This is a genomic window from Pseudalkalibacillus sp. JSM 102089, assembly GCF_041366475.1.
Lineage (GTDB): Bacteria > Bacillota > Bacilli > Bacillales > Guptibacillaceae > Guptibacillus > Guptibacillus hwajinpoensis_B.
The window spans coordinates 519,044-632,906 of sequence record NZ_JBEWYW010000002.1; the positions used below are offsets into that span (position 1 = coordinate 519,044).

The window sequence follows — 113,863 nt, forward strand, 5'->3', positions numbered from 1 at the left end:
TTTTCTTTAATTTTTGATTTAATGAGCGGATCGCCCTCGCTCTTTTTATATTCATCTTTAATGTCCTGCTTCGACATTCGGATGTTTTTTTCGAAGTCATATTTCTGATAAACATAGTCTAATAGGGCAAGGAATAATAATAGAATTCCAACAGCTAAGCCCGTTTGGACGATCAATGAACCAACAAGTGCCATTGCTTCACCGATCGACTTTTGCGAAATGAGCATCACTTCGTCTCGTTTATTCCAAAGAACAATAAAGGTGCAAGCTGAGATAAACGTAATTTTAATTAACGACTTTAATAGTTCGACGAGCGTTCGAGCTGAGAATATTCGTTTCGCGCCTTTTAATGGGTTAATTCTTTCAAGCTTTGCCTGAAGGGGATCTGTGGAAACGAGAAATCCCACTTGCATATAGTTTCCTAGAACTCCCATGACGAGCGAAATTCCCATAAGCGGGGCTGCGATCAGTGCCGCCTGCCACACATTTTCTTTAAGCATGCGATCAACATTCTGTTCTGTGAGCGTCCAATCTGTAATCTGAACAAGATTGCCTCGAATCATGGACTCGAGGCTTTCAATCATCCACCCACCAATGAAAGACATAAACAGAAACACACCAATCATCATAAAGGCGGATGGAATCTCAGCACTTCTCGCCACCTGACCCTTTTTACGAGATTCTTGCTTCTTTTGTGGTGTTGCTTTCTCAGTCTTTTCTTGTGAAAAGAATTGGAGATCCATTTGTAAGCGATAAGTTCGCATCGTACTACCCACCCAGTATTTGAATAAGCTGCCCCATCGTAGCGAGCATTTCTTGAAAAACTCCTCGCAGTAAAAAGAAAAATGTAGGAATCGTCACTAGAATAAGCACGAAACCGACAAAGATTTTTAACGGCAAACCGACAACGAAAATATTCACCTGAGGTACTGCTCTCGCAAGAAGGCCGAGCGCCACATCCACAAGAAAAAGGGAAGCAACGATCGGTAGCGCGAGCTGAAATGCTGAGAAGAACATCCCTGCAAATACTTCAGCGATAAACTTTGCAAGGGACTGACTATCCGCCTGACTCAACAGCTCATCAGCTGGTAGAAGTTCATAGCTTCTAACAAGCCCGTCTAGCATCATGTGGTGACCATCAACGGAAACTAGAAAGAGAAGAGCAAGCATGTATTTGAAATTCCCGATAATCGGTACTTGAGCTCTTGTCTGGGGATCGATTACGTTTGCCATAACAAAGCCCATTTGAAAATCAATAAACGCTCCCGCAACCTGAACTGTATACAGGATAAGGGAGGCAATAAATCCAAGTGATAGCCCGATAAAAAGTTCTTTTAAAATAAAGGTCACGAACGCGAGGTCAAGCGTTAGCTCTGCATCAGTACCTAATCCGGTCGTGACGATTAAAGCAAAAAAGAAACCAAGTCCAATTTTGAAGCGGTTTGGAACGCTTCGTGTTGAGAAGATCGGCGCTGTTATAAAAAAAGATGTCGCCCTCATAAACACAAGCAAAAATAAGGGAAGGGCGTTAATGACACTTTCCATGTCTAGCCGATAAACCTATAAAGATTTTGATATAAGTTCGTTGTGTAATCGAGTAGCGTTGTGAGCATCCACGGTCCAAACAGAACGATCGTTAACAGAACGGCAACGATTTTGGGAATGAACGCAAGCGTCTGTTCCTGAATTTGCGTCATCGCCTGAAACACACTCACGATTAACCCAACGCCAAGTGCGATTAAGAGAAGCGGAGCTGAAATAATAATCACGGTATAAACAGCATCTTCTGCAAGTGAAATGACCATATCCGGCGTCATCGTCGTCCTCCTTAGAAGCTTAATAGAAGTGATTCGACGACCAAATACCAGCCATCGACAAGCACAAATAGTAGAATTTTAAATGGTAGTGAAATCATGACAGGCGGCAGCATCATCATTCCCATCGCCATAAGCGTTGAGGCCACAACCATGTCAATAATAAGAAATGGAATGAAGATAATAAATCCAATCTGAAACGCCGTTTTCAGTTCTGAAATCGCAAAAGCTGGAACGAGTGCGGTTAACCGAATATCTTCGATCGACTCGGGCTTTTCAAGCTCAGCGTATTTATAAAAAAGGGCAAGGTCTTTCTCTCGTGTATGTCCTGCCATAAACTCTTTAATCGGAAGCTCTGCGGCATCGAGCGCTTCCTCCTGCCCAATCTCTTCGTTTATATAAGGCTGTAACGCCTCGCTATTAATCTCTGAAAGAACAGGGGACATCACAAAAAAGGTTAGAAAGAGTGCTAGTCCGACCAACACTTGATTCGGCGGCATAGATTGTGTTGCGAGCGCCGAGCGTACGAAGGAGAGGACAACAACAATTCGTGTAAAACACGTCATCAATACAAGAATAGCAGGAGCTAGCGATAGCACAGTTAGAAGCAGGACAAGCTGAATCGTAACGGAAACATCTTCTGTTGCGTTTGAACCGAAATCTAGTCCTGGGATCGTTAAGTTTATGAGTAAATCCATCACTTTTCGTCCCTTCCGCTTCCGTCATTCCAATAATCCTTACGTTTGTTTCTTTGCTTCTTCAAACTTGCCTGAATCATCTCTTGAATTCCTGCTTGCTTTTGATTCATAAACGAAAAGCCCGACCGCTGTTCTTCAGCTTGATCTAAAATACGCTTCACTTCTTCACCCTGAATTTCCTTAAGAAGGTTCACGTTATCTCCAACCCCAAGCATGTAGAGGGAATCCCCGACCTTGACCATTTGAACGGATTTATTGTTACCAAGCGGTGTACCGCCAATTTGCGTGAAAACGGAATGGTGCTGAAGCTTTTGTTGGCGTTTGGACAGAAAGCGAATCAGCAAATAAATGAGGCCAACCACGACGATCGTATAGAAAACGAGCTTGATTAGTAGAAAGAAAATATTTGTGTTTGCTCCTTCCACTTCAGCTGGCTGCTCTTCTATATCAGCAGGGTCATCCCCGTTTTCCGTGAGCCAGTCTTTCACACTTCCATTATCTGCCGCTGCGATGGCGTCATGCGGCATTACTAAGACAAGGCTGAGGAGTGTCATGATGCCAATCACAAGGTGTCTCACTTTTAAGCACTCCTTCTATCGCAGCTTTGATAAACGCTCTGCTGCACTTAAAATATCCGTTACTCTCACCCCAAAGTTTTCATCGATGACGACAACTTCACCTTTGGCAATGAGTTTACTATTGATCAAAATATCAACTGGCTCTCCTGCCAGCTTATCAAGCTCAAGAATCGATCCGTGTGAGAGCTCAAGAATGTCTTTTACAATACGCTTTGTTCGCCCTAACTCCACCGTTACTTGAAGGGGAATATCTAGGAGCATGTTCAAATTTCTTTGTTCTCCGTACGGATGATCTTGCTGGCTAAAATTTGTGAACTGCACGTTTTGGATATTCGGTTCAGGTTCTTTCACGCGCGTCGCAAATGAATCCATCGATTCTCTTTCTTCTTCCTCATGATTCTTTTGTTGATGTGACGATGGGTGCTGTTGCTGCAATTCAGCTTCATGCTCCTTTACCTGCTGTGTCTCTTGTTCCTGCACGGCTTCCCGAAGATCTTCTTCACTTATTAGTAATTCACTCACTTGCTTTGCTACAGATGCAGGAAGGACATGGTGTACAACCGTTTGAACAATCGATCCTATGGAAAGTTCAAACGAAACGTTCATATACACTGATTCAGCGGATTTTTCCAATAACATAGAATTAGCAGGTTCTGAAACAACTTGAAGATTTGTAAATGTTCCTGTAAAAGAAGAACCTGATGCCATGCTCAGTCCTTTATGTATGCTCTCCATCATTCCTGTCATAACAGCAGTTAAACTCTTATCAACACTCTCGTCACCTTCCTCACCCTTTGCCACAAGCCAGATGTCAGCCATATCTTGGGCATCAGGTGGTGTGAGCATAATGATCGATTCGCCCGAAGCTGCCCCTTCATAGCGAATCGCGGCCTCGACATAAGGAAGGGCTAAGTCTTGTTTAAAGCGATCTTCAGGAAGGATGTTCATCTGAACATTTGATACAAAAACGTCATGCATGAAAACGGAAGATAATGTTGTTGTAAGGCTTCCGATCGCAACGCTAAAAAGTTCATTTAATGCTTCTTCTTCAATTGAATGAAAATACACGTTAGGTTCCTCCCTTCCTGCTGCTGTCTCTTGAAATAATACGTTGATTTCATCTTTTGAAAGGCGATTATCCGTCATGGCCTACTTCCTCCTCTTCCTTCACTTCTGTAATTTGTACGGCCATCCGACCTTTCGAAGTCCCTGGCTGTCCATGGAACTTCACTCGGTTATCGACCCTCACAATCAATGGATCTGAGACGGTTTGATCCAACCGAATCACATCTCCATCTTCTAGATTTAAAAATTCTTCAATGGTGATTTCAGAGTGGCCTAGCTCAGCGATAATGCCTAAATTAGTTTTCTTAAGCCTTTTCTCAAGTTCCTTACTTTCCTGAGGCTCCCGATCCTTTTTCTGATTCGAAAGCCAGTGATGAGCTGAAAGCCTTGGCATAATCGGCTCAAGTACAACATGTGGAAGACAAAGACGGATATTACCTGTTACTTCGCCTACTTTTACATCCAGTGTCACGGTGACGACTGTTTCATTTGGAGATACGATTTGAAGAAAGTGTGGATTAACTTCAAGCTCTTTAAGCTCAGTTTTTAGCTTCAGTACCGATGTCCAGGCATCTTGAAAGCTTTCTAAGATTTTACTGAAAATCCGCTCAATAACGACAGTTTCAATTTCCGTTAAGTGTGTCAGTTTTTCAGGCTGACTCCCTTGACCTCCAAGCATTCGATCCAGCATTGCATAGGCAAGCTCTGGTGCTACTTCAAGCACCATTTGTCCTTGCAATGGTGAAGCAACAAAGAGACTAAGAATCGAATTCTCTGTAATCGACTGCACAAATTCTTCAAATGGCATCTGATCAACAGAATGAACGGAGGCTTGAATGATCGTCCGAAGCTGAGCCGATGAATATGTCGTCATGAGACGTGCGTAGTTCTCATGGATGCGAGTTAAAATTCTGATGTGATCTTGAGAAAAGCGAAGCGCTCTTTTAAAGTCATATGTTTGCACTTTTCTATCCTTCATTGACTTCTTTTGCCCTTTATCGTCGATGGCAGAAAGAAGTGCATCAACTGTTGCTGGCGATAGCATATCAGACAACATGGTCACCCCCGTTCTTCTATTATTTCTCTAATACGTGAATATCACGATAGAATTCCGTAACAAGCTGTTTTACTTCCTCGACTGTCTCCATCACAACGTAGCGTTTTCCATTCGTTAATAGAATCATCGTATCCGGCGTTGACTCAATCGTTTCAATGTAAATGGCATTCAACATCATCGCTTCACGGTTTAATTTAGTTAACGGTATCATATGAACAGAGCAGGCCGAGGAAACTCCTCAGCCCTTACCCCCTATCGTTTTAAATTGACGATTTCTTGAAGGATCTCATCTGAAGTTGTAATCACTCTTGAGTTCGCCTGGAAGCCACGCTGAGCTACAATCATTTCCGTGAACTCTTCGGTTAGGTCAACGTTGGACATTTCGAGTTGACCAGCGACGACGCGTGAGTCTTGAGGAAGCCCTGGTACTGCATCCCCAGATTTTTCTGTTTCACGAAAAAGTGAGTTACCTACTTTATTAAGCCCACCTGGATTTGGCACTGTGCTTATCCCTAGATTCAAAGTTTGTTGTTCATTTCCTTGAGTATCTGTATAAGTGATAACCCCATTACGATCAATACTTTTAATTTCACCGATCTGCTGAATAGGGTTACCTTGATCATCTAACACTGCGTAGCCTTGTGTTGTCACAAGATTTCCTGTCGCATCAACCTGAAAAGACCCAGAACGAGCAAGGTAATCAGTTCCGTCACTTCTTACTGTAAAATACCCATCCCCCTGAATACTCAAATCCGTCTGTACCCCTGTCGTCATTGGTGATCCGGGACTATCTACCATATTAATCGCCGATACGGATGAACCAAGACCTACCTGCTTCGAATTTACGGAGTTTCCTGCCACGCTCTGACTGAGTAGATCTTCAAATAGCACTCTACTTTTCTGGTAACCTACTGTATTTACGTTCGCAATATTATTCCCGATAACATCTAGCTTTGTTTGAAAGCCTCTCATTCCTGAAACGCCTGAGTACATTGAATTTAACAAGTTGTTTCCCCCTCTAATTGTTTCGCTGCTTCAATCGGTCCACAGCGAATCGGCCTCCTGCTCGGTCCGGCCACTATAAAATAAGTGCTGAGTCAATGTTTGTAACGATTTGATTCTCCATACTATCCTGCTTCATAGCAGTAATGACTTTGTTGTTTTTGACGCTAACAACAAAGGCGAGATCTTTCATTAACATAAGCGACTCGTTTGATCCTTTTTCTCTCGCTTTTTCTACTCCATCATTCAGCTTTTGGAGCTGATTGTCCGAAAGGGAAATCCCATTTTGCTTAAGTCGAACCTGTGCATGGTGACTAAATGAAATCTGTGAATCGATCGAATGCTTAATTTGATCAGCAAAAGAGTTTTTTGAATTCTCCTGTTTTGTAGTTAGTTGAATCGGTTGCTTTGGATAATAAACTTGATTGATTTGAACCATACTATTCCCCCGTTTCGATACGCTCTAATAGGGAGATATCTACCTGTTTGCCACTATCAAGTTCTGCGAGTACTTTGCCTTCTTTGTATAAAACAGCTTCTACCTTACCTGCGTTCGCTTCGTTATTCTCCTGCCACTGAACGCTTTTACCAATTAAATGTGCGTAATCCGTCATCGAGCTTTGTAACTGACTATCGAAAAATTTATTCATCGACTTATTCATGTTTGTCATTTGCTCGAGTGAACTAAATTGCGCCATCTGCCCGATAAATTCAGTATCTTGCATCGGCTGCATCGGGTCCTGGTTTGAGAGCTGAGCAACGAGAATTTTCAAGAAATCATCTTTTCCTAACTGACCAGGTGCCTCTGTTTTTGGTGTTTGAACAGCTGATGTTGCTGTGACAGAACCTGTATTCATGTCACCCCTCCTAAATAGCGTAATTAATCCCACTAGATGCGCCTTCTTCTAGCTCATTCGTTACGAGTGGATTCTCTTCTAATTCATATTCACCTTTTCGCCCTTGTCGGTGCTTTCCTTGTTGAAACGCCTGACCCTGATCCTGGCGACTATCCTGCATGAACGATTGTTGTGAGCCCTGCGGCTGTTGAACGACTTCCACTTTATCAAGTTGGATGCCCTGTTGAATGAGCGTATGACGTAGCTGGTGAAGCTGTGATTCAATCATGTCCTTTGCCCCTGAAGTCGCTGTTATAATGTGCGCGGTCACTTTCCCATCAGAAGTTGTTAGCCGAATATCAAGTTGACCGAGATTTTCTGGAGAAAGCTTAATTCTTATGTTTGTTTCATCTCCATTTTTCGATAGTTGCATGCGCTCGGTAATCATTTCACTTAGCTCCGAGGCAACATAACGAGTCGGAACTGGTGTAGTCGATTCCTTGATGGTTGTTTGAGATTCATTACCTTTTGCTAGCGGTAGCGCTTCTGGCTTCTCGTCTATCTGGGTTTCATCTCCAGACATTTGATCTGTCACAAGCTTCTCTTGATTGTCAGCTACTTCTCCAGACACGTTCATTTCGACGAGTGCCTTAGTTTCTTTTCCTTCAGTAACACTATGTTTTGGTGTCTCTACTTGAATTTCAATAGCTTCTCCATCTAACTGGACGTTTTGATCGGAGTCCATACCAAGTTTCTGATCTTGTTTCGATTCAGTTGCCATTCTCTCCATCAGCGAATAGAGCTCTTTGGGCTCTTTCAGCTTCAACTCTTGCATAAGTTTCATAACATCAGATGGAAGTTTCGTCTCTACCGCAAACGTTTCAGAGAGAACTTGTTCTTCATTTTGAAAGGCTTGCTCGATTTCTACAAACTCACTTTTTGTAAAACCGGGTAGACTTACTTCCTCCTGTATACGATTAGCATTCACTTGTAGCAGTTCACCACTCAAATCAGTTCCTTGTTGGGCAAGCGATTTCGATAAAAATTGTTGATCATGTTGAACTGGTGGAACATTGACAGCACTCATCATGAGAAGGTGCACGGGGGGTTCACCACTTCTATTTGTTGGCTTATTGTCTCCCTCTTCTAGCTCGCTTTCGTTATGTGTCTCTGATTGCTCACTTTCACTCACATTAAGCTTTTTTCCTAAAGCACTTAATAACGTTGAAAATCCAGTTGGACCATTTTCAGTTCGAACCTTAGGCTGAACAATTATGTTTTTTCCAAGTGACTGGATAGCGTTCACTATTTCACCTCCTTTTAATTGGCTAAATCAGCTATGTAACTAGAAGAAATCGACTCTTCCATTTCTCCAAGTAACCCTGTACGCTTCTCTTCATCAAATTCTTTCAGAATGGAAAGCCCTACTTCTTTCTCCTCTTTAGACTGCGCCATCTCCGATAGGATTTGTGCCGCTTCTTCGTCAGTCATTTCTGACAAATTATCAGCTACGTCTGAAACAGAAAGCGAACTATCTTCACGATCAATCGCATTCATAAGGAGCGTTACTCTCTCTTGCATTGCAGCAATCTCAGGATCGTCCGCTTTTTCAATATCTCTTAACGCGATCGTTAAATCTGCTGCTACAGCTGCATTCATTTTCCCTAGTACAGCTGCTTGCTCGGTGCTTCCCATTGCATCAAGCAGGAGAGCTGCCTCGTTTAACGTAAGGTTTTCCATAATACTAGCGGACTTCGATGCTGACATTCCTTCATACGTTTTTGCTAACTCCTGAAGCTTCTTCTGACGCTCTTCCTTGTCAGCTAATTCGCTCTTCATTTCTTCAGCTAACGATTCCAGCTCAGACTGTTTTTTCTTCAGCTCGATTTCTTGCTCATCTAACTGCTTTTTCAAGTCTGAGATTTCGCCATCCTTTTGATTGATTTCTTGTTCTAGCACTTCATCTTGATTTTGATCAGTAGCCTCAGCGGTAAAATTATCTTCCACATATGCGATCGGCTTCTTACTAAGTGAAGTGGCCATTGCGAACAGATCGTATCCAAGAAACGGAAGAACAACAAGCATAACCGTAGCGATAAACGCGAGCGGCAAGAGAAAACCGTGGATGATACGTTCTTTCCATGAACTCTTCTGTCGCTTTCGCATTCCCCTCACCCCTTAGCCGTTTCTTGCAAGCATATACGCACGTACGGTATTCAAATCATCTAGCTCATTTTGTTCAATCATTTTCATATCGTGATAAAACTCTTCTTTTCTCGTCTCTTTGATTGACTGCCACGTTTTCTCTTCTCTTACTTTAGAAGCAAGCGTGTCCTGCTGCTCACTCACTTGATGTTCAACTTGAATCAGCTGATTTCTTTTCTGGTGGAGCTGCCCCTCAAGATAGGTAATATGCTCTTCTTCCTTAAGAAGATCTATAATGGAAACCCCTTCTTGTTGACGCTCTTCCAGTCTCTGACGCATGGAAAGAACCGCTTGCTCAAGATCACGCAGGGAACGTTCGATATCCACTTGTGCTTTGAGTGATTCAGCCATTTCTAGCTGTGCCTGTGATTTTTCATTTTCTTTTACATCCAAAATTCGTTGAAATGGGAAGTGAAAAGCTGCGATGGTTAGTCATCCTTTCCAAATCGGGATAAAAGCCAGTCCTGACTTTCTTCAAATGAAGCTTGATCATCAATGCCCTGCTTAATATATTTCTCAATCTCCGGGTGAATTGAGATTGCTTTATCAATATTGCTGTTCGTTCCAGCTTTATAAGCGCCAATATTGATAAGGTCTTCAGAAGAAACATACACAGCAAGAAGTCGCTTAAATTCTTCTGCAGACTTCATATGCTTTGGAGTCACAATTTCTTTCATCACACGGCTAACACTCTCTGAAACGTTAATCGCTGGATATTGGCCTTTTTGAGCGAGCTTCCGATCCAAGACAATATGCCCATCTAGAATCCCTCGCACCGCATCTGCAATCGGTTCGTTCATATCGTCACCATCAACAAGAACAGTGTAAAAAGCTGTAATCGATCCCTGCTCAGCTGTGCCAGATCGTTCTAACAATTTGGGTAAAAGAGCAAATACGCTTGGCGTATATCCCTTACTAGTTGGTGGCTCTCCAATTGCCAGCCCAACTTCCCTCTGTGCCATGGCAAAACGTGTCACAGAATCCATCATTAGCATGACGTTCTTTCCTTGATCACGAAAGAACTCTGCGATCGACGTTGCCGTAAGCGCTCCTTTGATCCGCTGTAGTGGGGGTTGATCAGATGTTGCCACAACGACAACCGATTTTTTAAGCCCCTCTTCACCAAGATCACGCTCAATAAAATCCCTTACTTCCCGTCCTCGTTCACCGATCAAGGCGATCACATTCACATCGGCTTCTGAATTTCGAGCCGCCATTCCCATTAACGTACTTTTTCCAACGCCACTTCCGGCAAAAATACCGATACGCTGTCCTTGACCGACTGTTAACAGCCCATCAATAGCGCGAACACCAAGCTGAAAGGGTGTCGTAATGCGCGGACGCGTCATTGGATTTGGTGGCTTTCGATTTGTGGATACAGCCTTCAGTCCACCAGGGAGATCCGAGTAATCAAGAGGTCTGCCGCGCCCATCGAGAATCGTTCCAAGGAGTGAATAGCCCACTTTCACTTCAAGTGGCTGTCCTGTCGCCACCACAAGGCAACCTGGACCAATTTCTGATAGGTCATGCATCGGCATGAGCAGAACACGATTTTCGCGAAAGCCAACTACTTCTGCTTCAATTGGTTCCTTTGATGGTCCTGGATAAAGGTAGCAAAGCTCACCAATTTTAACCTCTGGACCAAGTGATTCGATCGTTAGCCCAATAACCTGTGTCACCTTGCCATACTTCTGGACCGTTTCCATCGAATGAAGCTGCGAAAGATATGGCTCAACATTAATGCTCATCGACAGTTCGCTCCTCAAACATAGCAAGCAGCTGTTTCTTCATCTCAGAAAGCTGGCTGTTAATCGAAATATCGTACGACCCGCTCGGCGTATGAACAAGTCCTGAACCGACTTCCAAGTCACTCATCGGCACAAGCTTTAAGCTCGCATTCACATCAAGTTGTTTTTCAAGCTCGTCAACCATTGGTATCACATGCTGATAATCTTCTGTTGAAACTTGAACAATGACTTCTCCACGATCCTTTACTTTCTTTAGCGTATCTTTCACCATGCCAAGCAGCGTCTCTGGATTTTGTTCCATTTCTTTTAAAATGATTTTCTTCGCAATGGCTGTGCTTAGCGATAGAAGAAACGGTTCAGCATCCTGAATTAATTCTTCCTTCTTGTCATAAGCGCCCTTTACCATGTGTTCCATTTCCTTCTTCTTTTCATCGAGCTCGAAATGAATTTGCTGCATGCCTGCTTCATAACCCGCTGCATATCCGCTTTCTTCTGCTTCTCGATACGTTTTCTTCGTGATTTCCTGCCACTCAAGCTCTTTTTGTTCCTGCTTCTTCTCAAGATTTTGATGAACGTTCGCTTCTTCATCTCCAAGTCTTGTTCGAATGGTATGATAAAGATCTTCTAGCCGGATCATCATCTCAAGAAGCTGCGATTTCTTTTCTTCAATTGTAGTAGTACGAGAAGGCAATATGCGATTTCGCTTTGGCTCTGCGACCGTTCGCTGCTCAATTACTTTCGGAACGGCTCGCTTCTCTCCAGAGGTTTTTCTGATGATATTAGACAATCAGATCATCTCCTCCACCGCGTGCAATCATGACATCACCTGTTTCTTCAAGGTAACGGATGACAGAAACGATGCGTGTTTGCGCTTCTTCCACTTCACGAAGCCTAAGTGGCCCCATCAATTCGATCTCTTCTTTCACCGTATCTACCCGGCGGTTAGACATGTTTCGGAAAATTGTATCCTTCACATCGTCACTCGCTACCTTAAGCGCTATAGAAAGATCTTCATCTTTTACTTCACTAATGACGAGGCGAATGGATCGGTCATCAAGCGTAACAATGTCTTCAAAGACAAACATCCGCTTCTTAATTTCTTCTGCTAGGCTTGGATCATCTTTCTCAAGCGAGCTAAGAATTGTTCTTTCCGTACTTCGATCAACGCTGCTTAGAACTTGAACTATTGATTCCACACCACCAGTAAACGCATAGTCCTGCGAACCGCTAGCGTTAAGCTTACCTTCAATGATCTTTTCAAGCTGACTAATCACTTCTGGTGAGGTACTATCCATCAGCGCAATTCTTCTTGCTACATCTGCCTGACTTTCTTGAGGTAGCGAGGATAAAATTTTGGAAGATTGCTTCGCATCAAGATAAGATAAGACAAGAGCGATCGTTTGGGGATGCTCCTGCTGTAAAATGTTTAGAATTTGATCAGGATCTGCTTTTCTTGCGAATGCAAATGGCTTCACCTTTAAATTGATGCTTAAGCGAGACAAAATTTCTTCTGCCCTTTTCGGCCCTAGCGCTTGCTCAAGGATATGTCTTGCGTATTCAATTCCTCCGACGGCAATGTAATCCTTTGCTTTTACCATCTGGATAAACTCATCCACGACGGCTTCTCGCTCATCGGGCTCAACTTTGCGAAGCTCTGAAATGCCAAGCGCAAGCTGATCAATTTCCTTCTCAGATAAGTGTTTAAATGTTTGAATCGAAAGGTCAGCACCTAAAGAAGTGAGAAGGATCGCTGCTTTCTGAGTTCCTGTTAATTCTTCTAAACTACTCACCATCCAATCCCCCTACTCTTCGTTCATCCATAGTCTTAGTAGTTTCACAAACTCTTCCGGATCATTTTTTGCGAGAGTTTCAATTTCATCTTTTCCAATTAGTGCATCAGGTGTCATATCCACTTCACGTTCTTCTTTTTCCCTCGGCAAGTAGTGATCCTCTGGTACACTGTACGCCTGTTCAAATTCCATGAAGTCGTCCTCATCCTTATTTCCTTTTCGGCGGAAGAGAAGAATGATTCCACCAATTAGAAGAATACCAACGCCACCAGCTACCGCATAAATCACCCAGCTTGGAACACTGTCTAGAACAGAAGAAAAGATGTCTGGCTTTGGCTCTTCATAGTCCGCACGCCCTCTAAATTCATTCGCAAATACAGAGATACGTTCTTCAAGAGCAGCATCCTCAAGCGGAACATCACTTTCACTCAAAGACGTACGGACAACATTTTTGAGCACAGTGCGAATATCTTCTATATGAGCTGCTGTTAAACTAGTCATATCGTCAGCGACAGGTGGCTCTACACCAACGTTAATTGTAATATCATCAATCATATAAGGGCTTTCTTCGATCTCTTTATGAATACGATTCACTTCACGATTGATGCGATCTTCTACTTTTTCATAAGAGCCGTCGCCCTTGGCATCTGGGTCATCTGCATTATAGTTTGGAATCTCGCCTTCATCTGTACCCGTTCCATCCTGGGCAGCAGCTTGATCACCGGAATAGGATTCCATGATTTTCTCAACGCTAATATCAATGCCTTCACCTGTTTCTTCATCAACAGGTTCGACAAGATCTTCCGTGCGCTTTTCTTTTGTGAAATCCACGCTAGCCATTACAGAAACAACCACTTTATCTTGTCCGAGAATCATGCCAAGCATTTGCTGTAATTCTTGCTGCATGTCTTTTTCGATGCCGTTACGAATGTCCTCTTGCTGCTGATAAGCGGATAAAGTTGTATCAACGCCGCCACTTTCGCCGTAATCAAAAGCAGTTCCGTTCTGGTCCATGATGACAATGTTTTCAACAGGGAGATTCGGAACACTTTTACTTATAAGATGATAAAGGCCTGTGATTTGGCCCTGGTCAAGCTGAGCACCAGGATCCCTCGTAAGGACGATCGAGGCAGAAGCTGTCTCACCTGTTTCATCAAGCCAAACACTTTCAGCCGGTAGGGTAATCATCACTTTTGATTCCTGAATACCGCCAATTTGTTCAATTAAATAACTCAGTTCATTTTGCATCGCATCTCGCTCTACAACATCGAATTGGCGATCTGTCATCCCCATGCCCATGTTTTCACTAAAGATGCTGTAGTTAACGTTACCGCTTTTTGGAATACCCTCAGCCGCTAGACTTACTTTTAAATCAGACGCCTGATCCTTTGGCACACTGATCGTTGTTCCATCCGCTGAAACTTCTACCGGAATTCCCTTCTGCTCAATGGCCCCTTTGATCTCACCAGCTTCTGTCGGCGTTAAATTAGAATAAATCGGCGTTAAATTAGGTTTAGACATCCAAAAAACAAGGAATAGAAGCAGAAGAAGAGTGACCAGAAAAGTCCCTCCGATGAGCCATTTGGTTTTCGTTGAATAGCTACCCCATGTTTCTTTCCAGCGACTTGTAAAATTTAGTAGTTGTTGGTTCATCTCTTATCCATCCCTGACATACTACATTTGCATACGCATGATTTCTTGGTATGACTCAATAACCTTATTTCTCACTTCTACCGTTAAATTTAGAGATAGTGAGGCTTTTTGTGCTGCAAGCATAACCTCGTGAACATCCTGAACTTCTCCAGTCACAAGCTTATTCGTCATCTGTTCAGATGCCACTTGATTGTTGTTCACCTGTTTGATCGCATCCTGAAGCATCTGACCAAAATCAGCCGTTGCTTCACCCGAAGTAACCTGAGACTTCGCTTGTGTTGGAAGCTGCTGAAGTGCACTAATTGTGTTCATAAGATCCTCCTATGCCCGACCATTACTTACCAAGTTCGAGCGCTTTCATATACATACTTTTGGTTGCGTTTAACGCTGTTACGTTCGCTTCATAGGAACGAGATGCTGACATCATATCAACCATTTCTTTCACCATATCCACGTTTGGCATTTCCACATAACCTTCTTCATTCGCATCGGGATGAGCGGGATTATAAACAAGTTTATTAGGAGCATTATCTTCTTTAATGTTCGACACTTTCACTCCTGTTGGCGCTTCGCCATTTCCCATTGCGGCTTGAAGCTTACTCTCGAACGAATTTTCCTTAAGCTCTACCACTTTTCGCTTGTATGGCTGCCATTCCCCATCGACGAGCTCAGAGCGAGTCGTTTCAGCGTTTGCGATATTGGACGAAACAACATCCATTCTAAGACGGTTTGCAGTTAAAGCTGAAGCACTCGTATTGAACCCATTAAATAAATTCATATGATTTAGCTCCCTCTAATTGCTGTCTGTAAATCACGGAACTGGCTGTTGGTCTTTTCAACCATCGCATTGTACCAGAGTTGATTTTTGGCAAGTTCGGCCATTTCAACATCCGTGTCGACGTTATTGCCATTTGATTGATTAAGTGTATTTTGATCCGTTTTGACAACGGTCTTTGATGCATTATTTTCGTTACTAAAAGGGACGTGTTTGGGGTTGGATTTGTAGCTCTGCAGATTCTTTGTTGCATCCTGCAGGGTGTCTTGAAATGAAACGGTTTGACGTTTGTAATTAGGGGTGTCAACATTTGATATATTTGATGTGATAGTACGCTGCTGCACCATCGACGCATTCAATGCTTGTTCAAGCGGTCTAATCGATTGAAAAACGTTCACGAAGCTTTTCACACTCCTTGTATAAAACTGTTTTTAAAGTTAAAAAATGGATACAAAACCATAGTTATACTCATTCGACAATTTTTTCGTTAGTGATAGCATAGCATTGTCAAAAATAATAGTAAATGAGTGTTTTAACCTAAAAAACGACTTTTTTCACTTAATTTTCCCATATTTAAACGGTATAATAGAGTTACAAAATTCAATGTACGCGTTCGATAGTACTACGATGGGAGCGAAATAATGTTTAAAGGCATGTATACGGCAACATCCGGTATGATGGCAAGTGAGCGAAAGCAACAATTCTTAACGAATAATTTATCAAATGCCGAAACACCGGGCTTCAAACAGGATGAAGCAACCTTCCGTTCCTTCCCTGAATATCTACTAAAAGAAAGAAATACGAACACACCTACCCCTAACTCTTCCATTGGCACTCTTCAACAAGGCGTCTATACACAAGAAGGCATTCCTAATTTCTCAAACGGTTCCCTTAAAGAAACGAGCAAACAAACAGACATGGCTCTCAACGATGAGAACCTTCCAATTGATGCAGAAACCGGTAAAAAAGGCCTACTTTTATTCGGTGTTCGCCTTGAAGATAATGACATTCGCTATACACGAAATGGAAATTTCTCAGTAAATGAAGATGGATTTCTAACTACGAGCGAAGGATACCAAGTTCTTGGGGAAGATCTTCAGCCAATTCAACTCAATGATGATTCTTTTACAATGACCGACGATGGAACAATTCGTGAAAGAAACGGAAATGAGCAACAAATATGGATTGGCTATACGGGCGATCCATCCAAGCTAGCACAGCAAGGAAATGGTGTCTTCGAATGGGAAGGTAATGAAAATGATGCACCGAGAAATATCCAGACGACAGACATCAACCAGTACGCCGTTAAGCAAGGATTTCTCGAAGGATCGAACGTTGATATGACGACCACGATGACCGATATGCTGAATACTTATCGTTTATATGAAGCAAACCAAAAAGTACTACAAACTTATGATCAAAGCATCGACAAGTCAGTCAATGATGTTGGTCGCGTTTACTAGGAGGGTTACGATTGAATATCCAGATGGCCACAGCCTCTTCTTCACTTAGTCAGACACAAAAGAAAATAGATACAATCGCAAATAATATTGCGAACGTGAATACAGCAGGGTACAAAAGCCGTGAAGCGACGTTTCAAAATCTATTAACTCAAACGTATGCGAACCAAACAGGTGAGGCGACGGAGCCTGGAAGAGAAACACCAGAAAATCTTCGAGTTGGTTTCGGCTCAAAAATCGGCTTAACAACCCTTCGTAATGAACAAGGATCAGCACAAGAAACTGGCAGAGATCTTGACGTCATGCCTGAAGGAGAGAACGTCTATTTCCGAACTCAAAATGGTGATAGTATTCACTACACAAGGGACGGATCATTCGAACTACAAAATCAGAATGGGACTTTGTCACTCGTGAATAGTAGCGGTAACCCGATTCTAGACACGAGCGGAAATGCGATTACATTTAACAGCGATCCGGCTAAACTTGCCATCTCTGATACTGGAGAAATTGTGGCGACGGATGCAACTGGAAATGAACAAACCTATCAACTTAGCATCGTCAAGATTAATCGGCCCGAGGCTCTCACCAATGTGGGAGGAAATGAATTCTCTCTTCAAGATAATGAGCAGCTTGAGCTTGTCGCTCCTGGGGAAGAATTTAAAACGAGACAGGGATTTCTCGAAATGTCGAACGTTGATCTAGCGAACGAAACGACCGAGATGATCTCAACCCAGCGGTTACTTCAATTCCAGAGCCAGGCGATAAAGATGGCCGATGAAATGATGGGACTTGCGAATACGATTAAGAGATAAATGAACTAGATAACCAAAACCCCTCTCACAAATGTGAGAGGGGTTTTGGTTATCTAAGAAAGTCTAATAGAGAAGGCTGAATGATCTTGGCACTTGCCGCAAGGGAGGCCTGATAGACGCTTTCTTCCGTTTTAAGTTTCATGATGGATTCCGCAAGATCCACATCTTCATTTTTAGAAAGGAATGATTGAACGGCTAGATTCTCATCCTTCAGACGCTGGTTCATACTTTCCACTCGAGATTGACGAGCGCCCATACCGGTCCAGCTTGTCAGAACCTGTTCTGCGCCTTCTTCTATTTTTCCAAGGACGGTATTCATGCCTTCTTTATCTCCACTTGATAATGCCGTAGAAAATTCATCAAGTACTTTGAATAAATTTACCTGACCATCAAATACTTCCCCCGCATTAACGTTAATCTTCACATCGCTAAATGGAGAAATTCGCTGATTGATGGACTGGTTATCAAAAGATACATTCCCATCCTGGTCAATTCCGACGGGTTGATCCGTTTTCTGTCCATTAAAGATGTATTTTCCATCAAGTTTCGTATTGGCTAAACCTTTGAGTTCTTCCATTAACTGCTTAAATTCTTTTGCCATTGTTTCCAGCTCTTGAGCTGAATTTGTGCCATTCGAAGCCTGTACGCCAAGCTCACTAGCTCGCTGCATCAAGTTCGAAATACTACTAAGCGATTGTTCCGTCATCTCCATCCATGACATCGCATAATCGGTATTCCTCTCATACTGTTCATTATCAGCCAGCTGCGACGATAGCTTCAGTGATTTTTCCGTACCCATTGGGTCATCAGATGGCTTGTTGATACGGGTACCAGTCGAAACCTGCTGATTGGCTTTTTCGAGATTGGTAAGGTTTCGATTCATTTGTGTCACCATGTTACTTGATAACATTTGTTGAGTAATTCGCATTCGATAACTCCTTCTCCGGCTAGACGCCCATCCGGTTAATAATCACATCTAGAAGTTCATCAGTCGTACTAACATATCGTGCTGCAGCGTTATAAGCATGTTGGAACTGAACGAGGTTGGCCATTTCTTCATCAAGTGAAACACCGCTGATTGACATTCGATTGTTATTGATGGACTGAAGAACGGACTCATGATTATTCACCGTACGCTCAGAAGACTGCGCATTTGAGCCAAGACGTGAAACAAGCGTGCTATAAAAATCGTTGACACTCGTTTGTACCTTATCGTTAGATCCAGAGATATCAAACGTAAAGCTCTGATCTTTCAAATTGCTGATCGCCATTGCAATGTCACCATTGCTCGGAGCATCGTTTCTTGAAGAGGCGCCAAGCGTAGCAGGATTCGCTTTCACGTCTTTCGTGATGGTCGTTTGTTCAAGAAACGTGTTTCCAGTCCCATTCGTGTCAAAGAGGGGCTTACCTTGTTGCATTGTTCCATCTGCATTTCTAACCAACGAAAACCCTGAAGATAACAATTCATTCATTCCTGAAGTATGAACGGTTTTCCCACTTGCATCGACCGTATCTTGTCCTTTAACAAGCTGTTCAAACATTCCGTTCAGGTCATTTTTAAGCTGATTTGTTGTCGTAAGGGAATCTTGAATGCCCTTCAATTTCCCGCCAGTAGGATTAGTTTGATCAAACGTAACCGACATTTCTCCATTCGGTTGTTTTTGAACGTTAACGTCGATAAGACCGGATAATTCATCAATAAGCTGATCGCGATGATCCATTAAGTCGTTCGCGTTTCCGTTCTTCACGATTTCTTTATTTAAACTATCAATCTGAGAATTGATTGAGCTGATTTGGTCTTTTACAGCTGCTTGTTGTTTACTTAAACTATCTGCTACGTTTGTTAGTCCTGATTGAAATGACTTCGCTTGATCAAGAAGCTCTTCAGCTCGACTGACAACAACGGATCTGGCTGCGTTACTATCTGGATTCGAAGCGAGATCTTCCCACCCTGACCAAAATCGATCCAATGAAGCGCTTAGTCCATTTTCTCCTGGCTCACCCGATAACGCTTCGATCTGCTGCAGCGTATCTAGCTTCATAGATTCAGAACCTAGCATGGCGTTCCGCTCGCGGTATTGACCATCGAGGTACTCGGAACGAATTCTTTCAATCGATTGAACACTTACACCAGTACCAAGCTGAGAGGAAACACTTCCTGTTTGATAGGAATAAGGGAGGGCAGAAGTTGACTGCATATCAACACGCTGTCTTGAATACCCAGGTGTATTTGCATTCGATATGTTATGACCTGCCGTTGTTAAAGCAGCCCGCTGCGTATATAAACTTCTTTTCCCAATTTCTAAACCATGAAATGTTGATGTCATGCTTTCACGTCCCTTTCCTCACCTGATCTGTCAGGCCTTTGTATCAAAGTAACCTCTTGGTGCTGCTGTCTTCTTTTGATTGGGCCTGCCGTAAGTGATCGATTGTTCTCTCGGAGTCGTCAAATGACCGATCATATGGTGAATAAAAGCCATTGCGTCTTTCAAGAGCTCCTCATTCTGTTCATTTAATCCTTTTAGCTTCTCCGCTTGCTGCTTTAACTCGTTGGCTCTACTTTCGACCATTCGTTTGACAGCTGGGCTAAGCTTACCCAATACTTCTTTGAGCGTTTGCTCCTGATCTCCTGCAAGTTCAGAGGTTAGCTGCTGGCGTTGTTCTTCTAATAAATTCAACTGGAGAAGAAGATCTTTTTCACTCTTCATAATATCTGTTAAACTCTCCAAGTCCCGTTCAATAATCGCTTCATGCTTCCGTTCAGATAGCGGTATTAATATCTCATGCAATTGAATCATTTCGCTCAAAACCGTAATTAATTTTTGCCCCATCGTGCCGCCTCCTGTTAGAACCACTGATCAAACAGCTTTTCCGCTGTTTTTTGACTGTCGACACGATACGTACCGTCTTCTATCTGCTTCTTTATTGCGGTTACTTTGGCTTCACGCTCTTGTTCCGTTTTCATGTCGTATAGTTCTCTCGCTTTGTTTGAGATTTGAAGCTCATCTTCTCGAGGAGCCTTTTTGACCTGCTCCACTTTCGTAACAGGATTATGCTTCTGGTAAGGGTTTACAATAGGTGGTGCTGACGGTTTATTTACATTCATATCCGGTCACCTCTTTCCGACAATTTATAATACTACTCCTATTCTATTATTCGTACCCTAATTTGAGGATTATACCGTTATTATCGGAAAATTTCTTAAAAAGTTAACCGCTTACTGAATTTTAAAGTCCGTTACAAGAACACGCTCTACTTTTCCATCTTGTAGAACAGTATTAATCTCTGCTTGAACTGCTAAGGTAAACTGCTTCAGACCCTCTGAACCCTTGAGATCTTCTTTCGATAAACCAGCCAGTATCGAAATAACGATAGCTTTTAATTCAGGGTTACGTACTTCTAACTCCTTGTAACTTTTTTCGTTATCCGCAAGTAAATTTAATTGAACAACCGCATAGTTTTCTGAAGATAAATTTGTTGTTAATGGTTCCATACTGTAACTTCTTTCTGCCAGTTCTTCCGCAGTTGGTTCCTTCTCCTGCTGTGCAATCACTTCTTTTAAATTGATATCAAGAAAAAGCACGGCTGCTATCGCTCCTGCACCAACGATTCCTAGTGCCGCTAGGAGGATAATTACGACTCGTTTCACCTTATCCACCCCATTATGTTAATTCTGAACATTATATGGAAGAATCAAAACCTCAACACGACGGTTCTTCGCTCTTCCTTCTTGTGTTTGATTGGTCGTCACCGGCCGATACTCTCCATAACCTGTAAAACTAAATAGCTTTGGGTTTAACTTATTATTTTCTAATAGCTCTGTCATAAAATTCAGCGCTCGTTCAGAGCTCAAATGCCAGTTTGATTCATATTGAGACGTTTTAATGGGCCGATCATCCGTATGACCTGTAACAGTAATACGACGAGGTGGATCTGTCACAAGAAGAGAAGAGATTTCCTTCGCAAGCTCCTTCGCATTTCCGGTTAAATCAGCTTTCCCACTTTTAAATAATGCAGCTTCTTTAATCGTAATCAATAGGCCCTCTTCGGTTAATTTCGTTTGAAGGAACGAGTCGAGTTCTTGATCTGCGATATACTCATCAATTCGCCCTTTAAGCGCTTCAAGCTTATTCAGATCCTGCTCTAGCTTTTCTTCCTCCCGCTCTTCTTCCTTCTCGTCATTCTCATCCGGGTCTTCGTCTTCTGTTAACCCGACGAACGATCCATCCTGTGGCTGCATTGTTGAAGGCTCACTTTCCATGATTCCAGTTCCGCCATTCAACACTTCTTCAAAAGATTGGGTGATCGCTTCATATTTCTTTACATCAACCGTACTTGCCGCAAAAAGAACGATAAACAACGCGAGAAGAAGAGTGAGCATATCTGCGTAAGGAATGAGCCAGCTTTCGTCAACATGTTCTTCATGCTCCTCATGCCGTTTCTTACGCATCAGCGCCTACCCCTTCTCCTACTCCGGCCTCATTTCCTTTCTTCAGTTCTTCCAGGTTACGATCTTTACTTGGTAAATAGACAAGTAGTTTATCCTCAACCATTGTAGGGGAAGCGCCAGATTGAACAGCTAGCAATCCTTCTAACATAATCATCTTAATGTGCGCTTCTGCGCTTGATTTACGCTTCAGCTTATTCGCAAACGGATGCCAGAGCACATACCCTGTGAAGATCCCAAACAACGTTGCAATAAAAGCTGCCGCAATCGACTTACCAAGAAGCTCCATATCTCCAAGATGACTAAGCGCAGCAACAAGCCCAACAACAGCCCCGAGTACTCCAAGCGTAGGAGCGTATGTACCCGCTTGTGTAAAAATACCCGCTCCCATTTTGTGGCGGTCTTTCATCGCTTCAATGTCTTCTACTAGAATTTCCTCAATCGCTTCATGAGAATGCCCGTCGATCACCATTTGAAAGCCACGTTTCAAAAAAGGATCCTCGATTTTCTCAAGACTATTTTCAAGTGAAAGCAATCCTTCACGTCGAGCAACCGTTGCCCATTCACGAAACATTGGAATCAGCTCTTTTTCGGTTACAAGCTTTTGATTTGAGAAAATAATTTTTAACAGCGTTGGAAACTTCTTAATTTCATAGAATGGAAAAGCGATTAATAAGGCCGCTGCTGTCCCAACAAAAATGATGACGAGGGCAGCGGGGTTTAATAGAGCTGCTGGATTCGCTCCTTTTAGAATAAGTCCTCCTATCAGAACGAAAAAGCCAAGCAGTACTCCAAACAGAGATGTTTTTTCCATTGCATTCACCCTCTTTGTTTCTCGTTATTTCATTTGTTCCATTGCTTCTTTCCACGTGTTGCGGAAATCTTCAGCTAATCCCTCTATCTCTTTTAACTTACCTAAATCATTTGCTATATTAGCTGAAACGAGCTCCGAAATCATATACTCATAGAGTGGATCGAGCGATGACGATAGTTCAATTTCCATGTTCAACGAACTCCGAAGCTCCTGAAGAATGTTTTGCGCTTTAATGATGTTCATATTCTTCGCTTCTATGTTCTTCTTTTCCATCGCCATCGCTGCAAGACGAATAAACTTAATGCATCCGTTGTACAGCATTAATGTTAATTCCTGTGGAGATGACGTTGTCACTGCATTCTGCTGGTACGTTTGATAAGGATTTTTCATTGCCATATCCGTTCCTCCTATTTACGCTGATCGAAAAATGCGCCGTCGCTGTAAGCCTGTCCGCTCTTATACTTACTCGTAGCTGATTTGCTCTGCTGAAATCGTCTCATCTGATCTGAAAAAGCAGCATAGAGCTCAGAAAGCTTTGGTTGAATGGTTTCTTCAAGACCACTTAGTTGCTCAAGTAAATGCTTCTCATCCTCTGACCACTGATCTCCTTCATTTTTCATAGCTAGATCAAGCAATTTAATCGTCTCTTCTCGACGGTTAATCATATGATTAATCCCCTCAAGCTGATTTAGTTCATTATCATCCATCGAAGGATTCAATTCTTCAAGCGATTTTGCAATTTGATTTGTCACAACGTGCATCTGATTTAGTGCATCAATTCTTCTCATCTTCTACATCCCACCAAATAAGTTTTGTTGTACCCACATACTTTGTTGATTCATTTTATCCATTGCCGTTTCCATTGCCGTAAACTGTTTCCAGTAACGACTTTCAATTGTCGCAAGCTTATCTTCCCATGTATTCATTTGCTCATCTAAGTTTTTTAATCTCGTTGTTAGAAAACTACTATCAATGAGTGTTCCAGGCGTTCCAGCCTTCTTCCCAAGCTGATCGATGCCTTTGTTGACGCTATCGTAAAGCCGGTCACCAATGCCATCAGTCCCACTCGTAAACAAATTCATTACTTCTTCAGGCTTCTGTTCAAGCGCGCTCTTTAGCTTCGCCTCATCAATAAATAGCTTCCCGCCATCTTGATAAGCGCCGGTGTTAATTCCGATTTGCGAAAGCATATTTAGCTCACCGGAAGGAACACCGCTTACAGGAGACATCCAGGCATTACGCAAATCACTTACAATGCCTCGAACGGTCGAATCGCTTTGAAGTAACCCGCTTTTCGCTTTTTCTTCCCAAAGCTCAATTTCTTTATCCGTTAAATCTTCTCGCTGCGCATCCGTTAGTGGTGGAAAATCTCGATACTTCTTTTCCGTTAATAGCGTCTGCGTTTTATCAACGAACTCGTTGTATTTCTCAACGAACGATTTAATCATATCGAACGGCGCCTGGGTGTCACTTTGAACGGATACAGTTGCTGTTCCTTTCTGAACGAGATCGAGCTTCAGGTTATTAATCGTTGTCGCATTTGTCTTCAGGTTATCGACAATAATTCCATCAAACGTAACAGAACCGTACTTTCCCTGAGCTGTATTCGCTACACCACCGAGGATACGATTTTCTATAGTGGTATCGCTAAACCCGCTTAGCGTAAACGATTCATCTCCACCCATTGCTTTAGAAGAAATGAAAAAGCGCGACGTTGTATTATCGAAGCTCGCTCTCATACCGAGCGATTCGCCTGTGCCATCATCTACAGCACCAGCGATTTTTTCAGCAAGGCTTTTGAACGTATCAGAAGCGGTAATGTTGAGCGATGCCGTTTGACCTTTGCTGTTCGTTATCTGAAACGATGCTGTCTCAGTTGATTTCAATACTCTATCTGTTCCTTTTGCTGCTGTGCCTGCATCATTCATAATCGCCTGTCCAGAAGTTAGCTTCGCACTTTGCGCTAGCTCATTCACCGTTACGTCATAGGAACCTGCTAGCGAGGCCGAGGTTGCCGTTGCTTTTACAGCTGTACTAGATGAAGTCGATTTATACGCATTGTAGCCAGACTGCAAACGCATCGATGAAGCTGCAGTTCGCATATCAGACATCATTGTATTTAGCTCACGGTACGAATCCTTTTGCCACTCGTACGTTTGTTTTTGTTGAGATAGCTTATCGAGCGGAACCCGCTCCGCCGTCATCAGATCTTTCACCATCTGATCGATATCCATTCCCGTCGCTAAGCCGGAAATCCTCATGAACATCTCCTCCGTTCATTCCTCTTATTCATACTATCGGCAGGGGAACCTAAGAGTTTAAGGTGTAATTAGACCTAAATAAAGAACTCTCAACTTGAGAGTTCTAGAGAAGTTATATTTTTTGATCGACTAGAAAACCGAGTAGTTCAGCTGTGGCCGCATAGCGATCAAGAAATTTTTTAGAAGGAATTTCTTTTAACACCTCGTCCGTGTTCGTGTCGATGATTTGGACGTAGTATTCATTTAATTTATCGTGAAGCTGGAATTTGAGGTTTGTTTTTGCAGGTTCAATAAAGTCATTCAGTTCTTTTAATCGAGTAACCAAAGCTTCTTTTGTAAATAAAATTTCTTCACTATCAGTGTTTTGGGGCTCAGTTGGAATTTCCGGTTTTTTTACGTTTAGTATCAACCCCGAAGTAGGTGGGATTTTGGATACTTCCATCGTGTTCTCTCCCTATCTTAGGAGGCGAGGTTCTACCCTTTGATGTTCACGTTGCTCCCGAGATGAGGTTGAACCGATTGCTCCAGCATTTTAATAAGATCATTAGATTGATTTTCAGCTTGATTCATAGCGGTTTTTGTAAGGGATGTTTGAACTTGCTGTTGGACTTTGGATTGGTTTAATACGATTGAAAGGGCAGCTATATCTATAGAGCTTCACTCCTTTTTATAGAAAAAGACCTTAGAAGAAGATCTAAGGTCTTTCGTGGAATATAGTTGCTTAACGAAGAAGTTGAAGAACTTGTTGTGGAGCTTGGTTGGCTTGTGCCATCATTGCCTGTGCTGCTTGAGCCTTGATGTTTTCCTTCGTCATTGTCATCATTTCTTTTGCCATGTCTACGTCACGGATGCGAGATTCCGCAGCTGTTAGGTTTTCGGAAGATGTATTAAGGTTGTTGATTGTATGTTCTAAACGGTTTTGATATGCACCAAGCTTTGATCTTTCAGAGGAGACGTTATTTATAGCACTATCTAGAGCATCAATAGCATCCGATGCACCTTTAGTTGTCGTAACGTCAATATTACTAATTCCTAAAGAAGAAGAACTAGCATCATTAAATGACATACTAATTTTCTGACCAGAATTTGCACCTGTTTGAATGGATAACGCTACCCCAACATCTACTGTTGTTGAGCCGGCAGATTTAGCAGTGAAAGATAAGCCTTTACCATCTCCTGAATTAAGGGTTACTTTGTTTCCATCGATAACCATTGCTCCTGAAATATCATCACCATCTGGATCACTTAATGTACTTACAGCGGCATTTGAACCATTTGAATTAACCAGAGTTGTCCAATCATCTGTAGAAGTTACAATGCCAGCTACATCTGCTGAAATACTAAGAGAAGCATTATTCCCTACATCAGTAGATGAAATTTCAAAATTTCCAGAATCATTGATTTTCGCTTCCACACCAGAAATAGTGTTCATTTTATCAATTACATCCTGTACAGTATCTGTACTAGCAACATTCACATCAGTACCATTCACAGTAATTTTACCTGCTCCATTAACTGTATCTGTAGCATTCGCTGTTCCTGCACTTACATTCTGAGCAGCTGTAGCAAGTGATGTAATAGTTACGTCAAAAGTTCCAGACTTAGTATCACCGGTACTCGAAGCACTTGAAACAATGCTTCCATTACCTACGCTAAGGCCTGAATCTCCATTCAATATTTTTTTATTGTTAAACTCTGTATTACTAGCAATTCGATCAACTTCTTCTGTTAATTGAGTAATTTCTTTTTGAAGACTTTCTCTGTCATCAGCGGTATTCGTATCACTTGCTGCTTGTACAGAAAGCTCTCTCATTCTTTGGAGCATTTCTTGAGTTTCACCAAGTGCACCTTCTGCAGTTTGAATCATAGAAACGCCATCTTGTGAATTGCGACTCGCCTGATCTAAACCACGAATTTGCCCACGCATTTTCTCTGAAATGGAAAGACCTGCCGCATCGTCCCCAGCTTTATTAATACGAAGACCTGAAGACAACTTTTCCATTGAACTACTAGCCGCATTCTGGTTTACACCCATTTGACGATACGTGTTTAAAGCTGAAATATTATGATTAATAATCATCCCTAAATCTACCTCCATGTAATTGGTTTTATCAAGAAAATCCACATCCGTTTGGACTTCCTAACACCACTATTATCGGCAGGGGTTTTTAGATGTTTAATAGTTTTCTGAAAAATAATTAGAAAAACTTGGATTGGTGTCACATTTTAGCCATAGCCATCGTTTTGCTAATCATTTAGTCCTAAAATGGAGAATCATTCTTAAGACATAAAAAAGAACCGACGCCTTATGACTTCGGTCCTTTTGAACTGTTACTCTTCTGAAACTCCTTCAAATCCTCTAAGCTAAACTCCTGCATCGCCGCAAGCTTATTCTCCGATTGAATCGCTTCATAGACTTCTTTTCGGTGGATGGCGATATTCTTTGGCGCTTCTACACCAAGCTTCACCGTGTCACCTTCAATGCTAATAATCTTGAGTTCAATCTCATCGTTAATGACAATCGATTCGCCCTTTTTACGTCCGAGTACGAGCATTTATTCACCCTCCTCTGTGGTGACTTGCTTTAATAGAGGTTCTTTGATGCCGTACTCCTGCTTCAGTACGAGCTGCTTTCCGGTGTGTTCAGCTGTATTAAAGATGAGCGGAGCTTTTAGATTCATCGTTGCGTCTTTTAATGATCCTTGAACAGTAAGAATCGAGAGTACGAGCGCATGCGTTGGATTGGTTAGATTGAGCTGAGCGAGCGTGCTGTCATCAAGGTTTACTTCATAATTTGGATAAAAGGAAAACGGATCTGCGAGAAAGAAGCAAAGACCGCTTTCTTCAGTTGATTGTAAAAAGTAAAAAGGAGACTCATCTTTGTCGTCGGCGGGTAAAAGACAGTAAGTTCTAAAGTGCTCAAGGCCGGGAATGCCACTTTCAAATGTGATCAGACGATCATCCGTGACGTCCATTTCTCCAAAGCGTGCAGTATGTAATTTCATAGCGATCTCCTTTGCTGATCAGTGTCTACCCTCATTATAAGGCTTATGGCGCTTTTTTCCATGGATAATTTGTTGTCTTTTTGAAATTTCGGTAAACTTAAAGGGACAGAAATTCAATCAACTGGTATAAAAAATGGAATCTCTTCGAAGTTCTATTCTTAATTTATAAAAAGATATTAACGAAAGGAGCACTAATCATGGAGATCACCTTTCATCCACTCGGTGAGGCGGCGGTGAAATGCTGTTTTCAGGAGGATATATCGCCTGCTCTTACTGATCAAATTCAAGCGTTTTGTCGGAAGCTACGTTCACAAAAAGGTACTGGTCTTATAGAATGGGTTCCCGCTTATGATTCTGTCGCTGTTTACTACGATCCATGGGATACTTCTTATGAGAAGATAACTACATTGCTTCAAAACATAGCGGTTGGAATGGACACAAAGAGCCATCAAGTAAAAAAAGTGATCACCATTCCAACCTTTTATGGTGGCGACTATGGACCTGATCTCGAAAATCTCGCCAACACCAACAACCTAAGTCCTACCGACGTCATTAATCTACATACAGGTGCAAGCTACCTTATTAACATGATTGGTTTTTTACCAGGTTTCCCCTATTTAAGCGGGCTTGATGAACAGATCGCTATGCCTCGTCTTGAGAGTCCAAGGGAGTCTGTGCCAGCCGGATCTGTTGGCATTGCGGGGAGTCAAACGGGCATTTATCCGCTTGACTCCCCTGGAGGATGGAACTTAATTGGCCGCACGCCGCTTCGATTGTTCGATCCTGAAGAAGACGAGCCATTTCTTTTTGAACAGGGAGATTATTTACATTTTAAATCGATTAATGAAGAAGAATACCAGCGAATTCAACGGGAGGTTGAAGATGGCACTTACGAACTTGAACACAGGGAGGGGTTCGAATGACGTTTCGCATTGATTTAAACAGCGATCTTGGAGAAAGCTTTGGCACCTATGTGGTCGGTCAGGATGAACAGGTTCTTGAACTCGTATCGTCAGCGAATGTCGCGTGTGGCTATCATGCCGGCGACCCGCATATTATGAATAAAACAGTCGAGTGGGCGAAGGAGCACCACGTTGGGATTGGCGCGCACCCTGGATTTCCAGACTTAGTTGGGTTTGGACGCCGAAACATGAACATCACGCCAGAGGATGCTTACTCCCTTGTTCTTTACCAAATTGGGTCACTGCACGGGTTCTGCAGGGCACATCAAGTGCCGCTTCAGCACGTGAAACCGCACGGGGCGCTTTACAATATGGCTTCGAAGGATCCTGAGCTTGCGAATGCGATCGCGCAAGCCGTAAAGGATTTTGATTCAGAGCTCATTCTATTCGGACTTGCAAATTCAGAATTGATTCGCGCTGCGCAAGACGCTGCACTTCCTTATGCTTCTGAAGTTTTTGCCGATCGAACGTATCAGCCTGACGGGTCGCTTACCCCTCGCGTTGAAAAAAATTCGATGATCCGAGACGAGCAAGCAGCGATTGAACAAGTGATTCAAATGGTGAAAGAAGGAACGGTAACGGCTGTGGATGGTTCGATCATTCCGATCGAAGCTGATACTGTTTGTGTTCACGGTGATGAACCGTCGGCACTTGCGTTTATTAAAGCACTTCGGAAACGATTTAGTGAAGAAAACATCGTGATGGATAGGATCGGAAACCGATGAAGTTATTTTCAGTCGAAAAGCCAGGGCTGTATACGACGTATCAGGATTTAGGACGGGTTGGATTTTTGAAGTACGGGGTGCCCGCTTCCGGAGCTCTCGATCGCTTTGCTCTTCAGGTTGGCAATATTTTAGTCGGGAATAAGCGCGATGCGGCAGGACTTGAGGTTACGATGCAAGGACCTGAACTGATTGCAGAAGAGTCTTTTGTGGTCGCTGTAACGGGAGGGGATTTGTCTCCCATGGTGAACGGAAAACGGATTCCGCTCTGGAAATCTGTGCATATAAAAAAAGGACAGGTGCTAGAATTTGGTCAGCCGCGTCAAGGGGTACGTGCTTATCTGACCGTTTCAGGTGGCTTCCATTCAGAAAAATATATGGGAAGTCGCTCTGTTTATGAGCCAGCTGGTCTCGGACGTCCCCTTCAAAAGGGAGATAAACTCGTTGGTAAACCTGCGAAACAAAAAGCAGGAACCGGGCTTTTTTTCACCGAGATTCCTGATTATGCTCGTGATATTGAAGTGCGCGTCGTGAAAGGACCACACCATGAACAGATTTCAGCTCACATTGTGGAACAATTTTTCGCTTCCACTCATGAAGTTTCACCTCAATCCAATCGAATGGGTTATCGACTTCAGTCTGATTTGGAAACAAATCATGAAGCGAACGTCATTTCTGATGGAGTTCCGGTTGGCAGCATCCAGCTGCCTGGGAACGGTCAGCCGATTATCTTGCTTGCGGATCGACAGACGACAGGTGGGTACACACGGATTGGAACGGTGATTGGTCCTGATTTGCCACTTATTGCTCAGCTACCACCTGGTGGGAAGATCCGTTTTATAGAAGTAACGGTGGAAGAAGCACAGGAAGCGGCGAGACAGACTGAACGAAAGCTTCGTATTTGGGAGCGAATCCATCGCTAGTGCAGTCGGAGGTAGCTGTGGAGCTCATCCTTCACAAGCTCCCCCTGATCCTGCTCATTCATTTGCAGGTGGTAATGATCTCCTTCAACCTCCGCTTGGAAATTATAGAAGCCTTTTTGATTCAAATATTCGCTTAGATCTTCAATTTTCTCACAGTGAGAGAACAAAATTTTATCGCCCACATAATCGTCGTTTACATATACGTTATAAGCATCATGTGCATTTTTTATAGCATCAGCCTCTGCTGGATAAAAAAACGGGATTGGTTCCGGCATTCTGTCTCCCTCCTTTCTTTAGGGATTACTATCAATTTGTCCCTTCACGCCTTTTTTATGTTGGAAAAACATTCTTGTATGCTAGTATGTTTAATCCTTTAAGCATTCGGGAACCTTCTCTAACGTACACTAAAGGAGGATGACTCATGGCTAACACATATACAAAGCAATATATTAACGGTGAATGGGTTAAGGGTTCTAGTGACAAAACTGTAACAAATTATAATCCATTTTCAGGCGAGGAAATTTTTACATTAAATTCAGCATCTGAAGAAGATCTAGATAAAGCTTATAAAACGGCAAAAGAAGCACAAAAATCCTGGGCACAAACAACACCAGGCAAGCGCCAGCAAATTCTTGATAAAGTAGCGGCGCTCATGACAGAACGAAAAGAAGAAATCGTTGACTGGCTAGTGAAAGAATCTGGCAGTACAAAAATCAAAGCAAATGTTGAATGGGCAGCAGCTACTCGCGTTGTAAAAGACTCTGCATCGTTCCCATACCGTATGAAGGGACAAATCGCACCTTCTGATACACCAGGTAAAGAAAACCGCATATATAAAAGCGCAAAAGGCGTCATCGGTGTCATCGGACCGTGGAACTTCCCGCTTCACCTTTCTATGCGTTCTGTTGCACCAGCGATCGCAACAGGTAACACAGTTGTTCTAAAACCAGCATCTGAAACGCCAGTAACTGCTGGGTTCTTAATTGCTGAACTATTTGAAGAAGCAGGACTTCCGAAAGGCGTACTAAACGTCGTAGCTGGACGAGGTTCTGAAATCGGCGATGCGTTCGTCACACACCCGATTCCGAAATTGATTTCCTTCACAGGTTCAACTGAAGTTGGTCAACATATCGGTGAGCTTGCAGGTAAGAACATTAAAGAAACGGCGCTAGAGCTCGGCGGTAACAACGTGTTTATCGTTCTTGATGATGCGGATATCGATCAGGCAGCTGAATCAGCGGCGTTCGGTAAATTCTTGCACCAGGGTCAAATTTGTATGGCGATCAACCGCATTATCGTGCATGAAAGCATTCACGACAAATTTGTTGAAGCCTTCAAAGAAAAAGTAGCTTCTCTTCAAGTAGGCGACCCCTCTGACGCGAAAACAGCTGTTGGCCCACTCATCAACAATGACGCAGTTGAACGCATTCAAGAGTCACTAAACGCTTCTCTTGAACAGGGCGCTGAGAAAATTCTTGGTGGCGAAGTAGAAGGTAACGTGATGCATCCGGTTATTTTAACAAACGTAACGAATGACATGCCGATCGCAAAAGATGAAATTTTCGGTGCTGTTGCGCCAATCATTAAATTTAGAACAGTAGACGAAGCGATCGAAATTGCAAATGGCTCTCCATACGGCCTTAGTGGCTCTGTTCACTCTCGCGACTTAAACCGCGGTGTTCAGGTTGCTCAGCAAATCGAAACGGGCATGGTCCACATTAACGACCAGCCGGTGAACGATGAAGCACATATGGCATTCGGTGGTGAAAAAGAGTCAGGCCTTGGCCGCTTCGGTGGTGAATGGGCACTCGATAAATTTACAACTGTTAAATGGATTTCCGTTCAACAAGAACGCCGTCAATATCCATTTTTCCAATAAGCACATGGAAGCCCTCGATTCGTTCGAGGGCTTTTTTATTAGTTTTTCTCTGCTTTTTGGATATCTTTTTCTAATTTAACAAGTATTTTTGCACCTTCTTCCCCAACAAGACGCTTATAGTACTCTCTTACTTCCTGACTTTGCTCTTCAAATTTCTGGCGCTCTTCCTCATTTAATTCTGCAACGTTAATATCACTATCTGACTTAATGTGATCCAGTGCTGACTGGTTGAACTCGTTTTGAATGGCAAATGAACGCTCCTGCATCTCTGCCGTAGTTTCATCAACGATATGTTGGATATCATTCGGAAGACTTTCATAAAAGTCAGGGTTAACAGCTGTTGTTGTAATGTATAAACCGTGTTTCGAAAGCGTTAAGTATTTTTGCACTTCATAGAAATTCATTTCTTCAATTGCAAACATCGGATTTTCCTGTCCATCAATCATATTCAACTGTAATCCGCTGTAAACCTCCATATATGGTACTGGCGTTGGATTAGCGCCATAAGCTTCATATGCTGCGACAATAAGCGGAGATGGCATGGTGCGCATTTTAAATCCATTGAAATCAGTCGGCACCGCGAGCTCCTGATTGCTTGTCCAATTCATAAATCCTTCTGTCCAATAATCGAGAACTTTTATGTTTTTCTCTAGGTAGAGGCTATTTAGGTCTTCATACAGCGCGTCGCTTTCATTTAACACCTGCTTGTTCACATCCATCTCATCTGAAAATAAGAAGTGTAGAGAGAATAGCTGGTTTTCAGGTACGATCGTCCCTGTATTTCCCGGGGAAACAATCGCAAAGTCAATAGCTCCAATTTGAAGAAGCTCGGCTTGTTCTGTGGCATTGCCAAGCTGTCCGATCGGATACCTTTCAACTTTAATTCGACCGTTAGATTTTTTCTCTAATTTGTCAGCAAATTCCTTTACGTAGTCTGCCTGCACACTTGAAGGTGATTCTTCATGAGCAAATCTGAAAATATATTCGGCTTCTTTCCCTTCTGTAACTTGGGAACAGCCCGCAATAACGAGCAAAAGAGCCGGAATAAGCCAGAGCCTATTCTTCATGTTGTCCCTCCTTTATAAATACCGGTAGAACGTAATGATTTCTGGGAAAAAGATGAATAGTAATGAGATTGCTAGTAGCATTAACAGATACGGGCCAGAGCCCCGAATAATCTCAAGATAAGGCCGTTTAAACACTGCAACAGCCGTAAAAATATCAACTCCAAACGGTGGTGTTGCCGATCCTATAGCCGCCTGAAGAGTGATGAGAACCCCTAGTACAATCGGATCAATACCAGCATCCATCGCAACAGGGTAGAATATCGGTGTTAAGATAATAATGACGACTAGAGGGTCAACAAACATACACCCAATAAAGAAAAAGAGGGCGACAATTAGTAGCACCTTAATCGCCGTTGGGTCTGTTCCTAATACAGCGTTGGTGAGCTCTTGTGGCAATTTCGCATAAGAAAGCACCCAGGAAAGTGCGGTACCAGCAGCTACGAGTATAAAGACTGCAGCCGTTACAACACCTGTTGACTCAGCAATTTTCGGTAGCTCGGTAATTTTGATTTTTTTATAGATAAAAACTTCCAAAACCACCGCATATAAAACACTTACTGCAGCTGCTTCCGTTGGACTGAAAAAGCCGCTATAAATACCACCGACAATGATGACTGGGAATCCTAATGGAAGAAGCGCTCTTCTTGTTGCCTGTAGACGTTCTTTCCAGGTCGCTTTCTCTTGTCCTTCAATTCCTTTTCTTCGTGCGAGTATGTAGCTATAGACAGCAAAAAACAGAAAGATGATCACACCTGGTAAAATACCAGCTATGAAAAGTTCTCCAACCGAGGTTCCCGTTACAACGGCATACATAATCATGCCTATACTGGGTGGCACGAGCAAGGCGACGTCACTCGCATTAATGATAAGTGGAATAGCTTGCGAATTTTTATAGCCTGATTGAAGAAGCTTCTGACGCATCGGTTTCCCGACCGCTACAACCGTTGCTTGCGTAGAACCTGATATGGAACCAAACAGCGTGCACGTCGCAGCCGTTGTAATCGCATAGCCACCTTTAACGTGACCAATAAATCGACCAACAAATTCAAGAAGACGATTAGCCGTCGTTCCAACTGACATAATATCGGCAGCAAAAATAAACATCGGAACAGCAAGTAACACGAACGGCTGAACACCGCTAAAGTACTGTTGAGTTAACACCATCGGATCGAGGTCAGGAAAATAGACGATGAGGAGCACAATCGGTGCAACAATCATTGGTATCTTCATTGGGAATCCCATGAATAACAGAATAAACATAATGAGTAACATCACCCATATCATACGCCGTCACCTCTCTCCTCTAGTTCACTTTGAAAATCTTCTTCCTTTTCTGTTGCTAGAATAATCTCTTCATGCTTCATGTTAAGGACAAACTGATGTAGGTATTGCAATCCACCAAAGAAGAAGCCGATTGGAATAAATGCCGCTACTAAATAAACGGGAACTCTTAGCGCTGGTGTTACGCGCTCTAGTTCATGTACCGTCCATACATATTCGAAAGCGATATAGGTTAAATAAAATAATGTAAGTGATGTAAGCAACGTTATTACTAAGGTAAGAACTTTTTGACCTTTTCTCGGCAACAGCTCAAATAAGGCCGACATCCTCAGGTGCCTTCCCTTTCTCGCTGCATAGCTGACACCGATAAATGTTACAATAATTATAAAAAACTGTCCTGTTTCTTCAGCAAACGTCCAGCTCGCTTGAAAAACAGTGCGACTAATCACGTTTCCCACAAGAATCAATGTCATAAAAATAACCGAGTAGCTGAGGATGGCCTGTTCGGCTTTTCCCAGAACTCGGTTCACTTTCTGAAACATATCTTCTGGCCCCCTCTTTTATACAAATCCCTTCCAATATTGGTGATAATTCCCTATCATAATGCTAATAAACATCTCTTGCAATATTGTTGCTTTTTATTTTCATTTTTGAAAAAATAAGATAGAGAAAAGGAGATGGAAACATGATTGAAGTTCGTGAAGAAAAGTTACAAGATCATGAGGACATCTCAACCATTCTACAAAAAGCATTTGGTGGAGAAGATGAGATTAAGCTAGTCAGTAGGATTCGGGAGTCTGCGCACTTTGTTCCTGAGCTTTCGCTTGTCGCGCTACATAATCGACGGAATCCGGTTGGTTACATCCTTTTTAGTGAAATCACCATCTCAACAGAAAAAGGAAATCTCACGTCCCTAGCCCTTGCTCCTGTCGCAGTCGTTCCCGAATTACAGGGAGAAGGAGTTGGGGGCATGTTGATCAAAGATGGCATAATGAGAGCTACTTCGCTTGGATATCGTCACGTAGTCGTGCTTGGTCACCAAGACTATTATCCACGATTCGGCTTTGTCCCTGCTTCTGAACAGAACATTTCTGGTCCCTTTAATGCAGGAGATGCGTTCATGGTAAAAGAACTTAAGAAAGACGCGCTAAAAGATGTTAGCGGAGAAGTTGTTTATCCGAAGGCATTCGGCGTCTAAAAACGGCAAACAAAAAAGCCGCTCTTTGGCGGCTTCGCTTAAAAATCAAAAATCGAGTCCTCGTTCGCATCATCGTCCTTCATCGGCTTTGATGAAAGCGACTGTTGAACTGGTGCGGCAGCTTGCTGCTGAATCGGTTTAATTCCAGCGGTGGCGGCAGACTTAGACCTATGACTTCCCGATGCTTGTAGCAGCATGTCACAGTAAGTTTTAATGGCAATCAGCTCTTCTCGAATGCCATCGACATCTGCATCATTTTCTTCCACATTGTATGTGAGCTGTTTCATTCGTGCATTCATTTGTTGAACCAGATGATCAATTGGTATATCTTTCATATCGATAAACTCCTTTAACTGAAGGATCTTTATCACTAGTGTACCAAACTGCATGCCAAATGAAAAAAATTAAAAGGACAAGGAGATAATATTATGGATACCCTTCATGAAGTATTAAAATTTAATGAGGAATTTGTCGCTAATAAAGAGTATGTCCCTTATGAAACAACAGGTCTTCCCGATAAAAAAATCGTGATCCTCTCTTGCATGGACACGCGTCTTGTAGAGCTTCTTCCACGTGCGATGAATCTAAAAAACGGTGATGTGAAAATCGTTAAAAATGCCGGTGCTGTAGTGAGTCACCCATTTGGCAGTATTATGCGCAGTATTCTTGTAGCCGTGTATGAACTTCAGGCGGAAGAAGTTTGGGTTATTGGGCATCATGACTGTGGAATGGGCAAAGTAGATCCTGATAAGCTACTACACAAAATGGAAGACAGTGTAACAAAAGAAGTTGTTTCTTCCATGAAGCACGTAGGGATTGACCTTCACTCATGGCTACAAGGATTTACAACGGTTCAAGATGGCGTGCGCGGGAGCGTATCAATGATTGAGAATCATCCGCTTCTTCCAAAGAATCTTCCTGTTCACGGGCTTGTGATTGACCCTGCAACTGGAAAACTGGATCGCGTAACAGAATAATATAAAAAGCTCACTCCTTTTTTAGAGTGAGCTTTTTATATTATTTCGCTAAAATATCAGCAAAGGCTTTTCCGTACTGTGGAAGATCTGGCGGGCGACGCGCAGATACAAGATGTCCGTCAATAACAACGGGCTCATCAATCCAAGTCGCACCGGCATTTTCCATATCATCACGAATGCCTGGCGTACTTGTCACTTTCTTTCCTTCTAGTACTTTTGCGGAAATTAATACCCAACCAGCATGGCAAATCTGGCCGATTGGTTTCTTATTTTCTTCCATATGCTGAACCATTTTCAATACTTCAGGGAAACGGCGAATCTTATCAGGCGCCCATCCACCAGGAACAAGGATCGCGTCGTAATCGGCAGGATTAATATCTTCATAAGCATAATCGGCAACGACGGGAACACCATATTTACCAATATACTTCTCTCCTGCTTTCTCACCAACGTAATGTACCGTGGCCCCTTCTTCAATTAAACGATAGTACGGATAAGTAAGCTCCAAATCTTCAAATTCATGATGAACAAGACTGATTACTTTTTTATTTTCTAAACGCATGTTTCCACCTCCACTCTTTACCTTATACCATTTTGGCATCATTTCAAAACGATAAAAGATTTCAAGGATTGTCGGAATGAAATCGATTATAGGATAGATCTACCTTTTAAAGCATGTATTTTCTAGTATGGGACTGTCCAACTGGGAATACTAATGAGAAGGTAAAGGAGAGATAACCATGGATGTTGGTCTTTTACTGGAATACGGGTGGGTGCTCATTGTTCTGATCGGTCTTGAAGGTGTGCTGGCAGCAGATAACGCCCTTGTCATGGCCATAATGGTGAAGCATCTTGACCCACAAAAACGTAAAAAAGCGTTGTTTTATGGCCTTGGAGGAGCATTTGTTTTCCGCTTCGGTTCTCTCTTCATCATTTCCTTTCTCGTTGATATTTGGCAAGTTCAAGCCATTGGAGCGATTTATCTTTTGTTTCTCAGTTTAAATCACATCGTGAAAAAGTTTTTACTCAGCGATCGAAAAGAGAAGGAGAAGGAAAATCAAAAGTCTGAGGAAGGGCCTGGTTTTTGGACGACGGTATTAAAAGTGGAGCTTGCTGATATCGCATTTGCCGTTGACTCCATTCTAGCTGCTGTGGCGTTAGCGCTAACGCTACCTCATACAACGCTACCGAAAATTGGCGGTATGGATGGTGGACAATTTCTCGTTATTTTAACCGGTGGAATTGTCGGGCTAATCATTATGCGCTTCGCTGCTAATTACTTTGTGAAGCTTTTGCACCGTAAGCCAGGTTTAGAAACCGCTGCTTTCGTGATTGTTGGATGGGTAGGGGTAAAGCTTGCGATTTATACGCTCGCTCATCCAAACCTCGGCATTCTTGCTGAGGATTTCCCAAAAGAACCCGCATGGAAAATCACATTCTGGGGCGTTCTTGTTGCGATTGCACTAGGAGGCTGGTTCCTTTCTTCCGAACGAGAAGAAGATGACCGAGAAGATGAGAATGAAGATACACTAGTAGAAGAAAATGAGGAAGCGAATGACTTCTGATAAATCAACAACAGGTGCCGCATAGGCACCTGTTGTTTTATGCTTTCTGAAATTCTTCTTTAATTTCATTCATTCGCTTCTTATTAACTCCCATATCTGAATATCCAGTCCGTGAAGCAGAACGAAAGTGAATGCTCTCATTTGCTGTATCAATGTAAAACTCAATATCATCGACAAATTTAAATAGCTTTGATTTCTCCTCTGCTCTTATGTAGTCTGTCCCCTCTTCTACAATTTCTGTTCGCTTTCGATTGGTTAGGATTGTTTTTAATTTTGCGATTGCTTCCTCTGCCGTCCCATTGTATGGCATCGGCTTCATCCCATGCTTCTCATCCGTGCTTTGGCTCGACACACAATTTGGTTTATCTGGACACGGAGCAAGCTTCCCTTTTTTTACGCCTAATTGTTCTGAACTCATTTCGATCGCCTCCTGATTGGATTGTTCTATTCTTTCTATACCCTATCACAATACCTTTTGAACTTATTATGCCTTACATTGCTATAATCACGCAGCACATTGATGTGCAAATTTCCCGTTTAGAACTTTTTCTGAGCGTGTATAGTACATGTGAGATCAAAAAAAGCAGAACAATCTTTGAAGGAGGCAATATTGTGAGTAGACCAGTAGTACGCGAATACCAAAATGATGAGAAATTAAAAAGCGACATTGAAGAGCTAGAAAACATCGGTGTAGCTAACGATGATATTTACGTGCTTTCCCATGACGATGACCGCACAGAGCGCGTAGCAGACAGCGTTGATGCGAATACAATCGGCAAAAAGGAAATGGGTCTCAGCAGCTTGAAAAATGTCTTTAGTAAGAAAGGCGACGAACTGCGCACCAAAATGCAAGAAATCGGCTTTTCCAAAGATGAATCTGAACGCTATGAAGAAGAAATGGACAAAGGTAAGATTTTCTTATTTGTAACGGACACTGATAAAGTGAAAGAGTGGAAGTAAGAATAAATGATTGATATAGAAAGAGCCGTTGATCTCAGTTGAGATCAACGGCTCTTTTACGCAGTAAAGCAGCGGGTCGCTCGGGTCTGACCCCCGCTGCTTAAAGGTCTGCAATTAGCTCACGTTTGCTTACTGCACTTCCATTAACCCAATCCTTAAAGTAAATCGTCATTACTTCATCACTTCCCGCTATCACCGTTTTGAATAAGCATTCTTTCGGATTCATCATTACGGTGTGAAGCGTACCAAATAGATTTTCATATTCTCTAAAAAATAATGGAGATGCTGGATTTCTAAATTCATCAAACCATTCACTAACCTCTACGTTAGGATGTTTTTCTAAATACGCTAACCGTTGAAGGGAATTTTCAGTGGTCTGTGGTTTGTTAGACACTTGAAAATGATTTGTGCAATAAAGCGTTTCTCCACATCTTACCTCGCTACCAAACGGCCCAATTTCGACAATGGCTGATTTACCAGATGCATCTGTTAGAGAATAATTATACTCGTCCGCATGAGGCAAAACTTTTAATAACGAAATGGCATCTTCAATCGTTCGACAGGTATCCAACACCATTCTTACAACGATCCCCGCCATTAGTCCTTTTTGATGAAAACGAGTAGATACAAAATGGAGCCCAGCCGTAAGCCCATGTTCATTCATCCCATCATGCAGACCAATGCCGAATAAGCTGTGACCACACGTAGCATAGCTCTCTTCTGGCTGTCTTAAAATCAACCTTCCATCATAAAAAGCGGGACCAAAATCATAATTTCTTACATAACCGTGATTCGTCATCACAGCCGTACAGCCCAACCCTTCTAGTATAGGAAGATCATATCCACTAAAAAGCGAGAGCGCCTTATGAGGAGAGATCATTAATGCTATACTTATCCCCATTATCTCATCTAGCAGATGCGGAGCGAAGCGTTGATAAACCTGTTGGGTTTCTTCTAAATTTGTCGGTTGAACAAAATTCTCACACCTCTCCTGTACTACTTCCATTTGTTCATGTGATCCAAGCCCATATCCGATCTCAACTGAGGGTCCGCGATATTGCTCAATCGACACACTAAGCTCACTCACTCTTCTTCTCCTCATAAACCTTCAACAGCTCTTCCACCGAAATCCCATCAATTGTCATACCTTCTACCTCAGATTTCTCGATCTTCACATTTTTTAAGTTACAATCTGTTATCGTACTCCCATGCAGATCACAGTTTTCGAAAAGAATTGGCATGTGCTCCTCTCTTCTTCCTGCCGCAAAGTGATCTTCAGGGGGTAATCCGATATTACGAAAAACAGCCCCTCCCATTTGTGCATCTTCGATTTTAAGATCGCTAAGGTCAATATCTCGGAAAGAAATACCGCTCATATTCATATTTGTAAAGGTCGCTTCTACCATATAAGCGTCAGAAAAGATTGATTGTGCTAAGTTCGAATTCATGAAGTTTGCGTTCGTTAATTCAACTTGATCGAAAAGCGCCTTACGGAGACGTATTTCCTTAAACACTTTTCGCTCAAATTCTTCCCCAACGTTTTGCTCGCTCATATTCTTTTCAACCATTTCAAACAGCTCCTTTTTCATTTTTGATCTAGCTCTTCGAATACAACTTTCAATTGCAGAGGTGGAGCGTTCTAACATCGAAGCAATTTCCCCCATCGAATAGCCACCCATATAGTAAAGAACGACAGGGGTGCGAATATCTTCATTTAATTCATTCAGCGCATGCCAAACCAAATCGCTTGTCTCTGTCTCTTTCTTTTCAAGCATATTTGCAAGTGTCTTCTCATGAAATGAATGCTCCAGTAGTTGAACCATTCGTTTTCGTTTCCTCTTCATATCCAGACTCAAATTTCGAGCGATACTTGTTAGCCAGCTCCCCACCTTCTCAGGACTTTCCAACGTGTTTCGCTTCAAATAGGCCTTAATAAACGCTTCCTGCGCAACATCCTGTGCAAGATGATAGTCCCCAAGAACACTATAAGCGACCGCATAAAGTCCATTCGCATAGTTGCTTACCACATCACGAAATCCTTCTTCCGTCTGCCATTCTACAAGCTTTTGCTTCACTACTCTCACCTCGCTGCTTTCACTTATATAGACGTCTCGCACTCTTTCATTCCGTCAACAAAATGAAAAGAATTTTACTCTTTGTCCGTTGGAAGAGGATAAATGTACGTAAAGGGGGACAGAGAGGGGGCAGACCCCAAAATAAAATAGTTCTTCGCTCGTCTCACACTGCATATATTTGTAGGGCACTAAAAATATTTCTTTCAAAGGGAGTGCTGATATGTTGGATCGAACATTGCTTTTCGTAGCCGCTATGATTGCTGGGTTTGCATTACTTCGTTTGTCTGAGGCAGATTCATTCCTCGAGAGTCTTAATCCGGTCTTCGAAGTTGTTGGCTTTCTAGCAGCGCTGCTATTTGCACTTGTCTTGATCTACAAAGGCATCATGGCCATTTTACCTCGGAAAGTGTAAACGCTTTCCACTCCTGAAAGAAAAGCGAAAGGGCCCCGTTTAAAACCGTAGGATGTTGGAGGCTTTTAGAATGAGACGCTTTTTGTCTCAATCTAAAAGGTGAAACAGCCAGAGGATTTGGGCTGTTGTAGCTAGACATGAAAAGCGAAAGCAGCCCGCTTAAAACCGTAGGATGTTGGAAGCCTTTAGAATGAGACGCTTTTTGTCTCAATCTAAAGGGTGAAACAGCCGGAGGTTTTGGGCTGCTTTCGCCGTACAAAAAAGCGGGATCCCAGAGATCCCGCTTTTTCCTATTATTCTTTTGGTGCAATCATATCTTCAGGACGTACGATATCATCGAACTGCTCCGCTGTGAGCAAACCGCTCTCAAGGGCAGATTCACGTAGCGTTGTTCCATTTTCATGGGCTTTCTTCGCAATTTTCGCTGCGTTCTCATAACCGATATGTGGGTTCAAAGCTGTCACAAGCATAAGTGAATTCTTCAAATAATCTTGGATCACTTCTTCATTTGGCTCAATGCCAACTGCACAGTTATCATTAAACGACTTCATGCCGTCCGCAAGGAGGCGAGAAGACTGTAGGAAGTTATAAATAATGACCGGCTTGAAGACATTCAGCTCAAAGTTCCCCTGACTTGCCGCAAAACCAATTGTCGCATCATTCCCCATCACTTGCGACGCTACCATTGTGAGCGCCTCACTTTGTGTTGGGTTCACTTTCCCTGGCATGATCGAGCTTCCTGGCTCGTTAGCTGGAATTGTAATTTCACCAATACCACAGCGCGGTCCACTTGCAAGCCAGCGCACATCGTTTGCGATTTTCATAAGATCTGCCGCTAGAGCTTTCAACGTGCCATGGACATGCACTACTTCATCATGACTTGTAAGCGCATGGAATTTATTCTCAGCAGATGCGAACGTCTTGTCCGTCATTTTGCTAATTTCCTCGGCCACCATATCACCGAACTTCGGATGTGCGTTCAATCCTGTTCCAACCGCCGTACCGCCGATCGCAAGCTCTTTCATATACTTAACGCTCTCAAGCAGCATGTTTTCACATTTTACCAGCATGCGATGCCAGCCGCTAATTTCCTGTCCAAGCGTGAGTGGCGTAGCATCTTGAAGATGAGTACGTCCGATTTTAATAATATGTTCATTATCCTTCATTTTTTGATAAAGCGTTTCTTTTAATTCAATAAGGGTTGGATAAAGATGATCCTCAACAGAAAGTACTGCCGCAACGTGCAGTGCTGTTGGAAATGTATCATTGGAAGATTGGGACTTATTCACGTCATCATTTGGATGAACACGTGCTTCGCTTCCTTGTTGTTGTAAAAGTTCATTTGCACGGTATGCAAGTACTTCATTCATATTCATGTTGGACTGCGTGCCGCTTCCTGTCTGCCACACAACCAGTGGGAAATGTTCATTATGATCGCCGTTGATCACTTCGTCCGCTGCTTTCACAATGGCTTCAGCTTTCTCATCTTCAAGCTTGCCAAGACGCTGGTTTGCAAGTGCTGCGCTCTTCTTCAAAATCGCAAATGCCTTCACAACCTCAAGCGGCATTTGTTCGTTACCGATCTTAAAGTTCTGCTTGCTTCGTTGAGTTTGAGCACCCCACATTTTATCTGCTGGTACTTTGATTTCTCCAATTGTGTCTCGTTCAATTCGATAATCCATTGTGATCCTCCTTCAGAGTATAAGCTAACAGGTTCCACTTCGATAAAAAGAAGGGAAGTCCTTTCTCTTCAAACGAATTTGTTTTATGACGACGCTTTCATCATATCACACTCTTCTTCTACCGGGAATCAGCAGATCTTAGCGTTTTTTACATAGAAAAAGTCGCCCTCTTAGTAGGAGCGACTTTTCGATTTATGCATTCGCAACTTCTTTCTTTCCACCGTCCTGCTTGATCAAGAACTGAAGAGCTAACAGAGTGATAAATAGCCCGAGTCCAATGAGATCTGTAGAACCTTCTGGATAAATAAGCATTACGCCTGCCGCTACAGCAGCGATCCGTTCAACTAAAACAGTTCGACGGTACCAATAACCAATCATACCTGCACCGATGCTAATCATTCCCGTTAATGACGTGAAAAGTACCCAAAGAAGACTTTGCCACGTTGTATCAATCATCATGAGCTCGGGTGAGAGCACAAAAATGTATGGAATGATAAATGCCGCAATCGCGAGCTTAGCTGATTGAACCCCTGTCCGAAGTGGCTCACCTCCCGATACACCTGCTGCCGCAAAAGCAGCGAGCGCAACCGGCGGTGTAATATCTGCGACGATACCGAAATAGAACACAAACATATGCGCCGATAACTCAGGGACAGATAATACAATCAAGGCCGGAGCCGCAATTGTTGACGTGATAACATAGTTTGCGGTCGTTGGAGATCCCATCCCAAGAATAAGGGAGGCAATCATCGTAAAGAAAAGGGTGAGCAACAAATTTTCACCAGAAAGCGAAACAAGACTATTCGCAAGCTTTAACCCAAGTCCTGTTAGAGTAACTACACCTACGATCATCCCCGCTGCAGCGGTTGCAGCCGCCACTCCAAGTGCGGTTCTTGCCCCATTCGCGAGGGCATCAATGAAATCGCCGATTCCCATACGAGTTTCCTTATTAATTGCTCCAACGATAATAGCTGACAAAATCGCATAAAGAGCTGCACGCGTAACGGACGTGCCTGACATTAAGAAGAAGATAACAGCGACGATTGGAAAAAGAAGATAGATCCGCGCAAGTACAGCTTTTCGGTTTGGCATTTCATCTTCCGTCAAACCTCTTAATCCAATGCGCTTTGCTTCAAAGTGAGTCATGATCCAAATACCCGTAAAATATAGGACCGCAGGAATCGCAGCCGCTTTGGCAATTTCCCAGTAGGTGATGCCACCACCGATAAATTCCACCATTAGAAACGCCGCTGCGCCCATAATTGGCGGCATAAGCTGACCACCTGTAGAAGCTGCTGCCTCTACTCCACCAGCAAATTCCTTCCGATACCCAAGTCGCTTCATCATTGGAATCGTAAATGAACCCGAGGTCACAACATTCGCAACTGAGCTTCCGCTAATGGTTCCTTGAAGCGCACTTGAGAAAATGGCTACCTTTGCCGGTCCTCCAACCCGTTTTCCTGCAATAACGAGAGCAAGATCATTGAAGTACTGACCAACCCCTGTTTTGACGAGAAAAGCTCCGAAGAGGAGGAAAAGGAAAATAAATGTGGAAGACACCCCAAGCGGCGTTCCAAGAATTCCTTCTGTCGTGTAGTACATGGAGCGAATAATGCGATCAATACTCAATCCACGATGCTGCAAAAATCCCGGCATATAAGGTCCGAAATAAGAGTAAAGCAAGAAAATAGACGTAATCACGGTAATCGGAAGCCCTACCACCCGTCGCGTTGCTTCAAGAACAAGCAGGATAGCTAAAAGCCCTACAATTAAATCAAGCGTTGTAAGGCGTCCAATCCGATACACAAGTTCATCGAAATTTAAAGGCCAATACATCCCAACGTAAACACCAATAATGGCTAGTAAACCATCATACCAGGCAACTTGAAACTTCCCTTTTGTCTTATTACGCAGCTTCTTTTTGGAAGCAGGAAATAATAGAAAAATTAGTCCGAGCGCGAACGCTAAATGAATGGATCGCTGAAGCTGTGCTGTAAAAACGCCGAAAATAGCTGTGTATAATTGGAAAATGGAGAAACCTACGAGACCAGCAAGTGAGATCCATCCGATTATACCTGTCAGCCTACGATGACCTGCTTCAGGATCGAATTTCGCCATTAATTCCTGCGTTTGTTCATCTGTCATCTGCTCTTTGTCTTGCTTCGTTTTCGGAGGCTGATCTTTCTCACTCAAGCACGTTCACTCCTTTCATCCACTGCCATAAACTGATTGTTTCTGATTCAAGGTGAAGCCATGAACCAGGCTCAATGATCCGACTTAATTCAATCTCTTTATCTTGGACAAGAAGCACGTGATTAGCGACGACCTGACCCGTTCTCATATCAATAAACGGAAATTTCCTGTTCATATCTTTAATCTTGTATCCATCCTTATCCTGGACAAATCGTTCCCCTGCATCCGCATTTGAAGGCAATCCGATGGCAAAATTCTCGTATGAGAGTTCGTATTGCACAATCTCACCAGATTCAGATACATAATAAGACTCCTGAACAGGTGTTTTGTGCACAGAATGTGTATAGCGAATGTCGAAGTTAGCCGGATCATCCTCAAAAGGAACATATGCCAAAACTTTGCCTGACTCTCCTTTTTCGAGCGCCATCACAGGAAAAAATGGATAAAGAAAAACGACTAAAATAAGGGCAACCGCAATTGTCGTTTGGTACATGAATTGTTTCGTTGAATCGGAAGGTTTCATAGTAAGAAGACGCAGGCTTTTCACCTGCGTCCGTCACATCCTTTTTTGTAGATTCGCTACTTTACTCGACACCTTTTTCATCAAAGTATTTCTTAGCACCAGGATGAAGGTCAATCCCAACACCCTCTAGCGCTGTATCAGCTGTAATAAACTCACCTTTAGCGTGCGTAATTTTATCAGAGTTATCAAAGATCGCTTTCGTTACTTGATACACATAATCTTCATCAAGGTCTGAACGAGCTACAAGCATCGCAAGAACTGCGACAGTTTTCACATCACTTTCAAGACCGTACGTTCCACTTTTCACCGTATCTTCTGCATAATACGGGTGCTCTTCAATCAGCTTATCAATTTTATCCTGCTCGATTGGAAGAATGTTCACTGGCTTCACTGCAGACAAGCCTTCTACTGCACCAGTCGGTGTACCAGAAGTAATAAAAGCAGCGTCGATTGTGCCATCCTGGATCCCTTCAGTAGACTCATCAAATGCAAGATGCTGAGCATCGATGTCTTCCATCATAATATCATGAGCAGCTAGCACTTGCTCCGCATTCGCATATGTTCCACTACCTGGTGCTCCAACGGAAACTTTCTTTCCTTTCAAATCATCCACAGAAGCAATGCCACTCTCCTGAAGAGTTACGATTTGAATCGTTTCAGGATATAGTGTTCCAATCGCCTGGATGTTGTCCACTTTTCCATCTTCAAACATTAACTCACCGTTTGTTGCGTATGCCGCGATATCTGTTTGAGTAAATGCGATATCCGCATCTCCATCCTGGAGAATTTGCATATTTTCAACAGAAGCACCTGATGACTGAGCATTGGCACTTTCAATATCGGTTCCATCTTGAATTATATTTGCTAGTTCACCGCCAAGTGGGAAATACGTTCCTCCCGTTCCTCCCGTTAATAAACTAAGCTCTGAAGGAGATCCGTTTGCTTTTCCGTCTGAATCAGAACCTCCACAAGCTCCAAGCACCATCGCTATAGATAGTACAATAACGAATAAACTAAGTCTTCTTTTCTTTCCCATGCAACTTCTCCCCCTTTAATAGTTAGAAAATTTCAAATTTACTATACCATATTGTTCCTTTAATTGGTACAGGTTATTAGAACACCCTCCAAAAAGGAAAACTGTTATAAAACAAAAAAAGCCACATTTCTACTCGGTTCGTTGTCATTCGACTTTACCGATTCAGATCGATAACGTCGAATAACAACGAAATATAGTAAAAAGTGGCCTAAAATTTGTTTTCGCTTGTAAAATAATCAGGAAATACTCCAGTTCTTGAGAGAAGCCTGTCGAATCCTTGTCTCTGGTGGAAAAATAAACGTCCATGGTACAGCTGAATGAGATGGAACAGTTAACTTATGGGTAAACCGTTCTGTTGCCACTAAGCTGTTATCTTCAAAATAAGAGAGCAGGCGATCATCTAATTTCCAATCACCCATACCATTTAGAATACAAACAGAAGCCAGCAGTTCATTACGATGATTAAAAGCTACTCGAATTGGAACAAACTGAAGCTCTCCTTCTTGGATCGGGTTCTCGTCATAAATGTCCTGGATTCGTTTACGATCTTTGTCAGCTATCGTACGGTCCCACTTTTCTTCAAAGATCAGCTTCACGTTTTTCACCTCTGTTCATGTACCGACTCTCTTTTTCTTCTAGAATCGACAAATCATCAATCACATCATTCAAGGAAAGCAACTCAAATATCACAATCATTTTTCCTGTAAAATGATGGCGGGGGTCTGTCGCTTCATCTCTTGAATCATCAAGATCATGAAATAGCTGATCGAGCTTTTCAATGCTATCGATATGCTCTTGTGTCAGCTGCGTAGAAGGGTTATGAAAAGCTTTGGAGATCGAACGACCGGCTTCAATAATGATGCGATGATCTTCGGGATCGATGCCATTTTTCGTATCGGTAAATAGCATATTTCCAAGATGGTAAAGGATCTTCTGCAAGTATTCCAGTTTTTTAAGAACAACAGAAAAGGTGCGAACTTCATGAATGCTGTGCCTGCGGTATTTCCACTCTTCCCGCTGATAGGCAATTAATTTGTATGTTCGTTCAAGGTCACGACTTAAGCGCTGATATACGAGTGTTTGTCTTTTGGCATGCGGAAGATCTGCGATAATTTGATCTAGTAAATCACCAGCGTTGCGGTACAGTCGCTTTACACCTTGATTGATCATAGTATGGAATTTAGGTGGCATAACAAAGTAGTTTACTGCTGTTGAAACAACAATCCCAATGAGCGTCGTACTCAATCTTCCTACAAAAGATATCATATACTCTCCTGATGTATCGGGAATCATCGCAACTGCTGTTAGCGTTGCAACAAGCATACCGTCATCAAGTCCAAGCTTATGACAGGCAATAAGTGTGAAGGTTGCGGCTAGCGCATAAGTGAAGGGTGATTGATGAAGCATGGATTCAAATAACATGGCAAATCCGGCTCCGATTGCAGCCGCTGGAAAACGCACGATCCCTTTTTTTATGGAGTCCGATGCAGTAGGCTCCACCGTTACGATGGCTGTAATCACAGCAAAGAGAACAGGAAGGCCGAGCGCATCACAAATCCACGCCGTCAAAAATGCAGCCAGTCCCGTTTTAAGAATTCGTCCACCAACAAATTTAAATACTTTTTGCTTGATATCTATCATACGAATCAGTCCGTTTCTATTCCCCCATTATAACGTACACTACTCGTTTACATGAACCCATTTTCCACTTATTGTTTAATTAAGCGAAAGGAGAGATGTTATGAAACGCTTTATCGGAATTGATTTATCAGGACCATCTAATACAAAAGATACCTCTATAGCGATCTTTCATGGAGATGATTCCGCGCTTTCCTTTCATCAGCTCATCGAAGGGGCAACAGATGAGGACATTTATCAGCAAGGAAAGCTCACACATAACACAATCATTGGAATCGATGCCCCCCTTTCTTACCAACCAGGTGGCGGCGATCGACCTGCAGACAGAGCACTTAGAAAAGCGGTCGTTAAAATCGGGATGCGAAGCGGATCGATTATGACGCCAACGATGACGCGAATGGTTTATTTAACGCTTAGAGGAATCTCACTCTCGAGGACGCTTTCACCACATGCTACTATTGTGGAAGTGCATCCTGGAGCCGCGATCGGTTTGCGAGCACCCAATATCGAATCTATTCTCGCTTATAAATCAGAAATAGAACATCGCTATCAGCTAAAGTACTTTCTCGAACAAGATGGGGTAACAGGAATTCCAGAAAAAGCACTCGAATCATCGCATTCTTTTGATGCGTGTCTTGCTGCTTATGCAGCGTGGAGGTGGGAGCATGGTCGATCGGAATTTCTATACGAAGCCAAACCACCTTTCCATCCATTCGACATGAGCTGTTAATAGGGTATTAAAAAACCCTGCGCACTAATTGCGTAGGGTCTCATCAAAGACTTTTGGAACGATGTCGCGAACGACAATATATAAAGTGCTTAAGAAAAATGCTGTAATTGCCATCGCAAATGAAGGAAACACATCCCATTCACGGTCCATGCTCCATCCACTGAGCATCGCTCCTGAAAACGTGCCAATCATATAGCAAAACGGAATCCACCATTTCATTTTGATTTATCACCTCAGAAATGATATACCCCGTTTCGACAAATTCCGAACCTTTTTAGAGCATTTCCTCAATATCTTTCTTAATAGCGGCTGGTTCTGTCTTTGGCTCATAGCGTTTCACGACATGACCATCTTGATTTACGAGGAACTTCGTAAAATTCCAGGGAATGTCGCCGTGTTCAACATCTGGCGCTTCGTGCGTTAAATAGCGATAAAGAGGATGAGCATCGCTACCGTTTACATCGATTTTCGCAAACATTGGGAAACTCACGCCATAATTAATGGAGCAAAATTCCTCAATATCATCCTTCGATCCAGGCTCTTGCTCTCCAAATTGGTTACAAGGAAAGCCTAGAATTTCAAACGGCTTGTCCTCAAGCGACGTATACAGCTCCTGAAGTCCTTCATACTGTGGTGTTAATCCGCATTTACTAGCCGTGTTGACGATTAAAAGAACCTTTCCGCTATATTCTGATAGCGGCATGTCTTTCCCTTGAAGCGTTTCTGCAGTGAATGAATGTACACTCATTTTATCCCTCCTATTCGTTGTCTCACCTCACTTTTATCATAGTTAAGCAAGAATCGCTAGCAATCAGCGCGCTCTTGCAATAATGCCGTTATGCACTTTAATATAGCCGTGCCTTACAATATCCATGCCGTTTTCATACGCATAGAGTCCCATTTGACGGATATCCATTAGCTCACGATACGTATGATTCATCATATCAGCCATCACATGATAATAAAGACGCGACTTCATCTGATTTCGAGGTGTTGTCATAATAACGTATCCATCATCTTTTACAAATTTGCGATGCCAATCTAAAATAGCTGGTTTATGTTCATCCGGCACATGTTCAAGCAAGCCTACACTTAGAACAATATCAAACTCTTTATGAAAATCGAGATCACGAATGTCTTTTACAAGATAGCTAATGTTCATTTGGTCTTTGTACCAAACTTTTGGTCCGCCCGTTTGTGGATTTGTTCCAAGAAAGGGATACGTATTCGGAAAATGAGCAAAACGATCTGTTTTACAGAAGGCATCGTAATCTACCATGACAACTTCTCCACCCGGATACATCGCATGAAGCTGCATTGCTTCATACCCTTCGGCAGCACCAAGAAAGAGAATACGAGGATTTTTTACATCAAGTCCTTCAAAAAGCGCTCGCTTTCCACGCGGATCCCAAATCCCATCCTCGATGCGGTGCACATAATTCCAGAGAGATAAGCGTACCATCTCCCCCAGGCCATTCTTGACATCACGAAGATGAAAGCCTTTGAAGCTATCTTTTAGAGAAGACTTCAAGCGCTGCTGTTCGGCAGGTACATCTTGCATAAATAGATTGTGAAATGAGCGATTAAAATACTCCCAAGAGGTTTTCACAGGCATAACCTGCTTATGTTCAGATTCCCAATCTAGACGCTCTTTCGCGAGCTTCTTCACTTCAAACGGCCTTCCTACCTGTTTCCAAGACATTTGCGACCAGTCGCTTACCATATTTGCATTCACAAAGCGATCGAGCTGTTCATTCCTCGGATTCCTTAAATCGACACGATAACTCGGCAGTAATGCTGTGTATTCAAAGTCTTGTTCCGAAAAAGGGTGTTCAGGCGTTATTGAAGCAAGTTCCAATTAGCTCACTCCTTATTTTTTCACTTATTTTCTCACGAAAGCGTTTTCATTTCAAATATTTTCCGAATGTACCCACAAGCGATCACGCTATCCTATCTAAATTATTTGTAATGAAGGTGATATAATAGAGAGATTAACGATCAGGAGTTGGAAAAAAATGAAGATTGTAGTAAGTACGTTAAATGCGAAGTTCATCCATACGTGTCTCGCATTAAGGTATTTGAAAGCCTCTGCTGCCCCAGATTATGATGTACAAATGGCAGAATACACGATTAAAGATCCGATTATGAATATTGTTAGTGACCTCCACAGTATGAAGGCTGATGTCATTGGATTTAGCTGCTATATCTGGAATATTGAAGAGACGATTCCAGTCATTGAAATGTTAAAGAAAGTAAATCCATCGCTCACGATCGTACTTGGCGGTCCTGAAGTGTCATATGATGTGTATGAGTGGCTCGACCGTATACCTCAAGCTGATTATATTGTCATGGGAGAAGGAGAAGTGACGTTTAAAGAACTGCTTCGATCAATTGAAACAGGAGAATCAGTTGAAAACGTAAAAGGAATTGTTTACAGAAAAGATGGAAGTAATCATATTAATCCACCAGCACCAAAACTAAGCTTAAGTGAGATTCCATCCCCTTTTCGATTCGAAGAAGACCTTGCTGATCTTGGTCGCCGCGTCACTTACGTTGAAACGAGTCGGGGATGTCCTTATTCCTGTCAATTCTGCTTATCCTCTATTGAAGTTGGCGTAAGGTATTTTCCTGTAGATCGAATGAAGGAAGAGCTGCGTTTCTTAATGGATAACGGGGCAAAAACGATTAAATTCGTTGATCGAACATTTAACATTAGACGAAACTACGCGATTGATATGTTTCAATTCCTTATTGATGAACACCGCCCGGGCTGTGTGTTTCAGTTCGAGATCACGGCTGATATTATGCGACCGGAAGTACTAGAATTTCTCAATAGCGAAGCTCCGCCCGGACTCTTCCGATTCGAGATAGGTATTCAATCAACCAACGATACAACAAATGAACTCGTGATGCGAAAGCAAAACTTTGAGAAGCTTGCGCGAACAGTCACAATGGTGAAAGACGGCGGCAAAATTGATCAGCACCTTGATTTAATCGCTGGACTTCCTGAAGAAGACTACGCTTCTTTCCGAAAAACGTTTAACGACGTTTTCTCCTTCCGTCCGGAAGAGCTGCAGCTTGGCTTTTTGAAAATGCTACGCGGCACAGGTGTCCGTCTAAGCGCTGAGAAACATGGCTACCTTTACATGGATCATGCACCTTATGAAATTCTTGGAAATAACGTTCTTTCCTTTGATGACGTTATTCGCATTAAACAGGTAGAAGACGTGCTAGAAAAATACTGGAATGATCATCGTATGGACGCAACAATTGAGTATCTTGTCACAGAAGTTTTCCAATCTCCATTTGATTTCTTCCAAGGTTTCGGCAGCCATTGGGAAGGAAAAGGCTGGTCACGAATTGGGCATCAGCTAGAAGATTTATTCCGACGCCTGGCTGACTTTATTGAGAAGCATGCTCCAGCTCATCATGAGCGTGTCACATCGCTTATGAAAATCGATTACTTATCAAAATCCAAAAAGAAGCCTCGTACGGTGTGGTGGCGTGATCGCCTTGAGAAAGAAGAAGAAAACGCCCTATTGAAGCTTGTAAATGAACAACCAGCTTTGCTTGGAGAAGACTATCAAGCGTTAAACCTATCTGAACGAGACCTGTATAAGCATACAGTAATCGATCTGTTACCGAGCTCAGAAGAGGGGCAAATACAGAAAACCATTTTACTCGTTTACTATCATCCGAAAACAAATGAGCGTAACGTGTTTTATGGTGTTCTTCCTTCAGAATCTTCCGTTGCGTTGTAAAGCTGAAGGGAAAAGGCATTTCGACATAGATGAAATGCCTTTTCTATTGAGTGACGTCTCGATTTAAAGGATTTTGTACGTTCAAGACGAATACAGTAATGTATTGATACCGGAGGGTAGGCCGGTAAAATATGGAGGGATAGCATGAAACTATTAGAAATGGATGCCTTGTCCCTATCGAAGAAGATTTCCAACAGAGAAATTTCATCGTACCATGCTGTTAGAACGTATATTGATCATCTGAATGCCATTAACCCAGCCTTAAATTGCCTTGTAGAAGATCGCTTTGATCAAGCTATAGAAGAAGCTAGAAAAGCAGATTATACCCTCACTACAGGAGATGCTAAAGGGCGACTGTTTGGCGTTCCGATTAGTGTAAAAGAGTGCTTTCATGTAGCGAACATGACAACAACAGGAGGCCTCGGGTATCGTGCAGGCTCTCTCGAGAAGAAAGATGCTGAAGTTGTCAGACGCCTTCGCGAAGAAGGTGCCATTATACTCGGAAAAACGAATACACCTGCCCTTTGTTTTTGTCAGGAAACGGATAATAAGCATTACGGCAGAACGAATAACCCGTGGGACACCTCAAGAACAGCAGGTGGATCTAGCGGTGGGGAAGGCGCTTTGATCGCTGCAGGCGGTGCCGCAGTTGGTCTCGGTGCTGACATCGGCGGCTCGATTCGATTTCCTTCCCATTTTAATGGCATTATTGGCTTTAAATCCGGCAATCGTCAGGTATCTCAAGAAGGAAATTTTCCTTTTGTTGATAAGCCAGAGCAAGAACGCATGCTAGGAATTGGTGCGATGAGCAAGTCTGTCCAAGATGCGAGATTAATTAACCAGATTATCGCCCACAAACAGCCACCTGAACGTAACCTTGCAGATTTTAAACTCGTCTACCCAGTTCCTCACCATCGCTATCCGATTAATCGCGAAACGTTTCAATTGATCACAACCATAAGGGATGCGTTTGATGGCGAGCTTTCTGAAGAGCAGGCAAATCCCCCATTTTTTGAAGAAGCCGCTCTCATGTGGCAACAAATGATGTCGATTGACGGGGGAGCCGATATGGCTAAGCTTATGTTGGAAAACGATAAAGCAAGTCCAATCGGTGAATACATGAAGGAAAAGCTTTTCCGTAGTTCAGATGTACATCCCTACTTATCGTGGGCGCTTATTGGAACGAAGCTTTTCAAGCCTAACCAAAAACAAATCAAACAAATCCATGCTTCTCTAAAGCGTGGAGATGAAATTTTAGAAGATTATTTGGACGACCGAATCTTAATTATGCCAGTCTATCATTCACCGGCACCGCTTCACGGAGAATTGTATCAAGAACTTTTCTCCATTCGTAAAACCTTCTTGAACTATATGCCTTACATTGCGTATGCGAATGTGTGGGGGCTCCCTTCTCTTACAATTCCAATTGGAACTAGTAAAGAAGGCCTTCCAATCGGTGTACAGCTAGTAAGCCGCATTGGTCATGAAGAAGCGCTTTTTCAGCTAGGAGAGCAAATTGAACAGCGCATCGGCGGGTATAATCGCTGTGTGCAGCATGATCAAAAAGCCGAGGCTGAAGCAGAACTCGTTTAAGTCGTAATGGAGGATTGAATCCCATTGTTTAAAAACCAACATACGAAGCCATACATCGCCATTATGATCGCAATCCTATTTATCTCCACTTCCGCCGTCATCGTCAAGCTAGCAACTGCTCAAGCTTCGATTATTGCGATGTACCGTCTCGTTTTTGCCATACTTATTATGCTTCCAATTATCCTACGAGGCTATCGAAACGCCTTTAGTCATATTAAAGCTTCTGATTGGGGATTCGGAAGTCTTGCAGGCGTTAGTCTCGCCTTTCACTTTATTCTCTGGTTTGAGTCACTCAACTACACGTCCGTTGCAAGCTCTGTTGTTCTTGTCACATTACAGCCGCTGTTTGCCTTTATCGGTACGTATCTTTTCTTCAAAGAAAAACTCACCCTTCTAGCTATTGCTGGAGGGGTGACCGCTGTGACCGGCTCTATTGTGATCAGCTGGGGGGATTTCAAGATTAGTGGAATGGCTCTGTGGGGGGATCTTTTAGCTCTGACAGCATGTGCCATGGTAACTGGATACCTCTTGTTCGGTCAGAACATTCGAAAGCGGCTGGATCTGATGCCATACACCTTTATCGTGTATGGTATCGCTGCTCTTACGCTTATCATCTATAACGTTGTATTACGCTACCCGTTCTTTACTTATCCATCTACAGACTGGGGATATTTCATCTTGCTCGCGATATTCCCAACGCTTCTCGGTCATTCTCTATTAAATTGGGCTGTGAAGTGGGTGAGCGTAAATGTCATTTCAATGAGCATCCTATTTGAACCGATCGGGGCTAGTATTCTCGCCTATTTTATCCTTGGCGAAACATTGCATACGATGCAATGGATTGGTGGCGGAATTATCATTACCGGTCTTTATCTCTTTATAAGAAGCTACACCTACAAAAGAAAACCGAAAAAATAGCTTGGCGTCCCCTTTCGGGGGACGCCAAGCTATTTCGACAGTATTCGAGCTAAACCGGGTGGTGCCTGTCACCACTCCTAGCGCGCTTTAGGACACGTCTTACAGCACGCGCCACCTTCCGATATTTGATCGTACAAACAGCATGTACGTCGGAAGCGGATCTCTCCTTCTTCACGCTTCACTTTCTCTGAATAATACGGCATGAACGGGTTTGCACCGCAGGTGAAACTTGTGCAGTTGAACTCCTTGAGAAGGTAATGAAAGTCTTCTTTAGCTCGACGCACTTGTACCTCATTTCCCTCAGATGGGATCAGAGTTTCATAGAGCCAGAACAAGTAAATGGCCACATTCTCCCATAAAATCGCCGCTGATAATTTCGTCGCTTTCACCATTGCTTCAACAAACGGAGCAAGGTTCTCGTTAATCAGTTTATTGGCAAGTGCTGCTCTTATTTCAACACGATCTTTCTGAATAATGGTGACGTCTACGTCGTTATCAATCATAAGCTTCATCATCCAGGGCTCCGCATCTGTATCAACTTCATAGCAAAGCTCATTAGGTCCTGCCAGAATCGCTTTATCCCACATCGTAAAAGCATACAGTATCGGCACAACCGTCATAAAACCATATCTTTTCATAAACTGTGATCCCGCCACAATTATAGATGGAAAATGGCTTTCCTCCACGAGCTGTTCAAGAAGACCTTTTAAGTGATGCTCATCATGTAACTGCTGCACAAAGCTTGCACTGCTTTCACCCACAGTCAGGCGAAACTGTTCCAGTCTTTCTATCTCTTCTCTCGTAAACACCGGGTGCTCAGCGACCATTTACCTTCCTCCCTTTGCCATGTGGTACACAAAGCGGTGTACCGAATAGCGGATCCTCTATAATGTCACATTGAAGCCCAAACACATGCTTCACAAGCTCTTCATTCACGATCTCTTCTGGTTTTCCTTGATCATAAATGCCCTTATCCTTTACAGCAATAATATGGTCGGCATAGCGACAAGCGAGGTTTAAGTCGTGAAGAACCATTAGAATGGTCCGGTTATCTTCTTTATTCAATTCAAAAAGTAAATCGAGTACCTCCACTTGGTGAGCGAGGTCCAAGTACGTTGTTGGTTCATCAAGTAATATAATATCCGTATCCTGAGCAAGTGTAAGCGCAATCCAGGCACGTTGCCGCTGTCCTCCAGAAAGGGAATCAACATTACGCTCAGCAAACTCTTCCATGTGCGTTGCTTTTAGCGCGTTTTGAACGGCATCTTCGTCCGCTTCAGACCATTGACTAAACCACGTTTGATAAGGATACCGTCCTTGCTTAACGAGCTGCAGAACTGTGAGGCCTTCAGGTGCGACTGGTGACTGTGGAAGGATAGCCATTTTCCGAGCGATTTCCTTTGTTGGCTTATTCGAAATAGCCTCCCCATCAAGAACAATTCCTCCAGAATGCGGCTTTAGAAGTCTAGCTAGACTTCGTAATAGCGTTGATTTGCCACATCCATTTCCACCAATGAGAACGCTCATCTCTCCTTTAGGAATCAATAAGTTCAGCTGATCAATAACGGTTTGTTCTCCATATCCAAGCGTTAAATCTTTCGTTTGCAGTGCGTACACGTCGCCACCTCCTCATCATTTGTTTCTCGATCGAATCAATAAATAGATAAAATACGGTGCTCCAATCGCCGCTGTGAATACACCAGCCGGAACCTCCAAAGGTGAAAAAAGCGTGCGGCCAATTAAGTCAGCAATCATCACAAGTATACTACCAACAAGCGCAGCCACCGGCACAACTACACCGAAAGACGATCCGACGAGCTTTCTCGCAATATGCGGTGCCATTAAACCTACGAATCCGACTCCACCAGCAAATGCAACAGCCCCTCCTGCAAGCGCCGTGCTAATTAACAGTAACGCAATGCGGTCTTTTAAAAGCATCGCTCCTGCACTTCTTGCTACATCATCCCCAAGCTCTTGCAAATTCACCCTTCTTGAGTAAACCATTAAAATAATCATCAGAACGACTACCCACGGCAGCAGCGTCAGAACATCCTGGCCGTTCGTTCCGTGGACACTGCCCGTAATCCAGATGTTTGCATCAGACGCTCTGTAAATAGGACCGATAATCATCAATAATGTCGTTAGCGCCTGCAATAATGCCGTTAACCCGATTCCAATCAATACTAAACGAATCGGTGAAATACCATTTTTCCATGATAAACCAAACACAAGAAATCCAGCTAAAATAGCGCCGATAAAGGAAGCGAGCGGCAACCATTGAATGCTTACCGTAAGGGCATTCGCTTTATCACTAAAGATCGTAAGAAAACCAATCGTTGCAAGTGCACCGCCCCAAGTGATGCCAAGAATATCAGGTGACGCAAGTGGGTTCCGAATCATTCCTTGAAGAATAGCGCCAGATACTGCAAGGGCCGCGCCAGCCAATATGGACATGGCGATCCTAGGAAAGCGGAACTGCTTCACAACAAGCTCATTCATCTCATTCCCATAACCAAATAGCGCCTTCACCACTTCATCCGGGGTCATAAATATCTCCCCAAGGCCAATACTAAGTAATGCGATGATGATAACAGCGCCAGTCAGTCCCGCTATCACCCAAAGCGAGCGGCGATCTAGTAGAAAAGAAACAGCTTTCATTCGAAAGGAAGTGTATTTCATCATAGCTGTTTAAACTCCCTTCGAGCAATATAAATGAAAAATGGCGTTCCGATAACAGCCGTTAGTACACCAACTGGCGCTTCAAGTGGCATGATCACATACCGAGCGGCAATATCAGCTGATAACAAAAGAATCGCCCCAATGATTGCGCTGTACGGAATGACCCAACGATAATCCGGTCCTGTAAAAAAACGAGCAACGTGTGGGACGACGATGCCAATAAAACCAATCGGTCCAGCTACGGCTACTGATCCTCCGGCAAGAAAAACGATAAAAAGTGCTGCGAAAGCTTTGACAAGCAGGGTACGTTGCCCAAGTCCTTTTGCGACATCTTCTCCAATCACCAGAGTGTTAATTTTCGGACTGATCAAAAGCGCACCGACTAAGCCAAGTCCAATATAAGGAATAACCGAGTAAAGCATATTTAGACTGCGCCCTTCAATCGAGCCAGCAAGCCAGAAGAGAACATCTTCAAGCGCTTTCTCATTCAACACAAGCATTCCTTGCGTTAATGAGGAAAACATCGCCGCAATGGCCGCACCGGCAAGGGTCAGCTTCATCGGTGTAAGCCCTTCTCTACCAAATGAGCCAAGCACGTACACGACGATGGAGGCGAACGCAGCTCCAAGAAACGCTAACCAGCTAAATGCTGCGAGTGACGTAACAGAGAAAAAGGTGACCGCAATCACTATCACAAAACTCGCCCCCGCATTTACGCCTAATATGGATGGTGAAGCAAGAGGATTTCGAGTAATCGCCTGCATCAAAGCACCAGCGACAGCAAGACTTGCGCCTACGGCAGCCCCGATCAGTGCTCTCGGAACGCGATTTTCGATAATAATAATATGTTCATTGCTTCCATTAAACTGCGTAAAGGCTTGCCAGGCCGTTGTCCATGTAATACTTGTTAAGCCATAGACCACGCTCGCAAGCATCAGTATTATGACAAGCAACAAGCCAACTGCTAATCCGAACCATTTTTTATTCATTGAGTGTAATTTATGCGTCATAAAGGTTAATCCCTTTCTTTATCATCCTTTTTAAGTTTAAGAAAAGAATGAAAACGTGTCAATGAATATGAGAATCACTCTCATTTACCTGTTGACTAATTTGTGACAATTCAGTATGATTACATCGTAAATGAAAACGATTATCAATGACAAGGAGGATATACATATGTTAAAAAAAGGATGGCTCATCGTTAGTCTAAGTGTACTTATGGTCCTTGCTGCGTGCGGCACAGGTGGGAATAATGAAAACGCTACTAACTCTGGTGGGCAAGAAGAAGAGTCTACTCGAACAATTTCACATGCAATGGGCGAAACAGAGGTGCCAGAGAAGCCAGAAAAAGTTGTCATTTTAACTAATGAAGGAACAGAAGCACTACTTGCTATGGGAGTAACACCAGTTGGGGCAGTACAATCATGGCTCGGCGACCCGTGGTATGAGCATATTTCGGACGATATGAAAGATGTTGAAGTCGTTGGAACAGAAAGTGAAGTGAATCTTGAAGCTGTCGCTGCACTTAAACCTGATCTCATAATCGGAAATAAATTACGTCAAGAAGACATCTATGATCAGCTTAGCGCGATCGCTCCAACCGTTTACTCAGAAACGTTGAAAGGCGACTGGCAGGAGAATTTCAAATTCTACGCTAAAGCACTAAATATGGAAGACAAAGGCGAAGAAGTGATGAGTGCTTACACCGATCGCATTGACTCCATGAGTGAAGAACTTGGCGATCAGCTTGATCAAAAAGTGTCGGTTGTTCGTTTTCTAGCTGGACAAACAAGAATTTATTACAAAGACTCGTTCTCTGGCGTTATCCTTGAGCAGCTAGGCTTTGATCGTCCAAAATCACAGCAAAAAGAAGATTTTGCTGAAGAAGTAACGAAAGAACGTATTCCAGAAATGGATGGCGACGTGCTCTTCTACTTCACGTATGAAGCGGGAGATGGCGAAGCGAATTCCACTGCGGAAGAATGGACAAATGATCCATTATGGAACAATCTTCAAGTTGTCAAAGACGGTAACGTTCATGAGGTGAGTGATGCGATCTGGAATACGTCTGGTGGCGTCATTTCGGCTAACTTGATGCTTGATGATATTGAAGACGTTTTTAGTAAATAAAGAAATAAGTGTAGCCCGGCCTGCGCCGGGCTTTTAATATGCTTGAATTTATGAATTTAAGGGAAAAAGAAAGAGAAATGTTTTCTGAAGATTATGGCAAGAAGACAAGTTCTCTTCAGGTATACTAATAGAAAGACATATAAGGAGGGGATAAATCGATGCCAAATGTCTGGACACATATTTTATTCGGAGAAGAAGCTGCGATGGAAGCCGGCATATGGAATACGATCAAAGGTGACCTGCCTTTCTTTCGACTTGGTGCACAGGGACCTGACCCTTTCTTTTATCATAATTTCTGGCCCTGGAAAAAGAATAAGCCTGTTCAAGAAGCGGGATCTGTTCTTCATCAAGATCATTGCGGTTCATTCCTCATGGAGATGATTGAATACGGAAAGCAGGACGATCCGATGCTTCGCGCATATATCCTTGGCTTTGTGACGCATCATATTCTTGATCGAAACACGCATCCTTATATCCACTATCGTGCCGGTCTTGAAGGCAACCGACATCAACAGCTTGAAATTATTATAGATACCATTTTGATGAAAGAATACAAAGATGTAGAAACGTGGAAAACACCCGTTTACCAAGAGATTCACATTGGCAAATCACTCTATCCTCCTATTGAACTCATGCTGTATGAATTGATCCAAACCTTTTATCCAGAAACAGCTGAACGCATGCCAGACGACTATATTACTCAATCTTATCGGGATATGGTACTTGCGCTAAAAATATTATTCGATCCACACGGATGGAAAAATCAACTTTTAAAGAAACAAGTCTCTTCCTTTTCCTATCGAAAACAAATTGGCAATGAAGATTATTTAAATCGTGAAGGCACCACTTGGATCCATCCAGCTATTAAAGACGAGGAATCCACCGCGACCTTTGAAGAGCTGCTTGAGCAAGCGGAAGAAGAAGCAACAAGTATCCTGCCTCTTATTTATGATTACTGGCACAACGAAGAAAACTGCCTAACTGAATTAAAAACACAAATCGGCAACCGCTCGTATGACACAGGAAAAGATTGCACGCTTTCACTTGAGTTAAAGCACTTCGACCCCATTTTGTAAGGGGTTTCATATCATAAGAAGTCTCTGAGCAGCGTGTCTGCTCAGAGACTTCTTTGTGGTCTATTACTTGGTGGGAACTGTAGAGAAAACCACTTAATTCCGCGATTTTCTCAATAATTCCGCGATATCTCACTTTTTTCCGCGAAAACCATTATTAATTCTGCGAATATAAGTTTATTTCCGCGATTCTGCTAATTACATATCCACTCCTTCATTCACCATCACAACCTTCGCCTGCTCTTTCCCTTTTTCGATATTCACTTTACTAAGTAAATAGATGCCTGCTAGAAAAAAGACAACTAGCGATACGATCCCAAGTCGACTTGAGCCTGTTACCTGACCAACGAAGGCAAAGAGAAACGGACCGAATATCGCTGAAAATTTAGCTGAAATTCCATAGAAACCGTAAAATTCTGCATGGCGATGATCCGGAACCATACTTCCGAAAATCGAACGACTTAATGCTTGGGCACCACCCTGAACGAAGCCGACCATGATCGCAAGTAGGTAGAAATGCGTAGCAGTTGTCATAAAGTATCCTAGTAAAACGATGCCCACATATATCCATAGCGCTAGCATAAGCGCTCGTTTCGGGCGAATTTTCTTCGCTAAGTAGCCAAATAAGAAGGCGAACGGTATGCCTACAAACTGCGTAATGAGGAGCGCTGCAATCAAATCATTCGCTCCTATTCCGATATCTCTTCCATAGATCGTCGCCATTTTAATAATAGTGGAAATGCCATCATTAAATAACCAGAAAGCGACTAGAAAAAGAAGAAGCTGTTTATAGTGGTTCAATTCCCTAAACGTTGTGCGGAGTCTTTTAAAACCAATTGTCACATAGGAGCCGCTTAATCTCGGCTGACTATGCTCAACTTCATGCACGTTTTTGAACATTGGAATCGAGAACACAAACCACCAGACTCCAACACTTGCGAATGAAAGCTGCGTCGCGACAAGCGTACTCGGAAGGAAAAACCACGATGGATTTAGGATCATCATCAGGTTAACGAGAAGCAGAAGCCCGCCGCCAATATAACCAAAAGCGTAGCCTCTTGCTGAGATACGGTCCATCTCCTCCCCTTTTGCGATCTCGGGTAGGAATGCATCGTAAAAGACGTTGCTACCTGAGAAACCGATTGTTCCAAAGATTAGTAGAATAGAAGCAAATAAATATCCGCCCTCACCAACGAAAGCCATTAAAACACTTGCAATCATTCCCATATAAGCAAAAAAGCGCAAAAATGTTTTCTTTGAATTAGAATAGTCAGCAATAGCACCAAGGATCGGGGCAAGAAAAGCTACGATTAGAACGGCAATGGATTGCGAATAGCCCCAATATGATGTGGCAAGGCTTTGGTCAATATTCTTGGCAGCGACATCGTAATAAAAGACAGGGAGTACTGCTGCCATCATCGTCGTTACAAAAGCAGAATTAGCGAAATCATACATCATCCAGCTACGAATCTCTTTTTTTCTCATCTTTTTGCCTCCATGATGTTCAATTCCTTTCAGCATAGCAGGTCGTGACACCTCTTTCTTGAGGCTGGAACATTCTTCATGATCATTTTACAAATGACAGACTTGCTACATATTCTAGCTGCGAGTACACTAGCGGTAGAGTAATGAAACGGAGGTCGTCCTATGGACCAAAAAGAAATTCAAGACAAAGTTATTGAAAACTATCAGCGCGATGAAAACATGATGATTCTTGTTTTTGCTCAGTGGTGTGTAAACAATGACTTAAATCCAGAAACGCTTTACGCAAAAGCTTATCCAGATCAGGTGAATAACCCTGCTCTTAAACAAAGCATTGAACTCGTTGTACCAAAAGAAGAATCAGAGCATATCCCAGATCAAACGGTGATTGGCGTCCTATCCCTTTTCGGAAATGATGACCTTGCGTTTGTTGTAACAGAAGAAATCGACAAACGCCAAAAAGAAGATAAATAAGCGTTTACCACAGTTTATTCGATAGCAGAGGGAAACTTCCCTTTATAATCAACGAAAGACCCGGTGCATATGCTCCGGGTCTTTCATTTTCAATTAGGCATCGCGAAACAGTTTCACAAGTGCCTGTGTACCACTATCTTCTTCTCCACGCTCAGCAAGATCTTCGTAGAGCTTTTTCGAAAGCTCAAGGCCAGGTGTCAGCATGCCCATTTGCTTGGCCGATTCAAGAGCAATGGTCATGTCTTTAATAAAATGCTTCACGTAAAAGCCAGGCTCAAATCGATTTGAAACCATTCTTGGCGCAAGGTTGCTTAGCGACCAGCTGCCAGCTGCGCCAGATTCAATGCTTTCAAGAACTGTTGTCGGATTCAATCCCGCCTTTTCCGCATAAACAATCGCTTCAGAAACGCCAATCATGTTACTTGCGATGGCAATTTGATTACACATTTTTGTGTGCTGTCCCGCGCCTGCTGGGCCTTGAAGAACAATATTTTGTCCCATTACTTCGAAAATCGGTTGAGCTTTTTCAAACACTTCTAACTCTCCACCAACCATAATGGAGAGTCGCCCTTCCTTCGCCCCAACGTCCCCTCCTGATACAGGAGCATCAAGCGCGTAGAGCTGTTTTGATAGGGCATGCTGATAGATTTCTTCAGCAAGAGCCGGGCTAGAAGTTGTCATATCAATTAGAATCGAATGCGGCTTAGCATGTTCTAGTATCCCTTTCTCACCTATGTAGACCTCTTCTACATCTTTAGGATAGCCGACCATAGTGATGATTACGTCAGCATGCGCTGCCACGTCCTTCACTTCATCTTGCCATTCTGCCCCTTCTTGAATAAGCGCTTCTGCCTTACTTTTTGTTCGCGTTGAGATAAGCGTGTGGTATCCCGCGTTAATCAAGTTTCGAACCATGCTTTCTCCCATTACACCAATCCCAACAAAACCTAGTACTGGCTTTCGATCCATTTCAATCGCCTCTCTTCCCAAAATTTCCTTTTCTATCACTTCTCTTCATCGTACACTAAAAGAGAGGTGAAATCATAATGAAAACAAGCAGTTTTGCCGGTCTATTTCTTTGGGTAGCCTTCGTTGTCACGAAATTACTCACTACTCCAATCGATACACTTCAATATGTCATGATGTTATTAATGTTCGCTTATCTTGTACTTGTGCCGTTAACCTTAAATCTCGTCCCACAGGGAAAGAACTCCTTTTATCGTTATGCCACCTGGATTCAGCTTCCATCAGCTGTTCTTGCTGGTGTTTCCTTCTTTATTGAACAGGGAACGCTCGCTGTACTTCTAGCCGTTCCGTGGTTTCTTACAACGATTTTAATTGCGCTCTACGGATTTTCTCGTCTCCTCCAAACATGGAAGAGAAGCACAATTTTTGAAGTTCTCATTCAACTGGGTTTAATGTACATAAGCATTGGGGGACTCTGGCTCATTCTACATCGGTCAGGCATCCAGATTCTCCATTTTAGTGATGTAATCGTCCTACTCACATCTATTCATTTCCACTATGCCGCTTTCATTACACCCATTACGATGGCGTTCATCGGGAAAATGCTTCTAAAAAAAGCACCTTCCATTCAGCCGTGGTTTAAAACGATTGCGATCTTTGTTCTATTCGGACCACCTTTCATTGCGGTTGGTATTACACTATCGGATTCGTTGCCCGTTCTTGAGTTTATTTCAGTCGTTGAATTCGTAACACCGCTCATCGTTTTTTCGATTCTTTGTCTCGTCTATTTAGTGCCAACATTGGATTATTCCGTTCAAATGTTGCTCTCAATTTCATTCGCTTCTCTGCTATTCTCGATGAGTTCCGCTATGATTTATGGGTTTGCTCATGTGAATGAAACCGTCATTCTCGGTATCCCTTTAATGGTCTTTTTCCATGGGTTCGTGAACACATTTGGCTTCTCTTTATTTGGCCTGCTTGGCGTGACCGCGATGCAGGAAACAAAAGCACTCAAAAAAACCAGCCTCTCTACATAATGTGAGAAGCTGGTTTTTTGGATCATATTAAGAAATAAAGAGGAATTTATAGCTCCTCTGCATAGTGACCGAGTTTTTTCAGTAGTGTAATGGCCGTTTCTTTCTCTGACTCATCCAAACCGGCAAAGATCGACTGGACTTGTTTCTCATGGTTAGGAAAAATTCGATCCATTAACTTTTTACCTTCATCCGTGATAACAGCATGTGTGATCCTTCGATCATTCGGACATGGATTGCGCTTCAAATACCCTTTTCCTTCAAGCTTGTCAACAACGTAGGTGATGCTTCCACTCGCAAGTAGAATTTTCTCACCGATTTGCTGTAGCGGCTGATTTCCTTTGTGATAAAGCAACTCAAGTACAGCAAATTCCGTTGGATTTAATCCATAGCTTTGAATATCCGTTTTAATATGATCGGTAACAGAGCGATTCGATCTAGCCAGGACAATGAATAGCTTTAGTGAAAGCTCACGATCTTTATCATTCATAACGTTCACCCTTAACTTCTAATATCTTGAATTCGAGATAATTATACTTAATTCCAATAACTTATGTCAACTTAATCTGGAAAATTGCTACTATTTTTCATTCACGGAATGAATATGGTCCAACAGCTGTTGAAAGCCAGATAACGCCTTCGTGAATTCCTCTTTTGATAAACCACTGTTTGCCGCCATAGCGTCTGGAATGATCGAAGCTTCCTCTCTTAACCCTTCCCCTTTTGGTGTTAAACGAACCATCACTCTTCGTTCATCTTCTTTCGAACGCTCTCTCATCACGAGACCCGCTTCTTCCATTCTTTTTAGTAGGGGAGTTAACGTACCTGAGTCCAAATAAAGCTCCGCGCCAAGCGCCTTAACGGTTGTTTCATGTTTTTCCCAAAGAACTAGGAGAACGAGATATTGAGGATACGTAATACCAAGCTGGTTCAAATAAGGGCGATACATCTTCGTAATTTCCCTTGAACAAGCATATACAGAAAAACAGAGCTGATTCTCTAGTTTTAATTGTTCGTTACGGTTCATGATAACCCCTTCTTTACAATAAGTTGTGCACAATCAACTTATCCCGATTTGGCTGTTATGTCAACATGATCGCTTTCTATTGACAGATAAATAACGATGAGATATATTTGATCTTGTAAAATTAAATTGTGCACAACTTAAATTATTAGGAGGAATTTTATTATGGAATCGTTATATACTGCAAAAGCATCGGCACACGGCGGCAGACAGGGCAAAGTAGAATCAACCGACGGCGTCATCAACATGGACCTTCGTATGCCAAAAGAACTTGGCGGTCAGGGAGGAGAAGCAACAAATCCTGAACAATTGTTTGCAGCAGGTTATGCAGCTTGTTTCGATAGCGCCCTAAATATGGTCGCACGCATGAAGCGAATTAAAATCAAAGATACGGTAGTAGAAGCGCACGTATCAATCGGAAAAGAAGAAGACGGCGCATTCGGACTTAGCGCGAAGCTACACGTTACAATTCCAGGTGTCGATCAAGAAACAGCAAACGAACTTGTTGAAGCGGCACACCAAACTTGCCCTTACTCAAGAGCAACACGCGGAAATATGGAAGTGGAGCTAGAAGCAATCGCGAAGTAAGCTCCAATCACTAGAAAGAGCTGCCGACAGTCGGCAGCTCTTTTTTTACTGTTGGGGCGGTTTGGCCAATAAAAATGGAACTTGGACAATAAAATCAACTTTTAGGCAATATCCACCCCACTCCACCAGAAACACATCACCCAACTAGGAGAAAAGGTTTTTTTCTCCTCTAAAATCGCTATACTAGAAGTAGATTAGCGGAAGGTGTGATGGATCGTGCTCACCGTTTCAGAATTTGAGAGTGTTAAGGCTGTAAAAGGGACTTTTCAGCTTGGTGGCGTTCGGATGAACGTATATATGTACCTTGTAGATGAGCTATTGATCGACTGCGGACCTCGCCGCCTTCAAAAAGAAATAATGGATTTTCTCTCTAAGGAGAGCTATACCCAAATAATCTTAACGCATCATCATGAAGACCATACAGGCAATGCGTCGATGCTTTCTTCAGAAATACCGATGTATATTCATCCTGAAGGGCTTCCTTTGTGTCGTGCGAGACCTCATCTCCCACTCTATCGCCGCGTTTTCTGGGGCTCCCGAAAACCATTCGACGCTAAAGGAATCGAACATCGATTCAAAACAAAACATCATACATTTGATTTACTTCACACGCCCGGGCACGCGCCAGATCACATGGCCCTTCTTGAGAAGGAACGAGGCTGGCTGTTTACAGGGGATCTCTACGTTATGAGTCAGCCAAAAAGCATTTTCGCTTTTGAATCAATTCCAGACGTCATTCAATCACTCCAAAAAGTATTATCACAAGACTTTAAAACCGTTTTTTGTTCGCATGCTGGTATATTACAGAACGGGCGCAGACGAATAGAAGAAAAGCTTTACTATCTTCTTTCCATTCAAGACCAGGTTCTTGCAAAACATAACGATGGCAAGCCGGCATCCGTCATTCAGAAAGAATTGTTTCCAAGACGGCATGTGCTGAACTACTTTTCACTTTTCGAAAATTCATCTAAACATATCGTTACTTCGATCATAAATAAAGAAGGATCACGCTAGTAGACGTGATCCTTTTCTGTATATTGATCATACCAATAAATTCGATTTCTCCCCTGTTTTTTTGCGAGATATAACCGCTCATCTGCGAGCTTCATGCATGGAATAATGCCATTTTCTAAAGGATAAAGTGCTGTTCCAAAACTCATTGTCACACTAAAATCTTCACCCTTTGCAGTGAAGGTCATGTTTCTGATAACTACCTGAATATGTAACAAACATTCTCGCGCTTCTTCTACATCCTCAGCATCTAACAAAATAGCTAATTCCTCTCCGCCATATCGATACGCTCTGCCTTTTGTTCCAATTTGTTTGTTTAATACTTCGCCTATTTTACGGAGTACATTATCGCCAACTAGATGCCCAAATTGATCATTTACTGATTTAAAATAGTCTAAATCTGCAATAACAACGAGGATCGGCTTCTCTCGCTCAGCACAGTGACGCAAATCTTCTTGAAAGGAGCGATGATTGTATAGATCCGTTAAAAAATCTTTCCGCGCAATATCTTCTAATTGAGTATTCTTAGAGCGCATCTTCCGTTCTCTCGAAACGATAATCCCGCCAAGAATCCCCATAAATATAAGGAACATAAAATCAAGAAGGTATGAAATTAGATTATCCCCATTAAACGAATAGCCGCTAAAGATAAGAACTCCTGTATAACCTACACCTAGACACAGCGCTGCAATCATACCTCCGCTAAATTTCCAATACACTGCAACATGGAGGATAATTAAATATCCGATGGGAAAGAGCGGACTCCCTCCGCCTCCAGTTAACACAATAAGCCATAGAAAAGCGACGTAATCAAAAGCGACACTCACTTTCGTCATGTAGTGGTATCGTTTTGAATTTAAAGGCGTTCGATGAAGCGCATATTCAGCGACTGCCATATAAACAAAACCAAATATAAGCAAACTCAAAAAAGCAAAGCTATTTCCCTGTAATAAAATATAATAATATACCCCTGCAATGAGGAGAAAAACCCATCGAAAAAGCGATAAAATCTTTTCAATTATATGGTCGTTTTCTGTTATTACATTCATTATTTCACCCTTTTCACCTTGATTTATTTCAAGTATGAAAATTTTTCCACCGTATTTATTATAACGCAAAAGTTACGAAACAAGATGCTGTTTTCAAAACTTTCGAACAAGATGAATACAGAAAAAAGGAAGACTTCACGTGGAAGTCTTCCTTTTCATCAACTGCTTTATTTCTTCTGCTACAGCTAACCCTGATAATACAGCACTTTCGATTCGCGTTCGTCCGGCTTGATCATTTTCATGTAAGAATGCATCCCCTGCTACAAAAACAGCCTCTTTCTCTGAAACGTTGAGAAATGGATGATCATGAAAGTGCACTGCTTGAGCATAACGCCATCTTTTTAATTGTTGAGACACCAACGACTCAAAGGGAAGCAAGTGCTCTATCCTTTTCAGCAGTTCAGCCAAAACAGCTTCATCCTCATAGTGATAAAAACTCTTTGAGAAATCAGGAGTTGCAGAGACCGTTATAATACGTTCATCCGAAATACCTTTTACACGATTATCAACCATACGCTCGATGCCGTCAGGCAAATCTGAATCCTTATGTCCTTCAGGAGGTAGCCTGGTTTCGTCTTCTTTTTTTAAAGTCAGAAGGCCAACTACCGCAGGATTGAATGTTATTTGGTTGAGCGACTGATGCGATTGATCCGATACATGAACGTCACTCGATTCAAGTATCTGTAGGGTCTGGGGAGCAGGTGGGGTAAATAGTACAAGGCTTGCCTGGACTCGCTCACCCTTCTCCAAAATAACGACGTACTCTTCTTCAGACCGCTCAATTCGCTCAACTTTACTATTTAATTGATGCGGTACTCCACTAGCAAGGTTCTTTACTAATTGATTCATACCGTTTGTTGCTTTGTATCTTGCATGTTTATCTCCGAACCACCTTGATATCCATTGGTTCTGTTCCCATTTATCGACAAATTGCTGGAACTGATCTGTTCGAACGGTGAAAAATTGTGCCCCATGATCAGCTCGACCATCTCCTATTCTTCTCGTTGCGAGCCGGCCACCGACACTTTTGCTTTTATCAAGTACTAAGGCATTAACCCCGTCTTCGGTTAATTTTCTTGCCGCAAGAATTCCAGCAATACCGCCACCTACAATCGCAACATCAACTTTTCTCATTCAAATAAAACTCGGTATTCGCCGTATCCTTCTTCTTCAAGACTTTCTTTTGGAACGAATTTCATTGCTGCTGAATTAATACAATAGCGAAGACCATTCTCTAAAGGACCATCATTAAATACATGACCGAGATGAGAATCAGCTTCCTTGCTTCGCACCTCCGTTCGAATCATAAAATGACTGAAATCCTTCTTTTCTTTCACAAAATGATTGTTGATCGGCTGCGTAAAACTTGGCCAGCCACAGCCAGCATCATATTGATCCGTTGAGCTAAATAATGGTTCACCAGAAACAATGTCAACATAGATACCAGGTTTGGCATTATCGTAATACTCATTCTGGAACGGACGCTCTGTTCCATTTTTTTGTGTCACTTGGTATTGAATATCTGTTAAACGACTGCGAAGTTCGTCATCGTTTTTCTCATATGCCCAGTTTTTCTCTATGAAATCAGCGCGACCTGATCCTTTTTTGTAGCGATTGTAGTGGGCAGGATTTTTCTTATGGTAATCCTGATGATAATCTTCAGCCGGGTAAAATGGCTTGGCTGGGAGGATTTTTGTCACGATCGGTTTGGAGAAGCGTCCACTTTCTTCTAGCTCTTTACGAGACTCTTCAGCCAGTTTCTCTTGCTCTTGGTTATGATAATAAATCGCTGTGATGTACGTGTCACCACGGTCAAAGAACTGTCCGCCTGCATCTGTTGGGTCAATTTGACGCCAAAATAGATCAAGTAGTTTAGTGTATGGAAAGACGTTTGGATCAAATGTAATTTGAACGGCCTCAACATGACCGGTAGTTTTCGAAATAACTTCTTCGTATGTTGGATAAGGCTTCTCTCCGCCTGTATAGCCAGATACGATGCTTTGAATGCCCGGCATTTCTTCAAATGGCTCAACCATACACCAGAAACACCCTCCAGCAAATGTTGCAAGCTCATAATTCGTACTCATTCTCTACCACTCCAATATAGAAGATTTATTCTACCCTTAAGTGCTACTAAAGGTCCGATTGGTTCGTCTAACCATCAGAAGGAAATGAACTACCTCCTCTTGATGGAAGTTTTCACTTTACATATAACATATCCGAAATGGACGGTTTATTGCCAGAAACTTGCTTTATGAGTAGGTAATCAGGGAATAAATTACTAAAAATCAAGAAATCTGCTACAATTTAGAAGTATAACTACGTGAAAAAAGGAGATCTTCGACTATGGCTACGTTTCAAGAGAATTTACAGAAATACGCAGATTTAGCGGTTAAAGTAGGAGTAAATATTCAACAAGGACAAACTCTTGTTGTAAACGCTCCTCTGACATCAGCCGAATTTGTTCGAAACATTGCTGAAAGCGCTTATAAATCTGGAGCTAAAAATGTCCACGTTGAATGGAACGATGAAACCTTAACTCGTATTAAGTTTGACAAAGCACCTGACGAAGCATTCAAAGAATTTCCGACCTGGAAAGCGAAGGGCTTTGAAGAGATGGCAGAGAACGGAGCGGCTTTTCTCTCAATCACCTCTTCTAATCCAGACCTTTTAAAAGGTGTAGACCCTGAACGCATTTCGAATGCAAGCAAAACAGCAGGCAAGGCGATGGAGGGGTACCGCAACTATATGATGTCTGATCATAATAGTTGGTCAGTAGTTGCCGTTCCTTCTAAAGGATGGGCTCAGAAAGTATTCCCAGACGCACCAGATGAAGAACAGGAAGCCAAGTTATGGGAAGCCATTTTCGAGGCCACTCGTGTTTCAACTGGCGATCCGGTTCAGGCATGGAAAGAGCACAGTGCTAACCTTGAACAAAAGGTGGATTATCTAAACAATAAGCATTACAGCAAACTTCACTATCGTGCGCCGGGAACAGATCTCACTATTGAACTTCCAAAGGCTCATCAGTGGGTTGGCGGAATCAGCGAGAATGTGAAAGGCGATCATTTTGTTGCGAACATGCCAACAGAAGAAGTGTTTACAATTCCGAATAAAACTGGTGTGAACGGCGTTGTTTCCTCAACAAAGCCCCTTAGCTACGGCGGAACAGTCATTGAGGACTTAACGCTTACATTTGAAGAAGGACGCATTGTAAAAGCAGAAGCGAAGAACGGCAATGAAACACTTCAACATCTGATCGAAACGGATGAAGGCGCTCACTATCTCGGTGAAGTAGCGCTCGTTCCTCATGATTCACCAATCTCGAATGCAGAAATCATTTTCTTCAACACGCTTTTCGATGAAAATGCTTCGAATCACCTTGCGATTGGGAATGCTTATTCCTTCTGTCTTGAAGGTGGGAAAAACATGTCGAAAGAAGAGCTTAAAGCGGCAGGAGCTAACGAAAGTGTAACGCACGTCGACTTTATGATCGGTTCAAAAGAAATGGATATTGACGGAATTAAAGAAGACGGGACAAGTGAACCAGTGTTCCGCAAAGGAAACTGGGCAATTTAGTTTTTAAAGCAGAGCCAACGAGCTCTGCTTTTTTATTTTGAGGCAGGTGAACGTTTTCACTGGGATTCTTATGAAAACTCCTTTATACTTGAGTAAAACGATAGGTTTTAACGGTTATTAAAAAAGGAGGTTATTACATGAGCCCAAAAGTATATATCATTCATGAGAACGAGGAATGGACAAAACCCCTTAAGCATGAACTTGACCAGCTTAACGTCCCATATGAAGACTGGTTTCTGAGCGAAGGGAATTTTGACTTAAGTGACGTACCACCAGATGGTGTTTTCTATAATCGGATGAGTGCTTCCTCCCACACTCGTGATCATCGCTATGCACCCGAATATACTGCAGCAGTACTATCATGGCTTGAGAGTCATGGGCGAAGAGTATTAAACGATAGCCGCGCACTAGCCCTTGAAGTCAGTAAAGTTGCCCAATACGCAGCCCTTAGAAAACATGGGGTTGTTACACCAAAAACGATTGCCGCTGTCGGAAAAGATCATCTTGTGAACGCAGCTGATGCATTTTCTGAGCCATTTATTACGAAGCATAACCGAGCTGGAAAAGGTCTCGGCGTTCAGCTATTTAACAATCCAGAGACGTTGAAGGGCTATGTGATGAGTGATGCTTTTGAAGATTCAATTGATGGGATCACATTGCTTCAGCAGTACATTCAGGCTCCTGACGCTTCGATTACTCGCTGTGAGTTCGTCGGCGGGAAATTCCTCTATGCCGTTCGTGTCGATACGTCTGAAGGTTTTGAGTTATGTCCAGCTGATGCTTGTCAAGTTGGGGATTCTTTTTGTCCGACAACAGAAGAACCCGCTCCTAAATTTGAAGTCATTGAAAACTTCGATCATCCTGTTTTGACCAATTATGAAGCATTCTTAAAAGCCAACGGCATCGCTTTTGCAGGAATTGAATGCATTCAAAATGAGCGTGGCGATTTGTTTACTTATGATGTGAATACAAATACGAACTACAATGCCGATGCAGAGAAAAAAGCAGGTATTTCTGGGATGAAAGCCATCGCTGAAACGCTCGCACAGGAACTTTCTAACCTTCATTCTCTACAAAAATAAAGAAGGGCGCCGCGGGCGCTCTTCTTGCTTCTTAATCTTTGTATTGCTCTTTTATCTGGAGAAAACCGTCTATATTTGCTAAAAAAACGTCAATAAGATTGGGATCAAACTGGCCTCCTCGCTCCTTTTTAAAATGAGCGAGAATTTTTTTTGCGTTCCACGCTTTTTTGTAAGGACGATCCGTAGCAAGCGCATCAAAAACATCAGCAACAGAAACAATCCGTCCATAGATGTGGATGTCGTCGCCACTTAGTCCATCTGGATAACCTTTGCCGTCCCAGCGCTCATGGTGCTCCTTGGCAATAACGGCCGCTGCCTTTAGTATACTGCGATTAGAATTTTTCAAAAGGTTATAGCCGATATTAGCATGTTCCCTTACCGCTATGAACTCCTCTTCTGATAGTTTACCAGGCTTATTCAATATCGCATCGGCAATGGCTACCTTCCCGATGTCATGCATTGGTGAAGCTACTTTAATAAGGTCAGCTTCTTCTTCACTCAATCCGCATTTCATCGCTAGAAACTTTGCATACTCCGCTACTCGCTTAACATGAGCTCCTGTTTCCTTTGAACGAACTTCCCCAATTTCCCCCATTTTAAAAATGATCTCTCGTTGAGCCTCTTCCATCTCAATGTTCGTTAACACAGCTTCGAGCGCTTGAGCTGTATAAGAAGCTGCAAGGCTTAAATACTTTACGTCCTGAGCTGTAAATACTTCATCAGCAGTTAATTTGTTGATGACCTGATAGACTCCAAGCCTTTGATTTTGCTTATTCGTCAGAGGGATCATCATGACAGACTTTGTTCGGTAGCCTGTCTTCACATCCAACTCCGGACAAAACCGCTTATCCTCATAAGCATCATCGATTACGAGTGGCTTTAACGTTTGATAGACGTAGCCTACTAGTCCGCTCGTGGCAGGAACACGAATTTTTTCCATCCCATGAGGAATCCTCGCCAACAATTCATCTGTTTTTTCATCATATAGCCAGAGTGTACATCTGTCAGCAATGGTCATACCCCTTCCCATATTTTCCATAAGCATCAGGAGTCGATCCAGATTGTTCTCAATCGTTATACGAGCCGCATAATCAAAAATAATCTCGAGAAGCTCTTCAGAATGGAGCTCCCTATTCAATCGGCCATGAGACATGTAGCAATTAGGCCTCCCTCAACGTGCTCATTTCTACTCATGTGAATGAGCCAAATAGTAAAATACGAAAGTGCTAATCTTATGAATACTTCTATCATACACTTTTCCAGAGCTTAGTGGTAGAAAAAGGAAGATGACCCCCCCACAATCATCACCAGTTTTTGTGTTTCGAATATGAAAGATTTAATCTTACTCACCCGAGTATGTATCCCTTATTATTAAGATCATGCGAAAAACTCTCTTCTTTCCTGATTCTACATTCATACGTATATAGAAAGGCAAACAAGGGAGTGGAAAAATTGTGAAGTCCTTATTACCTTTCTTTCCACCACAAAAGAAAAAGAGTTTATCTGCTACTCTCAAGTACGAGTTAAAAAACGCAAGCAAAACTCATTCAACTCCCTCGTCATTATCTGCGGAGGAGCAGCAGCTCGTTCAAGCCATTCGTGAAACAACAGAGCGTGCAAATGCGAATAACGTCACTCGCACAAAAGCTTATTTAAATTTCTTTTTCCAACACCCAGAAATCCATTGGGCTTTCCTTGCCCATCTCGTATCTCGGAATGCAGGATGGACAATGACTGATCTACAAGGAGAATATCTCCCTCACCTATTATCTGTAGATCAGCAGATATCCTTCTTCTCTTTTTTGGAACGAGGAAACTGGCTTATTTTTCAGGATGCCTATCCTCAACTTCTTGTTTATCAAGAAAGTGTTAAAAGAAGGAAACCACTTTTTCATCTACTATCTACTTTTCACGTCTCTTCTTTTATGAGTGTTGTTTGGAGAAGGTTCTGGATTGAAAAGGACCGTGATATCCTATCAACAGCTCTCATTATTAATGAACAACACTACATCGATTCACGCGTAATAAAGGATAACGTCTTCCATCAATCAGTTTTTAAAACATTGCCCTTTCAACTACAAAATGTTTTCAATATGAACGTGATTTTATTTCCAAGAAATGATAATAGCTCCATTCAGCTAATTGGGGAAACAGCCAATCATTTTCTTTATGTTAAGGAACGGATCCATCTTGGAAAGCGTCTCTACCAGCTTCTCTTTTCTAAGCAAGAAATCTTCAATGCCATTTTAGATTGGGCATCACATCATCCACATACTGGTTCACGAAAAGACTTTTGGCCACATTTTTTCCATCCAGTAAAGGAAGGAATACCGGGAGAAAAGCGCACCATGGAAAATTGCATGATAACAGAAGGGCCGCGTATTTATAGCCCCCTTTTATCTGTTTGGAAGGACGTCAGTCATGAGCCTCCCAATCGAGAGGATTGGTTTACAAATGATTCACCCCTCTCCCTATTTTCGTTACCCGTTCCTGATTTAACAGGAAACGTCGCGAAAACCTACTGTCACTCAATTGAATGCCTCGAAAAACTCTGTCGTATATAAAAGTCCTGCTCATCTCCAATAAAAAAACTTCCGCACGGGAAGTTTTTTCTGATTAGATAATGTTTTGCATTCTCAAAACTACTTCAGCAATGAGAGCAGAACCTAGAAACGTTCCTACCATGACAAACATAGCGACCACAACACTTCGCCAGCCGAGCTTTACAAAATCTGTCCAAGAGCGTCCAATTGCTATACCAGCATAAGCTAAAATTGGAGTTGCAAGGGCGAGAATATTAATATTTTCCGTCCACTTTACGACATATTCAGAACCTGGCATGATGGGCATCGAAAGAAGAATCCCAATAATTCCAATGTAAGCAACACTTGGAATGTTCATAGGGAGAACGTGCTGAAGAATAAGTCCAGCTAAACAAATGACAATTAAAACGAGCATACCAGGTAAAGCAGAAACCGGAAACACACTATACCCAATCCAGTTTCCCACAGCTGCGATCAAGCCGAATATCACTAATAATAACGTCCACTCTTGTACATTTTTTAATAGCATCCTATGCTCCTTTCCTCACGCTCGCCTGAGGTGACTTTTCTTTCGTTAGCAGCTGATACATTTTTTCTGTTAAAGGAAGACCTATGAAAATGCTCATGTATAAGCCTGTTGAGAGCGACAGCAAATTGCTCGCACCTGCGAATGCAATAATGTCGTCTGAAAATGCAGGAAAAGCAGCAACGAGCGAACCACTTGCAGCGGCCATCATACTTCCACTTCCAATCCCAGAAGCCATTGCGAACGATAATGGATGGAGGGGTGTAATTGTCGCAAGGAACCCAGATATCACTCCCATAAATACTGCCCCAAAGACTGTACCAAATATATAAATGGCCATAACACCTCGTCCTTCAGGTGAATTAAAGCCATATTTATCAACAATCAGCCCAACGTTTGGCTCTCTTGCTACAGAATGCGCCATGCCAATGCTTTCTCTCTTCAGTCCAAGAAAAACAGCAATTGGTAGAGCAATGAATATCGTACCTAAATTTCCAAATTCCTGCAGAAGCAAAGCGGGACCTGCTTCGATTAATTTCGGTAGGGACGGTCCAATAATCACGCCGATTTTTGCGATTAGTAACGTTACACCAAGCACAATTAACGGTTCAGCATGAAGCGCCTGAGCTTTTTTAACGACCGGTGTGAAAAACAGACCTAGTCCAATAAGCATAGCGTACAGCATTGGCAATAATAGAATAACGCCCGGTCCTACTGTAAATTGAAAAACGCCAACCCATTCTGTTAACGCAACAATTCCAAACACAAGTAAATGCAATCTCCAATCTTTCCAAATCCCCTTAAGTTGATCTGACACCCGTATCCCCCATTTCCTTTTCTGCATGAAAGCTCTAAAGTTATTGTTATCTTAATATTTAGATTCTTAAAAGTAAATGGATTATTCTTACACCAGGGTAGGATTTAGCCTATAAGTTTTTTAGGAAGCGGATACAAATACAGGCACTATCATCTTTATCCTTTTTAAGATAAAATTTAGCCCACAATAAAAAGCCAGGCATCGCCCGACTTTTTATTACTTCGCTATCTTCTCTTTTGCCAATCTCTCTTTTCGATTAATAATTGAAGCACCAACAAGATCTCCCGTTACATTAAGACCAGTGGCACCCATTCCTACTAAGGCATCCACGGCTGTTAATAAAGCAACGGTTTCCATCGGTAACCCAACCTGAGCAAACACGGTGGCGATCATAACAATTCCTGCACCAGGGACACCGGCTGTACCAATTGATGCAAGTGTTCCAACGATAACGACCATCAACATGTCTGTAAAGCTTAGCGGCGAGCCAACGACATTTGCAGCGAACACCGCAGATATCGCAATTCGGATTGCCGCTCCGTCCATATTAATCGTGGCACCTAGTGGCAAACTAAAACTATATAAACTTTTCGAAACCCCTAGCCCTTTCGCCGCATTCATCGTAAGTGGCAATGTGCCAGAGCTACTTTGCGTAACAAAAGCGGTGATCATCGGCTTACTTGCATGACTAAAAAATTCTTTCGGACTTACTTTGAATAATAACAAGAACAGTACATATATTCCGATCTGTACAATTAAAGCAATATAAAGGACAGCGATCATGTTTCCGAGCGAGAGAATCGTATCCAACCCCTGATTTCCAATTGTTTTCGCAATGATTGCAAAAATCCCGATTGGAACATACTGCAGAATCACATTCATAATTTTAAAAGTCGCTTCATTCAAGCCTTCAACTACTTTATATAAGTGCTCACCGAGCTGACCGTGTTCTTCTGAGTTTCGCAGCGCAGAAATCGCGATACCAAAAGCAAAAGCAGTAAAAATAATACCAAGTAGGTTCATCTCATTAAACGCTGTAACGATATTTGATGGCACGATATTTAAAAGAACACTTACAATCCCAGGATTATCCGGAACGTCAAATGATTGGTTAGGATCGATTGATAATCCTGTACCTGGATTAAATAACGTCGCTATTGTTAGTCCAACGATGATAGCTAAAGCAGACGTCAAAACATAGTATAGAAACACCTTACCTCCCATACGGCCAAGGTTATTCAATTTCGTTTGATTGACACCAACAATCAATGTAAATAGAATTAATGGGATAATAAGAAATGATAGCAATTTAATTAATAAATCTCCAAGCGGAGCGAGAATGGCCGCATCCTTGCCAAAAGCAAGACCAACTATAATACCGAGAACTAGCGCAACGGTGATTTTTACTATTAACGAAGCATTCAAATAGCCTCTCAATACATTCTTCATGATTTCCCTCCTAATAAAAGAATGTTAATTATTCATATATAATTACTAGGGAATAAGATACAGCACTATAAGCTATAAGTCAAAATGTTAGCTTTAACCTCCAAATATCTGAGCTTAACCCACTCTACAAAACTTTCATTCTTTAAATCTCTTTTTCATGTATAGAGTAGGATAAACTCGGATAGACTGCTTACTAAAATCTATTAAAATAGCTGGAGGATGAACATGAGTAAATTAGAAGTATTCCCCGTCACCCCTTTCGAAACGTACCTTGAGATGACGCAATACGGAACAGAGGTCCATTTTGAATACGATAAATACGAGCTCTTATCCGGAACACTTGAAGATGGAAAGATGTATTTTCTAATTGATTACAACACAGGACTAACGTATGAAGTAGAAGAAAACATTGCGCATACTTTATTACAATTAAATGAATTAGGAAAAGGCGATCATCTTGTCCAGGAGATCAGACCGCGTTTACGACCCTCTACATCCCTTTCCCGCATATGAAAAAGTCCTGCTAGACGGCAGGACTTTTTCATATGCTTCATTCGTTTATCTGGCGGAGTTACCTACATATCCATCACGTTCACTAGTTCCGATTGAATCACATATCGTTCAGGGGCGTGTCCAATGAATTCAAAAGGATAGCACGTCGTTAACGTTAATGTCGCCTCTTCTTTGTCGACAATAACCGTCCTGTCGTCCTCATCAACAACCTTTATTCCGACAACGATGTACTCATATCGTTTTCCATCGAATTCAAAAAAGATTGGATCATCTTTCTGAACATTATTCAATCCAGTGAAAACGGTGTCCCGATGTCCACTTAATACGGTATGACGGCCTTGATCAGGTGTCGTTGTATACTGACTTACGTACATCCCAACACCTTGACTTAACGTTTCTTCATCTGTTCCCCAATAAGTAGTAAATCCCTTTTCAATTGCAGGAATAATTAATCGACCAACTTCCTCGCCCTTCTCATAAGCATTTATTTCATTACTCATTACCACCGCTTGCTCTTTTGAATGACTACTAGCCGTTTCTATTTCCTGAACTTCGCTTGCTTCTTCGGTATTCCACCTCTCAGTCTCTTCAGCATCTACTTGCTCAACTGCTTGCGTGGACTGCCACCACTCATAGCCATAGAAGGCTGCTATAAATAGACCTGCACACATCAAAACAACATAAACTTTGTTCATTTCTCCACCTCAATTGCTCGTCCTATAGAAAGGGAAAAAAACGCATCATGCTTGGCGGTTCTTCACAATAGATTATTGAGTACGTGTTTTCCTTCTGAAAACCAATAGGCCACCTGCTATTAAAGCTAGTGACGCTCCACCTAAGGCAAGCATAGGATTGGCAGTAGCCGTTTCAGGCATTTGTCCGCCCTCCAATGGCTTCGCCGAATCAATCACATTAGCTGGAACGGTAATTTCATCAACACCGTTATAGTTGTCTACCGACATTTCCATCGATTGAGTCATATTCATGCTTTCTCCCTCGATTTCCATATCCATATCAATGTCCATTGATAATTGCTTCATGTAATAAGTCTTTTTATCGATCGTCACTTCATAGTTAAAATCATTAATCGTCATCTGCTCCATAAGTCCTTTCATTGACCCGGAGTCTTCACCTGACATACTCTCTTCAAACATTTTCATAGATGCTTCCATTAACGTCTTGCCGTCGCCCTCATATGTTAAAACGAATCCTTCGCCAGTTTCTTCAACGCTCATCTCTTCACTAAGTTCTTCGACTTGCGACATCTGGCCTTCCACCATCGTCATGCTTTGAAGCTCTTCTAAACCTTGCGTCAGTTCTTCAGGCATCTTAATCCACCCCTTTTCAGGATCTTCCTGGTAGAAACCTTCCTCTGTCCAATAAGACTCTAGTGAGACTTCACCTTCCTCAGGCGATTGTGTTGTCACAACCTGATGCATTGCGAAAGGCTTCAGCGTTATGTCCGCTTCAGATTCGCTAGAAATGGACATCGTTTCACCTTTAAGAGGAATCGATTGTTCCATATTTGTTTTTGTAGAATAGCTCTCGATTTCAGTCATTGCTTCATTCGACTGCTTTAGAATGTCCGTCGCACTCATTTCCTTTGCAGAGGTGTGAAACGGGGCACCTACAAAAACAACTGCTGCTAACGATAGTGGGGCTAACTTCTTTAACATCCAAACACTCCAATTCATTTTTTTGGCATGAGAAGGCTAGGGATCTGACGTTACATTATGTATGGAACTACCTGATGGTTTTCGTAATCACCAGTTTCTTTCACCTATACCTTAATTTCCCATTTTTGTATAAATCGAAACATTTTTATATAAAAAACCAAGGAGCCTCCGAATAAAAGGCTTCTTGGTTTTGAGAGACAAACTATTACGAATCAGAAAAGAATCCAATAACATCAAGGTAGATCCTATATGAGATACAAATAGTACTTTTAACACCATTGTATATAAAAGGACTTGATGAGGATTTATGGTTACCTCGTTTGAAATTTATAGCGTGTTTTTGATTCATATGGTGTGTTTTCACTTAGCACAACAGATGGAAATTCTGGTTGATTAATAGCATTTGGATGTTTTTGCGTCTCAAGACATACCCCTAGATATTTTTTTGAAGGAACCTCTCTTATCTTGAAACCTTCACATATGCTGTTGCCTGTATATAGCACAACACAGGGCTCGCTCGTAGCAACGGTCAGCTTCCGTCCTGAAGAACTTAATACAATTTCTTGATGATCTTCAAGGATAAATGGATGGTCATACCCTTCACCTACTAGTAAATTCTGCTCATGAGGATGATTCACACCCTCACTCAATTTGTTCCCGTCTCGAAAATCAAAAGACGTTCCCTGCACATTTAATAGCTTTCCAGTCGGTATCATGTCACGGTTTAACTCTAAATAGTAATTGCTTTTCAACTTTAAAGAATGACTCAACACATCTTCCTTCAAATCCCCACTTAAATTAAAATAAGTATGGTTTGTCAAATTCATGATCGTATCTTTGTCAGAAGTAGCACTGTAATGAATCGTTAATTCATCTTGATTGTTCAAAGTATAACGTACAACAACTTCTACATTGCCCGGATAACCTTCTTCTCCATCAGCACTATGATATTTAAATTCAATAGTCCCCTCATCCTGGTGATTTTGAATGACTTTGGCATCCCAAATTACGCTATTAAACCCCCTACTGCCTCCATGAATATGGTTGTTAGCATCGTTTTTATGTAAGTGAAATTCTTTTCCACCTAATTCAAAGGAACCGCCATCAATTCTTCCAGCTACTCTCCCAATAACAGCCCCAAAATAATTGGAACAAGTTAGGTACTCTTCCAGGGTGTCATAACCCAGTACTATATTTTCAAGTTGTCCATTCTTATTTGGGCTGAGAATGCGAGTAATAATGCAACCATAATCAATACAAGAAATTTCAAAACCACTTTTCGTTTGCAACTTAAATAATGTTACATCCTGACCATTTAACGTGCCAAAGTTTTCTTGAGATATGTTCATAAGTATTCCATCTCCTTATAAAGCGAAGTTATAAGACTATTATCTAAAAAGGTTCTAGTAAAATTGGGGGTGGAAAAACCAAAGAATGAATCGATTCTTTTAATACTTTGGTTAGTATATCACCTACAAATTTGTTAATCTACTGACTCCATACATATACGGTTCTTTCTAGAATCTGATTCGAATTTCTCTCTTCAAACACGTTCCAATTTCACATCTGTTCACTTTTGCAAATTGACGAAATACAAAAACAACACATTGCAAACCCTTTCATATTAATCTTATCGCCTATATACTTAGCAATATCAAATCATGATTTGTTTCATCCGTATCATTTTGCAATTGTAAGGGAGTTGGAGATCTCCATGTCACTTGATGAAAGAAGCACATTTTTACTAACAAAGCTCGTGAATGCAACAGAGTTAGTTACGGTTGATCATGTCATTGACCAATTAGGAATATCAAAACGAACTGTTCATTATGACCTACAAAAAATTAACGATTGGCTAGATGAGAACAAGCTACCCATTATCCAAACAAAACAAGGAATGGGGTACTATCTCTCTGAAGAGACCAAACAAACCGTTCCTAAATTGATGAAGGAACTAAAAGAATGGCAGTACCACTATTCTCAACCGGAACGCATCACTTTAATTGGCGTTGAACTCTTAACAAACGATAAGCCAGTCTTTATGCAGAACTTTATGGAACGTACTCAAGTAAGTCGCGGCACAGTCGCTAAGGATTTAAAACTTGTTAAAAAAGTTCTGGCCGAGGAAACATTAACTTTACAATTTGAAAGAACAACCGGCTATGTAGTGGAAGGTAAAGAGGAAAATAAGAGGAGAATATTGAGTCGTTTTCTGTCCGAGGTTCTCACAAATGGACAATTAACCGAAATGACGAATTTTCTTTATCCTCTCTTAAAGAACGGTGATGAACACACCTATTCACACCTCATTCCGATGAAGCAAATCATCATGAATGCTGAGCCAATTCTAAAAGTAGAGCTAACGGACGATACGATACATGTTCTAGCCATTCAGCTTGTCGTTCTTCTTCAACGTTTGAAAGGCGAGCATCGCATCCTGCTTGATCCAGATGAAAAACACGCTGTTTGTTCAACGAGAGAATTTGAAGCAGCAAAGAGCATTGCAAAAGAATTAGAAGTTCAATTCAAACTCTCACTATCAATGGATGAGATAGGTTTTATCACGATGCACCTTCTTGGCTCAAGGGTCAATTATTCTGAAGTGGGCACTGTTGGTAGTCTTGAAAGTAACAAGCTGAGAAACGTTGTTAGAGAGATCGTTAATGAATTTCAAGTTTACGCTTGTGTCTTATTCGATCAGCGCGATGAACTAGAAGAAGCTCTTTTTCTTCACCTTAAACCAACGTACTACCGCTTGAAATATCATGTTCCGATTACAAACGAACTAACAGAGTCGGTACAACAGGAATATCCAGATGTCTTTTCCATTACGAAACGCGCTGTTTGGCCGATCGAATTGATGATGTCTCAAAAGCTACCCGATGATGAGCTCGCTTATCTAGCGATGCACTTTGGAGCTTGGATGCAGAAGGAAGAGCTTCCGGAAGTGACGTTCGGAAAAGCAATTATCGTTTGTGAAAAAGGCATTGGCACATCAAATATTTTAAGAGGACAGCTTGAAAAGCTTCTCACAAATGTGGAAGTCATTGGGACAGTATCAAGAAGACAATTTATACAAAACCACTACGATGTGGATTATGTCTTCTCTACATCACCATTGGAACATGACACGTTACCTGTGTTAACGGTGAATCCCATTTTGACACAGCAGGGAAAAGAGAAAATCCTTCATTGGATGGAGGAAGTACAAACAACTTCTCATGAAGAAACTGACTTGAACCCAGATGTGATCGTTGAAATCATGAAAAAACATGGAACGATTACGAATGAGAAGGAACTAAGAAATGAATTACATCAGTTATTTGCTCCATCACCAACCAGCTTATCAATAGAAAGGTTTGAACGACCTATGTTAAATGACTTACTACATGAAGAAACCATTCAATTTGCTACGCAGACAGCAGATTGGAAAGAAGCGATCAAAACAGCAGCTCTGCCGCTCCTTGCGACAGAGCAAATCACCTCTTCTTATATCGATGCCATGATCAAAAATGTAGAAGATTTGGGGCCTTATGTAGTCATCGCTCCAGGAATCGCTATTCCTCATGCCCGTCCAGAAGAAGGTGTGAATACGGTTGGTATGAGCTTGCTTCGATTAGATCAAGAGGTTCCCTTTTCATCTAAAGAAAAGCATCAGGTAAAGTTGTTAATCGTACTCGCTGCAGTAGATAACGAAACGCACCTAAAAGCTCTTGCTCAACTTTCGGAGCTGCTGTCAGAAGAAGAAAACCTAGAAATGATTTATGGTGCAGAGAAAAAAGAAGAAATTATTAAACTCGTATCAAAATACTCAAACTAAGGGAGAGAATAAAAATGAAAAAAATTCTTGTTGTATGTGGTAATGGACTAGGAAGCAGCTTTATCGTAGAAATGAACGTGAAAAGTATTCTAAACGAGCTTGGAATTGAAGCTGAGGTTGATCATACAGATCTTACAACTAGTAAATCTGAGAATGCTGATTACTTCTTAGGCTCAACAGAGATTGTTGAAAATCTAGAAGACGGCAAGCGAAATGTCATTAAGCTAAATAATTTAATGGATAAAAAGGAACTAAGGACGGCGATTGAAGCAAATTTGAAAGGGGCATAACATCATGGTCGATCTTATAATGAAAGATATTCTAGGAACACCGGCGATTCTTGTAGGGTTATTTGCTCTTATTGGTCTCCTTCTTCAAAAGAAAGATGTCGCAAATGTTATATCAGGTACATTAAAAACGATCATGGGATTTGTCATTCTGGGGGCAGGCGCTGGCGTGCTTGTCGCCTCCCTTGATAACTTTAGTAGTATGTTTGATCACGCTTTTGAAATTCAAGGAATCATTCCGAATAATGAAGCGATTGTAGCATTAGCGCAGGATGCGTTCGGCGCAGAAACAGCGATGATTATGCTTTTCGGAATGGTAGCAAACATTCTTCTAGCGCGCATTACCCCTTTTAAGTATATCTTCTTAACTGGTCATCACACCATGTTCATGGCATGTCTGATTGCTGTTATTCTTTCAACTGGTGGCTTTAGCGGTGTAACAATGATCGTCACTGGTTCAATTATTCTTGGTTCTCTGATGGTCCTCTTACCTGCCCTACTACAACCTTACACAAGAAAAATTACAGGTAGCGATGATTTCGCGATCGGCCACTTTGGCTCGTTCGGTTATCTAATCGCAGCTGCTGTCGGAAAAGCAGTTGGTAAAAACTCTAAATCTACTGAGGAAATTAAAGTACCGAAGTCTTTTAACTTCTTGCGAGACACATCTGTATCCGTTTCTCTTACGATGGCGATTCTCTTCTTCGTAGTCGCTCTTTTCACAGGGCCTGCATTCATCGAATCCGAGCTAAGCGGTGGAACAAACTTCTTAGTCTTCTCGTTTATGCAAGCGTTAACGTTTGCAGCTGGAGTGTACATCATTTTAGCGGGTGTAAGAATGCTCCTATCTGAGATTGTACCAGCTTTTAAAGGAATTGCTGATAAAATCGTACCAAATGCGATTCCAGCACTTGATGCCCCGTCTGTGTTCCCATTCGCAAACAACGCGGTAATCATCGGTTTCTTCTTTAGCTTTGTCGCTGGACTTCTCAGCATGTTCCTTCTACCGATCTTAGGCCTAAAAGTAATTGTTCCTGGGCTTGTCCCTCACTTCTTTACCGGAGCCGCAGCTGGCGTATTCGGTAATGCAACTGGCGGGCGTAAAGGAGCGGTATTTGGCTCTATGGCTAACGGGGTAATTATTAGCTTCTTGCCAGCTCTTCTTCTTCCAGTGCTTGGCTCATTAGGCTTTCAAGGAACAACATTCGGAGATTCAGATTTCGGCGTAGTCGGACTCCTTCTCGGAGGCTTGATTGAACTTCTATCTTCTAACATCCTATTCCTTGTGATCGTTGCTGCGATACTAATTGCTGTATTTGTAGGGACTAGCTTAATTAAACGTTCTTCAACGAAGAATAAATTAGAAGAAAAGCATGAAGCTATGTAGGTGATTGAAAGAGACCATCCCTGGTTATAGGGATGGTCTCTTTTATACTACGCCAAATACTTTTCCACAGTTACCATATAAACTAGCTGATCCAAGTCATTGGAAATACATTCTCGCTAACGTTGAAAAATCAATCATTGTAATATGCGCGCCAAAGATTAAACTCTTTCTAATGAACACATCTAACTCTTGGATTAATAAAAACTTAGCATCTTTATAGTCAATTCCATTTAAAAAGAATAGTTTACAGACTATCACATCTTTTCTCGATCAAGCTTATGATTAATTTCATGAAGCAAATAAAGCCCTCGAAGCAAACAACCTACGATAATCCCAAATCCAATGATGAGTCCGATTTCGTTCAATGGCAACAATATAAGTCCAACCACACTGCTCGCTACGATAAGAAAAAAGAGAAACATCTCGCACCTCCTAAATTCATACAAAACTAATCTATCATTTCTTACGTCAAACATGGGGTTATGAGCAAAATTAATAAGTATTTTTGTTTCTTTACAGACCTTAACCAGTGATTTCTGCTACTTTTATCTACAACCCAACAATAAAAAGAGCAGCTGCCATTATGGCAACTGCTCTCTTTCATAATTTATCAAATTCACTTAAGAAGGGAATCCTAGTACGGCTTTCGTTTCAAGGTACTCTTCAATCCCGAAATCTCCCCACTCGCGTCCGATACCGGATTGCTTGTAACCACCAAACGGTGCTGCAAAATCCATGTCTGCATTGTTCACTTTAATTCTTCCAGCACGGATGCTTGTTGCAACTTTGCGAAGCGTTTCTTTATCTTCACCAAAGACATAACCTGCCAGGCCATATACAACGTCATTTGCAATTTCGATCGCTTCATCAATTGTTTCATATGTGATGATCGACATAACTGGTCCAAAGATCTCTTCTTGCGCAATAACCATGTCATTCTTCACGTCTGTAAAGATAGTTGGTTGTGCGTAATAGCCCTTTTCAAGACCTTCTGGCTTACCAGTTCCACCTGCGATAAGTGTCGCGCCTTCGTCAATTCCTTTTTGAATATAAGACTGCACGGTATTCCACTGCTTTTCAGAAACGAGTGGTCCTACATAGTTATTTCCATTCGGATCGCCAACTGGGAATTCTGGAAGAACATTTTTTACCGCTTCTTCAAATTCTTCTTTTCTAGAAGCAGGAACAATCATTCTAGTCCCAGCGGAACATACTTGACCAGAGTTTGTTGCAATGTGGCTTACAGCAGCTTTAGCAGCTTTTGTAATGTCTGCATCTTCAAGCATGACAAATGGAGATTTCCCTCCAAGTTCAAGTGCAACTGTCTTGATTGTTTCTGCCGCGTTTTTCATTACTTTTTCACCAACGCCTGCTGATCCTGTAAACGAAACAAAATCGATATCAGGGTGTGAGCTAATGCCGTCACCGATCGTTTCGCCTGTACCGTTCACAAGGTTAAATACGCCTTTAGGTACGCCAACTTTATCAAAGATTTCTGTTAAGATAATTGCAGCAAATGGTGTGATTTCAGCTGGCTTTAAGACAACTGGACTACCTGCTGCAAATGCACTCGCAATCTTAGTAGACGATTGGTTTGTCGGGAAATTCCAAGGTGTAATAAGGCCACTTACACCAACTGCTTCTTTAAAGATCGTATGATCGCCACGATCTTCTGAGAAAGAATACTCTTTCAGTGCTTTCGCTGCTTCAGAGAAGTGTTGATAGCCCATGTTGTAATGAACTTTCTCTGAAATGGATCGAGGAGAACCAAGTTCTTGTGTAATCACGTCAATGATTTCTTCTTTACGGTTCGCGTATTCTGCCGCGATATCTTCGAGCATTTTCACACGTTCTTCTCGACTTGTTTGAGAGAAAGAAGGGAATGCCGCACGAGCTGCTTTAACTGCTTTATCCAAATCTTCTTTCGTTCCCAAACTAATCTTGCCGATGACTTCTTCTGTCGCTGGATTGATTACGTCATGTGTTTCTGAACCTGTAGATTCAACCCATTCGCCGTTAATGTAATGTTTTAATTGGTTACGCATGATGTAAAAACTCCTTTTTATGTTTAATCGATTTATATCATTTAGCTTATCTTTGCTTCCACAGTAACTGTAACCGATAAGGACTATAGTTAAACATACGAATGCTTTTATGAAGTTTAGTAAGCGATTGCTTATTTTTGAATTCTGGGTATGCTAGCTTTAGACTATTAGATAGAGACGTGAAGAAAGGATGATCAATAATGGGACAATCCATTAAAGGTAAAATCGCTTATATTACTGGGGCAAGTAGCGGTATCGGACGTGCGACGGCTCTTCAGCTTGCAAGTGAAGGGGTTCATATTGGCTTGATTGCCAGAACAGAAAGCAAGCTAAAAGAAGTCGCTGTGGAAGCAGAATCTTACGGTGTTAAAGCCGTTGTTGCGCCTGCTAACATTGCAGAGATTGATGAAGTTAATAAAGCCATTGATCACTTAAAAAACGACCTCGGCTCGGCAGATATTCTGATCAATAATGCTGGTATGGGGCGATATGGCTCATTCTTAGAAATGGCGCCCGATGACTGGAAAGAAACTCTCGAAGTAAATGTTTACGGGACGTATCATGTAACGCGGGCTGTACTTCCACAAATGATCGATAAAGATAGCGGTGATATTATCACAATCTCGTCAAGTAGCGGTCTAAAAGGCACAGCTGGCTCAACATCTTATAGTGCTTCTAAGTTTGCCATCCAGGGCATGACCGAAGCTCTCATGCAAGAAGTTCGCAGAAATAATATTCGCGTCTTCACACTAAACCCAAGCCTTGTTGCTACCGAACTCGTCTTCGGCGACAAGCTCGACGAACAGGATAAGGAAAAGTATATGCAACCTGAAGATCTCGCTGAATATATGGTTGGCCAGTTGAAATTGCACCCTCGCATTTTCATCAAGCAGTCATTGCAGTGGGCGACAAATCCGTTTTAAATCATAAACAAACAAACCAGGGGGCTCATTTGCAATGAGCCCCCTGGTTTGTTTAAAACGCTTTCCTACATAATAATTAAATGTTGCCCTCCCTCATTCAAATATCGATAGATCAACCGTATCTGCCATCTTCTCGTATCCTTCATCATTTGGGTGCAAATGATCTCCAGAATCGTACTTCGGGAGATATTTCGCAGGATCGTCAGGATCTCTCAATGCTTTATCAAAATCAATTACATCATCGAAGGCTCCACTTGTCCGGATCCAGTCGTTAACTTCCTGACGTGTTTTCTCCCCTTCTTCTGTATACATATCGGAATTCTTATATGGTGTTAACGTTCCTCCATAAATATCGAGACCCTTTTCATGAGTTGCTTTAATAATCGCTTTCATACGATCAATGATTTTCTCTGAATCATATTCAGGATAATGTCTTAAATCATTTATACCTTCGTGTAATAGAACCGCTTTTATTCCTTCCTGACTTAAAACATCTCGATCTAATCTAGCTAATGCGTTCTCCCCTTTTCCTTCTTCACTATTAATTAAATGATTCGCAGATACCCCTGCATTCAAGACAGACATATTCACATGAGCTTCTTCTTCATTCATTCGATTGGCAAGATAGTCTGGCCATCTGTTATTCGCATTCATAGTTGAATAATTGCCATTCGCTATTGAACTCCCTATTATGACGAGTGCACCATCTACTGAATGATTTGGAACCACCTCTAATCTATCTAACCAGAACCAGGCTTCTTCTTTTGAAGTGTATGATGTTCCTTCCACATCCCCAGCATGATTTCCTTCCTCAGACATGTACACCGTTTGGTTTGAACGCTGATGCCATGTTGTAGGTCCAGTCTCACCATCTACTGATAAACTGACAGCAAGATTCTGATCCGCGCTAATAGGGAATTCAATCGAATCGCTATACTGCTTTTCACCTGGAGGAATTGTAACGGATTTCTCTCCGTTAAACGTGATAACTTGATCTGTCTCGCTGTCTACGCTCGCACCTTCTTTTGAGACAGCAACCCTTACTTCTTTCATAGATAAAGGTAATGAACCAAATTCATTAGACAGTCGAATACGCATTTGATCTCCATCCATATGGGGACGAAGTATTAACCGGATTGTTTGATCCTTAAAACCTTCATGCGAGTTTCCATCCTGAGCAGGCGCCTGCATGCTTGCTGTCCAAGATCCGACCCACTCACTCTCTTCTGATGCACTATTATTTGATGAAGGCCATCCTTTAGCACTTACCAAACTGATTGATCCAATGAGTGCAATGATGATAAAGCCAATTCCTATTCGCGACATTGTTTTCTCGCCTCTCATGTTGTTTTCTATTGCACTTGTGACTTCCAAAGCGCTTCTGATAAAAAAGCCTTCGCATACTTCCAATAATCTCAGTTGGTCGACCATTCTTTGTTTCCTATTCTTAATTAAGAAGCATACCCTTATTCCTATAGAATGAAGCCGTTTGAGCTTTAACGTAAATAACTTGCAAACAAACTGATATATAGATTACGAACAGTTAAAACGGAAAGAAGCTGATAAGATTCGCACAATATCAATTTAAAAATCCGGTCCATAGGAAGATGAACAAAAAAATCGCCACTTTCATCATTTGAAAGAGGCGATTTTTTAATGAAAAACGATTCAATAAAACAAAAGCGATTATTAATTCATTTACCTTAACAATTGAGAAAGCAGCTGGCCAAGGTGAACTTATTAGAAGAAATCCATAAAATTCGATTCTCTGTTCGGTATTACTTTTTGCAGAATGGCTACTTCCTTCTCTGGCCCTTGCAGTAAACCTGCTTCATAAAGCAATTCCGCCTTCTGATAGCCAGTTAGAAGGGCTGTCAACGTATTAATATTACATCGTAGTCCACGTTTAGGTGGATGCATACAAGAAGCATTTTCTTTATCTCCCTTGTACACATTAACTCCCTCAGCGCTAATATGATAGCTCCTATTATTCCATTGTGCATGTGCATCTGTAATATGTAGAAAGAATGATTCATTCTTATCTAACTTGAATGGATACTGTTTTAGAAAGTTCTCTACATCTACGATTCGTGCCATGAAATAGGCTTCAACTATTGTTTTCACTTTAGGGTTGTTCAGCAAGAAAGGGAGTGGATCGGCTACATTCGTCAGCAGTGTTCCATCATCAATCATAGAATCATGCTGACAGATATAATTCCAAAGCCCTCGTCTCGCCTCACCATCCAAACAAACCAATTCCTCTACCTCAATCGAACGATCTTTTACTTGGTAGTACACATACCCTGTTAATCTGCCTTCTTCGTTTCGATATCCCGCAAACTGAAATCCTTCTGAATATACCCGTTCCCGCCACCAGCTTTCCGTTCGAACAAGCATGCCATTAAATCGATTAGAAAATTCTTCATATACTGGATTAAGCGTTTCGTAAACGTGTTCTAGTACAATTCGTCGAACTTTACCATTTACACTTGGTAACAGTTTGAAATCTTCCTTCTTTAAATTTAACTTTTTCCAGTCATTCAGAACTTCAAAACCAAACTTACGGTAAAAGGGAATTTGAAAAGGATGGAGAAAAGAGATAGTTTGTCCTCTATTCTTCATTTCCGATAGGGCGTTTTGTAGTAAACGTGCTACTCTCCCACCTCTTCTATGCTCAGGGTATGTTGCAACCGACGCAATACCGCCCATAGCGAACTTTTTCCCAGCAATCCATGTTTCTAAATCAATTAAATGAAGCTTAGCGGCAAGCTCGTCGCCTTCAAAATCTCCCCATATTTCATGTTGACTATAGCCCCTAATTTTTTCTTCTAAATCTTTATCAGGAACTTTATATTGAAAAGCATATTCTGAAAGTCGTACGGCATCAATTACTTCGCTTTTTTCTAATCTTCGCATGTTAAGCCTCCTAATTTAACGTTTTCCTTTTATTACAATCATGAGTGGACCAACAATCGGTAGAAGACCATGTATTCCTGACACACGGTCGCGTTCACGTAAAGCCAGAATAGAGAGTCCTGTTAAAACTAGAAAATCGATCGTCATCACATGAACAAAATTCGATTCTAGAAAAGCTTTGTGATAAATAGAAGCATCTCCAGCCACTAGTCCGTAAATCATTAAACCAAGAGCTATCATAATAAGGACAAGGGAAAGACCACGAGATTGAAGTAATATCCTCAACTTATCTGGCGTTCGATTGGGGGCATCCTTCTTCTTATTTAAAATAAAATATGGCATTAAACTAAATGCCCCAGTTACAAATGAACCAAGTACAAATGGCCATGCTGGTATTGAACCTCGGTCGCTCCGTAACAGCAATACAGCAAAAACAGCAGGAAATACTCCGAGTAGAGAAAACATGGCAAGCAAACTGGGATCGGGTTGATTCATCGTTAATAATTCAGAAAGATAAGGACCATTTCCTTCTGGCGCTAGAAAAACTGAATACAATATAAACCCAAGCCATAGGATAAGTAAGATGAATCTCTTCATCATGCACCTTCTTTCCACTTTATCTTTCTAAATCATAAAGTTATCCTGAAAAAATCTCAAATATGTGTAGAATTTTCGAACAATTGTGGTATACTAATTGTAACAAAACATTCACAAATTATTCTTTATTTCGACATAAGTTTAGTTTGTAAGCGGTATCATAAAAAGGAGTTGTTAACTATGGATGTCTATATGGTCTATCTTTTCGTTATCACGGCTACACCGTTGTTTCTGTGGCAGGATTATAAGAAGCTTGCTTTCTTACACACACCGTTTATTGTGGCAATCTGGGCGCTACTTATTTTCTACATTGGTGGCGGTATGACTCCAGTAGCACATACACTCTTTATTACTCTTTTCGCAATTAATGTTCTTTTCGCTCATTTAGCGGCTTATCTCATCTTTGCTCGCCCATTCCTTAAGGAACGGTCACTTGCAAAGAAAATGCCACAAATTGAAGAATAAGAATACTATAGGGTCACTAAAGGATCACCTTTCCCTATCAAAAACTTCAAACAAAAAGCTGTTCACCTCTTAAGGTGAACAGCTTTTTTTGAATCACATATTCATATTGTGCATACCGAATGACATAACCCAGATTGTACCTGCAACGACTGCAACTGCAATGAAAACTGCGTAAAGAATCGTTCCGATCTGAATTCGGCTACTATCACTCTCAGTAATGTGCATAAACATTAAGAGCTGAATCGCTGCCTGAATCAATGCCAGGATGACAACAATAATCATAATCGTTCTAAAACTAAAGTCTGAAGCGAATCCGACCCATAAAGCAAGTAGTGTTAAAACGATCGATAGACCGAAACCAACAACGTGGCTCCATGGGAAATGGCTATGACTATTTGTCTGCTCGTTGTTTGAGGCCATCTTACATCACCATCCCATACAAGTAGACTGCTGTGAAGATAAAGATCCACACAACGTCAAGGAAGTGCCAGTATAAACTTGAAATAAAGACCTTCCTTGTTGTGTCAGGTGTTAATCCGCGCTGTTTTAACTGAATCAAGATAAGAATGATCCACGCAATACCCATAGTAACGTGGGCACCGTGCGTTCCGACTAATACGAAAAAGGCAGACCAGTATGCACTCGTTGTTAGTGCAGCACCTTCATGAATGTAATGAACAAATTCATAGATTTCAAATCCTAGGAATCCTAAACCTAATGCGAGTGTAATACCTAACCAGAGAAACAATCCTTTAAGAGAGTGATTTCTCATATAGTGAATAGCAAGTCCGCATGTGAAACTACTTGTTAGTAGCAAAAATGTTTCAATTAACACACCACTAATTTCAAAAAGCTCTTCTGGTCCTGGACCGCCAGCTGTACGACCAACTAATACTAGATAAGTGGCAAACAGTGTTGAGAACAAAGCGATTTCGGCACCGAGGAAAATCCAGAAGCCTAGAATATTCAGTCGGCCAGTTTCCGACTGATATTCTAAAGGCGTGTTAGGAGAATATTCGACTGATTCCATGCTTCACGCCTCCTTTATAAAGTAGTTTTTTTCTCATCTTCTTCTATTTCTTCTACGCTAACGTAGAAACCTTTATCATAATCAAATGAACGAATCACCATTGTTGCAAGGACACCAATTAGTCCAAGAATAGACATCCAATTCCAAGAGAATACCATACCAAATCCTGCAATAAAGAAGAATACACTCATCACAATCGGCACGCCTGAGTAACTAGGCATATGAATTGGTTTATAAGGTTTCTTCTCAGGTGTTTTTCCTTGTTTCTTCTCTTCTTTCATAATCCAGAATGCATCATGTCCTTTCGCTTCAGGAAGATGAGCGAAGTTATAATGCGGTACTGGAGCTGGTGTTGACCATTCAAGTGTTCTAGCATCCCAAGGGTCACCAGTTGTTTCACGTGGAGAGTAACGGAAGCTATAGTAGATGTTATAAACAAGAATCAAGAATCCGATTCCCATTAGCATACCACCGAACGTAGCAAGTACGTTTAAGCTCATCCATCCGTCTCCAATTCCATATGTGTAAATACGACGAGGCATTCCTGCAAGACCTAGGAAATACATCGGGAAGAAACATAGGTTAAATCCTGCAACGAAAATCCAGAAACTCCATTTACCAAGACGCTCGTTCAAACGGTGATTGAACATTTTTGGATACCAGAAGTATAGACCTGCGAAACAAGCATACACAGTACCCGAGATGAGCACGTAGTGGAAGTGAGCAACTAGGAAGTACGTATTGTGGTACTGATAGTCAGCAGCTGCCATCGCTAGCATAACACCTGTTACCCCACCGATAACGAAGTTCGGGATAAAGGCAAGCGACCAAAGCATCGCTGTCGTAAATCGTATTCGCCCTTTGTACAGAGTGAAAAGCCAGTTAAAGATCTTCACACCTGTCGGAACAGCGATTAACATCGTTGTGATGGAGAAGAATGAGTTAACTGCTCCACCTGCTCCCATCGTAAAGAAGTGGTGAACCCATACTAGGAAGCTTAGTCCGGCAATAACGACCATGGAATAAACCATTGCTTTATAACCGAAAAGTGTCTTACGTGCAAATGTACTAATAATTTCTGAGAACATACCAAACGCTGGAAGAATAACAATGTACACTTCAGGGTGACCCCAAATCCAGAAGAGGTTTGCCCAAAGCATTGGCATACCGCCATCCATCATTGTAAAGAAGTGACTTCCAAACAGACGATCAAACGTCATAAGTGCAAGTGCCACGGTGAGAACCGGGAATGCAAAGATGATGATAACCATCGTAATTAATGAAGACCATGTAAACATAGGCATTTGCATAAGCTTCATAGATGGTACTCTCATTTTCAAAATCGTAACGAGGAAGTTAATACCCGTTAATAATGTACCGATACCTGCAATTTGTAAGCCGAGTAAGTAATAGTTCTGCCCTACTCCTGGGCTTAGTTCAAGACCAGCTAATGGAACATAACTTGTCCAACCAGCAGATGGAGATCCACCAATAACAAATGAAATGTTAAATAGCATAGCCCCCATGAAGAAAGTCCAGAAACTTACTGCGTTTAAAAACGGATAAGCAACGTCCCGTGCACCAATTTGCAATGGTACAACAACGTTTATTAAACCAATTAAGAACGGCATAGCCATGAAAATAATCATGATTGTTCCGTGCGTTGTAAATATTTCATTATAGTGGTTCGCATCCAAAAAGCTTGAATCTGGAACCGTTAATTGCGCCCTCATGAGCATGGCATCTACACCACCGCGGAAAAGCATAAGAACTGCTGCGATGATATACATGATACCGAGTTTTTTATGGTCAACAGTGGTTAGCCACTCCGTCCATAGCCATTTCCATTTTTTGAAATACGTTAAGGCGAAGATTGCGCCAATCAATGTTAGTGCAATTGATACATCCGCCCCATAGATCAGCGGATCCCCGGTGACAAAAAATTCATCCAATTTCATGGTGTCTTCCTCCTCTCTTAATGCGAGTGCTCCTCGGAATCTTTTTCAGAGTCTTCATGGTTCATTTCTGAATGATCCATTTCTGAGGACTCATCTTCATCAGTTGATTCGCCATTACGGACCTTTGTTGCGTATTCAGCGTCCATTCCATGATCAACCCACTGAAGGTGAGTTTCTGAGAATGTCTGCTCTTCTGTATGACCTTTAAGCATCAACTCATTGTATTTCTCTTGAGTAAGTTCAGGTGCGTCTTGCGCCTCTTCTACCCACTCTTCGTAATCTTCTTGAGATTCAGCTGTTACAGTAAATACCTGCTCAGTAAATCCTTCACCAGTGAAGTTGGCATTACGTCCGCGATACTCACCAATTTCATCAGCTTGCAAATAAAGTTCAGTCATCATGCCAGACATTGTGTATTCCTGCCCACCAAGTGACGGAATCCAAAATGATCCCATTGAATCTGCCGATGCTAATTTAAATAGAATTGGGTGATCTTCAGGGATATGAAGATAGTTCACCGTTTCAATATTTTCTTCTGGATAGCTAAACACCCATTTCCAATCGACTGACGTCGCATGAATTACAATTGGATCTTTATGAGACGTCGCTTCCGGTGCCTCTTCTAGTGCAAAAATCGTTTGTACAGTCGGCACTGCAAGGACAATAAGAATAATTACCGGAATTACAGTCCAAACAATTTCAAGGAATACATTCCCCTCGATATGTGGAGGTTCGTATTCAGGACCACTCTTACGCTCACGATATTTAACAAGGATGAGTGTAAATAGCACGAACACGACCAAAACAATAAACAGCATAAAGCCAATAGAGAAAAGAATTAAATTCGCTTGTTGTTCTGCTACAGGTCCTTTTGGATCAAGAACGGTTAAGTTACTACAGCCACTCAATACCATCACTGCAAGAAACATACTGAGCGCAAAAAATGATTTCATTCGCTTCACCGCCAGGCCACCTTCCTTTCTTCCTATATATTAGTTAAGTAGATTTTAAACAAAAAATGACAGAAACAACTGTTACCATTGGCTATTGTAGCAGGTTCCTTTCATAAATGTGACAGGTGTCACAAGATGTCAAAAGTTGCTCATGTATTTATCACTTTTTTGTCACATCTCATACATATTTTGTTCAAATTTGTGGAATGATTTAACTTTAATGGATATAACAGCGCTTGCTTTATTTGTCTCTTTTTTTCTTTAGACGCGGTCGTTGTCTATTCAATAGACTAATTGATAAAGTATGACTGTATTTTGAAATGAGGTTATCATGAACTGACAATTAACTGACAAACTAGCACTTATTACAGGGTCAACTTCCGGAATAGGTAAAGGAATTGCGGAAGTACTATTAAAAAAAGGTGCAGAAGTTATTATTAACGGACCAACATCGTTAATTCAACGTTTTGCACGAGTCGAAGAAGTGGCAAACACAGTAGCCTTTCTCGCGTCACCATTATCATCAGCGATAAATGGATCAGCTCAGCGTGTAGAGGACGGAATTATTCGCTCCGTTTATTAGTACTACCCAATATGAAACCCCCCTCTGACTTGGTCAGAGGGGGGTTCGGCTATTTTGCTTCAAGTAGCCACTTTGTCGCTTGCACATCTACATAGCCGTTACTTTTAAAGGTAAGACTTACATCATGTTCATCAGGGAAAAACCTTGATGTGAACACTTCCTCACCATCATTTACAAACACTTCAATCGAGGATGAATCGACATAGAATCGAAGGTTATATACTTCATCAACGGAGCAGCTTCGCGACTCATCCTTTCCATCAACAAAACTCTTTCGTTTAAACGTTAATATTCCTTTATCCGCATCATAAATCATTTCGGCATTGTTTCGGAAGTTAACAGCAAACGAGTTTTCCACTTTCTGCACATGAAGAAGTAATTCATATGTGGTTCCGTGAAACTCCTCCCATTCCTTTTCTTCATTAGAAAGCGTGATTTCTTTTTTCATTTCATTCTGTCGCATGGCTTCTAATTCCTTCACAGGACGTTGGATAAGTTTATCCCCTTCGTAAGAAAGCTCTCGTGGGATGGTTAGCATGTGTATCCAATTGTGTTCGATTGTTGGGTGATACTCTTCTCCTTGCTCAGGCACACCCATCCAACCAATCATCAGCCTTCTTCCGTTCTCATCAAGTGTCGTTTGTGGTGCATAAAATTCAAAACCTCGATCAAGCTCTGTAAATGATCCGTGATTCATCTTTCCACTCACATAATTTATTTCTCCAGAAAGGTACCCGGTTTGATAGACATTTTGGTACAAGTATCCTGTAGGCTTTAGCCCTTGTGGGGAAAAGAGAAGAATATCCTTCCCATCTAATTCAAATAAGTCAGGGCATTCCCACATGAATCCTAAATCGCCAATCGGTTCTTCCCCAGAAGCTGTAACGTCCCCTTTCAACGTCCAGTCCTTTAAATTGGTTGATTCAAACAAGGCGACTCGCCCTTCCTCATTTAGGTTCTGCGTACCAACCACCATGTACCATTTATCTAAATGCTGCCACACTTTTGGATCTCGAAAATGAGGAGTATATCCTTCAGGCAAGTTTAATACTACGCCCTTTTTATCAAAGTGAATTCCATCTTCTGATTCAGCCAGACACTGATAGGTTTCACGTTGTCCCTGCTCATCTTTTACATTCCCAGTATAGAAAAGCATCAATTTATCTTCAGAGACGACCGCACTTCCCGAATAACAGCCATTCTTGTCGTACCAGTCCCCAGGGGCTAATGCAATTGGGGCAAGCTCCCAGTTAATGAGGTCTGTAGACGTATAATGTCCCCAGAATTTAGCGCCATGATCCGTTTTAAAAGGCATCCATTGAAAGAAAACGTGATAAACGCCCTTCCATTGTATAAAACCATTTGGATCATTTAATAACCCTGCAGGTGGCATTAAGTGAAATGCTGAGCGGCGGTAGTCACTTTCAACTGTTTCACGTTGTGCCTCTATTTCTTTCATTGCAAGATCTTTTAGCTGCTCGTTTCGATCCGTCATAAAAATCACCTAGTTCATTGAAATTTTGAAAAAGGGGATCCGCTTTATTGAGGATCCCCTTCACTATTATTTATCTAGCATACCGTCTTTGTAGCCAAATGCCCATGTAAGACCAAAGGCAACCCCAATCGAAATAATGTTAACAAGTAGATACAAGACAATCTGACTATTCAAGAATAGTAATGTACCTGGGATAACAGTAACTGCAAGGCCCGTCGCTTTTAACTTAAAGAGTGATGCGAGGAATCCGCCGACTGCACCACCGATTAATCCCATGATAAATGGCTTCATATACCGGAGATTGACACCAAAGATAGCCGGCTCTGTAATTCCAAGAAAAGCAGATAAAGAAGATGGAAGGGCTAATGCTTTCAATTTCTTAGACTTTGTTTTCAGGCCAACAGCAAGTGCTGCCCCACCCTGAGCTGCGATTGCTGCAGAAATAATTGGGTTAAATGGATTGTAACCAAGGTTTTCAAACAACTGAATTTCAAGGAAGTTGAAAATGTGATGAACACCTGTAATAACAATAATTTGATGGAAGAATCCAATGATTAAACCACTTAGACCAAATGGAAGATCAAGAATATAAATCGTACCATCCATGATGTACTCTTCTACCGTATGGAAAATAGGGCCGATCGCAAATAGCGACAAAGTAATCATAATTAACAATACTAGGAACGGAGTTAAAATAAGATCTAGTGCTTCTGGTACTATTTTACGAATTCGTTTTTCTAACTTTGCTCCGAGTAAACCTGCAACAAAAGCGGGAATAACCGAACCTTGATAGCCTACTACTGGAATAAACCCTAGAAACTTAAGTGGCTCTGCATTTCCTGCCGCTACTTCCCATGCGTTCGGAAGAGCAGGCGTAACAAGCATCAATCCGAGTACGAGACCGATCGTCGGATTTCCTCCAAACACTCGGAAGGTTGACCATGCTACAAGCGCTGGTAGGAAGATAAACGCTGTATCCGTTAGAACTTGTGTAAATAGAATAAAGTTATCTGAGATATCCCCTGGTGTTAAACCGAATAGAGCAAGTATCTCTTCTTGAAGCACAAGACCGCGTAGTCCCATAAATAAGCCTGTTGCTACAAGCGCTGGAATGATTGGAACGAACACATCACCAAATGAGCGGATTGCACGTTGGAACGCATTTCCTTGCTTCGATGATTCTTCTTTAATTTCAGACTTAGTAGAACCAGTTGCTCCTAGCGCTGTCACCTCATCATAAATTCGGTTAACAGTCCCAGTTCCAAAAATAACCTGATATTGTCCAGAATTATAGAAGGCACCTTTTACTTTCTCTACCCCTTCTACTCTTTCTTGATCAATTTTTTCTTTGTCGTGTACCATAATTCTTAGTCTTGTAGCACAATGGGCAACAGATTGAATATTCTCCTGTCCACCTATAGCATCAATGACTTCCTGAGCAATCTCACGGTTTGTAGCCATAACATTAACTCCCTTCACATTATATGTTGCGCATGGTATCGATTCCACATTCGGCAAAATAAGAGCGTTTTCATTTCCTCGCTCTTATTAGTCTATCGTTAAGTAATTACATAATAAGTAATATGTGAACGATTCCATATTGGTTAAAAAGAAATTGACATCGCTTTCACTAGTTACTATACACTATCCCTTTCAATAAGTCTATAGTTAAGTTTAAGCTTTTTCTTTTCCAAAACTTTCCCTGATAGCTGCTCTAAAATAAGCTGAGCCGTTTTCTGTCCAGCATCTTCATTAAAATAGTCCACAGTTGATAATGCTGGCGTCACGTGGCGGGATAAGTCAGAAGCACCGATACCGAATAATGCCATATCTTCTGGAATGCGAATCCCCTGCTCTTTCAACAAGCCAAGCGCTCCAATCGCCATGCGATCCGTTACGGCAAAAATAGCGGTTGGTTTTAATTCGGATTGCTTCACTAATTGTTTGGCAGCTTCATATCCGGACTCAAATGTAAAGTTCCCATATTGAATCCAACCTTTTTCCACTGTTATACCGTGCTTTTTCATTGCATCAAGGTAACCCTGTTTCCTTACGATCCCAACAGCATGGTCTGTTTCTGGTACACCAATAAAACCAATGTGGCGGTGACCTTTTTCTATAAGTGACTCTGTCACACTATATGAAGAATGATAGTCATCGTATACGACAGACATGACGCCATTTAATTCCTGTCCAATTGCAACAAAAGGAATAGAAGCATCTGAAATGGTATCAAGTAATTCTTGGTTCCGATTTGTGGCAAGCAAAATAATACCGTCCACCTGACGACTTTTTAATAGCTTTATATTTTGTATTTCTTTCTCAGGCTGTAATTGGGTATTGGTTAGAAGAATCTGATAACCATTGGCCGCAAGCTCATTCTCGATCCCATTAACAACACGACTGGCTGTTTCAGTACTGATTCTTGGCAGGATAACGCCTATAACGCCCGAACGCTTCGTACGCATTGTTTTCGCATGTGCACTCGGAATATATCCCATCTCTTCCACTGCTTCAACAACGCGCTGCCTTGCTTCATGACTAACATAACCATTGTCATTCAGCACTCGCGAGACTGTTGTTCGTGAAACACCTGCTCGTTTTGCTACATCCTTAATTGTTGGCATAACCGTTCCTCCATCATGACAGTCTTTCCTTCATTCATCATAATCGATCTCACTGCTGTTGTCTATAACTGGAAATATGTGTAGGGGGGACCGATTTTGTAAGTCTCCTCAGTTTACTTCTAATGTAATGCCCTCTATGATGTAGAAGAGTGTGTGTTATTTCGTGATACTAAATAAATAGCGTTAATAGATACTCCAAAAAATAACTTTATTTAAAGGAGGGCTGCTATGACAGACCACTATGAACATGAAAATTTAGATGCATCAGCGCGGAAAAAGCTAATTATTCTTGTATGTACGATTCTAGCTTTTGCCGTTATGAATGGAACAATGTTCAACGTTGCCATTCCCGATATTGCTGCATCTTTTAATCTCAGTCCATCAGAAGTAAGCTGGGTGTTAACTGGATATATTCTTGTATTTGCCATTGGCTCTCTTATGTACGGTAAGCTAGCTGATATCTATCCAATCAAAACTCTTTTTACTATAGGGATTAGTATTTTTGCTACAGGGGCCTTTATTGGTTTTCTTTCTCCCAACTATCCTACTCTTCTAGCAGCACGAATACTTCAAGCAATTGGTGGAGCAACAATTCCAGCGCTTGCCTTTATTGTTCCAATTCGGTTTCTCCCTAAAGAAAAAGGAAGAGTGTTTGGATTGATCTCTTCCACTGTTGCCTTTGCTTCAGGTGTCGGTCCTATAATCGGTGGTGTTGTAGGAGGTACGCTGAATTGGCGCTTCCTTTTCCTTTTCTCTGTTGCGACTGTATTTGCCATTCCGCTCTTTAGAAAATGGCTACCGAATGAAGAAAAGCGTTCAGGGTCCATTGATTTACCAGGTGCTGCGCTTATGGCCGTATCGGTAGCATCACTGTTGTTCTATATTACAACGTTCCTTTGGTATTTACTCGTCCTCTTTACCGTCTTTTTCATTCTATTCTTATGGCGAACGTTTACGATTACACACCCATTTATCGATCCCGTTATATTGAAAAATACTAAATACACGATCACTGTGTTAACTAGTTTCCTTGGAACTTCCGCGCTCTTCGGATTGATATTCGTCATCCCGATTATGTTGCGAGAGCTTAACGGGCTATCAACCTTAAATATCGGTCTTGTCTTATTTCCCGGGGCAATGGCTGCTGGGTTAATCGGCCAAATCGGTGGTAGAATCATCGAACAACGTGGTGCCATACTTGTTGTAAAAATAGCGCTTCTTCTGATCGCAAGTGGAACATTTTTCATCTCAACGTTTTCAGGTTATCACGCATGGGTTATTGCTCCGTGTCTATTAATAGCTTACCTTGGGTTTCCACTCATCCAGAGTTCAACAGCTGATCTTCTGTCTTCTATTCTACCTGATAACCAAAATGGTGTAGGTATGGGGGTTTTCAATTTATTGAACTTCCTTGCTGGTGCTTTTAGTTCAGCTATTTTCGGAAGGCTTCTTGAAATGAAAAACGTTACGTTTACGATGAATCCACTTTCACGATCAGGAAGTAATCTCATTTTTAGTAACTTGTACCTTGGGTTAACCTGTATTGCTCTGCTCGCATTTGCCATCTTTACGTTGAAATTTCTATCAAAACGTGAAAAAGCACTATCCGAATCATCTGTGTCTTAATAAGCAATCAAAAGATCGGCCATAGAGCCGATCTTTTTCTTACATCAAATTTGCAACATATAAACCGCTTGCTGCTGCCTGTGATAGAGAATGCGTTTCACCAGAGCAATCTCCGATCAAAAAGAGACCTTCTACTTCTGCTTCAAAATGATCATTTGTCTGGATCTTTGCTTCATAAAACTTTCCATCCATACCATATAGTAATGTCTCTCCATCAATTGGCTCACCGATCAGCTTTTCGAGGCGATCAAGAAACTCCTGAAGTGCACGAAGATAGATGTTCGGCACTTCGTCTATTAAGTTCCCAGCTTCTCCATCAAGAGAAGGAACAATTGAATTCGAACTTAGAATTGTCGAAGTTGTAGCTTCTTGTTTTTTTAAATCCCGCAGACGCTGGACAACAATTCGCTCCCCACCTCTATTAATCCCTCCAATAATTTGCTGTGCAGTGTTATCCGCTTCCTCTTTCGAAGAATAAAAAGAAGGAACAAATAAAGTGAAGTTCAAATTGTTTCCTTGCGCATTCTCTTCTCTTTTATTCTGTCCATCCGGCATAACAAGCCCGTGTTGATATTTCCTTATAATTCGCCCATTTGGGTTCATACAGTACGTCGTTCCTTCAAATCCCTCTCGTTGAATATGAAGCTTCGTTTCAAACGTATCCTTCAAGATGGATGTGAGCTGATCACCTCGCATTTCTACTCGAATACCTAAATCAAGACGAGCAGGCCCAGGCACTAGACCTAACTGTTCACATTGGGCATACGTCCACTCACTTCCGCTATTACCTGTCGAGATAACAACATTTTTTGTTTTCACGTTTCCTGTTGAGGTAGTTACCTCAAAGCATTCCGCTTTTTCAATCGAGTAAACATCCGTTTCAAATCTTAAATCAATTCTTTCTAACAAATACTCATACAAATTTTGAAACACTTCAAAAGATAGGTTTGTGCCAAGGTGTCTAACTGAAGTCGTGAACACATCTAACCCTACGTTTTTAGCTTTCTCCTCTAACTCCAAACTATATGTATGATAAAGCTCAGCCTTGTCACCGCCAAAAGAACAAAGAATGTGGTCGACTTCCCACATCAATTTTTCCGACTGAGCAATACCTATTTTTCTACCGAGACTACCACCAAAATCATTCGTATAATTAAATTTACCTTCTGATTTACCTAGCCCTGCAAACCCTATGTATTGGTCACAACCGTTACAAGAACATTCTTGTTGTGAACGAGCTCTACAATTTCGGTCGGAAAGCTTCTTTCCTTTATCGATTAACATGATTTTATATTCCGGATGTAGCTCCGTTAACTGATACGCCATAAAAATACCACTAACTCCAGCTCCAATGATCGTGACATCGTACATGGCACTACCTCCAATCGTTTTATTTAAAAGCATATCACATCAAAAGGACTGATCTCTAAAAAATCAGTCCTTTAAATGAAAGCGAATATTATCTAACGACGTCCTCTTGAACGTCTGCCACTTGAACGTCTTCCTGAGCTACGTCTGCAGCTTGAACGCCTACCTGAGCGTCGACTGCGACGGTTACTACGTCTCCCTGTCGAAAAAAGTCCAGAGCGCACGCCGCACGAGCGTTTGCCTGAGCTACGTCTGCCGCTTGAGCGCCTACCTGAACGTCTTCCTGAGCTACGACGTCCTGAACGTGAACGCTTCCCTGAGCTACGTTTTCCACTTGAGCGACGACTACGACAACCGCTCGAACCTTTACCTGAACGACGACCAGATTTCTTCCCTGGCTTACGCTTGCCACCTCTAGCTTCGATCGGGTTTTGAATAAGAAACTCATCAAGTCCTGCTTCCTGAGCTTGTTGTAATAGCACCTCTACATTCATTGAAATATTCTTCAACACTGTTTGCTCCCTTCCCTTATCTTCTGCTTTAGCATTACTATATGATATGAAGAAATGAAGAGCTTGTTCAGTTCCTACGGAAAATTCCACTCTCTCCCATTTAAGTGGCATGATCTCATATAACCTCATATCTTGTTATGAGTAGGAAAAGGATAAAGGAAGTGACGTATGAGCATTCCACACTATCATTTATCGATCGATAAAAATGGTATGAAAAAGCTAAAAAAAGATAAATGGAGCGATCAACTTGTACCAGCTGTTTTACAAGTAGACCAAACGAATTATGAGGTGAAAACAACTTATCGTGGCGCCCACACGCGAAAATTCAAAAAAAAATCGTATATGGTTGAGTTTAATGACACGAACTTATTTCATCACCAAAAAACACTCCACTTAAATGCCGAATTCAATGATTATTCATTATTAAGAAGTAAGCTTTCTTTCAATTTATTTCATAAATTGAATGTACTAACTCCTAATGCTGAGCACATTATGCTCACACACAATAACCTCTTCTCAAGCATCTATTTAAAACTGGATTCGATTGATGAATTTTATCTTAACAATCATAACCTACCAGATGGGCCCATTTATTATGCTCAAAATGATGACGCCAATTTTTCACTCCTTCGACCTGATGATTACAAACCGAAGAAATCATTGCTTGATGGATATATGAGAAAATACGGATTAGAATCAGACGATCATTCAGTTGAAATTCTTCTATATAAAATCAACACTTTAACACAAGAAGAGTTTATAAATGAAATAAACAATTTAATAGACGTTGAAAAATATTTAAGCTGGCTATGTGGCGTAGTGTGCACACAAAATTTTGATGCTTTCATTCAAAACTACGCCCTTTATCAAAACAGGGAAACCAATCGGTTTGAAGTTATTCCATGGGATTATGACGCTACGTGGGGGCGAGATATTAACGGAAGAATGATGGAACATGACTATATCCCCATCGGTGGCTACAATACGCTTACAGCGAGACTACTAGCCTGTCCTACTTTTAGGACTCGATACCGATTAAAGCTTGAGCAAACAATAGAAACATTCTTTACCACCAAAGAACTTGAAAAAGAGATCAATGAACTTCACAAAATTTTGAGACCTTATGCCATTAACGATACTTTCCTAAAAAATAAACTAAGCTACTTTGATTCCGAACCTGACTTTATACTTCAATATATCCAAGACCGAGTGAATTTTATAAAGGAAGAATTGACTGATTTTTAAAAGAATTTTTGGCCGGTGCCTGTCACTCGAATGAGCCTAAACACTAAATGAAAATAACCAAAAAGCCCCCAAACGGGGGCTTTTACTCATTTTCTTCCTTCTGTTTCTTTTGTTCTTTATCTTTTTCTAGTTTCTCATCGGATCGCTGCTTCTCAAGCTTTTCTCTAATCCGATTAAATTCTTTACTAGGTGGCATCAAACTAACAATAACATCACCTGCTTCAGCTCTCGTTTGAGAGTCATGGGCGAAGAACTCCAAACTTCCAGATGGCTTTTTCACAAAGAGCATGATCGTTTCATCGTCTCTTTCTTCAAGGTATTGATCATAAGCATATTGCTGAGTGATGTTTGTTTTACGGAAAACATACCCACTTTCTACCTTACGATTCAGGCTTTCCCATGTAGCTCCTTCTTTAAAGGCTACACGTCCACCGATCGTGTGAACAAGCTCCTCAAGGTCATCTCCTCGATCGTTACGTAAGCTTAACTGGAAGAGGTTATTACGACCAATCTCCGGAACGAATGTCGTACAAACGAGCGCATTGTAAGAATCGAGCTCCGTAGCTGCAAGCATATACTCGTAAGGGGTGAGATCAAGGCGATACTCCGTTTGCTCAGAAAGTATTTCTCCTCTATAAAAAGGTACTCCTGCTTTTCTCGTTGTAAGCAGCCTTTGCCATGATGAGTCTGTAATTAATACAGGGATTTTAAGTTCTTTCAGCGTTTTGGATAACGCCGTAGAGAACGTACTACCTCCAACAATCAGAACACCGGGCTGACCATCACTCGCTAGTCCAAGCTTCTCAGCAGTCCAACGAATAGAAAAGCCGTGAACCACTACAGTAGCGAATACTAATGCAAACGTAAGTGACATTAATATTTTTGCATCCTCAAATCCTGCATCAAGTAAAACACTAGCAAAGTAGCTCGCTACAGTTAATGCCACAATCCCTCGTGGCGCAATCCAGCCAACAAGCGTTTTTTCTTGCCATGATAAATCTGTTCCAATGGTTGATAACCAAATGGATAGTGGTCTTACTACAAATAACATCAGAATTACGAAGACCAGAATTTGCCAATGGAAAATTTCAAGCAAAGTGTCAACTGATAAAGAAGCTGTTAGCATGATGAAAATCGTCGAGATCAATAGCACTGAAATATTTTCTTTAAAATGCCTCATATCATCAATCGAAGAGATATGCATATTGGCAAGAGTAATACCCATTGCCGTAACAGCAAGCAGTCCAGTTTCATGCGTAATTTCATCAGCCACTGCGAAACAAAGAATCACCACTGCGAACACGACTGGAGATTTCAAGAATTCAGGTACATAACCTTTCTCGAACATCCAACCTACTCCGCGACCACATAAGAAGCCAAATAATGTCGCAAAAAGGGATCCTAAGAAAAAGACAAGAAGGACGGTTGCCGTTGCTTCTTCTACTTTTAAGAATTTAATAATTTCAAATGCAAACACAGCGAGAAGAGCTCCAAGTGGATCAACGATAATTCCTTCCCACTTTAATATTTTCGCGGGTCTTGGTTTTAGTTTGGCTTGTCTCAATAACGGCAAAATGACAGTAGGGCCAGTGACAATAAATAATCCACCAATAACAAATGCTACGCCCCAAGATAGGCCTGCAACATAGTGGGCTGATAACGAACCAAGAAGCCACGCTAGAAAAGCTCCTATCGTTACAATTCTTCCGACCGGTCTTCCAAGCCCTTTAATCTCACGAAAATCAAGATTTAGACTTCCTTCAAATAAAATAATAGCAACTGCAATAGATACAAACGGGTCAAATAAGTCACCAAATACATCTTCTGGATGAAGTAATCCAAAGAGCGGACCGACAAGCAATCCAATGATTGACATAACGACAATGGCAGGGAAGTGAAAACGCCAGGCAACCCACTGTGAAAAGATGCCAAGGGCACCTACAAGCATAATATTAAATAAAATCGAATCGACCATGGATAGCCTCCTTATGTTTAACAACTGCTAGTTCTTCATTTCTATTCTGTCCTTTGTACATAACTTCACTATAATCGAAGTGAACAGAAATGTTTGAAAATATGCTCAAATTTGTAGATATTAGTAAAAAAGAAGGAAACATCTATTACCTGCCGTCATTTTATACGTAATCACTGCTTCAGGCAACTATCTACTCTTTTCTATCTAATCAATCCCGAATGACAAGGTATGTGTTGTGAATGAAGTATTACCCTTCAATCTACAAAACGAACCCATTTCCATACTTTATTATTTTCTCATTACAAGAATAACATCGGTATGAAAAAAGAAGCAGGTCCCCCTGCTTCCTGTTATTTATCTTGATCAAGTTTTAATTTCGCTAAAGCATCAGCAAGAGCAGTATTAACCGGTTCATCCTGGCCTTGATTTTTCATATATTTTGATACGTCTTTCTTTGTTGCTTTGGTATTCTTTTCCTTTTTTCGTCGTTCATTAAACGTCGATAGCTTTTCACGATGACCGCACTTACATATAAATGTCTGTGCGTCTCCCTGGCCATGAAGCTCGAGCTTTTTCTTACACTTAGGGCATCTAGCATTCGTTACTTTACTTTTACCTTTACGGTATCCACATTCTCGGTCCTGACAAACGAGCATTTTCCCCTTCTTACTTTTCACTTCGAGCATTAAATTCCCACAGTCGGGGCATTTGGTTCCCGTCACGTTATCGTGCTTATATTTCTTCGTACTTGATTTGATCTTCTGAACAGTTTCATTTGCGTAAGCCTTCATCTCTTCAATAAATGCCCGCTTCGATAGTTCGCCTTTTCCAATCGCTTCAAGCTTTTGTTCCCATTCTGCCGTTAGAGCCGGGGATTGTAATTCGTCTGGAACGATGTCTAACAATTGCTTTCCTTTAGACGTGATTGTTAAGTCTTTGCCATTCTTTTCAATCAAAAAGCTATTAAATAATTTCTCAATTATATCTGCACGCGTTGCAACGGTTCCTAGCCCGCCTGTCTCACCAAGTGTTTGGGCTAGCTTCTTATCCTGATTACCAAGAAATTGAGCCGGCTTCTCCATTGCAGTTAAAAGAGTTCCTTCGTTAAAACGAGACGGTGGGTTTGTTTTCCCTTCTGTTCTTGTAAGAGATAGAACGCGAAGTTCCTGTTTTTCTTTTAGCTCTGGAAGGATAACATCTGCTTCTTCAGTATCGTAAACTTCTTTCCAACCGGCTGAAAGAACACGTTTGCCTTTCGCATCAAAATGCTCTTGGCCAATCTTCGCAACAACCGTGACTTGTTCGTACTCAAATGGAGAGTATAGTGCTGCAACAAATCGCTTTACTATGAGATCATAAACCTTACGATCCTTATCGCTAAGCTCGCGAATAATGGGTGTTTGCTCCGTAGGAATAATGGCATGATGATCAGAAACTTTTCGATCGTCAACAATGTGCTTTCCAGTTTGAATTGGGTTCCCAAGTACTTTTCGAGCCGTTTTCTCATAAGGTGCCACTGCTTCTAGTCGTTCTTTTAACGTATCCTTCATATCAGAAGACAAAAAGCGAGAATCTGTTCGAGGATATGTGACGAGCTTATGCTGCTCGTACAGTCGTTGTGTAGCTGAAAGAGTTTCCTTTGCAGAAAACCCATAGCGTTTATGAGCGTCTCTCTGTAATTCCGTTAAATCATATAAACCTGGAGCGAACGTCTTTTTCTTTGCTTTTTTCACTTCTTCAATCTGAACTGGTTTGCCCGATAAATTCTTTAGGTAAGTATCTATTCTGTCTCGATCAAATACGCGCGAATCATTCGATTTCGCATCGCGATAAGTTAATGTAAAACCATCTACAACAGCAGAAATCCCATAATAGCGTTCAGGTACAAAGGCTTTTATTTCTTCCTCTCGTTTTGCAATAATCGAAAGCGTTGGTGTTTGTACTCTGCCACTAGAAAGCTGTGCGTTGTATTTTGTCGTAAGCGCTCGAGTTGCATTAAGGCCTACATACCAATCCGCTTCAGACCTAGCTGCAGCTGCTTGGTATAGGTTCTTGTACTGATTTGCCTCTTTCAAATTCTTAAAACCATCACGAATCGCTTTATCCGTTACAGAAGAAATCCAAAGTCTTTTTAACGGTTTTTGGACACGTGCTTTTTCAATAATCCATCGTGCCACAAGCTCCCCTTCTCGTCCCGCATCAGTGGCAATGACAATTTCGCTAACATCTTTCCGATTCATTTGCGTTTTTACCACGCTAAATTGCTTCCCACTTCTTTTAATAACAACTAGCTTCAGTGGGGCAGGAAGCATCGGTAAGTCCTCTAGCTTCCACGTCTTGTATGCTTCATCATAAACTTCTGGATCAGCTAGAGTCACAAGGTGACCAAGCGCCCATGTGACGATATAACGGTCTCCTTCAAGAAAACCATTTCCACCTTTTGTACAATTCAATACCCTCGCAATATCACGTCCAACAGAGGGTTTTTCCGCAAGAATAAGCTGTTTACCCACAATACCAATCTCCTCAAATATCGATTCTTTTCTATTTACTATCATACCAGCTTCGATGTTACACGTGAAACAATGGAAATAAGATACTGTTTCTTTCGCTATAAAGTTTGTAGAAGATATATGAACATACAAAAAAAGAAGATGTTATCCCATCTCCCCTTTTGTTAAACCTTATTAAGTATGCCATCTTCAATTAAAACCTCTTCAAGAGCATCAACGACTTCAGCGTCATACAAGACACCCGAAAGACGCTTTAATTCATTCATGGCGTATTCTGGCGTATACGCTTTTCGATAAGAACGATCGTCTGTCATTGCGTCATAGGAATCGCAGACTCCAATAATTTTTGCGCCAATCGTTATCTCATCACCTTTAAGGCCATCAGGGTAACCAGATCCGTTAATTCGCTCATGATGCTGTCTAATGATCGTGCTAATATCAGCATAATAAGTATCTTGAACCATTTCTGCACCGTCGGTAGGGTGCTTTTTTATAACGTCATACTCCTCATCTGTAAGACCGCCCGGTTTATTAAGAATTTCTTCAGGAACGTTAATTTTACCAACGTCATGGAGGATTGAAGCAACTATCAGATTATCAGTGTCTTCTGGCGTTAAATGCATTTTTTTACTTACTTTAATACTCATACTCTGAACTCTTTCACTGTGTTCCTTTGTATATCTATCTTTTTCACCAACACTTTTAACATTCGATATGAGTTTTACTATCTTTTCACTTAGGAATCGGAATGTAGCTTCATTTATTACCCATAAAAAAGTAACTTCTTTGATTACATCAAAAAAGACAAGTTCATACAAACCTCTAACTGTAAAATAATCTCCTCGAGTTAATCTGATGTTTAAATCTTCACTGAATATCTCCCCATCAATTATATAAAAAAATTCAAAGGTTTCATATGTTTTGGCAGGGTATAGATAAAATGCTGTCTTGGCTTTAATTTTATGTTCCATTATTTCCAATCCAGCACCTTTAGCTAAAAGACTTAAAGATGCAGACTCTTGCTCAGCTTTATCTAAAGATTCATTTTTACGGCGAAACTCCAATCCTTCCAAATCTTATCTCCCCTTTGAATAAAAAGCCAAATAATACACGTATATCTATTATATAACACCTAAAAATCAAATAAAAGGTACACTTCAGGTTCAAGTGTACCAACCTTTTTATATCATGGACCCACTACTTGAATCGGATCAACCCATACCCAGCGGTCTCCAATTTGTACGTATACCCATGAACATTCAGCCTGAATGCCCTCTTTAGCAGCTTCTGCAATCATGTCTGCAGTCATTTTGTTTGTTTTATCAATTAAATTGTCAATCAGTTTATCAAGTTCTTGATTGTACTTAGAAGTAAGTTCAGCTTTCTTAGTCTTTACTTCTTTTTCAATCTTAGCAATTTCAGCGTCTGATTTCCCATCCTGACGAGCGGTAGCGAGTGTTGCATCAAGCTTAGTTGTTTCAAGAGAAAGCGTTGACAATAGTTTGTTACCTTTAGCCTGTGCTGTTTGAATCTCTTCTTCAATCTTAACATTTGTTTCTTCAATTTTCTGTAAAATATCACTATGATCATTTTCTGCTGCAAAAGTTCCAGTGCCCATGAACATAAATAGTGCAACTACTGAGAATAAAGCTACGATTAACTTTTTCATTTTAATCCTCCCCCTAGTAAACTCGTATTCTGTGAAAAGATAGAATTGGGTCATACTTC

General features: G+C 41.7%; 123 protein-coding genes (1 of these 123 only partly in view). 33 read left to right on the plus strand and 90 right to left on the minus strand.

Annotation, left to right across the window (positions count from 1 at the left end; all coding sequences use genetic code 11):
* The 21 genes from flhB to flgB all read right to left on the minus strand — a co-directional run.
* Positions 1-764: the 5' portion of a flagellar biosynthesis protein FlhB gene (flhB, locus tag ABVF21_RS07175; RefSeq protein ID WP_371017857.1), read on the minus strand. It extends 337 nt beyond the left edge of the window; the window shows 764 of its 1,101 coding nt (coding positions 1-764); it begins with the start codon at positions 762-764; its stop codon lies off the left edge, out of view.
* 4 nt (positions 765-768) lie between these two features.
* Positions 769-1,545 carry a flagellar biosynthetic protein FliR gene (gene fliR / locus ABVF21_RS07180; protein ID WP_371017858.1) on the minus strand — a complete coding sequence of 259 codons (777 nt, stop codon included), beginning with the start codon at positions 1,543-1,545 and terminating at the stop codon, positions 769-771.
* Positions 1,546-1,547: 2 nt separating this feature from the next.
* Entirely contained in the window at positions 1,548-1,817 is a 270-nt protein-coding gene (gene fliQ / locus ABVF21_RS07185; protein WP_098445458.1) for a flagellar biosynthesis protein FliQ, read from the minus strand.
* An 11-nt stretch (positions 1,818-1,828) separates the two neighbouring features.
* Positions 1,829-2,512 carry a flagellar type III secretion system pore protein FliP gene (fliP, locus tag ABVF21_RS07190; protein ID WP_226615792.1) on the minus strand — a complete coding sequence of 228 codons (684 nt, stop codon included), beginning with the start codon at positions 2,510-2,512 and terminating at the stop codon, positions 1,829-1,831.
* Positions 2,512-3,090: a flagellar biosynthetic protein FliO gene (locus ABVF21_RS07195; RefSeq protein WP_371017859.1), complete on the minus strand. Its 579-nt coding sequence runs from the start codon at positions 3,088-3,090 to the stop codon at positions 2,512-2,514. Before ABVF21_RS07195 ends, fliP begins: the two co-directional genes overlap by 1 nt.
* Before the next feature lie 15 nt (positions 3,091-3,105).
* Complete coding sequence (gene fliY, locus ABVF21_RS07200; protein WP_371017860.1) at positions 3,106-4,236, minus strand: flagellar motor switch phosphatase FliY; 1,131 nt, start codon at positions 4,234-4,236, stop codon at positions 3,106-3,108.
* Positions 4,226-5,209, minus strand: coding sequence for a flagellar motor switch protein FliM (gene fliM / locus ABVF21_RS07205; protein ID WP_303532534.1), 984 nt, complete (start codon positions 5,207-5,209; stop codon positions 4,226-4,228). The genes fliY and fliM overlap by 11 nt, the downstream gene beginning before the upstream one ends.
* 22 nt (positions 5,210-5,231) lie before the next feature.
* The gene (locus tag ABVF21_RS07210) at positions 5,232-5,423 is read right to left on the minus strand and encodes a flagellar FlbD family protein (RefSeq protein WP_303532536.1); all 192 of its coding nucleotides are present in this window, start codon (positions 5,421-5,423) and stop codon (positions 5,232-5,234) included.
* A 41-nt stretch (positions 5,424-5,464) separates the two neighbouring features.
* The gene (locus tag ABVF21_RS07215; protein ID WP_226615797.1) at positions 5,465-6,217 is read right to left on the minus strand and encodes a flagellar hook-basal body complex protein; all 753 of its coding nucleotides are present in this window, start codon (positions 6,215-6,217) and stop codon (positions 5,465-5,467) included.
* Positions 6,218-6,290: 73 nt separating this feature from the next.
* Positions 6,291-6,653: a TIGR02530 family flagellar biosynthesis protein gene (locus ABVF21_RS07220; protein WP_371017861.1), complete on the minus strand. Its 363-nt coding sequence runs from the start codon at positions 6,651-6,653 to the stop codon at positions 6,291-6,293.
* Position 6,654: 1 nt separating this feature from the next.
* On the minus strand, positions 6,655-7,071 hold the full coding sequence (flgD, locus tag ABVF21_RS07225) for a flagellar hook assembly protein FlgD (protein ID WP_303532545.1): 417 nt from the start codon (positions 7,069-7,071) through the stop codon (positions 6,655-6,657).
* Positions 7,072-7,081: 10 nt separating this feature from the next.
* On the minus strand, positions 7,082-8,356 hold the full coding sequence (locus ABVF21_RS07230; protein WP_371017862.1) for a flagellar hook-length control protein FliK: 1,275 nt from the start codon (positions 8,354-8,356) through the stop codon (positions 7,082-7,084).
* A 14-nt stretch (positions 8,357-8,370) separates the two neighbouring features.
* Positions 8,371-9,216 (minus strand): MotE family protein, encoded by an 846-nt coding sequence (locus ABVF21_RS07235; protein WP_303532548.1) that lies wholly within the window; start codon positions 9,214-9,216, stop codon positions 8,371-8,373.
* A gap of 12 nt (positions 9,217-9,228) precedes the next feature.
* Complete coding sequence (gene fliJ / locus ABVF21_RS07240; RefSeq protein ID WP_371017952.1) at positions 9,229-9,681, minus strand: flagellar export protein FliJ; 453 nt, start codon at positions 9,679-9,681, stop codon at positions 9,229-9,231.
* A gap of 2 nt (positions 9,682-9,683) precedes the next feature.
* Positions 9,684-11,003, minus strand: coding sequence for a flagellar protein export ATPase FliI (gene fliI, locus ABVF21_RS07245; RefSeq protein ID WP_303532550.1), 1,320 nt, complete (start codon positions 11,001-11,003; stop codon positions 9,684-9,686).
* On the minus strand, positions 10,993-11,790 hold the full coding sequence (locus ABVF21_RS07250; RefSeq protein ID WP_303532553.1) for a FliH/SctL family protein: 798 nt from the start codon (positions 11,788-11,790) through the stop codon (positions 10,993-10,995). Before ABVF21_RS07250 ends, fliI begins: the two co-directional genes overlap by 11 nt.
* Positions 11,783-12,796, minus strand: coding sequence for a flagellar motor switch protein FliG (gene fliG / locus ABVF21_RS07255; RefSeq protein WP_226615804.1), 1,014 nt, complete (start codon positions 12,794-12,796; stop codon positions 11,783-11,785). The genes ABVF21_RS07250 and fliG overlap by 8 nt, the downstream gene beginning before the upstream one ends.
* A 9-nt stretch (positions 12,797-12,805) precedes the next feature.
* Complete coding sequence (fliF, locus tag ABVF21_RS07260) at positions 12,806-14,446, minus strand: flagellar basal-body MS-ring/collar protein FliF (RefSeq protein WP_303532556.1); 1,641 nt, start codon at positions 14,444-14,446, stop codon at positions 12,806-12,808.
* A gap of 21 nt (positions 14,447-14,467) precedes the next feature.
* Positions 14,468-14,758, minus strand: a complete 291-nt coding sequence (gene fliE, locus ABVF21_RS07265) for a flagellar hook-basal body complex protein FliE (RefSeq protein ID WP_303532558.1) — start codon at positions 14,756-14,758, stop codon at positions 14,468-14,470.
* Positions 14,759-14,780: 22 nt separating this feature from the next.
* Positions 14,781-15,224, minus strand: a complete 444-nt coding sequence (gene flgC, locus ABVF21_RS07270; protein WP_226615807.1) for a flagellar basal body rod protein FlgC — start codon at positions 15,222-15,224, stop codon at positions 14,781-14,783.
* Positions 15,225-15,229: 5 nt separating this feature from the next.
* Positions 15,230-15,619, minus strand: coding sequence for a flagellar basal body rod protein FlgB (gene flgB, locus ABVF21_RS07275; RefSeq protein ID WP_303532562.1), 390 nt, complete (start codon positions 15,617-15,619; stop codon positions 15,230-15,232).
* Between the two features lie 243 nt (positions 15,620-15,862).
* On the opposite strand from flgB, the gene ABVF21_RS07280 reads away from it, so the two are divergent.
* Both ABVF21_RS07280 and ABVF21_RS07285 read left to right on the plus strand, forming a co-directional pair.
* Complete coding sequence (locus ABVF21_RS07280) at positions 15,863-16,684, plus strand: flagellar hook-basal body protein (protein WP_303532564.1); 822 nt, start codon at positions 15,863-15,865, stop codon at positions 16,682-16,684.
* 11 nt (positions 16,685-16,695) lie between these two features.
* Positions 16,696-17,493: a flagellar hook-basal body protein gene (locus ABVF21_RS07285; RefSeq protein WP_371017863.1), complete on the plus strand. Its 798-nt coding sequence runs from the start codon at positions 16,696-16,698 to the stop codon at positions 17,491-17,493.
* 49 nt (positions 17,494-17,542) lie between these two features.
* On the opposite strand, the gene flgL is transcribed toward ABVF21_RS07285, so the two are convergent.
* From flgL to fliW, 15 genes are all read right to left on the minus strand, one after another.
* Entirely contained in the window at positions 17,543-18,421 is an 879-nt protein-coding gene (gene flgL, locus ABVF21_RS07290; RefSeq protein WP_303532569.1) for a flagellar hook-associated protein FlgL, read from the minus strand.
* 19 nt (positions 18,422-18,440) lie between these two features.
* A complete protein-coding gene (flgK, locus tag ABVF21_RS07295; RefSeq protein WP_303532571.1) occupies positions 18,441-19,820 on the minus strand; it encodes a flagellar hook-associated protein FlgK in 1,380 nt (459 codons plus the stop codon).
* A gap of 30 nt (positions 19,821-19,850) precedes the next feature.
* Entirely contained in the window at positions 19,851-20,324 is a 474-nt protein-coding gene (locus tag ABVF21_RS07300; RefSeq protein ID WP_303532573.1) for a flagellar protein FlgN, read from the minus strand.
* A gap of 14 nt (positions 20,325-20,338) precedes the next feature.
* Positions 20,339-20,599 (minus strand): flagellar biosynthesis anti-sigma factor FlgM, encoded by a 261-nt coding sequence (gene flgM, locus ABVF21_RS07305; RefSeq protein ID WP_226615814.1) that lies wholly within the window; start codon positions 20,597-20,599, stop codon positions 20,339-20,341.
* Between the two features lie 111 nt (positions 20,600-20,710).
* Positions 20,711-21,142, minus strand: a complete 432-nt coding sequence (locus ABVF21_RS07310; protein ID WP_226615815.1) for a flagellar basal body-associated FliL family protein — start codon at positions 21,140-21,142, stop codon at positions 20,711-20,713.
* A gap of 18 nt (positions 21,143-21,160) precedes the next feature.
* Positions 21,161-21,946 carry a flagellar motor protein MotB gene (gene motB, locus ABVF21_RS07315; RefSeq protein WP_226615935.1) on the minus strand — a complete coding sequence of 262 codons (786 nt, stop codon included), beginning with the start codon at positions 21,944-21,946 and terminating at the stop codon, positions 21,161-21,163.
* Positions 21,936-22,754 (minus strand): flagellar motor stator protein MotA, encoded by an 819-nt coding sequence (gene motA, locus ABVF21_RS07320; protein WP_303532580.1) that lies wholly within the window; start codon positions 22,752-22,754, stop codon positions 21,936-21,938. Before motA ends, motB begins: the two co-directional genes overlap by 11 nt.
* A gap of 24 nt (positions 22,755-22,778) precedes the next feature.
* Positions 22,779-23,150 carry a flagellar export chaperone FliS gene (gene fliS / locus ABVF21_RS07325; protein ID WP_371017864.1) on the minus strand — a complete coding sequence of 124 codons (372 nt, stop codon included), beginning with the start codon at positions 23,148-23,150 and terminating at the stop codon, positions 22,779-22,781.
* 11 nt (positions 23,151-23,161) lie between these two features.
* Positions 23,162-23,542 carry a hypothetical protein gene (locus tag ABVF21_RS07330; RefSeq protein ID WP_303532584.1) on the minus strand — a complete coding sequence of 127 codons (381 nt, stop codon included), beginning with the start codon at positions 23,540-23,542 and terminating at the stop codon, positions 23,162-23,164.
* A 3-nt stretch (positions 23,543-23,545) separates the two neighbouring features.
* Positions 23,546-25,015, minus strand: coding sequence for a flagellar filament capping protein FliD (fliD, locus tag ABVF21_RS07335; protein WP_371017866.1), 1,470 nt, complete (start codon positions 25,013-25,015; stop codon positions 23,546-23,548).
* A 112-nt stretch (positions 25,016-25,127) separates the two neighbouring features.
* Positions 25,128-25,457 (minus strand): flagellar protein FlaG, encoded by a 330-nt coding sequence (gene flaG / locus ABVF21_RS07340; protein WP_371017867.1) that lies wholly within the window; start codon positions 25,455-25,457, stop codon positions 25,128-25,130.
* Positions 25,458-25,489: 32 nt separating this feature from the next.
* Positions 25,490-25,666 (minus strand): YjfB family protein, encoded by a 177-nt coding sequence (locus ABVF21_RS07345; RefSeq protein ID WP_371017953.1) that lies wholly within the window; start codon positions 25,664-25,666, stop codon positions 25,490-25,492.
* A gap of 70 nt (positions 25,667-25,736) precedes the next feature.
* Positions 25,737-27,095 carry a flagellin gene (locus ABVF21_RS07350; protein WP_303532591.1) on the minus strand — a complete coding sequence of 453 codons (1,359 nt, stop codon included), beginning with the start codon at positions 27,093-27,095 and terminating at the stop codon, positions 25,737-25,739.
* 226 nt (positions 27,096-27,321) lie between these two features.
* Complete coding sequence (gene csrA / locus ABVF21_RS07355) at positions 27,322-27,570, minus strand: carbon storage regulator CsrA (RefSeq protein WP_194218289.1); 249 nt, start codon at positions 27,568-27,570, stop codon at positions 27,322-27,324.
* On the minus strand, positions 27,571-28,020 hold the full coding sequence (gene fliW / locus ABVF21_RS07360) for a flagellar assembly protein FliW (RefSeq protein WP_371017868.1): 450 nt from the start codon (positions 28,018-28,020) through the stop codon (positions 27,571-27,573). It abuts the gene before it with no gap.
* A 197-nt stretch (positions 28,021-28,217) separates the two neighbouring features.
* On the opposite strand from fliW, the gene pxpB reads away from it, so the two are divergent.
* Genes pxpB through ABVF21_RS07375 form a run of 3 tightly spaced genes read left to right on the plus strand, consistent with a single transcriptional unit; the run spans position 28,218 to position 30,627 of the window.
* The gene (gene pxpB / locus ABVF21_RS07365) at positions 28,218-28,943 is read left to right on the plus strand and encodes a 5-oxoprolinase subunit PxpB (RefSeq protein WP_303532595.1); all 726 of its coding nucleotides are present in this window, start codon (positions 28,218-28,220) and stop codon (positions 28,941-28,943) included.
* Positions 28,940-29,707: a LamB/YcsF family protein gene (locus tag ABVF21_RS07370; RefSeq protein ID WP_371017869.1), complete on the plus strand. Its 768-nt coding sequence runs from the start codon at positions 28,940-28,942 to the stop codon at positions 29,705-29,707. Before pxpB ends, ABVF21_RS07370 begins: the two co-directional genes overlap by 4 nt.
* A complete protein-coding gene (locus ABVF21_RS07375; protein ID WP_371017870.1) occupies positions 29,704-30,627 on the plus strand; it encodes a biotin-dependent carboxyltransferase family protein in 924 nt (307 codons plus the stop codon). Before ABVF21_RS07370 ends, ABVF21_RS07375 begins: the two co-directional genes overlap by 4 nt.
* Here ABVF21_RS07375 and ABVF21_RS07380 read toward each other — a convergent pair.
* Positions 30,624-30,902, minus strand: a complete 279-nt coding sequence (locus tag ABVF21_RS07380; protein WP_194218284.1) for a hypothetical protein — start codon at positions 30,900-30,902, stop codon at positions 30,624-30,626. The two genes, ABVF21_RS07375 and ABVF21_RS07380, sit on opposite strands and share 4 nt — an antisense overlap.
* Before the next feature lie 146 nt (positions 30,903-31,048).
* Here ABVF21_RS07380 and ABVF21_RS07385 point away from each other — a divergent pair, with 146 nt between their 5' ends.
* Positions 31,049-32,506 carry an aldehyde dehydrogenase family protein gene (locus tag ABVF21_RS07385; protein WP_371017871.1) on the plus strand — a complete coding sequence of 486 codons (1,458 nt, stop codon included), beginning with the start codon at positions 31,049-31,051 and terminating at the stop codon, positions 32,504-32,506.
* A 38-nt stretch (positions 32,507-32,544) separates the two neighbouring features.
* Here the strand turns inward: ABVF21_RS07385 and ABVF21_RS07390 are convergent, their stop codons facing one another.
* From ABVF21_RS07390 to ABVF21_RS07400, 3 genes are read right to left on the minus strand one after another with little or no spacing between them, the layout of a single operon-like run.
* Positions 32,545-33,573: a DctP family TRAP transporter solute-binding subunit gene (locus tag ABVF21_RS07390; RefSeq protein WP_371017872.1), complete on the minus strand. Its 1,029-nt coding sequence runs from the start codon at positions 33,571-33,573 to the stop codon at positions 32,545-32,547.
* A gap of 12 nt (positions 33,574-33,585) precedes the next feature.
* Entirely contained in the window at positions 33,586-34,857 is a 1,272-nt protein-coding gene (locus ABVF21_RS07395; RefSeq protein WP_371017873.1) for a TRAP transporter large permease, read from the minus strand.
* Entirely contained in the window at positions 34,854-35,396 is a 543-nt protein-coding gene (locus tag ABVF21_RS07400; RefSeq protein WP_371017874.1) for a TRAP transporter small permease, read from the minus strand. The genes ABVF21_RS07395 and ABVF21_RS07400 overlap by 4 nt, the downstream gene beginning before the upstream one ends.
* A gap of 143 nt (positions 35,397-35,539) precedes the next feature.
* On the opposite strand from ABVF21_RS07400, the gene ABVF21_RS07405 reads away from it, so the two are divergent.
* Positions 35,540-36,052 carry a GNAT family N-acetyltransferase gene (locus tag ABVF21_RS07405; RefSeq protein ID WP_371017875.1) on the plus strand — a complete coding sequence of 171 codons (513 nt, stop codon included), beginning with the start codon at positions 35,540-35,542 and terminating at the stop codon, positions 36,050-36,052.
* A 38-nt stretch (positions 36,053-36,090) separates the two neighbouring features.
* On the opposite strand, the gene ABVF21_RS07410 is transcribed toward ABVF21_RS07405, so the two are convergent.
* Positions 36,091-36,387: a DUF5327 family protein gene (locus tag ABVF21_RS07410; protein WP_371017876.1), complete on the minus strand. Its 297-nt coding sequence runs from the start codon at positions 36,385-36,387 to the stop codon at positions 36,091-36,093.
* Between the two features lie 93 nt (positions 36,388-36,480).
* Between ABVF21_RS07410 and ABVF21_RS07415 the strand changes: the two genes are divergently transcribed.
* Positions 36,481-37,029, plus strand: a complete 549-nt coding sequence (locus ABVF21_RS07415; protein WP_371017877.1) for a beta-class carbonic anhydrase — start codon at positions 36,481-36,483, stop codon at positions 37,027-37,029.
* Positions 37,030-37,069: 40 nt separating this feature from the next.
* Here the strand turns inward: ABVF21_RS07415 and ABVF21_RS07420 are convergent, their stop codons facing one another.
* Positions 37,070-37,591: a type 1 glutamine amidotransferase domain-containing protein gene (locus tag ABVF21_RS07420; protein ID WP_303532609.1), complete on the minus strand. Its 522-nt coding sequence runs from the start codon at positions 37,589-37,591 to the stop codon at positions 37,070-37,072.
* A gap of 178 nt (positions 37,592-37,769) precedes the next feature.
* Between ABVF21_RS07420 and ABVF21_RS07425 the strand changes: the two genes are divergently transcribed.
* The gene (locus ABVF21_RS07425) at positions 37,770-38,594 is read left to right on the plus strand and encodes a TerC family protein (protein WP_371017878.1); all 825 of its coding nucleotides are present in this window, start codon (positions 37,770-37,772) and stop codon (positions 38,592-38,594) included.
* Positions 38,595-38,631: 37 nt separating this feature from the next.
* On the opposite strand, the gene ABVF21_RS07430 is transcribed toward ABVF21_RS07425, so the two are convergent.
* Entirely contained in the window at positions 38,632-39,012 is a 381-nt protein-coding gene (locus ABVF21_RS07430; protein WP_303532612.1) for a DUF1499 domain-containing protein, read from the minus strand.
* Positions 39,013-39,206: 194 nt separating this feature from the next.
* On the opposite strand from ABVF21_RS07430, the gene ABVF21_RS07435 reads away from it, so the two are divergent.
* Positions 39,207-39,554, plus strand: a complete 348-nt coding sequence (locus ABVF21_RS07435) for a general stress protein (protein WP_194218273.1) — start codon at positions 39,207-39,209, stop codon at positions 39,552-39,554.
* Between the two features lie 100 nt (positions 39,555-39,654).
* Here ABVF21_RS07435 and ABVF21_RS07440 read toward each other — a convergent pair whose 3' ends face one another.
* Together ABVF21_RS07440 and ABVF21_RS07445 are read right to left on the minus strand one after the other, a co-directional pair.
* Complete coding sequence (locus tag ABVF21_RS07440) at positions 39,655-40,641, minus strand: C45 family autoproteolytic acyltransferase/hydolase (RefSeq protein ID WP_371017879.1); 987 nt, start codon at positions 40,639-40,641, stop codon at positions 39,655-39,657.
* Positions 40,634-41,629 carry a sigma-70 family RNA polymerase sigma factor gene (locus ABVF21_RS07445; RefSeq protein ID WP_371017880.1) on the minus strand — a complete coding sequence of 332 codons (996 nt, stop codon included), beginning with the start codon at positions 41,627-41,629 and terminating at the stop codon, positions 40,634-40,636. The genes ABVF21_RS07440 and ABVF21_RS07445 overlap by 8 nt, the downstream gene beginning before the upstream one ends.
* A gap of 220 nt (positions 41,630-41,849) precedes the next feature.
* Here ABVF21_RS07445 and ABVF21_RS07450 point away from each other — a divergent pair, with 220 nt between their 5' ends.
* On the plus strand, positions 41,850-42,041 hold the full coding sequence (locus ABVF21_RS07450) for a hypothetical protein (protein ID WP_098445502.1): 192 nt from the start codon (positions 41,850-41,852) through the stop codon (positions 42,039-42,041).
* A 293-nt stretch (positions 42,042-42,334) separates the two neighbouring features.
* On the opposite strand, the gene fumC is transcribed toward ABVF21_RS07450, so the two are convergent.
* The 6 genes from fumC to ABVF21_RS07480 form a co-directional block, all read right to left on the minus strand.
* Positions 42,335-43,723: a class II fumarate hydratase gene (gene fumC, locus ABVF21_RS07455; protein ID WP_194218270.1), complete on the minus strand. Its 1,389-nt coding sequence runs from the start codon at positions 43,721-43,723 to the stop codon at positions 42,335-42,337.
* A 192-nt stretch (positions 43,724-43,915) separates the two neighbouring features.
* Complete coding sequence (locus ABVF21_RS07460; RefSeq protein ID WP_371017954.1) at positions 43,916-45,868, minus strand: TRAP transporter permease; 1,953 nt, start codon at positions 45,866-45,868, stop codon at positions 43,916-43,918.
* A gap of 40 nt (positions 45,869-45,908) precedes the next feature.
* Positions 45,909-46,463 (minus strand): DUF1850 domain-containing protein, encoded by a 555-nt coding sequence (locus ABVF21_RS07465; protein ID WP_371017881.1) that lies wholly within the window; start codon positions 46,461-46,463, stop codon positions 45,909-45,911.
* A gap of 37 nt (positions 46,464-46,500) precedes the next feature.
* Entirely contained in the window at positions 46,501-47,475 is a 975-nt protein-coding gene (locus ABVF21_RS07470; protein ID WP_371017882.1) for a TAXI family TRAP transporter solute-binding subunit, read from the minus strand.
* A 236-nt stretch (positions 47,476-47,711) separates the two neighbouring features.
* Positions 47,712-48,071, minus strand: coding sequence for an SLAP domain-containing protein (locus ABVF21_RS07475; RefSeq protein ID WP_371017884.1), 360 nt, complete (start codon positions 48,069-48,071; stop codon positions 47,712-47,714).
* Positions 48,055-49,116 carry an FUSC family protein gene (locus ABVF21_RS07480; RefSeq protein ID WP_371017885.1) on the minus strand — a complete coding sequence of 354 codons (1,062 nt, stop codon included), beginning with the start codon at positions 49,114-49,116 and terminating at the stop codon, positions 48,055-48,057. Before ABVF21_RS07480 ends, ABVF21_RS07475 begins: the two co-directional genes overlap by 17 nt.
* Positions 49,117-49,216: 100 nt before the next feature.
* Between ABVF21_RS07480 and ABVF21_RS07485 the strand changes: the two genes are divergently transcribed.
* Entirely contained in the window at positions 49,217-49,843 is a 627-nt protein-coding gene (locus ABVF21_RS07485; protein ID WP_371017886.1) for a DUF429 domain-containing protein, read from the plus strand.
* Positions 49,844-49,867: 24 nt separating this feature from the next.
* Here the strand turns inward: ABVF21_RS07485 and ABVF21_RS07490 are convergent, their stop codons facing one another.
* From ABVF21_RS07490 to ABVF21_RS07500, 3 genes are all read right to left on the minus strand, one after another.
* Positions 49,868-50,062: a hypothetical protein gene (locus ABVF21_RS07490; protein ID WP_303532627.1), complete on the minus strand. Its 195-nt coding sequence runs from the start codon at positions 50,060-50,062 to the stop codon at positions 49,868-49,870.
* Between the two features lie 55 nt (positions 50,063-50,117).
* Positions 50,118-50,591, minus strand: coding sequence for a glutathione peroxidase (locus tag ABVF21_RS07495; protein ID WP_371017887.1), 474 nt, complete (start codon positions 50,589-50,591; stop codon positions 50,118-50,120).
* A gap of 63 nt (positions 50,592-50,654) precedes the next feature.
* On the minus strand, positions 50,655-51,701 hold the full coding sequence (locus ABVF21_RS07500) for a class I SAM-dependent methyltransferase (protein ID WP_371017888.1): 1,047 nt from the start codon (positions 51,699-51,701) through the stop codon (positions 50,655-50,657).
* Positions 51,702-51,858: 157 nt separating this feature from the next.
* Between ABVF21_RS07500 and ABVF21_RS07505 the strand changes: the two genes are divergently transcribed.
* The 3 genes from ABVF21_RS07505 to ABVF21_RS07515 all read left to right on the plus strand — a co-directional run bounded on the left by ABVF21_RS07505 (position 51,859) and on the right by ABVF21_RS07515 (position 56,115).
* Complete coding sequence (locus ABVF21_RS07505) at positions 51,859-53,604, plus strand: B12-binding domain-containing radical SAM protein (protein WP_371017889.1); 1,746 nt, start codon at positions 51,859-51,861, stop codon at positions 53,602-53,604.
* A 144-nt stretch (positions 53,605-53,748) separates the two neighbouring features.
* Positions 53,749-55,197, plus strand: coding sequence for an amidase (locus tag ABVF21_RS07510; RefSeq protein WP_371017890.1), 1,449 nt, complete (start codon positions 53,749-53,751; stop codon positions 55,195-55,197).
* A gap of 24 nt (positions 55,198-55,221) precedes the next feature.
* Positions 55,222-56,115 (plus strand): DMT family transporter, encoded by an 894-nt coding sequence (locus ABVF21_RS07515; protein ID WP_371017891.1) that lies wholly within the window; start codon positions 55,222-55,224, stop codon positions 56,113-56,115.
* 77 nt (positions 56,116-56,192) lie between these two features.
* Here ABVF21_RS07515 and ABVF21_RS07520 read toward each other — a convergent pair whose 3' ends face one another.
* From ABVF21_RS07520 to ABVF21_RS07535, 4 genes are read right to left on the minus strand one after another with little or no spacing between them, the layout of a single operon-like run.
* Complete coding sequence (locus ABVF21_RS07520; RefSeq protein WP_371017892.1) at positions 56,193-56,942, minus strand: IucA/IucC family C-terminal-domain containing protein; 750 nt, start codon at positions 56,940-56,942, stop codon at positions 56,193-56,195.
* Positions 56,932-57,732: an ABC transporter ATP-binding protein gene (locus ABVF21_RS07525; RefSeq protein ID WP_226615848.1), complete on the minus strand. Its 801-nt coding sequence runs from the start codon at positions 57,730-57,732 to the stop codon at positions 56,932-56,934. Before ABVF21_RS07525 ends, ABVF21_RS07520 begins: the two co-directional genes overlap by 11 nt.
* A 15-nt stretch (positions 57,733-57,747) precedes the next feature.
* Positions 57,748-58,797: a FecCD family ABC transporter permease gene (locus ABVF21_RS07530; protein ID WP_371017893.1), complete on the minus strand. Its 1,050-nt coding sequence runs from the start codon at positions 58,795-58,797 to the stop codon at positions 57,748-57,750.
* Positions 58,794-59,804, minus strand: a complete 1,011-nt coding sequence (locus ABVF21_RS07535; RefSeq protein ID WP_371017894.1) for a FecCD family ABC transporter permease — start codon at positions 59,802-59,804, stop codon at positions 58,794-58,796. The genes ABVF21_RS07530 and ABVF21_RS07535 overlap by 4 nt, the downstream gene beginning before the upstream one ends.
* A 166-nt stretch (positions 59,805-59,970) precedes the next feature.
* On the opposite strand from ABVF21_RS07535, the gene ABVF21_RS07540 reads away from it, so the two are divergent.
* Positions 59,971-60,924, plus strand: coding sequence for an ABC transporter substrate-binding protein (locus tag ABVF21_RS07540; RefSeq protein WP_371017895.1), 954 nt, complete (start codon positions 59,971-59,973; stop codon positions 60,922-60,924).
* Between the two features lie 158 nt (positions 60,925-61,082).
* Positions 61,083-62,000 carry a zinc dependent phospholipase C family protein gene (locus ABVF21_RS07545; RefSeq protein ID WP_303532653.1) on the plus strand — a complete coding sequence of 306 codons (918 nt, stop codon included), beginning with the start codon at positions 61,083-61,085 and terminating at the stop codon, positions 61,998-62,000.
* Positions 62,001-62,195: 195 nt separating this feature from the next.
* Here the strand turns inward: ABVF21_RS07545 and ABVF21_RS07550 are convergent, their stop codons facing one another.
* A complete protein-coding gene (locus tag ABVF21_RS07550) occupies positions 62,196-63,482 on the minus strand; it encodes an MFS transporter (RefSeq protein ID WP_371017896.1) in 1,287 nt (428 codons plus the stop codon).
* 162 nt (positions 63,483-63,644) lie between these two features.
* On the opposite strand from ABVF21_RS07550, the gene ABVF21_RS07555 reads away from it, so the two are divergent.
* Positions 63,645-63,953, plus strand: a complete 309-nt coding sequence (locus tag ABVF21_RS07555) for a hypothetical protein (RefSeq protein WP_194218254.1) — start codon at positions 63,645-63,647, stop codon at positions 63,951-63,953.
* A 93-nt stretch (positions 63,954-64,046) separates the two neighbouring features.
* Here ABVF21_RS07555 and ABVF21_RS07560 read toward each other — a convergent pair whose 3' ends face one another.
* Entirely contained in the window at positions 64,047-64,922 is an 876-nt protein-coding gene (locus tag ABVF21_RS07560) for an NAD(P)-dependent oxidoreductase (protein ID WP_371017897.1), read from the minus strand.
* 77 nt (positions 64,923-64,999) lie between these two features.
* Here ABVF21_RS07560 and ABVF21_RS07565 point away from each other — a divergent pair, with 77 nt between their 5' ends.
* Positions 65,000-65,956 (plus strand): YndJ family protein, encoded by a 957-nt coding sequence (locus ABVF21_RS07565; protein ID WP_371017898.1) that lies wholly within the window; start codon positions 65,000-65,002, stop codon positions 65,954-65,956.
* 46 nt (positions 65,957-66,002) lie between these two features.
* On the opposite strand, the gene ABVF21_RS07570 is transcribed toward ABVF21_RS07565, so the two are convergent.
* Both ABVF21_RS07570 and ABVF21_RS07575 read right to left on the minus strand, forming a co-directional pair.
* Positions 66,003-66,452 (minus strand): MarR family winged helix-turn-helix transcriptional regulator, encoded by a 450-nt coding sequence (locus ABVF21_RS07570; protein WP_276511785.1) that lies wholly within the window; start codon positions 66,450-66,452, stop codon positions 66,003-66,005.
* An 81-nt stretch (positions 66,453-66,533) separates the two neighbouring features.
* A complete protein-coding gene (locus tag ABVF21_RS07575) occupies positions 66,534-66,980 on the minus strand; it encodes a MarR family winged helix-turn-helix transcriptional regulator (RefSeq protein WP_303532663.1) in 447 nt (148 codons plus the stop codon).
* 162 nt (positions 66,981-67,142) lie between these two features.
* Here ABVF21_RS07575 and ABVF21_RS07580 point away from each other — a divergent pair, with 162 nt between their 5' ends.
* Together ABVF21_RS07580 and ABVF21_RS07585 are read left to right on the plus strand one after the other, a co-directional pair.
* A complete protein-coding gene (locus ABVF21_RS07580) occupies positions 67,143-67,565 on the plus strand; it encodes an organic hydroperoxide resistance protein (protein ID WP_303532665.1) in 423 nt (140 codons plus the stop codon).
* Between the two features lie 216 nt (positions 67,566-67,781).
* The gene (locus ABVF21_RS07585; RefSeq protein ID WP_371017899.1) at positions 67,782-68,579 is read left to right on the plus strand and encodes an MBL fold metallo-hydrolase; all 798 of its coding nucleotides are present in this window, start codon (positions 67,782-67,784) and stop codon (positions 68,577-68,579) included.
* Here the strand turns inward: ABVF21_RS07585 and ABVF21_RS07590 are convergent.
* From ABVF21_RS07590 to msrB, 3 genes are all read right to left on the minus strand, one after another.
* Positions 68,576-69,625: a GGDEF domain-containing protein gene (locus ABVF21_RS07590; RefSeq protein ID WP_371017900.1), complete on the minus strand. Its 1,050-nt coding sequence runs from the start codon at positions 69,623-69,625 to the stop codon at positions 68,576-68,578. The genes ABVF21_RS07585 and ABVF21_RS07590 overlap by 4 nt on opposite strands.
* A gap of 135 nt (positions 69,626-69,760) precedes the next feature.
* Positions 69,761-70,759, minus strand: coding sequence for an NAD(P)/FAD-dependent oxidoreductase (locus ABVF21_RS07595; RefSeq protein WP_371017901.1), 999 nt, complete (start codon positions 70,757-70,759; stop codon positions 69,761-69,763).
* The gene (gene msrB, locus ABVF21_RS07600) at positions 70,756-71,712 is read right to left on the minus strand and encodes a peptide-methionine (R)-S-oxide reductase MsrB (RefSeq protein WP_371017902.1); all 957 of its coding nucleotides are present in this window, start codon (positions 71,710-71,712) and stop codon (positions 70,756-70,758) included. Before msrB ends, ABVF21_RS07595 begins: the two co-directional genes overlap by 4 nt.
* Before the next feature lie 259 nt (positions 71,713-71,971).
* On the opposite strand from msrB, the gene ABVF21_RS07605 reads away from it, so the two are divergent.
* Positions 71,972-73,204, plus strand: a complete 1,233-nt coding sequence (locus tag ABVF21_RS07605) for an aminopeptidase (RefSeq protein ID WP_371017903.1) — start codon at positions 71,972-71,974, stop codon at positions 73,202-73,204.
* 137 nt (positions 73,205-73,341) lie between these two features.
* A complete protein-coding gene (locus ABVF21_RS07610; protein ID WP_371017904.1) occupies positions 73,342-74,286 on the plus strand; it encodes an ATP-grasp domain-containing protein in 945 nt (314 codons plus the stop codon).
* Positions 74,287-74,317: 31 nt separating this feature from the next.
* On the opposite strand, the gene ABVF21_RS07615 is transcribed toward ABVF21_RS07610, so the two are convergent.
* Complete coding sequence (locus ABVF21_RS07615; protein WP_371017905.1) at positions 74,318-75,439, minus strand: HD domain-containing phosphohydrolase; 1,122 nt, start codon at positions 75,437-75,439, stop codon at positions 74,318-74,320.
* A gap of 301 nt (positions 75,440-75,740) precedes the next feature.
* Here ABVF21_RS07615 and ABVF21_RS07620 point away from each other — a divergent pair, with 301 nt between their 5' ends.
* Positions 75,741-76,850, plus strand: a complete 1,110-nt coding sequence (locus tag ABVF21_RS07620) for a DUF2515 family protein (protein WP_371017906.1) — start codon at positions 75,741-75,743, stop codon at positions 76,848-76,850.
* A gap of 52 nt (positions 76,851-76,902) precedes the next feature.
* On the opposite strand, the gene ABVF21_RS07625 is transcribed toward ABVF21_RS07620, so the two are convergent.
* The 3 genes from ABVF21_RS07625 to ABVF21_RS07635 form a co-directional block, all read right to left on the minus strand.
* Positions 76,903-77,358 (minus strand): hypothetical protein, encoded by a 456-nt coding sequence (locus ABVF21_RS07625; protein WP_303532683.1) that lies wholly within the window; start codon positions 77,356-77,358, stop codon positions 76,903-76,905.
* A 1-nt stretch (position 77,359) separates the two neighbouring features.
* On the minus strand, positions 77,360-78,172 hold the full coding sequence (locus ABVF21_RS07630) for a DUF3100 domain-containing protein (RefSeq protein WP_371017907.1): 813 nt from the start codon (positions 78,170-78,172) through the stop codon (positions 77,360-77,362).
* Positions 78,173-78,388: 216 nt separating this feature from the next.
* Positions 78,389-79,621 (minus strand): dicarboxylate/amino acid:cation symporter, encoded by a 1,233-nt coding sequence (locus tag ABVF21_RS07635; RefSeq protein WP_371017908.1) that lies wholly within the window; start codon positions 79,619-79,621, stop codon positions 78,389-78,391.
* 225 nt (positions 79,622-79,846) lie between these two features.
* On the opposite strand from ABVF21_RS07635, the gene ABVF21_RS07640 reads away from it, so the two are divergent.
* Entirely contained in the window at positions 79,847-80,134 is a 288-nt protein-coding gene (locus ABVF21_RS07640; protein WP_371017909.1) for a hypothetical protein, read from the plus strand.
* A gap of 62 nt (positions 80,135-80,196) precedes the next feature.
* On the opposite strand, the gene ABVF21_RS07645 is transcribed toward ABVF21_RS07640, so the two are convergent.
* From ABVF21_RS07645 to ABVF21_RS07655, 3 genes are all read right to left on the minus strand, one after another.
* The gene (locus ABVF21_RS07645; RefSeq protein WP_194218237.1) at positions 80,197-80,829 is read right to left on the minus strand and encodes a class D sortase; all 633 of its coding nucleotides are present in this window, start codon (positions 80,827-80,829) and stop codon (positions 80,197-80,199) included.
* 72 nt (positions 80,830-80,901) lie between these two features.
* A complete protein-coding gene (locus ABVF21_RS07650; RefSeq protein ID WP_371017910.1) occupies positions 80,902-81,810 on the minus strand; it encodes a DUF6612 family protein in 909 nt (302 codons plus the stop codon).
* 311 nt (positions 81,811-82,121) lie between these two features.
* Positions 82,122-83,159, minus strand: coding sequence for an aldose epimerase family protein (locus ABVF21_RS07655; RefSeq protein WP_371017911.1), 1,038 nt, complete (start codon positions 83,157-83,159; stop codon positions 82,122-82,124).
* A gap of 365 nt (positions 83,160-83,524) precedes the next feature.
* Here ABVF21_RS07655 and ABVF21_RS07660 point away from each other — a divergent pair, with 365 nt between their 5' ends.
* The 3 genes from ABVF21_RS07660 to ABVF21_RS07670 are packed head-to-tail and all read left to right on the plus strand — an operon-like array spanning position 83,525 to position 87,304.
* Entirely contained in the window at positions 83,525-85,630 is a 2,106-nt protein-coding gene (locus tag ABVF21_RS07660; protein WP_371017913.1) for a BglG family transcription antiterminator, read from the plus strand.
* 14 nt (positions 85,631-85,644) lie between these two features.
* On the plus strand, positions 85,645-85,920 hold the full coding sequence (locus tag ABVF21_RS07665) for a PTS sugar transporter subunit IIB (protein ID WP_160918338.1): 276 nt from the start codon (positions 85,645-85,647) through the stop codon (positions 85,918-85,920).
* A 4-nt stretch (positions 85,921-85,924) separates the two neighbouring features.
* Positions 85,925-87,304, plus strand: a complete 1,380-nt coding sequence (locus tag ABVF21_RS07670) for a PTS ascorbate transporter subunit IIC (RefSeq protein ID WP_303532696.1) — start codon at positions 85,925-85,927, stop codon at positions 87,302-87,304.
* A gap of 254 nt (positions 87,305-87,558) precedes the next feature.
* Here the strand turns inward: ABVF21_RS07670 and ABVF21_RS07675 are convergent, their stop codons facing one another.
* Positions 87,559-87,726: a hypothetical protein gene (locus tag ABVF21_RS07675; protein ID WP_303532697.1), complete on the minus strand. Its 168-nt coding sequence runs from the start codon at positions 87,724-87,726 to the stop codon at positions 87,559-87,561.
* A gap of 198 nt (positions 87,727-87,924) precedes the next feature.
* Positions 87,925-89,349, minus strand: a complete 1,425-nt coding sequence (locus ABVF21_RS07680; protein WP_283153259.1) for an aldehyde dehydrogenase family protein — start codon at positions 89,347-89,349, stop codon at positions 87,925-87,927.
* A gap of 200 nt (positions 89,350-89,549) precedes the next feature.
* Between ABVF21_RS07680 and ABVF21_RS07685 the strand changes: the two genes are divergently transcribed.
* Positions 89,550-90,272, plus strand: a complete 723-nt coding sequence (locus ABVF21_RS07685; RefSeq protein WP_303532700.1) for a 3-ketoacyl-ACP reductase — start codon at positions 89,550-89,552, stop codon at positions 90,270-90,272.
* 93 nt (positions 90,273-90,365) lie between these two features.
* On the opposite strand, the gene ABVF21_RS07690 is transcribed toward ABVF21_RS07685, so the two are convergent.
* The 3 genes from ABVF21_RS07690 to ABVF21_RS07700 form a co-directional block, all read right to left on the minus strand.
* Positions 90,366-91,703, minus strand: coding sequence for an SGNH/GDSL hydrolase family protein (locus ABVF21_RS07690; RefSeq protein ID WP_371017914.1), 1,338 nt, complete (start codon positions 91,701-91,703; stop codon positions 90,366-90,368).
* 309 nt (positions 91,704-92,012) lie between these two features.
* Positions 92,013-93,188 carry a GNAT family N-acetyltransferase gene (locus tag ABVF21_RS07695; protein ID WP_371017915.1) on the minus strand — a complete coding sequence of 392 codons (1,176 nt, stop codon included), beginning with the start codon at positions 93,186-93,188 and terminating at the stop codon, positions 92,013-92,015.
* 15 nt (positions 93,189-93,203) lie between these two features.
* Positions 93,204-93,785 (minus strand): hypothetical protein, encoded by a 582-nt coding sequence (locus ABVF21_RS07700; RefSeq protein ID WP_371017916.1) that lies wholly within the window; start codon positions 93,783-93,785, stop codon positions 93,204-93,206.
* A 180-nt stretch (positions 93,786-93,965) separates the two neighbouring features.
* Here ABVF21_RS07700 and ABVF21_RS07705 point away from each other — a divergent pair, with 180 nt between their 5' ends.
* Positions 93,966-94,250 (plus strand): spore morphogenesis/germination protein YwcE, encoded by a 285-nt coding sequence (locus tag ABVF21_RS07705; RefSeq protein ID WP_303532705.1) that lies wholly within the window; start codon positions 93,966-93,968, stop codon positions 94,248-94,250.
* Positions 94,251-94,343: 93 nt separating this feature from the next.
* Here the strand turns inward: ABVF21_RS07705 and qoxD are convergent, their stop codons facing one another.
* From qoxD to qoxA, 4 genes are read right to left on the minus strand one after another with little or no spacing between them, the layout of a single operon-like run.
* On the minus strand, positions 94,344-94,670 hold the full coding sequence (gene qoxD, locus ABVF21_RS07710) for a cytochrome aa3 quinol oxidase subunit IV (RefSeq protein ID WP_371017917.1): 327 nt from the start codon (positions 94,668-94,670) through the stop codon (positions 94,344-94,346).
* A gap of 1 nt (position 94,671) precedes the next feature.
* Positions 94,672-95,280, minus strand: coding sequence for a cytochrome aa3 quinol oxidase subunit III (gene qoxC / locus ABVF21_RS07715; RefSeq protein WP_303532709.1), 609 nt, complete (start codon positions 95,278-95,280; stop codon positions 94,672-94,674).
* A gap of 14 nt (positions 95,281-95,294) precedes the next feature.
* Positions 95,295-97,238, minus strand: coding sequence for a cytochrome aa3 quinol oxidase subunit I (gene qoxB, locus ABVF21_RS07720; RefSeq protein WP_303532711.1), 1,944 nt, complete (start codon positions 97,236-97,238; stop codon positions 95,295-95,297).
* 17 nt (positions 97,239-97,255) lie between these two features.
* Positions 97,256-98,191, minus strand: coding sequence for a cytochrome aa3 quinol oxidase subunit II (qoxA, locus tag ABVF21_RS07725; protein WP_303532839.1), 936 nt, complete (start codon positions 98,189-98,191; stop codon positions 97,256-97,258).
* 364 nt (positions 98,192-98,555) lie between these two features.
* Here qoxA and ABVF21_RS07730 point away from each other — a divergent pair, with 364 nt between their 5' ends.
* On the plus strand, positions 98,556-98,774 hold the full coding sequence (locus ABVF21_RS07730) for a hypothetical protein (protein ID WP_371017955.1): 219 nt from the start codon (positions 98,556-98,558) through the stop codon (positions 98,772-98,774).
* 49 nt (positions 98,775-98,823) lie between these two features.
* On the opposite strand, the gene ABVF21_RS07735 is transcribed toward ABVF21_RS07730, so the two are convergent.
* The 3 genes from ABVF21_RS07735 to ABVF21_RS07745 all read right to left on the minus strand — a co-directional run bounded on the left by ABVF21_RS07735 (position 98,824) and on the right by ABVF21_RS07745 (position 102,896).
* Positions 98,824-100,269, minus strand: a complete 1,446-nt coding sequence (locus tag ABVF21_RS07735; RefSeq protein WP_371017918.1) for a glycoside hydrolase family 32 protein — start codon at positions 100,267-100,269, stop codon at positions 98,824-98,826.
* Between the two features lie 66 nt (positions 100,270-100,335).
* Positions 100,336-101,730 carry a sucrose-specific PTS transporter subunit IIBC gene (locus ABVF21_RS07740; RefSeq protein WP_303532715.1) on the minus strand — a complete coding sequence of 465 codons (1,395 nt, stop codon included), beginning with the start codon at positions 101,728-101,730 and terminating at the stop codon, positions 100,336-100,338.
* A gap of 176 nt (positions 101,731-101,906) precedes the next feature.
* On the minus strand, positions 101,907-102,896 hold the full coding sequence (locus ABVF21_RS07745; RefSeq protein ID WP_303532716.1) for a LacI family DNA-binding transcriptional regulator: 990 nt from the start codon (positions 102,894-102,896) through the stop codon (positions 101,907-101,909).
* A gap of 228 nt (positions 102,897-103,124) precedes the next feature.
* Between ABVF21_RS07745 and ABVF21_RS07750 the strand changes: the two genes are divergently transcribed.
* Complete coding sequence (locus tag ABVF21_RS07750) at positions 103,125-104,522, plus strand: MFS transporter (RefSeq protein WP_303532717.1); 1,398 nt, start codon at positions 103,125-103,127, stop codon at positions 104,520-104,522.
* 39 nt (positions 104,523-104,561) lie between these two features.
* Here ABVF21_RS07750 and ABVF21_RS07755 read toward each other — a convergent pair whose 3' ends face one another.
* Together ABVF21_RS07755 and ABVF21_RS07760 are read right to left on the minus strand one after the other, a co-directional pair.
* Entirely contained in the window at positions 104,562-105,893 is a 1,332-nt protein-coding gene (locus ABVF21_RS07755; protein WP_371017919.1) for an NAD(P)/FAD-dependent oxidoreductase, read from the minus strand.
* Positions 105,894-105,981: 88 nt separating this feature from the next.
* On the minus strand, positions 105,982-106,338 hold the full coding sequence (locus ABVF21_RS07760) for a hypothetical protein (RefSeq protein WP_303532721.1): 357 nt from the start codon (positions 106,336-106,338) through the stop codon (positions 105,982-105,984).
* 232 nt (positions 106,339-106,570) lie between these two features.
* Here ABVF21_RS07760 and ABVF21_RS07765 point away from each other — a divergent pair, with 232 nt between their 5' ends.
* The gene (locus ABVF21_RS07765) at positions 106,571-107,647 is read left to right on the plus strand and encodes a CotH kinase family protein (RefSeq protein ID WP_303532722.1); all 1,077 of its coding nucleotides are present in this window, start codon (positions 106,571-106,573) and stop codon (positions 107,645-107,647) included.
* 82 nt (positions 107,648-107,729) lie between these two features.
* Here ABVF21_RS07765 and ABVF21_RS07770 read toward each other — a convergent pair whose 3' ends face one another.
* The 4 genes from ABVF21_RS07770 to ABVF21_RS07785 form a co-directional block, all read right to left on the minus strand.
* Positions 107,730-109,622: a cation:proton antiporter gene (locus ABVF21_RS07770; protein WP_303532723.1), complete on the minus strand. Its 1,893-nt coding sequence runs from the start codon at positions 109,620-109,622 to the stop codon at positions 107,730-107,732.
* A gap of 350 nt (positions 109,623-109,972) precedes the next feature.
* On the minus strand, positions 109,973-112,135 hold the full coding sequence (locus ABVF21_RS07775; protein WP_371017920.1) for a DNA topoisomerase III: 2,163 nt from the start codon (positions 112,133-112,135) through the stop codon (positions 109,973-109,975).
* Positions 112,136-112,299: 164 nt separating this feature from the next.
* A complete protein-coding gene (locus ABVF21_RS07780) occupies positions 112,300-113,208 on the minus strand; it encodes an HD-GYP domain-containing protein (RefSeq protein WP_371017921.1) in 909 nt (302 codons plus the stop codon).
* A gap of 113 nt (positions 113,209-113,321) precedes the next feature.
* Positions 113,322-113,804 carry a hypothetical protein gene (locus ABVF21_RS07785; protein WP_371017922.1) on the minus strand — a complete coding sequence of 161 codons (483 nt, stop codon included), beginning with the start codon at positions 113,802-113,804 and terminating at the stop codon, positions 113,322-113,324.
* Positions 113,805-113,863: the final 59 nt, after the last annotated feature.

Excerpts from the sequence above, each read along its gene's own strand:
- qoxC (WP_303532709.1), bottom strand. The coding sequence starts at position 95,280 with ATGGAATCAGTCGAATATTCTCCTAACACGCCTTTAGAATATCAGTCG.
- ABVF21_RS07580 (WP_303532665.1), top strand. The coding sequence starts at position 67,143 with ATGGAATCGTTATATACTGCAAAAGCATCGGCACACGGCGGCAGACAG.
- ABVF21_RS07615 (WP_371017905.1), bottom strand. The coding sequence starts at position 75,439 with ATGTCTCATGGCCGATTGAATAGGGAGCTCCATTCTGAAGAGCTTCTC.
- ABVF21_RS07640 (WP_371017909.1), top strand. The coding sequence starts at position 79,847 with ATGAGTAAATTAGAAGTATTCCCCGTCACCCCTTTCGAAACGTACCTT.
- ABVF21_RS07770 (WP_303532723.1), bottom strand. The coding sequence starts at position 109,622 with ATGGTCGATTCGATTTTATTTAATATTATGCTTGTAGGTGCCCTTGGC.
- ABVF21_RS07330 (WP_303532584.1), bottom strand. The coding sequence starts at position 23,542 with ATGAGAAGAATTGATGCACTAAATCAGATGCACGTTGTGACAAATCAA.
- ABVF21_RS07375 (WP_371017870.1), top strand. The coding sequence starts at position 29,704 with ATGAAGTTATTTTCAGTCGAAAAGCCAGGGCTGTATACGACGTATCAG.
- msrB (WP_371017902.1), bottom strand. The coding sequence starts at position 71,712 with ATGAGTACGAATTATGAGCTTGCAACATTTGCTGGAGGGTGTTTCTGG.
- qoxA (WP_303532839.1), bottom strand. The coding sequence starts at position 98,191 with ATGAAATCATTTTTTGCGCTCAGTATGTTTCTTGCAGTGATGGTATTG.
- flgM (WP_226615814.1), bottom strand. The coding sequence starts at position 20,599 with ATGAATGTAAATAAACCGTCAGCACCACCTATTGTAAACCCTTACCAG.
- pxpB (WP_303532595.1), top strand. The coding sequence starts at position 28,218 with ATGGAGATCACCTTTCATCCACTCGGTGAGGCGGCGGTGAAATGCTGT.
- ABVF21_RS07280 (WP_303532564.1), top strand. The coding sequence starts at position 15,863 with ATGTTTAAAGGCATGTATACGGCAACATCCGGTATGATGGCAAGTGAG.
- fliR (WP_371017858.1), bottom strand. The coding sequence starts at position 1,545 with ATGGAAAGTGTCATTAACGCCCTTCCCTTATTTTTGCTTGTGTTTATG.
- ABVF21_RS07385 (WP_371017871.1), top strand. The coding sequence starts at position 31,049 with ATGGCTAACACATATACAAAGCAATATATTAACGGTGAATGGGTTAAG.
- ABVF21_RS07700 (WP_371017916.1), bottom strand. The coding sequence starts at position 93,785 with ATGAAGAGATTCATCTTACTTATCCTATGGCTTGGGTTTATATTGTAT.
- flaG (WP_371017867.1), bottom strand. The coding sequence starts at position 25,457 with ATGGAAGTATCCAAAATCCCACCTACTTCGGGGTTGATACTAAACGTA.
- ABVF21_RS07690 (WP_371017914.1), bottom strand. The coding sequence starts at position 91,703 with ATGGTCGACCAACTGAGATTATTGGAAGTATGCGAAGGCTTTTTTATC.
- fliF (WP_303532556.1), bottom strand. The coding sequence starts at position 14,446 with ATGAACCAACAACTACTAAATTTTACAAGTCGCTGGAAAGAAACATGG.
- ABVF21_RS07645 (WP_194218237.1), bottom strand. The coding sequence starts at position 80,829 with ATGAACAAAGTTTATGTTGTTTTGATGTGTGCAGGTCTATTTATAGCA.
- ABVF21_RS07460 (WP_371017954.1), bottom strand. The coding sequence starts at position 45,868 with ATGACAGATGAACAAACGCAGGAATTAATGGCGAAATTCGATCCTGAA.
- ABVF21_RS07380 (WP_194218284.1), bottom strand. The coding sequence starts at position 30,902 with ATGCCGGAACCAATCCCGTTTTTTTATCCAGCAGAGGCTGATGCTATA.
- ABVF21_RS07430 (WP_303532612.1), bottom strand. The coding sequence starts at position 39,012 with ATGAGTTCAGAACAATTAGGCGTAAAAAAAGGGAAGCTTGCTCCGTGT.
- flgC (WP_226615807.1), bottom strand. The coding sequence starts at position 15,224 with ATGAATTTATTTAATGGGTTCAATACGAGTGCTTCAGCTTTAACTGCA.
- ABVF21_RS07750 (WP_303532717.1), top strand. The coding sequence starts at position 103,125 with ATGACAGACCACTATGAACATGAAAATTTAGATGCATCAGCGCGGAAA.
- ABVF21_RS07565 (WP_371017898.1), top strand. The coding sequence starts at position 65,000 with ATGAAAACAAGCAGTTTTGCCGGTCTATTTCTTTGGGTAGCCTTCGTT.
- ABVF21_RS07660 (WP_371017913.1), top strand. The coding sequence starts at position 83,525 with ATGTCACTTGATGAAAGAAGCACATTTTTACTAACAAAGCTCGTGAAT.
- fliP (WP_226615792.1), bottom strand. The coding sequence starts at position 2,512 with ATGGATTTACTCATAAACTTAACGATCCCAGGACTAGATTTCGGTTCA.
- ABVF21_RS07400 (WP_371017874.1), bottom strand. The coding sequence starts at position 35,396 with ATGTTTCAGAAAGTGAACCGAGTTCTGGGAAAAGCCGAACAGGCCATC.
- ABVF21_RS07550 (WP_371017896.1), bottom strand. The coding sequence starts at position 63,482 with ATGAGAAAAAAAGAGATTCGTAGCTGGATGATGTATGATTTCGCTAAT.
- ABVF21_RS07425 (WP_371017878.1), top strand. The coding sequence starts at position 37,770 with ATGGATGTTGGTCTTTTACTGGAATACGGGTGGGTGCTCATTGTTCTG.
- ABVF21_RS07220 (WP_371017861.1), bottom strand. The coding sequence starts at position 6,653 with ATGGTTCAAATCAATCAAGTTTATTATCCAAAGCAACCGATTCAACTA.
- flgD (WP_303532545.1), bottom strand. The coding sequence starts at position 7,071 with ATGAATACAGGTTCTGTCACAGCAACATCAGCTGTTCAAACACCAAAA.
- ABVF21_RS07575 (WP_303532663.1), bottom strand. The coding sequence starts at position 66,980 with ATGAACCGTAACGAACAATTAAAACTAGAGAATCAGCTCTGTTTTTCT.
- ABVF21_RS07560 (WP_371017897.1), bottom strand. The coding sequence starts at position 64,922 with ATGGATCGAAAGCCAGTACTAGGTTTTGTTGGGATTGGTGTAATGGGA.
- ABVF21_RS07755 (WP_371017919.1), bottom strand. The coding sequence starts at position 105,893 with ATGTACGATGTCACGATCATTGGAGCTGGAGTTAGTGGTATTTTTATG.
- ABVF21_RS07210 (WP_303532536.1), bottom strand. The coding sequence starts at position 5,423 with ATGATACCGTTAACTAAATTAAACCGTGAAGCGATGATGTTGAATGCC.
- ABVF21_RS07705 (WP_303532705.1), top strand. The coding sequence starts at position 93,966 with ATGGATGTCTATATGGTCTATCTTTTCGTTATCACGGCTACACCGTTG.
- ABVF21_RS07650 (WP_371017910.1), bottom strand. The coding sequence starts at position 81,810 with ATGTTAAAGAAGTTAGCCCCACTATCGTTAGCAGCAGTTGTTTTTGTA.
- ABVF21_RS07735 (WP_371017918.1), bottom strand. The coding sequence starts at position 100,269 with ATGACGGATCGAAACGAGCAGCTAAAAGATCTTGCAATGAAAGAAATA.
- fliI (WP_303532550.1), bottom strand. The coding sequence starts at position 11,003 with ATGAGCATTAATGTTGAGCCATATCTTTCGCAGCTTCATTCGATGGAA.
- ABVF21_RS07635 (WP_371017908.1), bottom strand. The coding sequence starts at position 79,621 with ATGAAGAATGTATTGAGAGGCTATTTGAATGCTTCGTTAATAGTAAAA.
- ABVF21_RS07590 (WP_371017900.1), bottom strand. The coding sequence starts at position 69,625 with ATGAATGTAATAACAGAAAACGACCATATAATTGAAAAGATTTTATCG.
- ABVF21_RS07490 (WP_303532627.1), bottom strand. The coding sequence starts at position 50,062 with ATGAAATGGTGGATTCCGTTTTGCTATATGATTGGCACGTTTTCAGGA.
- ABVF21_RS07610 (WP_371017904.1), top strand. The coding sequence starts at position 73,342 with ATGAGCCCAAAAGTATATATCATTCATGAGAACGAGGAATGGACAAAA.
- ABVF21_RS07605 (WP_371017903.1), top strand. The coding sequence starts at position 71,972 with ATGGCTACGTTTCAAGAGAATTTACAGAAATACGCAGATTTAGCGGTT.
- ABVF21_RS07405 (WP_371017875.1), top strand. The coding sequence starts at position 35,540 with ATGATTGAAGTTCGTGAAGAAAAGTTACAAGATCATGAGGACATCTCA.
- ABVF21_RS07420 (WP_303532609.1), bottom strand. The coding sequence starts at position 37,591 with ATGCGTTTAGAAAATAAAAAAGTAATCAGTCTTGTTCATCATGAATTT.
- ABVF21_RS07530 (WP_371017893.1), bottom strand. The coding sequence starts at position 58,797 with ATGATGAAATACACTTCCTTTCGAATGAAAGCTGTTTCTTTTCTACTA.
- ABVF21_RS07350 (WP_303532591.1), bottom strand. The coding sequence starts at position 27,095 with ATGATTATTAATCATAATATTTCAGCTTTAAACACGTATCGTCAAATG.
- ABVF21_RS07485 (WP_371017886.1), top strand. The coding sequence starts at position 49,217 with ATGAAACGCTTTATCGGAATTGATTTATCAGGACCATCTAATACAAAA.
- ABVF21_RS07505 (WP_371017889.1), top strand. The coding sequence starts at position 51,859 with ATGAAGATTGTAGTAAGTACGTTAAATGCGAAGTTCATCCATACGTGT.
- fliS (WP_371017864.1), bottom strand. The coding sequence starts at position 23,150 with ATGGCAATGAAAAATCCTTATCAAACGTACCAGCAGAATGCAGTGACA.
- ABVF21_RS07235 (WP_303532548.1), bottom strand. The coding sequence starts at position 9,216 with ATGCGAAAGCGACAGAAGAGTTCATGGAAAGAACGTATCATCCACGGT.
- ABVF21_RS07390 (WP_371017872.1), bottom strand. The coding sequence starts at position 33,573 with ATGAAGAATAGGCTCTGGCTTATTCCGGCTCTTTTGCTCGTTATTGCG.
- qoxD (WP_371017917.1), bottom strand. The coding sequence starts at position 94,670 with ATGGCCTCAAACAACGAGCAGACAAATAGTCATAGCCATTTCCCATGG.
- ABVF21_RS07625 (WP_303532683.1), bottom strand. The coding sequence starts at position 77,358 with ATGCTATTAAAAAATGTACAAGAGTGGACGTTATTATTAGTGATATTC.
- ABVF21_RS07415 (WP_371017877.1), top strand. The coding sequence starts at position 36,481 with ATGGATACCCTTCATGAAGTATTAAAATTTAATGAGGAATTTGTCGCT.
- ABVF21_RS07655 (WP_371017911.1), bottom strand. The coding sequence starts at position 83,159 with ATGAACATATCTCAAGAAAACTTTGGCACGTTAAATGGTCAGGATGTA.
- fliD (WP_371017866.1), bottom strand. The coding sequence starts at position 25,015 with ATGAGGATTTCCGGCTTAGCGACGGGAATGGATATCGATCAGATGGTG.
- flgK (WP_303532571.1), bottom strand. The coding sequence starts at position 19,820 with ATGACATCAACATTTCATGGTTTAGAAATTGGGAAAAGAAGTTTATAT.
- ABVF21_RS07595 (WP_371017901.1), bottom strand. The coding sequence starts at position 70,759 with ATGAGAAAAGTTGATGTTGCGATTGTAGGTGGCGGTATTGCTGGAATT.
- fliW (WP_371017868.1), bottom strand. The coding sequence starts at position 28,020 with ATGAAATTACATACTGCACGCTTTGGAGAAATGGACGTCACGGATGAT.
- ABVF21_RS07545 (WP_303532653.1), top strand. The coding sequence starts at position 61,083 with ATGCCAAATGTCTGGACACATATTTTATTCGGAGAAGAAGCTGCGATG.
- ABVF21_RS07395 (WP_371017873.1), bottom strand. The coding sequence starts at position 34,857 with ATGATATGGGTGATGTTACTCATTATGTTTATTCTGTTATTCATGGGA.
- ABVF21_RS07495 (WP_371017887.1), bottom strand. The coding sequence starts at position 50,591 with ATGAGTGTACATTCATTCACTGCAGAAACGCTTCAAGGGAAAGACATG.
- ABVF21_RS07760 (WP_303532721.1), bottom strand. The coding sequence starts at position 106,338 with ATGAGTTTCTTATTCAAAACCCGATCGAAGCTAGAGGTGGCAAGCGTA.
- ABVF21_RS07300 (WP_303532573.1), bottom strand. The coding sequence starts at position 20,324 with ATGGGGCAAAAATTAATTACGGTTTTGAGCGAAATGATTCAATTGCAT.
- ABVF21_RS07665 (WP_160918338.1), top strand. The coding sequence starts at position 85,645 with ATGAAAAAAATTCTTGTTGTATGTGGTAATGGACTAGGAAGCAGCTTT.
- ABVF21_RS07685 (WP_303532700.1), top strand. The coding sequence starts at position 89,550 with ATGGGACAATCCATTAAAGGTAAAATCGCTTATATTACTGGGGCAAGT.
- fliQ (WP_098445458.1), bottom strand. The coding sequence starts at position 1,817 with ATGACGCCGGATATGGTCATTTCACTTGCAGAAGATGCTGTTTATACC.
- ABVF21_RS07555 (WP_194218254.1), top strand. The coding sequence starts at position 63,645 with ATGGACCAAAAAGAAATTCAAGACAAAGTTATTGAAAACTATCAGCGC.
- ABVF21_RS07410 (WP_371017876.1), bottom strand. The coding sequence starts at position 36,387 with ATGAAAGATATACCAATTGATCATCTGGTTCAACAAATGAATGCACGA.
- ABVF21_RS07695 (WP_371017915.1), bottom strand. The coding sequence starts at position 93,188 with ATGCGAAGATTAGAAAAAAGCGAAGTAATTGATGCCGTACGACTTTCA.
- csrA (WP_194218289.1), bottom strand. The coding sequence starts at position 27,570 with ATGCTCGTACTCGGACGTAAAAAGGGCGAATCGATTGTCATTAACGAT.
- fumC (WP_194218270.1), bottom strand. The coding sequence starts at position 43,723 with ATGGATTATCGAATTGAACGAGACACAATTGGAGAAATCAAAGTACCA.
- fliG (WP_226615804.1), bottom strand. The coding sequence starts at position 12,796 with ATGGTGAGTAGTTTAGAAGAATTAACAGGAACTCAGAAAGCAGCGATC.
- fliE (WP_303532558.1), bottom strand. The coding sequence starts at position 14,758 with ATGAACACAATTAGTGCACTTCAGCAGCTTCCAACACAAGCGAAGTCT.
- ABVF21_RS07480 (WP_371017885.1), bottom strand. The coding sequence starts at position 49,116 with ATGATAGATATCAAGCAAAAAGTATTTAAATTTGTTGGTGGACGAATT.
- ABVF21_RS07785 (WP_371017922.1), bottom strand. The coding sequence starts at position 113,804 with ATGAAAAAGTTAATCGTAGCTTTATTCTCAGTAGTTGCACTATTTATG.
- ABVF21_RS07680 (WP_283153259.1), bottom strand. The coding sequence starts at position 89,349 with ATGCGTAACCAATTAAAACATTACATTAACGGCGAATGGGTTGAATCT.
- flgL (WP_303532569.1), bottom strand. The coding sequence starts at position 18,421 with ATGCGAATTACTCAACAAATGTTATCAAGTAACATGGTGACACAAATG.
- ABVF21_RS07745 (WP_303532716.1), bottom strand. The coding sequence starts at position 102,896 with ATGCCAACAATTAAGGATGTAGCAAAACGAGCAGGTGTTTCACGAACA.
- ABVF21_RS07535 (WP_371017894.1), bottom strand. The coding sequence starts at position 59,804 with ATGACGCATAAATTACACTCAATGAATAAAAAATGGTTCGGATTAGCA.
- ABVF21_RS07675 (WP_303532697.1), bottom strand. The coding sequence starts at position 87,726 with ATGTTTCTCTTTTTTCTTATCGTAGCGAGCAGTGTGGTTGGACTTATA.
- qoxB (WP_303532711.1), bottom strand. The coding sequence starts at position 97,238 with ATGAAATTGGATGAATTTTTTGTCACCGGGGATCCGCTGATCTATGGG.
- ABVF21_RS07470 (WP_371017882.1), bottom strand. The coding sequence starts at position 47,475 with ATGGGAAAGAAAAGAAGACTTAGTTTATTCGTTATTGTACTATCTATA.
- motA (WP_303532580.1), bottom strand. The coding sequence starts at position 22,754 with ATGGAAAAAACATCTCTGTTTGGAGTACTGCTTGGCTTTTTCGTTCTG.
- ABVF21_RS07450 (WP_098445502.1), top strand. The coding sequence starts at position 41,850 with ATGTTGGATCGAACATTGCTTTTCGTAGCCGCTATGATTGCTGGGTTT.
- ABVF21_RS07370 (WP_371017869.1), top strand. The coding sequence starts at position 28,940 with ATGACGTTTCGCATTGATTTAAACAGCGATCTTGGAGAAAGCTTTGGC.
- ABVF21_RS07520 (WP_371017892.1), bottom strand. The coding sequence starts at position 56,942 with ATGGTCGCTGAGCACCCGGTGTTTACGAGAGAAGAGATAGAAAGACTG.
- ABVF21_RS07765 (WP_303532722.1), top strand. The coding sequence starts at position 106,571 with ATGAGCATTCCACACTATCATTTATCGATCGATAAAAATGGTATGAAA.
- ABVF21_RS07740 (WP_303532715.1), bottom strand. The coding sequence starts at position 101,730 with ATGGCTACAAACCGTGAGATTGCTCAGGAAGTCATTGATGCTATAGGT.
- ABVF21_RS07510 (WP_371017890.1), top strand. The coding sequence starts at position 53,749 with ATGAAACTATTAGAAATGGATGCCTTGTCCCTATCGAAGAAGATTTCC.
- ABVF21_RS07670 (WP_303532696.1), top strand. The coding sequence starts at position 85,925 with ATGGTCGATCTTATAATGAAAGATATTCTAGGAACACCGGCGATTCTT.
- ABVF21_RS07540 (WP_371017895.1), top strand. The coding sequence starts at position 59,971 with ATGTTAAAAAAAGGATGGCTCATCGTTAGTCTAAGTGTACTTATGGTC.
- fliY (WP_371017860.1), bottom strand. The coding sequence starts at position 4,236 with ATGACGGATAATCGCCTTTCAAAAGATGAAATCAACGTATTATTTCAA.